99 protein-coding genes and 2 pseudogenes (1 of these 101 running past the window's edge) are annotated in these 115,343 nt (G+C 67.3%); 39 read left to right on the top strand and 62 right to left on the bottom strand.

All coding sequences use genetic code 11. The annotated features are described in order from the left end of the window. A protein-coding gene (locus ABID77_RS16480; RefSeq protein WP_429598088.1) for a hypothetical protein crosses the window boundary here: on the bottom strand, positions 1-223 show its 5' portion. 17 nt of this gene lie to the left of the window's left edge; the window shows 223 of its 240 coding nt (coding positions 1-223); it begins with the start codon at positions 221-223; its stop codon lies off the left edge, out of view. 765 nt (positions 224-988) lie between these two features. Between ABID77_RS16480 and ABID77_RS16475 the strand changes: the two genes are divergently transcribed. Beyond that, the gene (locus ABID77_RS16475) at positions 989-1,372 is read left to right on the top strand and encodes a hypothetical protein (protein WP_429598086.1); all 384 of its coding nucleotides are present in this window, start codon (positions 989-991) and stop codon (positions 1,370-1,372) included. 481 nt (positions 1,373-1,853) lie between these two features. Here the strand turns inward: ABID77_RS16475 and ABID77_RS16470 are convergent, their stop codons facing one another. Together ABID77_RS16470 and ABID77_RS16465 are read right to left on the bottom strand one after the other, a co-directional pair. Then, positions 1,854-2,957, bottom strand: a complete 1,104-nt coding sequence (locus ABID77_RS16470) for a DUF1615 domain-containing protein (RefSeq protein WP_429598084.1) — start codon at positions 2,955-2,957, stop codon at positions 1,854-1,856. Positions 2,958-3,757: 800 nt separating this feature from the next. Beyond that, entirely contained in the window at positions 3,758-4,273 is a 516-nt protein-coding gene (locus tag ABID77_RS16465) for a hypothetical protein (protein ID WP_429598082.1), read from the bottom strand. Between the two features lie 475 nt (positions 4,274-4,748). Between ABID77_RS16465 and ABID77_RS16460 the strand changes: the two genes are divergently transcribed. Next, the gene (locus ABID77_RS16460; RefSeq protein WP_429598080.1) at positions 4,749-6,509 is read left to right on the top strand and encodes an alkaline phosphatase D family protein; all 1,761 of its coding nucleotides are present in this window, start codon (positions 4,749-4,751) and stop codon (positions 6,507-6,509) included. Between the two features lie 343 nt (positions 6,510-6,852). On the opposite strand, the gene ABID77_RS16455 is transcribed toward ABID77_RS16460, so the two are convergent. From ABID77_RS16455 to ABID77_RS16440, 4 genes and pseudogenes are all read right to left on the bottom strand, one after another. Next, the gene (locus tag ABID77_RS16455) at positions 6,853-7,065 is read right to left on the bottom strand and encodes a BCCT family transporter (protein ID WP_429598078.1); all 213 of its coding nucleotides are present in this window, start codon (positions 7,063-7,065) and stop codon (positions 6,853-6,855) included. A gap of 76 nt (positions 7,066-7,141) precedes the next feature. Beyond that, positions 7,142-7,618, bottom strand: a complete 477-nt coding sequence (locus ABID77_RS16450; RefSeq protein ID WP_429598076.1) for an RES family NAD+ phosphorylase — start codon at positions 7,616-7,618, stop codon at positions 7,142-7,144. Continuing rightward, entirely contained in the window at positions 7,615-8,196 is a 582-nt protein-coding gene (locus ABID77_RS16445; RefSeq protein ID WP_429598074.1) for an antitoxin Xre/MbcA/ParS toxin-binding domain-containing protein, read from the bottom strand. Before ABID77_RS16445 ends, ABID77_RS16450 begins: the two co-directional genes overlap by 4 nt. Positions 8,197-8,971: 775 nt before the next feature. Continuing rightward, a pseudogene (locus tag ABID77_RS16440) lies at positions 8,972-9,994 on the bottom strand (CaiB/BaiF CoA transferase family protein); the annotation flags it as partial. Positions 9,995-10,279: 285 nt separating this feature from the next. Here ABID77_RS16440 and ABID77_RS16435 point away from each other — a divergent pair. After that, positions 10,280-11,602: a sensor domain-containing diguanylate cyclase gene (locus tag ABID77_RS16435; RefSeq protein WP_429598072.1), complete on the top strand. Its 1,323-nt coding sequence runs from the start codon at positions 10,280-10,282 to the stop codon at positions 11,600-11,602. Positions 11,603-11,621: 19 nt separating this feature from the next. Here the strand turns inward: ABID77_RS16435 and ABID77_RS16430 are convergent, their stop codons facing one another. Both ABID77_RS16430 and ABID77_RS16425 read right to left on the bottom strand, forming a co-directional pair. Then, on the bottom strand, positions 11,622-11,855 hold the full coding sequence (locus tag ABID77_RS16430) for a hypothetical protein (RefSeq protein WP_429598070.1): 234 nt from the start codon (positions 11,853-11,855) through the stop codon (positions 11,622-11,624). Positions 11,856-12,398: 543 nt separating this feature from the next. Next, positions 12,399-12,575: pseudogene (locus ABID77_RS16425) on the bottom strand (transposase); the annotation flags it as partial. Between the two features lie 89 nt (positions 12,576-12,664). Between ABID77_RS16425 and ABID77_RS16420 the strand changes: the two are divergent. Further along, the gene (locus tag ABID77_RS16420) at positions 12,665-12,937 is read left to right on the top strand and encodes a hypothetical protein (RefSeq protein WP_429598068.1); all 273 of its coding nucleotides are present in this window, start codon (positions 12,665-12,667) and stop codon (positions 12,935-12,937) included. 391 nt (positions 12,938-13,328) lie between these two features. Further along, positions 13,329-13,508 carry a hypothetical protein gene (locus ABID77_RS16415; protein ID WP_429598066.1) on the top strand — a complete coding sequence of 60 codons (180 nt, stop codon included), beginning with the start codon at positions 13,329-13,331 and terminating at the stop codon, positions 13,506-13,508. 100 nt (positions 13,509-13,608) lie between these two features. On the opposite strand, the gene ABID77_RS16410 is transcribed toward ABID77_RS16415, so the two are convergent. Beyond that, on the bottom strand, positions 13,609-13,923 hold the full coding sequence (locus tag ABID77_RS16410; protein WP_429598064.1) for a hypothetical protein: 315 nt from the start codon (positions 13,921-13,923) through the stop codon (positions 13,609-13,611). Between the two features lie 464 nt (positions 13,924-14,387). Here ABID77_RS16410 and ABID77_RS16405 point away from each other — a divergent pair, with 464 nt between their 5' ends. Continuing rightward, on the top strand, positions 14,388-15,164 hold the full coding sequence (locus ABID77_RS16405; RefSeq protein WP_429598062.1) for a sensor histidine kinase: 777 nt from the start codon (positions 14,388-14,390) through the stop codon (positions 15,162-15,164). Then, positions 15,119-15,493 carry a sensor histidine kinase gene (locus ABID77_RS16400; RefSeq protein WP_429598060.1) on the top strand — a complete coding sequence of 125 codons (375 nt, stop codon included), beginning with the start codon at positions 15,119-15,121 and terminating at the stop codon, positions 15,491-15,493. The genes ABID77_RS16405 and ABID77_RS16400 overlap by 46 nt, the downstream gene beginning before the upstream one ends. 280 nt (positions 15,494-15,773) lie before the next feature. Here ABID77_RS16400 and ABID77_RS16395 read toward each other — a convergent pair whose 3' ends face one another. The 6 genes from ABID77_RS16395 to ABID77_RS16370 form a co-directional block, all read right to left on the bottom strand. Then, a complete protein-coding gene (locus ABID77_RS16395; RefSeq protein WP_429598058.1) occupies positions 15,774-16,628 on the bottom strand; it encodes an NAD(P)H-binding protein in 855 nt (284 codons plus the stop codon). A 16-nt stretch (positions 16,629-16,644) separates the two neighbouring features. Continuing rightward, the gene (locus ABID77_RS16390) at positions 16,645-16,899 is read right to left on the bottom strand and encodes a DUF2934 domain-containing protein (protein ID WP_429598056.1); all 255 of its coding nucleotides are present in this window, start codon (positions 16,897-16,899) and stop codon (positions 16,645-16,647) included. Positions 16,900-17,203: 304 nt separating this feature from the next. After that, positions 17,204-17,398, bottom strand: a complete 195-nt coding sequence (locus ABID77_RS16385; protein ID WP_429598054.1) for a hypothetical protein — start codon at positions 17,396-17,398, stop codon at positions 17,204-17,206. A gap of 903 nt (positions 17,399-18,301) precedes the next feature. After that, positions 18,302-18,727 (bottom strand): hypothetical protein, encoded by a 426-nt coding sequence (locus tag ABID77_RS16380; protein WP_429598052.1) that lies wholly within the window; start codon positions 18,725-18,727, stop codon positions 18,302-18,304. Positions 18,728-18,853: 126 nt separating this feature from the next. Further along, entirely contained in the window at positions 18,854-19,579 is a 726-nt protein-coding gene (locus ABID77_RS16375; protein ID WP_429598050.1) for a hypothetical protein, read from the bottom strand. A gap of 7 nt (positions 19,580-19,586) precedes the next feature. Next, complete coding sequence (locus tag ABID77_RS16370) at positions 19,587-20,609, bottom strand: TRAP transporter substrate-binding protein (RefSeq protein ID WP_429598048.1); 1,023 nt, start codon at positions 20,607-20,609, stop codon at positions 19,587-19,589. A 138-nt stretch (positions 20,610-20,747) separates the two neighbouring features. Between ABID77_RS16370 and ABID77_RS16365 the strand changes: the two genes are divergently transcribed. Beyond that, positions 20,748-21,590: an IclR family transcriptional regulator gene (locus tag ABID77_RS16365; RefSeq protein ID WP_429598046.1), complete on the top strand. Its 843-nt coding sequence runs from the start codon at positions 20,748-20,750 to the stop codon at positions 21,588-21,590. Between the two features lie 34 nt (positions 21,591-21,624). Here the strand turns inward: ABID77_RS16365 and ABID77_RS16360 are convergent, their stop codons facing one another. Further along, positions 21,625-21,909 (bottom strand): hypothetical protein, encoded by a 285-nt coding sequence (locus ABID77_RS16360; RefSeq protein ID WP_429598044.1) that lies wholly within the window; start codon positions 21,907-21,909, stop codon positions 21,625-21,627. Between the two features lie 80 nt (positions 21,910-21,989). Next, positions 21,990-22,925 (bottom strand): catechol 1,2-dioxygenase, encoded by a 936-nt coding sequence (gene catA / locus ABID77_RS16355; RefSeq protein ID WP_429598042.1) that lies wholly within the window; start codon positions 22,923-22,925, stop codon positions 21,990-21,992. A gap of 274 nt (positions 22,926-23,199) precedes the next feature. On the opposite strand from catA, the gene ABID77_RS16350 reads away from it, so the two are divergent. Continuing rightward, complete coding sequence (locus ABID77_RS16350; protein WP_429598040.1) at positions 23,200-24,234, top strand: LysR family transcriptional regulator; 1,035 nt, start codon at positions 23,200-23,202, stop codon at positions 24,232-24,234. A gap of 280 nt (positions 24,235-24,514) precedes the next feature. On the opposite strand, the gene ABID77_RS16345 is transcribed toward ABID77_RS16350, so the two are convergent. The 11 genes from ABID77_RS16345 to ABID77_RS16295 all read right to left on the bottom strand — a co-directional run bounded on the left by ABID77_RS16345 (position 24,515) and on the right by ABID77_RS16295 (position 36,456). After that, positions 24,515-26,401, bottom strand: coding sequence for a beta-propeller fold lactonase family protein (locus ABID77_RS16345; protein ID WP_429598038.1), 1,887 nt, complete (start codon positions 26,399-26,401; stop codon positions 24,515-24,517). Positions 26,402-26,609: 208 nt separating this feature from the next. Then, positions 26,610-27,956 carry an amidohydrolase gene (locus ABID77_RS16340; RefSeq protein WP_429598036.1) on the bottom strand — a complete coding sequence of 449 codons (1,347 nt, stop codon included), beginning with the start codon at positions 27,954-27,956 and terminating at the stop codon, positions 26,610-26,612. A gap of 299 nt (positions 27,957-28,255) precedes the next feature. Next, complete coding sequence (locus ABID77_RS16335; protein WP_429598034.1) at positions 28,256-28,441, bottom strand: hypothetical protein; 186 nt, start codon at positions 28,439-28,441, stop codon at positions 28,256-28,258. Next, positions 28,438-29,667 carry a benzoate/H(+) symporter BenE family transporter gene (locus ABID77_RS16330; protein ID WP_429598301.1) on the bottom strand — a complete coding sequence of 410 codons (1,230 nt, stop codon included), beginning with the start codon at positions 29,665-29,667 and terminating at the stop codon, positions 28,438-28,440. The genes ABID77_RS16335 and ABID77_RS16330 overlap by 4 nt, the downstream gene beginning before the upstream one ends. 27 nt (positions 29,668-29,694) lie before the next feature. Further along, positions 29,695-31,077 carry an MFS transporter gene (locus ABID77_RS16325; RefSeq protein ID WP_429598032.1) on the bottom strand — a complete coding sequence of 461 codons (1,383 nt, stop codon included), beginning with the start codon at positions 31,075-31,077 and terminating at the stop codon, positions 29,695-29,697. A gap of 54 nt (positions 31,078-31,131) precedes the next feature. Then, complete coding sequence (locus tag ABID77_RS16320) at positions 31,132-31,926, bottom strand: 1,6-dihydroxycyclohexa-2,4-diene-1-carboxylate dehydrogenase (RefSeq protein ID WP_429598030.1); 795 nt, start codon at positions 31,924-31,926, stop codon at positions 31,132-31,134. After that, a complete protein-coding gene (gene benC, locus ABID77_RS16315; RefSeq protein ID WP_429598028.1) occupies positions 31,923-32,936 on the bottom strand; it encodes a benzoate 1,2-dioxygenase electron transfer component BenC in 1,014 nt (337 codons plus the stop codon). Before benC ends, ABID77_RS16320 begins: the two co-directional genes overlap by 4 nt. A gap of 30 nt (positions 32,937-32,966) precedes the next feature. Further along, positions 32,967-33,452, bottom strand: coding sequence for a benzoate 1,2-dioxygenase small subunit (gene benB / locus ABID77_RS16310; RefSeq protein WP_429598026.1), 486 nt, complete (start codon positions 33,450-33,452; stop codon positions 32,967-32,969). Further along, a complete protein-coding gene (gene benA / locus ABID77_RS16305; RefSeq protein ID WP_429598024.1) occupies positions 33,452-34,873 on the bottom strand; it encodes a benzoate 1,2-dioxygenase large subunit in 1,422 nt (473 codons plus the stop codon). The genes benB and benA overlap by 1 nt, the downstream gene beginning before the upstream one ends. Positions 34,874-34,991: 118 nt before the next feature. Next, positions 34,992-35,282, bottom strand: a complete 291-nt coding sequence (gene catC / locus ABID77_RS16300; RefSeq protein ID WP_429598022.1) for a muconolactone Delta-isomerase — start codon at positions 35,280-35,282, stop codon at positions 34,992-34,994. A 19-nt stretch (positions 35,283-35,301) separates the two neighbouring features. Then, on the bottom strand, positions 35,302-36,456 hold the full coding sequence (locus ABID77_RS16295) for a muconate/chloromuconate family cycloisomerase (protein ID WP_429598020.1): 1,155 nt from the start codon (positions 36,454-36,456) through the stop codon (positions 35,302-35,304). 92 nt (positions 36,457-36,548) lie between these two features. Between ABID77_RS16295 and ABID77_RS16290 the strand changes: the two genes are divergently transcribed. After that, positions 36,549-37,472, top strand: a complete 924-nt coding sequence (locus tag ABID77_RS16290; protein ID WP_429598018.1) for a LysR family transcriptional regulator — start codon at positions 36,549-36,551, stop codon at positions 37,470-37,472. Between the two features lie 401 nt (positions 37,473-37,873). Here the strand turns inward: ABID77_RS16290 and ABID77_RS16285 are convergent, their stop codons facing one another. The 23 genes from ABID77_RS16285 to ABID77_RS16175 form a co-directional block, all read right to left on the bottom strand. Continuing rightward, positions 37,874-38,290, bottom strand: a complete 417-nt coding sequence (locus tag ABID77_RS16285; RefSeq protein ID WP_429598016.1) for a hypothetical protein — start codon at positions 38,288-38,290, stop codon at positions 37,874-37,876. A 32-nt stretch (positions 38,291-38,322) separates the two neighbouring features. Further along, a complete protein-coding gene (locus tag ABID77_RS16280) occupies positions 38,323-39,591 on the bottom strand; it encodes a porin (protein WP_429598014.1) in 1,269 nt (422 codons plus the stop codon). Between the two features lie 335 nt (positions 39,592-39,926). Further along, positions 39,927-41,201 carry an aspartate aminotransferase family protein gene (locus tag ABID77_RS16275; protein ID WP_429598012.1) on the bottom strand — a complete coding sequence of 425 codons (1,275 nt, stop codon included), beginning with the start codon at positions 41,199-41,201 and terminating at the stop codon, positions 39,927-39,929. Beyond that, positions 41,194-42,303 (bottom strand): phosphotransferase, encoded by a 1,110-nt coding sequence (locus tag ABID77_RS16270; RefSeq protein WP_429598010.1) that lies wholly within the window; start codon positions 42,301-42,303, stop codon positions 41,194-41,196. The genes ABID77_RS16275 and ABID77_RS16270 overlap by 8 nt, the downstream gene beginning before the upstream one ends. Continuing rightward, positions 42,300-43,328, bottom strand: a complete 1,029-nt coding sequence (locus ABID77_RS16265) for a histone deacetylase family protein (protein ID WP_429598008.1) — start codon at positions 43,326-43,328, stop codon at positions 42,300-42,302. Before ABID77_RS16265 ends, ABID77_RS16270 begins: the two co-directional genes overlap by 4 nt. Positions 43,329-43,397: 69 nt before the next feature. After that, the gene (locus tag ABID77_RS16260) at positions 43,398-44,189 is read right to left on the bottom strand and encodes a GntR family transcriptional regulator (protein ID WP_429598006.1); all 792 of its coding nucleotides are present in this window, start codon (positions 44,187-44,189) and stop codon (positions 43,398-43,400) included. Between the two features lie 38 nt (positions 44,190-44,227). Next, entirely contained in the window at positions 44,228-45,124 is an 897-nt protein-coding gene (locus tag ABID77_RS16255) for a DMT family transporter (RefSeq protein ID WP_429598004.1), read from the bottom strand. Further along, positions 45,121-46,407, bottom strand: a complete 1,287-nt coding sequence (locus ABID77_RS16250; RefSeq protein ID WP_429598002.1) for a Zn-dependent hydrolase — start codon at positions 46,405-46,407, stop codon at positions 45,121-45,123. Before ABID77_RS16250 ends, ABID77_RS16255 begins: the two co-directional genes overlap by 4 nt. Beyond that, positions 46,404-47,444 carry a histone deacetylase family protein gene (locus ABID77_RS16245; RefSeq protein ID WP_429598000.1) on the bottom strand — a complete coding sequence of 347 codons (1,041 nt, stop codon included), beginning with the start codon at positions 47,442-47,444 and terminating at the stop codon, positions 46,404-46,406. The genes ABID77_RS16250 and ABID77_RS16245 overlap by 4 nt, the downstream gene beginning before the upstream one ends. Before the next feature lie 2 nt (positions 47,445-47,446). Continuing rightward, positions 47,447-48,820, bottom strand: a complete 1,374-nt coding sequence (locus ABID77_RS16240) for an aminotransferase (protein WP_429597998.1) — start codon at positions 48,818-48,820, stop codon at positions 47,447-47,449. 41 nt (positions 48,821-48,861) lie between these two features. Beyond that, complete coding sequence (locus ABID77_RS16235) at positions 48,862-49,773, bottom strand: 2-hydroxyacid dehydrogenase (protein WP_429597996.1); 912 nt, start codon at positions 49,771-49,773, stop codon at positions 48,862-48,864. Beyond that, the gene (locus tag ABID77_RS16230; RefSeq protein WP_429597994.1) at positions 49,770-51,407 is read right to left on the bottom strand and encodes an ABC transporter ATP-binding protein; all 1,638 of its coding nucleotides are present in this window, start codon (positions 51,405-51,407) and stop codon (positions 49,770-49,772) included. The genes ABID77_RS16235 and ABID77_RS16230 overlap by 4 nt, the downstream gene beginning before the upstream one ends. A 2-nt stretch (positions 51,408-51,409) precedes the next feature. Then, positions 51,410-52,252 (bottom strand): ABC transporter permease, encoded by an 843-nt coding sequence (locus ABID77_RS16225; RefSeq protein WP_429597992.1) that lies wholly within the window; start codon positions 52,250-52,252, stop codon positions 51,410-51,412. Between the two features lie 22 nt (positions 52,253-52,274). Continuing rightward, positions 52,275-53,249 (bottom strand): ABC transporter permease, encoded by a 975-nt coding sequence (locus ABID77_RS16220; RefSeq protein ID WP_429597990.1) that lies wholly within the window; start codon positions 53,247-53,249, stop codon positions 52,275-52,277. Between the two features lie 10 nt (positions 53,250-53,259). Beyond that, the gene (locus ABID77_RS16215; RefSeq protein WP_429597988.1) at positions 53,260-54,822 is read right to left on the bottom strand and encodes an ABC transporter substrate-binding protein; all 1,563 of its coding nucleotides are present in this window, start codon (positions 54,820-54,822) and stop codon (positions 53,260-53,262) included. 66 nt (positions 54,823-54,888) lie between these two features. Next, positions 54,889-55,683: a class II aldolase/adducin family protein gene (locus ABID77_RS16210; RefSeq protein ID WP_429598299.1), complete on the bottom strand. Its 795-nt coding sequence runs from the start codon at positions 55,681-55,683 to the stop codon at positions 54,889-54,891. A 335-nt stretch (positions 55,684-56,018) separates the two neighbouring features. Beyond that, positions 56,019-56,981 carry a Bug family tripartite tricarboxylate transporter substrate binding protein gene (locus tag ABID77_RS16205; RefSeq protein WP_429597986.1) on the bottom strand — a complete coding sequence of 321 codons (963 nt, stop codon included), beginning with the start codon at positions 56,979-56,981 and terminating at the stop codon, positions 56,019-56,021. A gap of 57 nt (positions 56,982-57,038) precedes the next feature. Then, positions 57,039-57,815, bottom strand: a complete 777-nt coding sequence (locus ABID77_RS16200) for a tetratricopeptide repeat protein (RefSeq protein ID WP_429597983.1) — start codon at positions 57,813-57,815, stop codon at positions 57,039-57,041. A 76-nt stretch (positions 57,816-57,891) separates the two neighbouring features. Then, on the bottom strand, positions 57,892-60,297 hold the full coding sequence (locus ABID77_RS16195; protein ID WP_429597981.1) for an MBL fold metallo-hydrolase: 2,406 nt from the start codon (positions 60,295-60,297) through the stop codon (positions 57,892-57,894). Between the two features lie 46 nt (positions 60,298-60,343). Then, the gene (locus ABID77_RS16190; protein ID WP_429597979.1) at positions 60,344-60,892 is read right to left on the bottom strand and encodes a carboxymuconolactone decarboxylase family protein; all 549 of its coding nucleotides are present in this window, start codon (positions 60,890-60,892) and stop codon (positions 60,344-60,346) included. A gap of 10 nt (positions 60,893-60,902) precedes the next feature. Further along, positions 60,903-61,898, bottom strand: a complete 996-nt coding sequence (locus tag ABID77_RS16185; protein WP_429597977.1) for a tripartite tricarboxylate transporter substrate binding protein — start codon at positions 61,896-61,898, stop codon at positions 60,903-60,905. Positions 61,899-61,907: 9 nt separating this feature from the next. Continuing rightward, complete coding sequence (locus ABID77_RS16180) at positions 61,908-63,014, bottom strand: mandelate racemase/muconate lactonizing enzyme family protein (RefSeq protein WP_429597975.1); 1,107 nt, start codon at positions 63,012-63,014, stop codon at positions 61,908-61,910. Positions 63,015-63,105: 91 nt separating this feature from the next. Next, a complete protein-coding gene (locus ABID77_RS16175) occupies positions 63,106-64,482 on the bottom strand; it encodes a substrate-binding domain-containing protein (protein WP_429597973.1) in 1,377 nt (458 codons plus the stop codon). 47 nt (positions 64,483-64,529) lie between these two features. Between ABID77_RS16175 and ABID77_RS16170 the strand changes: the two genes are divergently transcribed. From ABID77_RS16170 to ABID77_RS16160, 3 genes are read left to right on the top strand one after another with little or no spacing between them, the layout of a single operon-like run. Beyond that, the gene (locus ABID77_RS16170) at positions 64,530-64,889 is read left to right on the top strand and encodes a hypothetical protein (protein WP_429597971.1); all 360 of its coding nucleotides are present in this window, start codon (positions 64,530-64,532) and stop codon (positions 64,887-64,889) included. Between the two features lie 10 nt (positions 64,890-64,899). Further along, positions 64,900-65,811, top strand: a complete 912-nt coding sequence (locus ABID77_RS16165; RefSeq protein ID WP_429598297.1) for an SDR family oxidoreductase — start codon at positions 64,900-64,902, stop codon at positions 65,809-65,811. Beyond that, entirely contained in the window at positions 65,808-67,643 is a 1,836-nt protein-coding gene (locus ABID77_RS16160) for a glycoside hydrolase family 15 protein (protein WP_429597969.1), read from the top strand. Before ABID77_RS16165 ends, ABID77_RS16160 begins: the two co-directional genes overlap by 4 nt. 240 nt (positions 67,644-67,883) lie before the next feature. On the opposite strand, the gene ABID77_RS16155 is transcribed toward ABID77_RS16160, so the two are convergent. The 3 genes from ABID77_RS16155 to ABID77_RS16145 form a co-directional block, all read right to left on the bottom strand. Next, positions 67,884-68,357, bottom strand: coding sequence for a hypothetical protein (locus ABID77_RS16155; protein ID WP_429597967.1), 474 nt, complete (start codon positions 68,355-68,357; stop codon positions 67,884-67,886). Between the two features lie 4 nt (positions 68,358-68,361). Beyond that, positions 68,362-68,739, bottom strand: a complete 378-nt coding sequence (locus ABID77_RS16150; RefSeq protein ID WP_429597965.1) for a hypothetical protein — start codon at positions 68,737-68,739, stop codon at positions 68,362-68,364. A gap of 451 nt (positions 68,740-69,190) precedes the next feature. After that, a complete protein-coding gene (locus ABID77_RS16145) occupies positions 69,191-69,625 on the bottom strand; it encodes a cupin domain-containing protein (protein WP_429597963.1) in 435 nt (144 codons plus the stop codon). Positions 69,626-69,667: 42 nt separating this feature from the next. Here ABID77_RS16145 and ABID77_RS16140 point away from each other — a divergent pair, with 42 nt between their 5' ends. Next, positions 69,668-70,153 carry a MarR family winged helix-turn-helix transcriptional regulator gene (locus ABID77_RS16140; RefSeq protein ID WP_429597961.1) on the top strand — a complete coding sequence of 162 codons (486 nt, stop codon included), beginning with the start codon at positions 69,668-69,670 and terminating at the stop codon, positions 70,151-70,153. Between the two features lie 485 nt (positions 70,154-70,638). Further along, positions 70,639-71,037 (top strand): hypothetical protein, encoded by a 399-nt coding sequence (locus ABID77_RS16135; RefSeq protein ID WP_429597959.1) that lies wholly within the window; start codon positions 70,639-70,641, stop codon positions 71,035-71,037. A 209-nt stretch (positions 71,038-71,246) separates the two neighbouring features. On the opposite strand, the gene ABID77_RS16130 is transcribed toward ABID77_RS16135, so the two are convergent. Continuing rightward, on the bottom strand, positions 71,247-71,624 hold the full coding sequence (locus tag ABID77_RS16130; RefSeq protein WP_429597957.1) for a type II toxin-antitoxin system VapC family toxin: 378 nt from the start codon (positions 71,622-71,624) through the stop codon (positions 71,247-71,249). Next, the gene (locus ABID77_RS16125; protein WP_429597955.1) at positions 71,621-71,821 is read right to left on the bottom strand and encodes a type II toxin-antitoxin system VapB family antitoxin; all 201 of its coding nucleotides are present in this window, start codon (positions 71,819-71,821) and stop codon (positions 71,621-71,623) included. The genes ABID77_RS16130 and ABID77_RS16125 overlap by 4 nt, the downstream gene beginning before the upstream one ends. Positions 71,822-71,968: 147 nt before the next feature. Here ABID77_RS16125 and ABID77_RS16120 point away from each other — a divergent pair, with 147 nt between their 5' ends. The 4 genes from ABID77_RS16120 to ABID77_RS16105 all read left to right on the top strand — a co-directional run bounded on the left by ABID77_RS16120 (position 71,969) and on the right by ABID77_RS16105 (position 76,101). Then, entirely contained in the window at positions 71,969-72,910 is a 942-nt protein-coding gene (locus tag ABID77_RS16120; protein ID WP_429597953.1) for a LysR family transcriptional regulator, read from the top strand. Positions 72,911-72,972: 62 nt separating this feature from the next. Continuing rightward, the gene (locus tag ABID77_RS16115) at positions 72,973-73,965 is read left to right on the top strand and encodes a tripartite tricarboxylate transporter substrate binding protein (protein WP_429597951.1); all 993 of its coding nucleotides are present in this window, start codon (positions 72,973-72,975) and stop codon (positions 73,963-73,965) included. Between the two features lie 163 nt (positions 73,966-74,128). Continuing rightward, positions 74,129-75,316: a CaiB/BaiF CoA transferase family protein gene (locus ABID77_RS16110; RefSeq protein ID WP_429598295.1), complete on the top strand. Its 1,188-nt coding sequence runs from the start codon at positions 74,129-74,131 to the stop codon at positions 75,314-75,316. Next, entirely contained in the window at positions 75,313-76,101 is a 789-nt protein-coding gene (locus ABID77_RS16105; RefSeq protein WP_429597949.1) for an enoyl-CoA hydratase/isomerase family protein, read from the top strand. The genes ABID77_RS16110 and ABID77_RS16105 overlap by 4 nt, the downstream gene beginning before the upstream one ends. 287 nt (positions 76,102-76,388) lie before the next feature. Here the strand turns inward: ABID77_RS16105 and ABID77_RS16100 are convergent, their stop codons facing one another. Further along, positions 76,389-77,747 carry a replication initiation protein gene (locus ABID77_RS16100; RefSeq protein ID WP_429597947.1) on the bottom strand — a complete coding sequence of 453 codons (1,359 nt, stop codon included), beginning with the start codon at positions 77,745-77,747 and terminating at the stop codon, positions 76,389-76,391. A gap of 575 nt (positions 77,748-78,322) precedes the next feature. Here ABID77_RS16100 and ABID77_RS16095 point away from each other — a divergent pair. From ABID77_RS16095 to ABID77_RS16055, 9 genes are all read left to right on the top strand, one after another. Then, entirely contained in the window at positions 78,323-79,525 is a 1,203-nt protein-coding gene (locus ABID77_RS16095) for an AAA family ATPase (RefSeq protein WP_429597945.1), read from the top strand. 2,155 nt (positions 79,526-81,680) lie between these two features. Continuing rightward, a complete protein-coding gene (locus ABID77_RS16090) occupies positions 81,681-82,568 on the top strand; it encodes a ParB/RepB/Spo0J family partition protein (protein WP_429597943.1) in 888 nt (295 codons plus the stop codon). A gap of 705 nt (positions 82,569-83,273) precedes the next feature. Continuing rightward, positions 83,274-83,429: a hypothetical protein gene (locus tag ABID77_RS16085; protein WP_429597941.1), complete on the top strand. Its 156-nt coding sequence runs from the start codon at positions 83,274-83,276 to the stop codon at positions 83,427-83,429. A gap of 23 nt (positions 83,430-83,452) precedes the next feature. Then, on the top strand, positions 83,453-85,624 hold the full coding sequence (locus tag ABID77_RS16080) for an EAL domain-containing protein (RefSeq protein WP_429597939.1): 2,172 nt from the start codon (positions 83,453-83,455) through the stop codon (positions 85,622-85,624). Positions 85,625-85,685: 61 nt separating this feature from the next. Beyond that, positions 85,686-87,155, top strand: a complete 1,470-nt coding sequence (locus tag ABID77_RS16075) for a PLP-dependent aminotransferase family protein (protein WP_429597937.1) — start codon at positions 85,686-85,688, stop codon at positions 87,153-87,155. Between the two features lie 63 nt (positions 87,156-87,218). Beyond that, positions 87,219-89,870 (top strand): EAL domain-containing protein, encoded by a 2,652-nt coding sequence (locus tag ABID77_RS16070; protein ID WP_429597935.1) that lies wholly within the window; start codon positions 87,219-87,221, stop codon positions 89,868-89,870. Next, positions 89,867-90,553, top strand: coding sequence for a response regulator (locus tag ABID77_RS16065; protein WP_429597933.1), 687 nt, complete (start codon positions 89,867-89,869; stop codon positions 90,551-90,553). The genes ABID77_RS16070 and ABID77_RS16065 overlap by 4 nt, the downstream gene beginning before the upstream one ends. 241 nt (positions 90,554-90,794) lie before the next feature. Further along, positions 90,795-93,377 carry an ATP-binding protein gene (locus ABID77_RS16060; RefSeq protein ID WP_429597931.1) on the top strand — a complete coding sequence of 861 codons (2,583 nt, stop codon included), beginning with the start codon at positions 90,795-90,797 and terminating at the stop codon, positions 93,375-93,377. 122 nt (positions 93,378-93,499) lie between these two features. Further along, positions 93,500-93,820: a hypothetical protein gene (locus ABID77_RS16055; RefSeq protein ID WP_429597929.1), complete on the top strand. Its 321-nt coding sequence runs from the start codon at positions 93,500-93,502 to the stop codon at positions 93,818-93,820. A gap of 107 nt (positions 93,821-93,927) precedes the next feature. Here ABID77_RS16055 and ABID77_RS16050 read toward each other — a convergent pair whose 3' ends face one another. Beyond that, positions 93,928-94,827 (bottom strand): LysR family transcriptional regulator, encoded by a 900-nt coding sequence (locus ABID77_RS16050; protein WP_429597927.1) that lies wholly within the window; start codon positions 94,825-94,827, stop codon positions 93,928-93,930. Between the two features lie 98 nt (positions 94,828-94,925). Here ABID77_RS16050 and ABID77_RS16045 point away from each other — a divergent pair, with 98 nt between their 5' ends. The 10 genes from ABID77_RS16045 to ABID77_RS16000 all read left to right on the top strand — a co-directional run bounded on the left by ABID77_RS16045 (position 94,926) and on the right by ABID77_RS16000 (position 107,275). Next, positions 94,926-95,912 carry a tripartite tricarboxylate transporter substrate binding protein gene (locus ABID77_RS16045; protein ID WP_429597925.1) on the top strand — a complete coding sequence of 329 codons (987 nt, stop codon included), beginning with the start codon at positions 94,926-94,928 and terminating at the stop codon, positions 95,910-95,912. 35 nt (positions 95,913-95,947) lie between these two features. Continuing rightward, entirely contained in the window at positions 95,948-98,089 is a 2,142-nt protein-coding gene (locus tag ABID77_RS16040; RefSeq protein WP_429597923.1) for an acetate--CoA ligase family protein, read from the top strand. 26 nt (positions 98,090-98,115) lie between these two features. Beyond that, the gene (locus ABID77_RS16035) at positions 98,116-98,985 is read left to right on the top strand and encodes a MaoC/PaaZ C-terminal domain-containing protein (RefSeq protein WP_429598293.1); all 870 of its coding nucleotides are present in this window, start codon (positions 98,116-98,118) and stop codon (positions 98,983-98,985) included. Positions 98,986-99,021: 36 nt separating this feature from the next. Beyond that, on the top strand, positions 99,022-99,771 hold the full coding sequence (locus tag ABID77_RS16030) for an SDR family NAD(P)-dependent oxidoreductase (RefSeq protein ID WP_429597920.1): 750 nt from the start codon (positions 99,022-99,024) through the stop codon (positions 99,769-99,771). Then, the gene (locus tag ABID77_RS16025) at positions 99,764-100,573 is read left to right on the top strand and encodes an enoyl-CoA hydratase/isomerase family protein (RefSeq protein ID WP_429597918.1); all 810 of its coding nucleotides are present in this window, start codon (positions 99,764-99,766) and stop codon (positions 100,571-100,573) included. The genes ABID77_RS16030 and ABID77_RS16025 overlap by 8 nt, the downstream gene beginning before the upstream one ends. Positions 100,574-100,577: 4 nt before the next feature. Then, complete coding sequence (locus tag ABID77_RS16020; protein WP_429597916.1) at positions 100,578-101,774, top strand: acetyl-CoA C-acetyltransferase; 1,197 nt, start codon at positions 100,578-100,580, stop codon at positions 101,772-101,774. 5 nt (positions 101,775-101,779) lie between these two features. After that, positions 101,780-103,030: a CoA transferase gene (locus ABID77_RS16015; RefSeq protein WP_429597914.1), complete on the top strand. Its 1,251-nt coding sequence runs from the start codon at positions 101,780-101,782 to the stop codon at positions 103,028-103,030. 4 nt (positions 103,031-103,034) lie between these two features. Continuing rightward, on the top strand, positions 103,035-103,934 hold the full coding sequence (locus tag ABID77_RS16010) for an FAS1-like dehydratase domain-containing protein (RefSeq protein ID WP_429597912.1): 900 nt from the start codon (positions 103,035-103,037) through the stop codon (positions 103,932-103,934). Positions 103,935-103,944: 10 nt separating this feature from the next. Beyond that, positions 103,945-104,754: an HpcH/HpaI aldolase/citrate lyase family protein gene (locus ABID77_RS16005; RefSeq protein WP_429597910.1), complete on the top strand. Its 810-nt coding sequence runs from the start codon at positions 103,945-103,947 to the stop codon at positions 104,752-104,754. 388 nt (positions 104,755-105,142) lie between these two features. Then, a complete protein-coding gene (locus ABID77_RS16000; protein ID WP_429597908.1) occupies positions 105,143-107,275 on the top strand; it encodes a hypothetical protein in 2,133 nt (710 codons plus the stop codon). 354 nt (positions 107,276-107,629) lie between these two features. Here ABID77_RS16000 and ABID77_RS15995 read toward each other — a convergent pair whose 3' ends face one another. Further along, positions 107,630-108,601 carry a helix-turn-helix transcriptional regulator gene (locus tag ABID77_RS15995; RefSeq protein WP_429597906.1) on the bottom strand — a complete coding sequence of 324 codons (972 nt, stop codon included), beginning with the start codon at positions 108,599-108,601 and terminating at the stop codon, positions 107,630-107,632. 947 nt (positions 108,602-109,548) lie between these two features. Here ABID77_RS15995 and ABID77_RS15990 point away from each other — a divergent pair. Further along, positions 109,549-110,979 carry a vanadium-dependent haloperoxidase gene (locus tag ABID77_RS15990; RefSeq protein WP_429597904.1) on the top strand — a complete coding sequence of 477 codons (1,431 nt, stop codon included), beginning with the start codon at positions 109,549-109,551 and terminating at the stop codon, positions 110,977-110,979. Positions 110,980-111,201: 222 nt separating this feature from the next. On the opposite strand, the gene ABID77_RS15985 is transcribed toward ABID77_RS15990, so the two are convergent. Both ABID77_RS15985 and ABID77_RS15980 read right to left on the bottom strand, forming a co-directional pair. Beyond that, complete coding sequence (locus ABID77_RS15985) at positions 111,202-112,695, bottom strand: hypothetical protein (RefSeq protein ID WP_429597902.1); 1,494 nt, start codon at positions 112,693-112,695, stop codon at positions 111,202-111,204. Between the two features lie 240 nt (positions 112,696-112,935). After that, complete coding sequence (locus ABID77_RS15980) at positions 112,936-115,146, bottom strand: DUF2235 domain-containing protein (protein WP_429597900.1); 2,211 nt, start codon at positions 115,144-115,146, stop codon at positions 112,936-112,938. Positions 115,147-115,343 lie beyond the last annotated feature (197 nt).

The following is a 115,343-nucleotide window of genomic DNA, read 5'->3' as shown; positions in this document are numbered from 1 at the left end:
GTTCGCGCAGCACATCCCCCACCGTGTCCTGGACGCGCCCGGGGTCGGAAAAACGGTCGACGATGCGTGCACACAGCGTGACGATCTCGATGGCGAAGTCGGTCTGCAACGGGTCGAGGGAGTCACCCGGCTGGATGAGGCCCGCGCGCACGGCTGCGTCGGTGAACAGCGCGCGCGGATCGCGCGTCGGAAAACCTGTCGGATCACTGTCTGGGTCTTGCATGTGAGGAGTGGGTCGATGACACCGGGTTGGCAAGGAACGGGAAAAGCACCGAACCATAACCGCCGAGGCGATGTCGGGGCGGATCAGATCCGCCGTCGTCGTGCTTTTTCAGACTCCGACCCTGTAAGGACGGTCTGTCCTGGACTGACGCCTGCGAGCAGGCTGTTCCCATTGTCGACGCCCAGGAACTCGAGAGGCTGGGCAGGCCGCGGGACGGTCCGTGCGAACGCGCCTCGCCGCAAGGGTGCCTCCCGGCGCAGGTTCGGGCCGACGCAGGCGTTGCCCTTTTGCAAGAAATGGCGCTTTCGACCCAGGACATGACGCCATTCGACTGCTCGCCAAAATGGACACCAATTCGTATTTTGCGCAGAATAATTTTCATCATCGCTCGTGTCACGACCCATTTCATCCTGGAACGCCAGCTGCTCGTGCAGCTGGGCGGCCGGCTGCGCGCCGCACGCACCCACCGCGGCTGGACAGCCTCCCACGTCGCCGACCAGGCCGGGATCTCGCGCACCCACCCTGAGCGCGGTCGAGTCTGGTGCGCCCTCGCCCACGATCGGCACCCACCTCAAGGTGCTGGGGGGTGCTGCGTCTGGCGGGTGGCCTGGCCTTGGTAACGACCGGCGAGAGTGCCTCCATCCGCGCTTGCGAGCGCGACCCGCTGGGGCCTGAGCAACATATCGTCATGTCGCAAATCGAGGTCCATCCACGCCTTTTGCCTCATCGATTGCCGGTCGTCCTCGCTGCCGTGCACGATCCCGCGTGCTTGTTCCATCAGTGACCACGGCGCAGTACGGTCCTGACGACCTGCGCGCCCTGCCCTTGGCGGCCGGCTTCACCGACATCCGGACCGTGGCCGCACTGACATGTGCACGCCAGGGATTACTTTTCATCACCGCCCTGATCGTGGGTCTGAACGAGGCGGGTTACGAGCAGCGCTACTGTTACGAGCACGGCGATGGGGCATGGGTTGCGCTGGCCGCCTGGGCCGGCCACGATCATCCACCGGGGCCCTGGATCAAGTTCAGGGGCGAAGGCACCGAACTGCTCAATCCCGCTTTCTGCCGGAGGGGGGTCATCCGGATCCTCGGTCTGAGTCACGGGGATCCCATGAGTGGAGCGGACATTGCGGGTTCGAGTGACTGAGCGGAGCAGCTCAACGGCCGAGTGCAAGTCGTCGCCATCCTGGGACTTCGCGCCGCCGTTCTGCAGACCTCCGCGATCGGCGCCTTGCTCGTCGCCAGGGTGCATCGGCGCTGAGAAGAGCAGTTCCAGGTCACGACGCGACAGGTTCACACCACGGCGTGACCGCGCGACCAAGAACCCTGTGCTGCATCTTTTCCAACGCGAGGTTGTTCACCAAGGCCTCAATGCGGCATGGCGCATCATGCTCCTGCGGGCTTCCGTAGAGTGCACGCGTCGGGTGGTCTGGGCGTGCCAAGCCCATTGCTCCGGGCAAGTGGCTGCCCCATGGACCGGTCCGGGGGCGATGCTTGACTCAGGCGCTGCGGTTTCTCAACGGTTCCCGGATGCGGCGGTCGACTGGCTCGAACTGGCTGTCCAGTCCCAAAGAACCTCTCTCCTGTTGGTTGCTCAGCTTTCTGAGCCCGGCTCTGCTTCGTCCCGCTCAGCCCGCCCTGCCACGACAGCGCTGATAACGCTCGTCGACGCGACGCGCGAACCACTCGGTGGTCAGCTTGCGGGTGATCTTGGGGCTCTGCAGACGGATGCGTGGCAGCACCGCGCGCGGCACCAGCCGCCGCGCTTGTGCTTCGGCGAGCTCGAAGACGCGCGCCCACAGCCGCGTCTGTTCGAGCGACGGCTGGTCTGCCTGCTCGAGCGAACGCCGGATTTCGCCATCGCTCACTCCCAGCCGTGGACCGATCGAGCGCACCGCGGCCTCGGTACCGCCCACTTTCGCCGGGTCGCCCCCGGGCACGACAAGGTCGCCGTCGAGGTCGAGCGAGACACCGGCCAACGCGCTCACCGCGCTCTGGAACGCCGCGTTTCGACTAGCGTATTGACCGGCGTTGAAATCGGCGAAGCGGTAGAGCATCTGGTCATAGGGCGCCGGATGGCCGAGCAGGTGGGCCGTCCCGAAATACACGCCGCCACGGCGTGAGAACACTTCGTCGCGGACCGATCCGGTCGTCCGGTAGGGATAGTCGCGGTCCTTCACGTGTTGTTCGGCAAACTCGACACTGACCTGCATCGGCCCGCCGGTGCGCACCGGGTTGTAGCCGGCAAGGAGGCGCTGCCCCAGGGGGACTTGACTGACGAAATCCTGGAACAGATCGCTCAGTTCCTTCTCGCTGCGCGCGGCATCGATCCGCTCGCTCCATGTGCGGCTGTCCGGCGAGCGCAGTCGAAGGGCTGCGCTCACGAGCACCTGCGGCAGTCCTGCCCGCTCGGCACGGCGATCGATTTCCTCGCGCGCGATCCTGCCGAGTCCGGGCACCATCGGATCGGCGCGATAGTTCGATTCCTGCTCGGCGACGGCGAGCACCGCGCAGACGTTGTCGAGGCTGGGTTCGATGCGAAGGGCATCGAATGCGGCATAGAGGTCGACCGCCCAGCCGGGACGATCGACGACGTTCTGCGGCAGCAACTTCGCGATGCGCGCGCGGACGTCCTCGGGGCGCGCTGACGCCGACGACGGCGCCGTGCCGCAGCCTGCCAGGAAGAGACTCGAAGCAGCGAGCAGCAGGATCAGGGTGTGCGTCAGTCGCATGACGCGAAGGGTAGCTCAACCCTGGACATCGCCTCCGGCCGACCGGCTGCCATATTCTCGAAGGCGCACACCCGCATCGAGTGGCAGCTCGCCATTCTTCCCGTCGATGGATTCGCTAGACACGCCTGTTCATGCCTCGTCGCGTCGATCCATCCGTCGTGATGGCGAGACCGACCAACACCTGATCGAGCACGATCGCGCGAATCCCCCAAAGATGGAATCGTCGGATTTTTTCCCCATTACCCAGGCGAGTAAAAACAGCAATCGGAGAAACCTCTCGGTAAAAAGCACTCCAGCTTTACAGAGTAAAAGCAACGCTCGTCGATTAACAAGGAGTTCAGGTTGACTGTCCATGATCCGCGACATGGAGCATCTGTATCACTGGGGTTGGGACTGCGTCTGCGCGGCCGACCCGATTCCGTAAGGAGGATTCAGAGCCATCGTGATCTGCAAGTCGCTGGTGAGCGGACACATCCCGCAGTCCCTTGTTGACGGGCTGGTGCATGAAACGGTCGAGCAGTCACTTCGTCGCGCCAGAGAAGTGGCCGTGAATTGGATTCATGAGCACAGGTATGGCCTTCAAAATTCGCATTGAACGAAATTCGACCGGAGAGGCCCGTGTGGACGCGCCACGGATGCCATCGCTCCATCGGATGATCGGTTTTCGATCGCCCAATGGTTGATGCATGCATCCCCTGCGAGTCCGCGTCAGCCGATGAATCGACGACACGAACAGACGGCTGCAACGAGAAATGGCCCCTGAGGGCCATTCGTCGTTCGGATTCGGTCTGCTTCGACGATCACTTGCCGTCGCGATCCGAATCCCCGGGCACCGCCCGTTCAACCTTGTCACTCAAACGATTCCAAGCGTCGCGACTGGCGTGCTTGGCTCGTTCCCACTCCAGGGAAGACTTGCCCTTCGCGCTGTTCCAATCCCGCCCCAGATCCTGCTCGACCTCGTCGAACTTCTTGTCGGGATGTCGCGAGAACGCGTTGACACCATAGCCATAGGCGGGGCCGTAATCGTCGTAGGTGGAGCCACTTCCCACATACGAGCGGCTCGAATAGTTGTCTTTCCAATAAGCATCTTCGGCCACCGGATCGGCCGACACCGACTTGCCGGCCAATGCACCGGCAACGACGCCCACGGCGGCCCCAACGAGCGCACCGACGGGGCCGGTCATGCCACCGATCGCAGCACCCGCGGCCGCGCCTCCGGCCACGCCTCCGACGGCGCCTCCCACGGCCGCACCCACACCGGTTGCGGTTCCGTCGCTCACCTTCTTGGTACCGTCAGCATTGGTCATGTTGGACATTGCGAGTCTCCTGAATTGTTAAGGGAAGACGCACCTTCTGCTTGCTGGCCGCCATCGAAGCAGGCATGCATCCGACATGGCGGAGGGCAGGCAGATGAACGAAACGTAAGGTCCGGCCTACACAGCGCCGAGTCAGTGTTCACCTTCATTTTGATCTTGTCCTTGGTCATCCATTGCAGTCATGCATCCGGCATCGTGTCCTTGTGTGTCCGGTTTTCATTGACAAGCCTCGACCCATCGGCACCATCGAGAAGGCCGGGACATGTCCCGCGGGATGTCGATGGACGCAGGACGATGCGCGCGACCGAATGCGGGCGTCCAAAGCGGGCATTCGGTCACATAGAGGGCGGTTCCGATCGACTCAAGTCAGCGAATGCCAACATGGTTGTCCTTGACGATCGCATTGCATTCATCTGCGGATCAATGAACCATCGGCTGACTCGATTCGCCATCACAACCACGACCGCACAATCCCATGCAATCTCTCAACCGCCAGCACACAGGCAGTGTCCCCAACACCAGCATGGTCCGATCCGACGCGACGGGCTGCACCATCGACGGTTCGCGGCGCTCGCTGATACGCGGCGCGGTCCTGTTCGCGATGTACGCAGGCAGCGGGCTGGGTCTGTCGGCCTGCGGGGGTGGCGGAAGTGATGACGTTGGGGGTGACACCGGCAGGCCGCCGGAGGGATCGAACACGGTCTTCAAGCACGGCGTGGCCAGTGGCGACCCACTCGCCGATCGGGTGATTCTCTGGACCCGGGTGACTCCCACGGCACCTGGCAGCCTCAACGTCGCCTGGGAGGTGAGCAGCGATGAGAATTTCGGGGTGATCATCGCCCGGGGCACAGCAAGCACCGGCCCCGAGCGTGACCACACGGTGAAAGTGGATGCGACAGGCCTGCGACCCGCCAGCGTCTACTTCTATCGCTTCACCGTCGGCAACGACCGGTCCCCGACGGGCCGTACGAAGACATTGCCGGTCGGCGGGGTGTCGCAAGGCAAACTGGCCGTGGTGTCGTGCGCCAATTTTCCCGGCGGGTACTTCAACGTCTACGCCGAGATCGCCAAGCGCACCGATCTCGATCTGGTGCTCCATCTGGGCGACTACATCTACGAGTTCGGTCCGCTGGGCTATGCATCGCAATTGGCCATCGCGCTCGATCGTGTGTCGACACCGGATCATGAGATTCTCACGTTGCAGGACTACCGTTTGCGCCACGCTCAGTACCGCACCGATGAAGACCTGCGTTCGATGCATGCCAGATGGCCGATCATTGCTGTCTGGGATGACCATGACCTGGCGGACAACGCATGGTCGGGTGGTGCCGGCAATCACGACGAGTCGACCGAAGGCAGTTTTGCGGCACGGCGTGCCGCCGCCGTGCAGGCCTACCACGAGTGGTTGCCCACGCGACTGCCCGATCCCGCCAATCCTTTGCAGATCTATCGCTCCTTCGATATCGGCACGCTGGCTTCGCTGCACATGCTCGACACGCGGCTCATCGGCCGGGACAAGCAGCTCGGACTGGATCAGTACCTTGATGGTGAGGCGGCCTCGCCTGCCCGGGAGCTGCTGGGTCCGGCACAGATGAACTGGTTGTCCGCGCGCATGACCGCATCGACTGCCACCTGGCAGGTGCTCGGACAGCAGGTGCTCATGATGCGCATGGCGGTGCCGCTGAGTGTGGCCAGTGCCATCACCCTGGAGACGCTCGGCGCGTACCTTCTCGCGCTGTCTACGCCCGAAGGCGCGCGCAGCGACAGTCAGAAGGCCCTCGTCGCCCAGCCCAAGGCGCCCTACAACATGGATGCCTGGGATGGCTATCCTGCAGCACGCGAGACCGTGCTGGCGCTGGCACTCAATCAAGGCAAAAATCTCATCTCCCTGGCGGGGGATACGCACAACGCCTGGGCCGGCAACCTGACCGATGCGACCGGTCGACGCGCGGGGGTCGAATTCGCCACGCCATCAGTGTCCTCGCCGGGTTTCGAGCGCTTGCTGCCGTTGATCGCCAACGATGTGCTGGCGGACGCTTTCCGACGCATGGTCGATGATTTGCGCTATACAGAAACCAGCAAGCGTGGTTATGTGCTGCTCACCTTGACCCCGAGCGAGGCGCGCAGCGAATACATCGAGGTGAGCACCGTGCTCAGCCGTGACTACTCAGCCAAAGTGGCGACCGCGCTGCGTGTCCTTCCAGGCCCGGGCAATCTCCAAGTACTTGCCAGCTGATCCAAGCGGTGCCTGCTCGATGAACGTCGTTTGCACATGGGAAAGCCACGTTCTTCAAACAGCTTAAACATGGCATTGCGTGAGGGTGCAAGGCTGCGCAGGCAGCCAACTGGGTTGTGCCAAAGCAGCCAAAGCCTTGACCGCAGCATTTTCTTCCATCATTCAATTTTTATCGAAATATAGATTCAAGACAGGAGGCCGACCGCAAGCGCTCTTGCCTCCATCGGGATGCCACGCGGATCCACCCGCTTCGACAAGTCGTCCCCGCGCTAGCGACGCTTGCTGTACCGGTCGACCCGACCGTTTACCTAGGTCGACGATCGGTCATTCCGACGTCGACCGGTCAGACAGCATTTGCAGGGACTCGCCGACGGTGGGTTCTTCGCCGGTAGTTGCCCAATGTCGTGGTCCTCGTGTCGATGATCGCGATGGTGGGTCCGACCACGAAGACCACCAGCGACAGGAGCGCGGCCAGCAGCAGGTTGATGTTGAACAACCACTTGATGCCCTTGGTCACGCCGCTGACCGCCGAGGCGATGAACAGCGTCGTGGTCACCGCGATATGACCAGCTGCGAGGACTCGCTGATTGGAAGCCCGAACGGGTTGATGAGCCTTTGGCCCTCTCGCGCCTTCAATCAAACATTCGCGGGTCGAACGCGAAAGGGTCACGCACGACCGTCAAGACGATCGAGCCATAGGCCGGATGGGATGGGTTGAGAAGCAGGTTAAGCTCGTCGGGCTCGACGGCCGAAGGCACCCACAATCCCAGTCCCGACCCCGACCTTCGCCAAGCAACCCCCACATCCTGGGTCAGGGTCGGCTGATCGATCCAGTCGAGCGGCAACACCGTGCCCAAGTCCGCCAGCGTCTGCAGCGGGGCGCCTGCGGGCAGCTGCAACGCCAGCATGATCAGGTTGATCGGTGTCACACCATTGCAGTGCACCCGTTTTTCCAGCTGGCAAATGGCGCGCGACCCCCCGGCATACACCACGGGCAAGCCATCGGGCGCAGTGAGGTGCCAGCGCCCTGCTTCGAGCGTCGATCCATGGCTGAGGTCTTGCAGTGTGCGGGCTCTGTTCGTACCGATGCGGTAGACGGTGCACGTCAAACCACACCCCCGTGCTCGATCGCATTGAGGATCTGCCGCACCTTGACGCCGCCATATTCATTCGATGCCGCATCCAGCGGCGTGCGGCCTTCCAGCAGGGGATGTGCCTTGGTCATCCACATGCCTGCCCCGTCGCCGAACACCTCGGCAGCTTTCACCATGAGTTCCGACTGGCGCACCAGCCGCTCGGTGACTGCGGCATCGAGTGTGTCGTCCTTGTTTTTCCTCGACAGCGTGGAGGGCGATAAACGCAGGCCCCCATAGAAACCCTGTTTGGGCAGATTCGCCACCTGCAACCAGTCCTCGACCGCTTGCACCTTGAGCCCATGGTGGGCCACGAAGGCAGCGGCCTGTGTATCGAGCCGGGAGCTGGTACCGACCATGCGGAAGATGTGCACCGCAGCACCGGTGGCGTCCACCATGTTGGTCTGCACCACCTCCGAGATGCCCCGCGCCAGTGTTTGCGAAAAAGTGTCCTGTGTTCCGGACTTCTTCTTTGTGCCGGCCGCGGCGCCCACGTCACGGTGGGCGGTGCCGTTGCTGGCCTTGCGACTTGGAACGATGTGAGTGGATGCCATGGCATCAACTTAGCATGTTTTGCATTTTCATGCCATGGGCATTGCAAATGCAATGTTTTCCGATGTGTGCCCCTTCACCATATCCGGGTAGCGCCAACGTTCTGTGCGTGCGGCATCGGTGGGGGGGACGCGCTCGTTCAGCAATGTGACAATCTACTCAGTCAACAGGTCCCTGGCCGGGCCACCGTTGAAACCGATCTTGATGGTCGACTGGTTCTAAACGCCTGCAACCGAACCTCGGCTTGTTGCACCACCGAGCTTGGCACAGGTCGTCAGCTGTCATCCGAGTCCATCGTCAAAGCCGAGGTAACTTGCCGTGCACGAGACCCCAAGGGCGTGCTCGTTCCCACCCTGGTGGCGGCCAGGCACCGCAGGGAGCTTCTTGATCGGGGCATGCCAAAAACCTGCTGCCTTTCGTCCACGGTGTCGACCCGCCAGCGTTTGATGCCTCGTTATTGGCGTGCGAGCAGGTGGACCACGGTTGTCCGAGCCTTCCAGCAATCCTTGCTGCTCGAGCACACGCTGGATGGCAAGTGTCTTGCTCACAGCAAGCCTGCGGTGATGCGGGGCGGGATCCGGTGCCATGCCATGACGTGGCGACATTCACGCAGCTTGAACAACCCATCAAACGGTCATCGAAGCGCGGCTTCTGGAAGCAGCCTGGCAAGAGGGTGTGTCCAGTCCGCAATCAGAATCCGCTTGGGCGCACCGCATGGCGAAACCGTGGTCGATGGGGATTCTGCCCGAGTGCCAGTGCAGCCAACCGGCCATCCGGTCACGAATCAAATTCCGCACGCAGTCGCAGGATGTGTTCACCCGCGCTCGGAGTTCCGCGCGTGCTGAGCGCACGCTCGCCATCGATGCGCACTGGCACGCACATGGTGTGCACCTCGGCGCTGTCACCACACCGCACGGTCTGCAGCCTGTTGAGCAGGCCGAAAGCCTCGCTCTTCAGAAGAACTCGGCCAGTCGGGCACCTCGGTGCACCCCAAACATCAACGGGCCGCAAACGTCCAAGCGAGTGGGCGCCGGGCTGATGTGCCAGTTCGGCCGCCATCAGCCGCTTGATGTCGTCGCGCTTGGCGAACGCATCGCGCGCGTCATAGCCGGCCAGCGCCGGCAGTGGCAAGGTGTGCGCCAACTGCGCCAGCGGCATCATCGCCAGCGCCAGATAGCCGTCGCTCGTGGCGTAGATGCCGTAGGGCGCGACGACGTAGGCGTTGGCGTTGCGGAAGTCCGCGCGCGCGGGCGGGCGCTGGCCGTCGTTGAGGTGCGTGGTGAGCAGTTCGAACTGCAGGTCGACCAGCACTTCGAGCAGGCTGGTCTGCACGTGGGCGCCCTTGCTCGTGATGCCGCGCCGCACCAACGCGGCCAGGATGCCTGCCGTGAGCGCCTGACCGGCCAGCAAGTCGGCGATCGACAGGCCCAGCGGCACCGGGCCGTCACCCTTGTGGCCGTTGAGCCAGGTCACGCCCGAAAGCGACTGCGCGAGCAGGTCCTGGCCCGGCAGGTCGACCCACGGGCCGGACTCGCCATAGCCGTAGATACCGCCGTACACCAGCCACGGGTTGATCGACCGCACATCCTCATACCCCAGGCCCAGACGCTCGATCACGCCGAGACGGAAGTTCTGGATCAGCACGTCGGCGCGTGCGATCAGGCGCTCGAGCGCAGCCAGGTCGCCCGGGTCCTTGAGGTCGATCGCCAAGCTCTCCTTGTTGCGGTTGATGGCGTGAAACAGCGTGGAATCTCCGCCGATGTCGGTGTCCTTGAGATAGAGCGCACGGCAGATGTCGCCCGCCCCGCGATGGAACTGAACTGCCGAACACCCGCAGCCTGAGCTTGTTCACCACGATGTGGCGCGTCCTGCCTTCGATTTTTTCGTTGGTGCTGGCCGGCCTGGTGCCCATGAGGTCGCCGAGCAAGGCAAGACGCTGCGGGCGCACTGAACGCACTTGCTCATTCCTGGACACTGCCTGCCCAGGGCTGCATGAAACCGACCCGGAGAATGAGAGGCCGTGGAGTCGCGAGACCGCTATCCTCGTCAGCTTGGGTTATGCCGAGCCGTATCACCAGACCGGCCTTGCCTGAGTTGACCGGCAATTTCTCCACCTCACCCGGCCTTTCTATGCCCATCGATGGCTTCGACACTCGTTTCACAGATCTGCTGCCCACCGCCGTGCTGGTGGTGCGCGAAGGCATCCTGCGCTATCTGAACCCTGCGGCACGGCGCCTGCTGGAGATTGACCCGGCAGTGCCCGGCGCCAGCGACCACCTGATGGACTACGTGCACGAGCTGGACAAGGCGCGTGCACGTCACAGGCTGTCCGCCATGGAGAACTCGGCCCCCGACGCTCCGATAGCGAAAGAGGCGTCCGAATTCCGCGTGGTCACCGCCCGGCGGAAGCTGCGCATCGTGATGACCAACAGCGCTGCCATCGCGCTGGCCGATGGACCCGCTGTCGTCATCACCGCTGAGGACATGACACACCAGAGCCAGATGGAAGACCAACTGCGCGAGAGCGAGCGCGAGTTCCGGCGCCTTTTCGAGAATCTGCAGGATGTCTACTACCGCACCGACGCGCTGGGCGTGGTGCAGAAGGTCGGCCCCGGCGTCTGCAAGGTTCTGGGCTACGAGCCCTGCGAGATCGAAGGCCAGGACGCGGCGTTCTACTACCCGCAGAGCAAGGACCGCGAGGCACTCAAACAGGCCATCGCCGCCTACGGTGAGGTGTCGGACTTCCCCGGCCAGATGGTGCGCCGCGATGGCCAGGTCATCGATATCTCGATCAGCAGCCACGCGTTGTTCGACGCGCAAGGCCGGTTCGCCGGCGTCGAGGGGGTGTGGCGCGACGTTACACAGCGCAAAAACATGGAGCGCGAACTCTACCGGCTGGCGACCACCGATACCCTGACCGGCATCGCCAATCGGCGCAATTTTCTGGACCGTGCCCGGCAGTTCTTCGACGATGCAGCCCGGCAACAAGCGCCGATGTGCCTGCTGATGTTGGACCTGGACCACTTCAAGAGCGTCAACGACCGGCATGGTCACCTGCAAGGCGACCAGGTCTTGGTCCGCTTCGCGCAGACGGTCGCTGCCCTGCTGAACGACGACACGATCTTCGGGCGGCTGGGCGGCGAGGAATTCGGCATCGGCCTGCCCGCCACGCCCGGGGACGCAGCATCGATGGCGCAGCAGCTGCAGGCGAAGGTACGCCTGCTGCGCTTCTCCGACGGTTGGGGCGGCCACTACGGCATCACCACCAGCATCGGGATGGCCTGCGCGCAGCCGGGCGACCAGCGCTTCGATAGCCTGCTCGAGAACGCCGACCGCGCGCTCTACGCGGCCAAGCGCGCCGGCCGCGACTGCATCGTCGCGGACAACGGCGGGATGCTGAACGGGTGAGCGTTAGCAGCGCCCTTCCTCAGTGGTAAAGCGGCCAAGGCGCATCCTGCAGCAGCTGCTCCATCTGGTCCGAGAACGGAGCCTGAACCCCCACCGCCAGGGCTAGGCGGCCATCGAAGTCGACGTCGTAGCCCTGGTACGCAAGGTGCGCTGGTTCGACGGGATCTTCAAACAACCAGATGAACCCCACGCTCGCTGTCTCGAGTGTGCCCATGTCCAGTTCAGCGCCCTGCTCGCGCCGGAGCACATACATGCGCCGCGCTTGGCACACCGGCTCGAATGGATTTCATGGCAGCTCGGCGGCGATCCATGGCTACCGGCGCTGGTGGGCATGAAACGGCTGAGTGCCACGGCCACGAAGAATCTCGATTCGACCTAGCAGGCCCTGTTCGCATGAACGCGCCTTCGACTTTGCGTGAAGCCCTGTCGTGCGTGTCTGGGAAAGAATGTGTGCTCACGCCCGGTGTTTTGCCGTCGAAAAATCCAACCTGATGCGACTTCGAGGTCGCAGCACTGCATGTCCACGGTGCAAAGCTGAGCCTATCGAAGGCCCGCTTGCCGATGTTGTTGTGTGGGTGGCATGCCTCGGCAGCACGCCCCATCAAGCTCAAGCTCAACACCCAGCCGGGCTGGGACGAACCTCTCTTCTTGCGCGCCGGCTGGGACGTGCATGTCAGCGAAGCGGCAAAGCACAGCCGCGCTGGCAGGGCGCACCACTCGAAAGCCTTTGGGAGCGAAACCTTTTCCCGGTTTCAAGCAATTCAGCCGGCATTGATCGCTGGCGGCAGCGTCTGCACATGCACTTCAAAGTCAGGCAATACTGGATGGCCACGTCACTGAAGACCGCAGGCCGGCCGGCGCGCACACTGGACACAGCTTGCCACTGAAGCTCGGGATTAAGCCAGATCATCAGCGAGCCGCGACGCTTGAGTGAAGCGTTGTAGGCCGGCCAATTTGTTGTGGGGTATCGCGCTCGAGGGGAGTTTGCTCATCTCCTTACGCTACCAAGGTCACATGCTCGGCAGGATCCTTGCCAAGGAGTAATGCAACAACGCCCCCCGCATGCCCACCGAACGCCTGCCTGCCCTGGGTCACGATGGCAATGGCTGTGTCGTGGTCTGCAAAACGCTGGGTTTTCCGGCCATCTCCCGCAGGGACAGCCGGTACGACATGGTCCGCTACCAGCTCAGCACTGGCGAGGAGCTCGCGCCCACGGGCGAGCCGCAGACCTGTCGCACCGCCGACGGCAAGATCGTCCTGACGCTCATCGTGAACCGAGCATCGACGCATATCATCAAGTTTGCTGAACGCGTCGGACCGGTTTTCAGCACTTGATTCATCATGGGCCGTCAGGCTAAGCCGAAGTTTCTGATGGGGACGGCGACTTACATCTCAGCGAGATTGCGCTGCATGACGATGTTTCGCCTGCAGTGCCTGACCAGCGTCGTGCGCCGGGGAAGTCAAGTCACTCTTCGGTTCGATAAGACCTTGAATCGGCCCCCGCTGCGGCTCACAACGGTTCAGGAAACAGGCTCAGGCGCTTTTCCTGCTTTCTATGGCACGGTGGATGTCGGAGGTTGCATGATGTAAGCCATCACACAGCACCTCCACCGTCTGATTGATTTTCTGTTCGGAACAGTTTAAGTTTTTCGTATTACAGCGAGATCCCGACCGCCTCGCTGCTTGCGTTCCAAAAGAACGTCAGACCCTGCTAGAAGGAAGATGCATGTTGGCTCCCGCAAATCCTGAAGTGGCCGATTTGCTCGCTTGGCATCAGGTCACGGACGAATATGCCATTGCACTGGATGCGCTCCGGCGGGGTGAACCCACTGCACGCGTGCAGGTTCAAGCTCTTTATTTGAAGTTGCGCCGTCTCATGGATTTTGCTTCAGCTAAAACGAACTGAGGTCAATGGGCGGAAGAATGACTGAGGTCCATTAGATGCAAGTGATGCCATGATTGGACAGCCGGTCGAGCCCATGAGCGCATTGGCTTGTCTTTGACGATCAGAGGGGTTTTGAAGGTCCAAGGATAGGTTTTGGACGGATTGATTTCATGACCGGCGCTGCTTCCATGGCGCCAAGAGTTTTCAATGTCGAGGCCGCCAAGTATTGTGCGAGGTCGTGCTGAGCCTCACGCAGCCCACGTCGGGCGCGAGCCAGCATCTTGAGATCGGATCGGTCAGGTGGCCCATCCCTGCCACCGCACATGTAATCCCCCAGGCGTTCGATGAGCTCCTCGCGCGCGAGCTGCACGGCCATCTGGCATGCTGACACCCGGGCTTGAAGCTCGATTGCGTACGCCGCATCGATATCGTTCATGATCACCCATCAACGCTGTACGTCTTTTGTATTATTTCAGTGTCAAGGCGGGATGCGTAGGACAGGTAGGCCAATCGGCGTACACAAGCGAGTCGACGAAACGGGAGTCGGGCTGGTGCCCCTTTCGATGGGCAATGCCCCAGAGGCCTGAACTCTTCGTTCGCAACCCGACGCCAGCTGTCAAGATTGCTACCGGTAGTGGGATTGAGCCGGTGCATGGGCCCAAGGGAGTTGCACGTGCCGGCGCCACGCACGGTTGGATGGCAATGAACGCTCCAGCGTTTGACAGGGTTGCTTTGAAGTGGTGTTGGTGCCCGACACTGGCATTTCTCGGTCAAGCACTGTGCAGCCAGTGAGCATCCGGCCCACTCTTTCAAGCCTTCGCCGGCGCTCCAGGCGGTTGGCTAAGATGCATCGATGACCACTCAAGCGCCTCTGCCAGGAGCCTTCGCGAGGCGGCCGTCGTGACGTCGCTGCCCGAACCGCCCACGATCGGTGCCCAGCCGCGCGACTACGTCCTCGCCCTGGCGGCCGTCACCGCAGCCCTGGTACTGCGCTATCTCCTGAATCCGCTCCTGGGCCAGCAAGGCCCCTATCTCATCCTCTCTTTGGCGATCGTGGTCGCTGCGTTCGGAGGGGGTTTCGGCCCGGCGGTGTTGGCCACCGTCTTCAGTGTTTCCATCGGCACTTATTTCTTCATCGTGCGCGGCGCCGGCGTCGAGGGTTTCCTCCAGCGCGAGAACCTCAGCCGGACCGTGCTGTTCCTGGTCATCGGACTGAGCATCGGCGCGATCGGCGGGCGCCTGAGGACGTCACGTCATGCCTTGGCCCAGAGCGTGCGGCAGCTCCGCGCCAGCAACCGATCCAAAGACAACGCCATGGCCACGCTCGGCCACGAGATCCGCAACCCCCTGTCTGCGCTTCACACGGCGTGCGAGGTCCTCCAACGCACCCCGGACGACGCCAAGCGTGTGATCTGGGCCAGCGAGTTGATCGAGCGGCAGGTCCTGCAGATGACCCGCATGGCCAAGGACCTGGCCGATCTCTCGGGCGTCATGCGCGACGACCTGGTGCTCGAGCCGCACAGGGTCAACTTCCAGCAGGTGCTCGCCCAGGCCATCGAGCAGAGCGAGCCCCTGATGACCAAAAAAGGCATCGTCTGCACACGGACCTGGGCACGCTGCCCGTGGAGGTCATGGGCGATCCGACCCGGCTCGTCCAGGTCTTCGCCAACCTCCTGAACAACGCCGCCAAGTACACCGACCCGGGTGGCCGGATCGCGCTCACGCTGCGCAGCCTGCCCTCGCGCGAGGCGGTGGTCACCGTGAGCGACAACGGCACCGGTATGGATCCTGGCGCCATCGCCGAGCTGTTCGAGCCCTTCGTGCAAGCCCCCGGCGCCGCGTCCAACGCGGAAGGCGGGCTGGGGCTGGGCCTGGCCATCGTGACGAAGATCGTCCAGCGTCACGGCGGCCACGTAAAGGCCCAAAGCCCGGGACTGGGGCAAGGCAGCACGTTCACCACCACGCTTCCCCTGGGGCCACCCGATCCAACGATGGCCACGCATTGAGTGCCAGGCAGTCCGGCCCGGACGGTGTCCTGACTGGCAAGCGGTCGGAGACCGTCCGGATGGAAGTACCAAGTCTCAAGACAAACCCCCGACGAAAAGGCGCTCGTGGACACCTGCATGCTTGGTCCTGTGAATGCCGTTCCCATGTTGCTGGGGGTCGCAGCAACCGCTGTTCGGCACGCTGGTCCATGACATCGTCTTTGAACCGATGTCGAATCACAGCCTCCCGTCAGGCCTGTTCCGATCCACCCGCCGCTGGCACCGTCTTCGTCCATGCAGCTCACTCGGAAGACGCGTACCGAGCCAGATGCTCGTCGACACCGATCGATCCGCGCCGGGGCGCTTCGGGCCTGTCGTACAAGCCGTCGACGCTGATGGCGGTCATGCGTGCGTACGAGCGCGCCGCCACGGCTCCAAAGCCTAAAGACCTGAACTCCCTTTCCCAGTGCGCACGCGGCACCTGCTGCACGCTCACCGGCCGTCCTCGCAAGCGCGCAAAGACCTGGGCCACGTCCTGGGGGCTGCAGGGCCGGGGGCCTTCCACGTGGCACAGGCCCGTCTCGTCGCTCAGGAGCCAGCGGACAGCCTCGCGGCCCAGGTCGACCGGATCGACCATCGGAAAAGCCATGTCGGGGGGATACAGCGTGCGAAGGACGCCCGTGCGCGCCACGAGCGGCCACAAAGGATCCCAGTTGGTAAAGAGGTAGGCGGCCCGCACGATGGCCAGTGGGATCCGCTGGTGCCGCAATCCCTGCTCGAAGGCGTGCAGCGTGTTGAGATCGCCCAGGTACTGTCCGGGCTGTGCGCCATAAGTCGACAATGCCACCACCTTCTCCAGCCCCGAGTCCCCGAGAGCGACCAGGATCTGGAACGCCGTGCGACGCTCCTGCAAGTCCGTGTCGGTGGCCACGGGTGCGGGCGGGTTCAGGACGAAGGCACGCCGTCCGGTGCGAAAGACTGCCCGCAGGCGATCGACATCCTGGAGATCGGCCACGGCGACCTGCGCACCACGATGCGCCCAGGCCGCCGCCCGGGTGGCATCGCGCGTGACGACCGTGACAGGATGCCCCTGCGCGAGCAGGCACGCCGCCACGGCCGAGCCCACATGGCCGGTGGCACCCATGACGATGAACATGCGAGCCTCCCGGGTCTCAGCGGGACTGGTCGCGCTCCCACTGGGCTTCCGCATCGAGCCAGTCCTGCACGGCGTCACCGTCCGTGCCGCCGCGACGCTCGTAGGCGGCATAGGCGGCCTCGCGAATCCGGGCTTCCCGGCCGGTCGCTTGCGTCCCGGTGGACTCCTGCGGTGGTGGTTCAGGAGGCATCCCGGTGGCGAATTCAGGATGCTCGGCGGCAAGGGTTGCCGGCTTGGTGTCGGCGACAGGCGTGCTCTTCTTCGAAGGCATGGGTGGGTTTCTCCTCGGTCTCCGGCGGCAATGGCCGGGCGCGGAAATATAGCGAGTCGACCCGACGGTTGTCGATCCCTGAAACAACCAGGAGGCATCGCGACGCAGATGCGCCCTGCACGAGGGGCGTCGTCCGATCCGGATGCTCAGCGTCTCAGGCGTTGTTCAAGTCCCTGCATTCGAGGTGTTCGACGATCGCCGTCTCGATCCGGCACCTGACCAGCTTCGTCATGTCTTCGCTCTGCGAAGCTCGCAGAACCAGCGTGCAAAGCTCGGGCTGGCAAGATGTGCCGTCGACCGTGGCCTACCAGTATTCACGGTTGTCGCTCCTGACGGTGACGACCCGATGCATCTCCCAGCGCACCTGCTGCACAGCCTCGCGCAGCGCATCGCTTTCGTCGGGTGGACACGGCCCCGCCTGCATGGCCGTGTCGAACACCCGAGCCATGCCCTCGCTCCGACGGCCGATCGAACGCAGCTCGCGAAACACATCGCGCAAGTCGTCCAGCTCGGCAGCATTCTATTGGGGCGTGCGGGACAGATGGACCAGCGCCAGCGAGTGGATCCAGTTAGCGGGGCTGGTGCCCTGTGCCTGTGCGGCAGCCGCTAGCGCAATGCGCTCTGAAGCTTTGAGAACGCAGACCTGCTCGCCGCGCCCCGCTGAGGTGCAACGATGGCCTGGGCAAGTCTTGCACCGTGCAAGCCTTCTCGCCGCTTGTTCCTTCGATCGCAAGGGCAACCGGCCGGCGCAGTGCTGCGGCCGTGCCACCATCGATGGTCTGCGTCCAGTTCGCGAAGCAGCATCCTATGCCTCGGGCACATGGGTTGAGAGATGACGCTGGCCTTCTGCAGTGGATACGACTCGTCCTTTGCCAAATTGCTACCGCTCAACACGTGCAAAGCCGGCAGGTTGATCGATCCCACTCTCAGTGCTGCCTCGAGTTCATCGATGTCCGTGGCATAGGCCACCGGCCTGGCAATCCAACACACACGGTGGCCAGCATATCTGTCACCCGGCCACTCCGGGAATGGTTACAGTGTCGGTCGGGTGAGCCGCTGTTGCCAACGCGTTTGCCACATTGCTACCGCTCAACATATCCTGCACTCCTCTTTGATTGCATGAATCCACCACCTTCACGGTGTGGTCGATGGACCAGGGAACGGGAGGTCGGGGTGCCCAAGGCTTGCACGGTGCAAGCCTTGGGTCAGCCCTGCAAGGTGCCTGAGTCCGAACTCTGAATCACTGTTGCGGTCCAGCGCCGTGACATAACGCCAGTCCGCAGGTCTTGCACCGTGCAAGCCCCGCTGGCTAAGCGATCCGCACGATCCCCAGTTCGGCTGCCTCGACTTCCTCGACGCCCGTGGCACAAGCCACCAGCGCCAGACCACTGCGGGCGGCTATTCAGCCAACAGCTCGGCCGACCGGATCGAGGAAAACGACGCCAAATTTTCCAGCGCGGCGGTCGACGGCGACGTGACGAGCCGGCGCTTCAAGTCCTTCAACAGTGGCTGACCCTTCGTGCTGATCACGTCGCCGGCGGACGAGCGGCTGGCCGTCGCCGGCCAGGGTCCGGTGCCGGCCGGAATGCTGGATGTCCATGCGCTGGTGCTCGGCCGGAACATCGAGGCGGTCGAGGCCGTGCTCGACGATGGCGGGCCGATGCGGATGTTTCCGGCTATGCACCGCCCGGGCCTCTGGACCGCGACCCTCGCGCTCGGTCGACAGCGTGCACCGGATCGCCGTGCTGGCGCGGGTCGTAAGGCAGCCGGCCGGCATGGCGGCCGCTTGGCCGTGCGGCGACTGCACCTGGACGAGATCCGGTTTCACGTCACGCGGGAGTCCGACCGAGCGCGACCTTCGGCGAACACCACCCCTCGATCGGCGCTTGGCCACGACGCAGCCCCCTCGGTGCCCGGCTCGGACCAAACGCCAATTGCCGGCACCGGTGAATTCTCAGCCGCCGGTCGATCGATCGGGCCCGGTGGCTTCAGCAACATCCGCGAGATCGGCAGGCAGCGCGGAATGGGCGAGCGCATAGACCTCGCGTTCCGCGCCCGGCCGCGCACCCGCCGCGATCAGCGAGGCCTCGCCCAAGGCATCGACGGACAGCGTGCGCAATGCCGATGCGTCATAGCCGCAAACCACCACCACCCCGTCAGCGTAGCGGTCCGACAGGCCGCGGATGCGCTGCTCCTCGGTCACCGCCACACGCGGTGCCTCGTGTCGCAGCACGTGCAGTCCGGTGAGCCCGGGGATCACGGCAACGCGCCGACCCAGCTGCTCCAGATGGTCGAGCAACGCCGTCTCGGACCCCGGCCGAGGCACCAGCCGGATCGTCAGCGCATGGCGCGACGTCACGGCGCCCGAGCTCGACAGCACCCGGCACTGGCTGCGGACCATGTTGCGGTGGTGCGGCATCATGCGCACCGACCATTCGGATGGTGCGTTGAGGCGCCCCACGTAGGCGGGCGAGCCCAGGACGGCGTGATCGTCCAGCTCGTACAGCACAAAGACGCCTTCCGTTCCATCCGCGCTGGTCCAGCGGCTGGCGCGGCGGAAGCCGGGAATGCGCAGCCGTTCGGGAAAGTGTTCGTGCGCGTGCCAGTGCGCGAATTCCGGCATGGCCGTAGGCGCCATGTCCCACCACATGGCCAGCGCCGCTTGTCCGAGCAGAGCCATGGCTGCCTTATCGGCCGGCGCGCAACTGCGCCAGCTCGGCGGTGACCTGCTTGAAGACGGCCTCTCCGGCTTCCTTGCTGAACTTGTCGGTGACCGGCTGAACCTTCTGGCGCAGCCGGGCGATCTCCTCGGCACCGACCTCGTTGACCTGCATCGTCTTCCTGAGCGCCTCGACCGACTGCACCTCCTTCTGCAGCGTCAGGCGCCGCTCCTCCTGCTTGGCCTCGTCGGCGGCGGACCGGATGACCGCACGTTCGGCCTCGGACATCGCGTCCCAGGTCTTCTTGCTCATCAGGAATGGCATGCCGGTGTAGACGTGCCGGGTCAGCGAGAGGTACTTCTGCACTTCCGCGAACTTCGCCGACTCGATCACCGCGACCGGGTTGTCCTGGCCGTCGATGGCACGCGATTCGAGCGCGCCGTACACCTCGCCGAAGGTCATCGGCACCGGGTTCGCGCCCAGGGCCGTGAAGAGGTCGATGAAGATCGGCGAAGCGATCACGCGGACCTTCAGGCCTTGGATGTCCTCGTACTTCGTGATCGGGCGCTTGCTGTTGGTGATGTGACGGAAGCCCAAATCCCAGATGCCGAGTCCGATCGCGCCATGCGCCGCGAGGTCGTCGAGCATCCGGGTGCCGACCGGGCCGTCGGCCACGGCATAAGCCTCCTGCGCGCTGTTGAACAGGAACGGCAGGTCGAACACCATGAAGCGCTTGTCGATCGACGCGATGAGGCCGGTGGCCATCGACGTGAAGTCGAGCGTGCCACCGCGCACCGACGAAAGGTTCTGCGGGTCGCTGCCCAGCACCGCGTTGGGGTAGAGCGTCACCTTCATCTTGCCGCCGCTTTTCTGCGCCACGGCGTCGGCGAACCTTTGCGCCCCCAGGCCCAGCGGGTGGTCCTTGGCCAGGCTGAACGCGAACCGAAGGTTGCGTTCCCTGATGTCTTGGGCATGGGCGGCCGGCCCGAGCAGGGCCGTCGTGGCGGCCATGGCGAGAAGGATCCGCCGCGAGAGCGTGGTGCGAGTCATGTGGTCTCCTGATTCGGTCCGGGTCGACGCACGGCGAATCCGTGCAGCGGGCCGATCGTGACAGAATTTTGAAAGCCATTCAACTTTCGTAATCCCTTCGATTTTCTGATACCTTTCAGTTTTTGAAAGGAGGCACGCATGAGTGGCGCACTCGAGAAATCCCTCGCCATCCTCCAGTACCTGGTGGACCGCCCAGACGGGGTCGCACTGGTGCAGATCGCCACCGACCTGAACCAGCTGCGCAGCGGCTGCCATCGCGCGCTGCAGGAGCTCATCCGCTATGGCTACGTGCGCCAACTGCAGCGTGGCGACTACGCCCTGACCACACGCTTGGCTTCGATGGGCCTGAGCTTCCTGAGCAAATCCGGGGTCGTCGACATCGCGCAGCCGGTAATCCACCGGCTGGCCCAGGCCACCGAGGAACTGGTGCGTCTCGCCATCGTCGACGGCGAACGGCTCACGCTCGTGGCCAAGGCCCAGGGGTCGCGGTCCGGCCTGCTCTACGACCCGGACATGGGAATCGACCTGCGGCTGTCCTGCAGTGCCGCGGGGCAGGCGTGGCTGATGACGGTGCCCGAAGATGTCGCCATTGCGTACGTCACGCGCCAGGGCATGGGGCTGCCCGAACATCACGGCCCGAACGCACCCACCTCCATCAAGGCGCTGCTCAAGCTGCTGGAGGCGCATCGCCGACGCGGCTTCAGCATCGTTCAGGACGCCTACGCGCCCGGCATGAGTTCGATGGCCGCGCCGGTGCAGCGCCAAGGCGAGGCGGCGACGGGCGTGATCGTGGTGGCCGGGCCATCGTCGAGGCTCACGCTCGAAAGGATGCAGGGCTTCGGCCCGGCGACGCTCGAAGCCGCCGACGAACTCGCCATGACCGGCAGCGCCTCGCCGCTGTTGAAGTCGGCCAACCTCGGCACCTGGGGCAACGTCGCCGGCCAAGCGCCGTCCCGGCGCCAGCGCGCGTCGGAAGGCTGACGCACCGACATACCACGTCCCTCGGGCGACCGCTTCAGCCGACGCCATGGAAGCCCGGACGCGGCGTCGGCGTTTCAAGGCGAAGGACCAGCCTCTTCCGTGGCAAAGAGACCGCCAGCACCACGATGGCCACCGCGACCGCCACCATCACCAGGAAGGTCCGCTGGCGCCATCCCGCCAGTGCGGTCTGCATGCCGGTCTCGGCACTCGTCGCGCCCGCTTCCGGTCCCGTGCCCTGCAGCAGCCGGTGCAGCGGGGCCTCGAAAATCATCGAGCCGCCATCGGCGCGGCCTCGAAGGCCCGCGCCTGCGGACGGCAAGCTCGGCCTCGCCGCGGTCGTGGAACGGCTTCATCGCTCGTCCTGCGTCGATGTCGGCATCCGGGAGGGCTTGTCCGTCCTCAGGCCGCCAGTCGAGGACGCTCGACGATCTGGTTGTCGACGCCGTCGACCAGGGCGGTGAGCCTGAGGTCGAACACGATCTCGGCGAACGGTCCGGTCAGTCCTTCGGCCTGGATGCTTTTCTCGTCGGTGTGCTCGATCAGCGGCGGCACCAGGCCCTCCCGGGTCGCATAGGCGAAGTCGTCGTAGACCAGCGGATCGCCGTCGATGTTGATCTGCGTGGTCAGCTTGCGATGGCCGTCGGCCGTCACGAAGAAGTGGATGTGCGCCGGGCGGTTGCCGTGCCGGCCCAATCGATTGAGCAGCGCCTGGGTCGGACCGTCCGGCGGGCAGCCGTAGCCCACGGGCACGATGCTCTGGAACTTGTAGCAGCCCTGGGCGTCGGTGATGATGGTGCGGCGCATGTTGAAGGGTTGCTGCTCGCCGGTCGGATCGAAGTGGGAGTAGAAGCCCTTCGTGTTGGCATGCCAGACCTCGACCCGGGCACCGACCGCGGGCTTGCCGTCCGCGTCGTACACGGTGCCGTGCATGACCAGGGTGTGGCCCTGCTTGTCGCTGCCGTCGTCCAGCCGTGCATGGCCCTGCGCCACGGGCGCGCCCGCCACGTACAAGGGACCTTCGATGGTGCGGGGCGTGCCGTCGACCAGGCCGAGCGCCGCGTCCTCGGCGTCCATGCGCATGTCGAAGTAGCGGTCCAGACCCAGCCCCGGCGACAGCAGGCCGGCCTCGCCGCGCGCGCCGAGCTGGTTCAGGTAGGCGACGCCGGTCCAATACTCGTCCGGGGTGATGTCCAGGTCTTCGATCGTCCTGAACAGGTCGGACAGGATGCGATGGACGATCGCCTTGGTGCGCGGGTTGCCGCCGTCCTGCTGCAGGCCGCTGGCCAGGCGCAGGAAGTCCTGCACGTCGGGGGTGTTGAAGATCTGGGCGCTCATGGGTGTCTCCGTTCGTGGGATGGGTTGTGATGCTCTCGTTCCCGATCTCGCGTCCGTCGGATCGGATGCCTGATCGGGCTGCGACATCGGCGGCGGGCCGACGGGATGGGTCGCCGGCCGCTCGTCGCATGGATCTGATTGGAAAGCAGCACCCCCGCGTCGATCCAACACCAAAAAACTCTCGTTCGATACCTTTTTGGTATTCTTTGATATTTATTCTTTAGAAATCAACGACTTGCGCCCTCTAACCTCGTCCTAGGTATCGTTTACCCTTATGGATTTGCGTCAATTGCGTTACTTCGTGGCGGTGGTCGCCACCAAGAACTTCACCCGCGCCGCCGAGCAGATGCACATCGCCCAGCCGCCACTGAGCCGGCAGATCCAGCTGCTCGAGGACGAACTGGGCGTCCAGCTGCTGCATCGCAACAGCCGCCCGGTGCGCCTGACGGAAGCGGGACGGGTGTTCCACGAGCAGGCGCTGCAGGTGCTGCACCGGGTCGACCAGATGAAGCGCGGGGCGCGGCAGGCCAGCCTCAACCAGCGCCAATCGATCTCGATCGCCTACGTGCCTTCCACGCTGTACGGCGGCCTGCCCATGCTGGTGCGCAAGTTCCGCCAGCGCCATCCCGATACCGACATCCATCTCATCGACCTGAGCTCGGAGCAGCAGATCAGCGAACTCAAGGCGGGCCGGATCGATCTGGGCTTCGGCCGCATCCGGAGTCGAGACACCACGGTGGCGCGCACGGTGCTGCGCGAGGAGCGGCTGGTGCTGGCCGTGCCGCCCGGCACGCCGCTGGCCGCCAGCAAGGAGCGAATCGGCCTCGAGGACATCGAACAGCAGCGCCTGATCGTGTTCCCGAAGGAGCCGCGACCGAGCTTCGCGGACCATGTGCTCAGCCTGCTGCACGGCCGGGGCATACAGCTCGCGGAAGTCCACGAAGTGCGCGAGCTGCAGGCGGCGCTCGGCCTGGTCGCGGCGGAGATGGGGGTGTGCATCGTGCCGGCCGCGGCACGGCTGCGCTCGGACCTCGTCTATCGGCTCATCGACGACGAGCAGGCCACGTCGCCCATCATCCTGAGCCATCGGCTCAACGACGATTCCTGGTACATCCCGGCCATCAAGGAACTCATCGCCGAGATGTACGCGGAGAACCCCCCGTGGCTCGACTTCGGGACCAATGCCTTTCCCGGCGCGTCGTCCGCCGATGCGGCGACGGCGCCCGCGTCGGCAGAGCGTCAGGTTCGGACCCGCTCGGGACCGCGTTCCGAGCCGCGGTCGCCGCGACGACCTGCCGACCCGTCCTAGCGCGTGTCGCAAATTTCCCGCGGCCATCGGGAGCGTCGCTCGCCGCCCTCGGTCGGCCGGCGAAAGCGGCGAGGCCCAAGCGAAACCGTGTCCGACCATCCATCTCCCGGGCAGCTGCGCGACGCCTCTGTTCGCCTCGGACGGACCGGGATCTGCCGAGTTCGATCGAGCGAAAGTTCAAGACACGCGTCAGGCGGCCAAGATCACACGCTCCACACGAGGTCGGACGAGACGTCTTGCGCCGACGCCTTCTCGCCATCGCCAGCGGGACAACCCGTCGTCATTGGCGGAGGGTCGTCGTGCTGCTGACGAATACGCAATATTTCGAGACTCCCGGCGCTGGGTCGCGACCGAAGAACGCATTGCTGCAAGTGGCTGTGCCGGTCACCGTCTTCTCGACCCAACGCGTACCGACGCCGTAGAGGACGATCGACGGCTCATCGACGGCGAACGTGGCGTCTTCGTCCGCGAGGATCGATCCCATCGTCGGAGAGGTGGTCGTCGGAGTGCCCACCACGCAGGATTTCAAGATGGTCGGCGCCGGATCGACACCGAAGAAGGCATTGCCGCACACTGCCGTGCCGGTCACCGTCTTCTCGACCCAGCGTGCAGGGGTTCCATACCTGACGAGCGTCGCCGCGCCGACGGCGAACGTGTCGTACTCGCTCGCGAGAAATGATCCCGGTGCCGGTGGTGTCGTCGTCGCGGCACCCACCACGCAGGACTTCAGGATGCCCGGCGCCGGATCGGTACCGAAGAATGCATTGCCGCAGGTCGCTGTTCCGGTCACCGTTTTCTCGACCCAACGTGCCGTGGTGCCATATCGGACGAGCGTCGCCGCGCTGACGGTGAACGGGGTGTACTCGCTCGCGAGAAACGATCCCGGCGCCGGGGGCGTCGTCGTCGCGGCGCCTACCACGCAGGACTTGAAGATGCCCGGTGCCGGGTCGGTACCGAAGAACGCATTGCTGCACGTCGTCGTCCCGGTCAACCGCTTCTCGATCCAGCGTGCGCCGGCACCGAACCGGACGACCGTCGACGCGCCGACGGTGAACGTGGCGCCTTCGACTGCCAATAGGGTTCCCGCGGGCAGCGGACCGATGAAGCGGCCGAAGGCACTGGGACGCTCGCCGACCTTGACGGTGGCGACCACGGCACGGGTGGACGTGGAGATGATCGACACCACGTTGTCCGTGGTGTTCGCGACATAGAGGAAAGCGCCGTCGGGCGTGACGCCCACGCCCGTGGGGCCATATCCACCGGAAGGAATCCTCTCCACCAAGCGTCCGGTCGCGGTGTCAATCTTCGAAACGTTCTGCGCGTTGAAATTCGCCACGTAGAGAAAGGCACCGTCGGGCGAGAAGCCCAGACCCTGAGGGCCCGACCTGTTCCCGAAGGGACCGGCTCCGTCCGAACGGACCGTCCCGACCAGCGCTTTGTTGGCGGTCGAGAAGACCGAGATGTCGTCCCATACGGAGCGTGTCACGTAGACGAAGGCGCCGTCGGGAGTGATGGCCAGATTGCTGGCATCGTAGCCAATGAACACGTTGGCCACCACCGTGCGGGTGGCCGTGGCGATGGCGATGAAACTCGCCCCGTTCGCCACGTAGACGAAAGCGCCATCGGGCGAGACCTCGATGGCGACGGGAGCATATTCCACCGGCACGGTCGCGGTCACCTGGCGGGTCGCCGTCGATATCACCGAGACGTAGCCTTGATCCGCGTAGCCTTGTCCTCCCGTCGCATAGACGAAGGCGCCATCGGGCGATATCGCAACGCGTTGCATCGAAGGTCCGACCGGCACCGTGGCGACGACGGCGTTGGTCGCCGCAGAGATGACGGAGACGCCGGTACCGGTCGACGCGTAGATGAAACCACCGTCTGGCGAGACGACCACGTTGTGTGCCGCGACAGGAATTTTCGCGACGAGGGAATTGCTCGCGGTATCGATGACGGAGATGCCGGGCGCGACGGAATCGCGATCTGCGATGTAGGCAAAGGGCGCAGCAAACGCACCACAGCTCACTGCCAGCGCCCCCCATCCCATCAGCAATGACTTGGAAGACTTCCTGCAGAAGTGTCTGATCAGATCCAGGGCTGGAGCGACGCCACCAACGAGACGCCTGGAAACGAGCAGGGCCGCGCCATCGAGGATGTTTCTTCTCATTGCGATGCTCCAAGAACCAGGCACTGAATGGTTCTAGCTGCAAATCATGATGTGCTCAATGGTGTCCTTCGTCAATTGGATGTAGCACACGGGTCGTTGGACTCCGAAGCAGGTTTGCGAGGGGAAAATCGAGTCACCGTCTGGGATGATTGCGCGAGCCGTGGCTCGCGCCCGGCACGACAGGGAGAAACGGGCCGAGCTGTTGCGATCAGTTCGCCGCCAGCGTCGTCATCACGGCCACGCTCATGGCCTCGACGCCCGTCCTGATCGACGGCTCGGGCACCGGCGCGAAGAAGGGCGAGTGGTTGAAGGCGAGCGGCTTGCCGCCGGGCTTCCGCGAATCAGCCACTTCCTGCGGCGAGAGCACGCCGACGAAGAAGAACATCGAGGGCACGCCGGCGTTGACGAACTCCGAGAAGTCCTCGCTCGCCGTGATCGGCGGCACCGCCACCACCTGCGCGTCGCCCAGCGCGGCCTTCAGCGCCCCTACCGTGCGGCCCACCACCGCCTCGTCGTTGACCACCGCCATGCCCCCGGGCACCAGCGCCACCGCCGGCTCGGGCGCGCCGCCCATCGTCGCGGCCGCGTTGGCCGTGCGGCGCACGCCGGCGAGCAGCTTCTCGCGCACCTCCGGCTTGTAGGAACGGATGGTGCCGCGCAGCGTCACGGTGTCGGGGATGATGTTGCCCACCGTGCCGCCCTGGATCGCGCCGACCGTGACGACGCCGAACTCCGCCGGGTCCTTCTCGCGGCTGACCACCGTCTGCACGTCGGTGACGAAGCGCGCGGCGATGGCGATCGGGTCGATGGTCTTGTCCGGCGCCGAGCCGTGGCCGCCCTGCCCCTTGAAGGTGATCTCCATCGAGTCCGAGTTGGACGTGACGGCGCCCACGCGGTAGCCGACGTACCCGTACGGCGAGGGCGAGGTGTGCAGCGCGAAGGCGTGATCGGGCAGCGGGAAGCGCTTGAACAGGCCGTCGGCGATCATCGCCTTGGCGCCGCTGGTGCCCTCCTCCGCCGGCTGGGCGACGAACATCAGGGTGCCCTTCCATTGGTCCTTCAGGGCCAGCAGGGTGCGCGCAGTGCCCACCCAGCTGGCCATGTGGATGTCGTGGCCGCAGCTGTGGGCGACGAAGGTCTCGCGGCCGTTCCACTCGGTCTTGACGCGGCTGGCGTAGGGCAGCCCGGTCTTCTCCTCCATCGGCAAGGCGTCGAGCTCGGTGCGCACCATCACGGTCGGGCCCGGGCCGTTCCTGTAGATCGCCACCACCCCGGTCTTGCCGATCTTCTCGGTCACCTCGAAGCCGAGCTTGCGCATCTCCTCGGCCATGCGGGCGGCGGTCTTCACCTCCTGGAAGGCGATCTCGGGGTGGGCGTGGAGGTCCTTGTAGAGCGTCTCCAGCGAGGGGTACATGCCCGCGACGACGGGCGCGATGCGCGCGTGCAGGGGCGAGGCGGCGGGCGGCGTCTGGGCCTGGACGGGCGCGACCAGGGCGGCGGCCAGCGTGGCGATGGCGGTGGCGGCCAGGGCGCCGTGGATTCGATCGAGAGACATGGAAACTCCTTGGTTCATGGATTCATGGGTTGCGCGGGACGCCCTCCGATTCGAGGACATGGACGGGTCCCGTGGCTGTACCCCGAGCGACAGTGCAAATGTCATTCCCGGGTGTGGCGCTTCACGGGCGGAGCGGACGCGCGGAGCCCCGTGCCACGGGAGCGCGAAGCCGGAGGATGCCGTGCCCCCGGCGTGCCCGCGTCGATGCGGGCGCCCGAATCGACCACCAGCCGGTGCAGCGCGGCGAGCGCGGCGGCCCACCGCCGCCTCATCCCGGCCATGACGTCGGCGGGCATCGGTCATTCCCCCCGGATGCCGCGCGCCTGGATGATCGCGCCCCACTTGACCATCTCCGTGTCGAGGTGCGCGGCCGGCTGCTCGAACGAAAGGATGTCGCGCGCCGGCGATGGAGGGATGCATTCATGGGGATGGGCCAGGGTGTGGGGGAGGGGTCGTCGGGCTCGCGCGACGGTCGGCAGGGTCATGGCGCGCCGGCCCGGAAGTCGTCCCGCTCCAGGCACCCCGACACCGCCAGGCCGGCCACCAGCCCCCAGAACGCGGCGCCGATGCCCAGCACCGGGAGGTCGGCCACCGTGACGAGCAGGGCGACCAGGGCGCCGAGGGTGAAGCGGCCGGTGAACGACGCCTTGAACGCCGCCTCCAGCACGCGCAGCATCGCCAGGCCGGCCAGCGCCGCGACGTAGGTCGCCGGCAGGTGCAGCATCAGGCGCGTGAAGGCCGGCGCGAACAGGCCGAAGCCCATCGCCAGCAGGCCCGTGAACATCGCCGCGGCGTAGTGCCGCGAGCGCTCGCCGCCGGAGGCGACGATGGCGTTGGTCGGCCCGGCCAGGCAGGTGCTGACCGCGCCCACCACGGCGCCTAGCAGCGAGCCGATGCCGCACATCACCGTGACGGTATTGACCGGCGGCGCATGGCCCGCGGCCCGGAGCACGGCGATGCCCTGCCCGTTCTGCACCACCAGCACGGTGATCATCAGCGGCACCACCAGCTCGATCAGGGCCGGCCACGACCACGCCGGCGCCTGGACGACCGGGCGCACCAGCTCGATGGCGCCCAGCGCCCCGGGGTCGAGGCGGCCCGTCGCGACCGTCGCGATCGCCCCGGCGAGCAGCGCGCCGATGAGCGGCGGCAGGCGGCGCCCCCCGGCGGGCCATGCCGTCAGCGCCAGCCAGGCGGCCACCATTGGCCCGGCGATCGCGAGGTCGTCGTGCAGCGAGCGCACGAGCCCCAGGCCGAAGCGCAGGAAGACGCCCGCCACCATCGCCATCACGATGGACATCGGCAGGGCCTGCATCGCGCGGCGCACCCAGCCGGTGGCGCCCAGCACCAGCATCAGCGCGCCGGCGACGTAGTAGGCGCCGATGACCTCCGGGAAGCTCAGGTGCTGCAGCGCCGGGCCAACCAGCACCGTGCCCGGGATGGTCCAGAAGCAGGCCAGCGGCTGCCGGTAGCGCCAGCTCAGGGCGAGCGTGATGGCGCCGTTGACGAAGAAGACGCCGAAGATCCACGACGCCAGCTCGGCCTCGCTCAACCCGCCCCGGGTGCCCACCGACAGGATGATGGCGACGGGCGCCGTGGCGGAGAAGACGAAGCCGATGAAGCCGTTGGCCGCGTAGAGCGGAGCGAAGTCGGCCGCGAGCCGGCGCCACCCCTGCGCCGGGTGCGACGACCGCTCCCGATGGGACCACATGGACACGGTGCCTTCGGTGCGTTCGCGTCACTTGGCCGACAGCGCCGACTGCGCGTGCAGCGCGCCGACGTCGTCCGGCGCCGCGGCACCGCCCCGGCGCTGGGCGCCGGTCGAACGCCGGTGGTCGATCAGCGCCACGGCCAGGGCCGCGATCACCGCCGGGATGCCGATGGCCATGAAGTTCTGCTGCAGCGGCAGCGCGAGCCCGACCAGGGCGCCGATGACGATCGGCGCCAGGATCGCCCCGCTGCGCCCCACGCCCGAGGCCCAGCCGATGCCCGTGGCGCGCACGGCCATCGGGTAGTACTGGCCGACGTAGGCATAGGTCACGATCTGCGTGCCGATGGTCGAGGCGCCGGCCAGGCCGACGAGCAGGAACAGCACCTCGGTGGGCACCTTGTAGCCCAGCAGCGAGATCGAGACCGCCGCCAGGGCGTACATCCCCACCAGCACGTACTTGATGTGGAAGCGGTCGGCCAGCCAGCCGCCGCCGACGGCGCCGATCATGCCGCCGAAGTTCAGCACCAGCACGAAGGTCAGCGCCGAGCCCAGGCTGTAGCCCGCGCCGGCCATCAGCTTGGTCAGCCACGAGCTCAGGGCGTAGACCATGAACAGGCACATGAAGAAGGCGATCCAGAACATCACGGTGCTGACGCCCCGGCCGTCCTGGAACAGCCGCGCGATGGGCGCGCTCACGGCCTTGTCCTCGCGCGGCAGGGCGAAGCGATCGGCCGCGCCCGGGCGATAGCCGGGGTCCAGGCGCGCGGCGAGCTTCTGCAGCTCGTCGTGCTGGCTGGTCTTGATGAGGAAGGGCATCGACTCCGGCATCGACTTCAGGATGACCGGGATCAGCAGCACCGGCAGCCCCGCCGCCAGGAACACTGACGACCAGCCGTAGGTCTCCATCAGGCCCTTGCCCAGCAGCGCGGCGAGCATGCCGCCGACCGCGTAGCCGCTGAACATCAGCGTGACCATCGTGCTGCGGATCCTGCGGGGCGAGTACTCGGTCATCTGCGCGACCACGTTGGGCATCACGCCGCCGATGCCCAGGCCGGCGAGGAAGCGCATCACGCTGAAGGCGATCGGCTCGTGCGTCAGGCCGGCGGCGGCGGTGAAGACGCTGAACAGCGCGATGCAGATCGCGATGGTGCGGCGGCGCCCGATCTTGTCGGCGAGCGTGCCGAGGAAGATGGCGCCGAACATCATGCCGAACAGGGCCGAGCTGACCATGAAGCCGGCGTTGGTCGCGCTCACGCCCATCTCCTTCATGATCGATGGCAGTGCGATGCCCGCGACCGCGAGGTCATAGCCGTCGAAGATGATGATGAGGGCGCACCAGAACAGGACCCGCCCGTGGAAGCCGTTGAAGCGGGCCTCGTCGGCCAGCTGGTGGAGATCGATGTCGCGCATGGGGTTGTCTCGCTGTGTTGTGGTTGTGGGAGAGGGAACGTCGGACGCGGCGCTTCAGCCGAGGTCGCCGCCGCCCACCGGCAGCACCGAGCCGGTGATGTAGCTCGCCTCGTCGGAGGCCAGGAACAGGATCGGCGCCACCTGCTCGTCGATGGTTCCGTAGCGGTGCATCAGGCTGGAGTCCACCGTCTGGTCGACCACGCCCTGGTACCAGGCGGCCTCCCGGCGGCTCGGCCTGGCGGCGGTGGCGGCCTGGTTGCGGGGCACGCGCCGTGGCGGGGCCTCGGTGCCGCCGGGCGCGGTGGCGACGACGCGGATGCCGTTGCCGGCGTGCTCCATCGCGAGCGAGGCCGTCAGCGCGTTCACGCCGCCCTTGGCCGCCGAGTACGGCACGCGATGCACGCCGCGCGTGGCGATCGACGACACGTTGACGATCACGCCGCGCTGCTTCTTCACCATGAACGGCAGCACGGCCCGGCAGGACCACAGGGTCGGGAACAGCGAGCGCCGGATCTCGGCTTCGATCTGGGCCTCCTCGTAGTGCTCGAAGGGCTTGGCCCAGATCGTGCCGCCGACGTTGTTGACCAGCACGTCGACGCGCTTGAACGAGGCCAGGCACCGTTCCACCATGGCCTGCGCGCCGGCGAAGGTCTCCAGGTCGGCCTGGAAGGCCACGGCCGTGCCGCCGCCTTCAACGATCTCCGCCACGGCCTCATCGACGATGGGCGAGCGGTCGACCGCCAGCACGGTGCCGCCCTCGGCCGCGATGCGCATCGCGACGCCCCGGCCGATGCCCTGCGCGGCGCCGGTGACGATCACGACCTTGTCGTGGAAGCGATCCGGGCTCATGCGGCCGCCGTTTCGCTGGCCGAGAACTTCTCGAAATGAAAGCTCTGTGGCGTCACTCCCACACCGGACATCCACTGGCGCACGCCCTCGACCATGGGCGGCGGGCCGCAGACATACACGTCGACATTGCCTCCATGCAGGTCGTCGCTGGTGAGATGCTGGGTGACGTAGCCAAGCTTCGGGTGACCGCTGTCCGTGTCTACGATGCAGGTGAAGTAGTCGAAGTCAGGCAAGGCGGCCTTCAGCGCATCGAGCTTGTCGAGTTCCACCAGGTCATCGTTCGTGTTCACACCGTAGGCCAGCCGGATCGGCTGCGTCGTCGGGTTCTCTTTCAGCCACAGCAGCATGGAGAGGAACGGCGCGAGACCCGTGCCGCCTGCGAGCATCAAGATGGGCCGCACGGCCGGTCGCAGATAGAAGCTGCCATAGGGCCCGGTGAACATCATGAAGTCCTCGGGCTGCGCCGTGCGGCGCATGTAGGTGCTCATCAGGCCGTCGGGCACGTCGCGGATGAGGAACGCCAGGTCGGCGCTGTCGGGCGCCGAGCTGAACGAGTACGAGCGCGTCTGCTTGCTGCCGGGCACCGTCAGGTTGACGTACTGGCCCGGCAGGAAGGCCAGCGGCCGCTCGGCCTGCACGGTGAAGGACACGGTGGTGGCCGAGTCGCGGGCGATGCGCACCAGCTTGCCGCCGTGCGTCGCGACCTCGGTCTTGCAGGCGGCCGACGAGGCCGGCACCCGCACCACGCAGTCGGAGGTCGGCCGCATCTGACAGGTCAGCACGAAGCCCTCGGCGGCCTCCGCGTCGGTCAGCGCGTCCTCGATGTAGTCGCCCATCGTGAAGGCGCCGCTCTCGCAGTGGCACTTGCAGGTGCCGCAGGCGCCGTCGCGGCAGTCCAGCGGGATGTTGATCTTGGCGCGGTAGGCCGCGTCGGCGACCAGTTCGCCGGACTCGCACGGGATGATGCGCGAGACCCCGTCCTCGAACTGGAGGGCGATGTTGAATGCCATGGTTGTCTCCTGGCCCCGGAATGCCGGGATCTAGATGTGATAGATGTCGAGCAGGTGGTGGATGTAGTCGTTCTTCAGCACGACGTACTTGCGCTTGATCAGCGGCTTCTCACCAGTCGTGTCGAGGGTGTACTGCGAGCTGCCGAAGTACACGTCGACGATGTCGTAGCGGAAGCTGTGCGTGGTCCAGTTGAAGGTCAGCACGGCCTCGTCCTCGGTCTGGGACAGCACCTCCAGGTTGTTGACGGCGTGCCCGGTGCGGGTGTCGGGGATGGTCGCGCTGGAGCGCTCGGTCTGGATGCGGAAGACGCGGTCCTCCAGGCCCTGCTTGTTCGGGTAGTAGATGAGCGAGACCTCGTTCTGCGGATCGCCGGTGACCCGGTCGTCGTCGTCCCACGAGGGCATGAAGAACTCGACGTCGTCGGCGTAGAACGCGAGCCAGTCGACCCACCGGGCTTCGTCGAGCGCGCGGGCTTCCGCATAGACGAAGGCTTGGATCTGTTGGTAGGACAGCATCACTGGGCTCCCTCGAGTTGCTCGGCGGGCGCGCGGTGCTCGTCGCGCTCGGCCTGCTCGGCCTGCTCGGCCACGACGGCCTTCTTCATGGTGTCGAGCCAGTACTCGTGCTGGCCGATGTAGAGGCCCTCGTCCTCGGTCTTGACGCAGCTCAGGTCGGGCTTCAGGCCGATCAGGTCGGCCGTGGCGTCCGGCCCCTTGATCCAGTGCGTGGCGCCGCGGCTCATGTCGTTCCACTTCACCGCGCGGGCGCCGTAGCCCGTCTGGCAGGAGCGGAACTCCTCCAGGTCGTCGGGCGTGGCCATGCCGGTGGCGTTGAAGAAGTCCTCGTACTGGCGCAGGCGCCGGGTGCGCGATTCCTGCGACTCGCCCTTGGGCGCGATGCAGTAGATCGTCACCTCGGTCTTGTCGACCGCGACCGGGCGCACGATGCGGATCTGCGAGCTGAACTGGTCCATCAGGTAGACGTTCGGGTAGAGGCACAGGTTGCGGGACTTGCCCAGCATCCAGTCCGCGCGCGCCTCGCCGAACTTGCCGATCCACTCGTCGCGCTTGCCGTAGAGCGGCCGGTCCTCCGGGTTGGCCCAGTTGGTCCACAGCAGGATGTGGCCGTGCTTGAAGGTGTAGGAGCCGCCGCCCTGCTGCGCCCACTTGCCCGCGTTCATGGCCTTGACGGTGTCGACCTTGCCCTCGGCGCTGCGCCGGCTGGTGGTGGCCGCGTAGTTCCAGTGCACCGAGGAGACGTGGTAGCCGTCGGCGCCGTTCTCCGCGCCCAGCTTCCAGTTGCCGTCGTAGGTGTACGTCGAGGCGCCGCGCAGCACCTCCAGGCCGTCGGGCGACTGGTCGACGATCATGTCGATGATCCTGGCGGCCTCGCCCAGGTGCTCCACGAGCGGCACGACGTCGGGGTCGACGCTGCCGAAGAGGAAGCCGCGGTAGTTCTCGAACGCGCCCAGCTTCACCAGATCGTGGCTGCCCTCGCAGTTGAAGCTCGACGGGTAGCCCGCCTCCGGGCCGTTGTCCTTGACCTTGAGCAGCTTGCCCGCGTTGTTGAAGGTCCAGCCGTGGAACGGGCAGGTGAAGCTCGACTTGTTGCCCTTCTTGTGGCGGCACAGGATGGCGCCGCGGTGCGTGCAGGTGTTGGCCAGCGCGTGGAGCTTGCCGTCCTTGCTGCGCGTGATGACCACCGGCTGGCGCCCGACGTGCAGCGTCAGGTAGTCGTTGACGTTCGGGATCTGGCTCTCGTGCGCCAGGTAGACCCAGTTGCCCTCGAAGATGTGCTTCATCTCGAGTTCGAACAGCTGCGCGTCCGTGAACACCGAGCGGTCCAGCCGGTGCTGGTGCGCGACGGCGTCGTCCTCGAGCAGGCTGTCGAGCCTGGCGAGGCTGGGGGTGGAAGCGACGGGATGGATGGGAATCATGGGGAGTCTCCGGGAGGATTGGTTCTTGGATTCACGGGAAGGGGTCGTCGCCGCGCCGGAGCGGGACGCTCCTCGCGTTGACGATCGGGGGGGGTCGCCGGGGTCGGACGCCGATGGGTCAGCGGTCGTCGTCGTGGATGGACGACGCATGGCGGCAGAGCGGCCGCACGACGATGTCCATGTAGGGAAAGAGGGGCAGCGTCGTCAGCGTGTCGTGCAGGGCGGCGTTGTCGGCGACGTCGAACACGCTGACGTTGGCGTAGCGCCCGGCGATGCGCCACAGATGGCGCCAGGCGCCCGAGCGCTGCAGGCCCTGGGCGATCTCCTTCTCGCGCGCCTTGAGGGCGTCGGATTGCGCGGGCGGCATGTCGTGCGGCAGGCGCACGGTCATCTCGACATGGAACAGCATGGTCCGGGTCCTCGGGGTTTCAGGCGGTGACGGCGACCGGCCTGGAGGCGCGGTCGCGGCGATAGAAAGCGAGCTTGTCGAGGTCGAGCTGCACGCCCAGGCCGGGCATCTGCGGCAGCTGCAGCTCGAAGTCGCGGTACTCGGGACGGGCAACGACCACGTCGTCCTCGAGCAGCAGCGGACCGAACAGCTCCGTGCCCCAGGCCAGCGTCGGGCAGGCGGCGAAGACGTGGGCGGCGGCGATGCTGCCGACGGTGCCCTCCAGCAGGGTGCCGCCGTAGATCCCGACGCCGGCGGCGTCGGCCACGGCGGCGGCGCGCAGGGTCGGCCACAGGCCGCCGGCCTGCGAGATCTTGAGCGCGTAGACGTCGGCGGCGGCATCGGCGGCGAGGTCGAAGGCGTCGATCGCGTCGTGCACCGCCTCGTCGGCCATGAGGGCGACGTCGAAGCGCGCCGTCAGACGCTGCAGGGCGCGGCGGTTGCGGCGCGCCACCGGCTGCTCGATCAGGCCGACGCCGATGGCCTCGAGCGCGGCGATGCCCTTGACCGCCGTCGGCTCGTCCCAGGCCTGGTTGACGTCCACCGTCAGCATCACGTCGTCGCCCAGGCCGCGGCGGATGGCCTGCACGTGGGCGATGTCCTCGGCCAGCGGATGGCTGCCGATCTTGAGCTTGAAGACCTTGTGGCGGCGCGCCTCGATCAGGGCCAGGGCCTCGTCGACGTCGCGCGTGGCGTCGCCGCTGGCCAGCGTCCACAGCACCGGCAGCGCGTCGCGCCCCGCGCCGCCGAGCAGGGCGTGCACCGGCAGGCCCACGCGCTGGCCCTGGGCGTCGAGCAGCGCGGTCTCGATGGCCGACTTGGCGAACGAGTTGCCCTGGATGCTGCCGGCCAGGCGGCGCATGGCCAGGCCGACGCGCGTCGCGTCCTGGCCCGCCAGCAGGGGCGCCGCGTAGGTGTCGATGGCGCTCTTGATGCCCTCGGGGCTCTGTTCGCCGTAGGCCAGGCCGCCGATGGTGGTGGCTTCGCCGATGCCGACGACGCCGTCGCTGCAGGCCAGGCGCACGATCACCAGCGTCTGGCGCATCAGGGTGGTCATGGCCAGCTTGTGGGCACGGATCGTGGGCAGGTCCACCACGATGGCTTCGATGCTCTGGATGAGGGGGCTCGTGTTCATGGCCCTGATCTTCGGATTCGCGCGCCGCCGGGTCCAATATCGAATGGGTCCGACAAAATACCTTCAAGGTATAGTGCTTCAGGGTTTCCACCATGAACTTCGAACTCCGCCACCTGCGCTACTTCTGCGCCGTGGCGCGCGAACTGAGCTTCAGCCGCGCCGCCGAACAGCTGCACATCGCCCAGCCACCGTTGAGCCGGCAGATCCGCGCGCTGGAGGACGAACTCGGCGCGGTGCTGATCGACCGCAGCGCGCGGCCGCTCAGGCTCACGCCGGCCGGCCGCTTCTTCCAGGTGCAGGCGCAGCAGATGCTCGACCGCATGGGCGAGATCGCGCAGGCCACGGCGCGCATCGCCGGCGGCGGCCGGACCTGGTACGGCCTGGGCTTCGTGCCCTCGACGCTGTACGGCGCCCTGCCCGAGGTCATCCGGCGCTTCCGCGAGGCACAGCCCACGGTGGAGCTGGGCCTGTTCGAGATGACGACCATCGAGCAGATCGAGGCCCTCAAGGCCGGCCGCATCGACATCGGCTTTGGCCGCCTGCGCATCGAGGACGACGGCATCGCCGGCGAGAAGGTGCGCGACGAGCCGGTGGTCGCGGCGCTGCCGGTCAAGCACCGGCTGCTGGCGCACAGGCAGCTCACGCTGGCCAAGCTGGCCGCCGAGCCGCTGATCCTGTACCCGGCCAAGCCCCGGCCCAGCTATGCCGACCAGGTGCTGGAGATCTTCCATTCGCGCGGCCTCAAGCCCGTCATCGCGCTCGAGACCAACGAGGTGCAGACCGCCATCGGGCTGGTGGTGGCGGGGCTGGGGTATGCGCTGGTGCCGGGTTCGGTGCAGGCGCTGGACCGCGCCGGCGTGGTCTATGCGTCCCTGAGCGATGCGGACGTGACGACGCCGATCATCATGAACCGCCGCCGGGACGACGATTCGGAGCTGACCGGCTTCATCCGCGTCATCGTCGGGGCGCTGCCGACGACGACGTCGGGCAGATCACGAGACGCCGCCACCCGGTGATCAGGCGAGATCGCGGGCGACGGCGTCCTCGCTCCACCGGATGCCGGCACCGGGCTCGACTCGACACCGTGGCACGGCCCTCCGAGAACGCGGGCGGCCGCCCGAGGATCGGCCCGGCCGGGTCCATGCGCTCGAGTCGGGCGGCGTGTCGCGGACGTCGACGCAGCGCTCGATGCCGCTCGAGGGCATCGACTGGCGCATGCCCGTTCGCACCTGGCAGCCTGGGATGGTGGTGTGGCACGGAGATTCGTTTCTCGAGCGGCCTGGCGGCTCGATCGGCACGCGGGTACTCAGCGCCACGGCCCCGGGCCGGTGTGACGTCGAGCGCGACGACGCCTGGAGCAGCCCTGGAGGCTGGGACCGGGCGTGGAAGGAGGAGAGAAGGTCGACCGGGAGCCGGCTCAGGGCAGGCGCAGCACCACGCGCACCGAGCCGTCCTGGGGCTCGCGCGTGAGGTAGCCGATGGCCGTGGGGTCGGCGCGCAGGCGCTGGACCACCGCGAGGTCGTCCTCGACGGTGCGCGGCGGCTGCACCTGGCCGGTGAAGTGCAGCCGGGCCCAGTAGCTGTTGATGCGGGCGATGTCCATGCCGGTGAGCGCGAGGTAGAAGTCCGCCCGCGCCGCGCCGTCGTGCTGCTGGTCGATCGGCGTGGCGGCCTCGCCGCCGGGCAGCGTGCGGGTGCGGCCCGTGTAGAGCGCCAGCACGTCCTTCTGCGCCAGGGCGCGCACCGGGCTCTGGGCCGAGACGACCACGTAGAGGGCATCGGCCGCCAGCGCCGCGTCCGGCGACCAGGCCAGTGCCAGCGACAGGGCCGTCACGCCTCGGATGCAGCGGGAAAGGACGCCGTTCATCATTGCCCCCACACGAAGTCGACCAGCACCGACACCAGCGTGCCGCGGCCACCGCGGTCGTCGGCGAAGCGCCAGCCGGCCGCCCCGTTGCGTCGCACGTCGAAGCGATCGACCTGCAGTTTCAACGCGGCGTTGGGCATGAAGTCCCAGCGCAGCCCGGCGCCGACCGTGCGCTGGTCGTAGCGGTAGTTGTCGCCGGCCAGGGCGGCGAGGCCGACCAGCGACTGGGCCTCCTGAGCCCCTTCGGAGCCCAGCACCGGCGCGAGCGCGCCGGCCACGTCGGGTGCGGCGAAGACCGCCTTGTCGGGCCGGACCCGACCGACGACGCCGTAGTAGGTGAACGAACCGAGCCGGTAGCCGGCACTGACGTAGGCGCGCAGTGCATTCAGCGGACTGCGTGGCACCCTCAGCCGGCTGCCCTCGGCGGTGAAGGTCCAGGGTCCGGTGTCGTACTGCGCCGCCAGGGCCCAGTAGCTGGCCGATCCGCCCGTCCACAGGTTCTGGCCGAGCCGGTCGAGCGAACCGGCGAGGCCCGGCACGGGCAGCTGACTCAGCTGGGCCAGGCCGTCGCGCAGCTGGGCCGCATCGGCACCGGTATCGACCTGGAACCGGCTGCGCAGATAGCTGGCCTTGAGCAACAGACCGCCCTCCTCGCGCGACAGGCTCATCGCCAGGGCGTCGTTGCCCTTGACCTTCAGGCGCCGGCCCTCGACATCGGTGATGCCGGTGCGCACCGACCCGCCCGTGAGCCGGGCGCGCCAGGTCGAGTCGTCGCCGTACCAATGCTGCGCCAGATCAACGCCATCGATCGACACCAGCGGCGCGAAGCCATAGAAGTCGACGGGCGGCCGCGCCCATGGCAGGGCGAACCCGACATTGCGGCTGTCGGCGAACAGGAAGATGTCCGGACTGGTGCGGCCGATGCGCACCCGGGTGTCCGGCCGGGGCCGATAGCCGATGTAGGCCCACTCGACGCTTTCGGCGATCGGTGTGCCGGACGGCCTGGACAGCAGCACGCCCTGGGCGGCCGCTTCCCATCGGGTGCCGGGATTCCAGTTCATTTGCAGTCCGAGCCGCGAGTCCGGCGTGGCGCTCAGGCGCGAACTCGCGCCGAGCTGGGTGCTGTTGCGCACGAAGCCCCAGTCGTTGCCGCCCGACTGTCTCACGACGCCCAACGTGCCGAAGCCGCTCAGCCTCCAGGGCGACTCCGAAGCAGCCGGCACCGGCGGCGACGTCTGGGCGTCCACGGGAAGCGTCGTCGCTGCCATCGCCACTGCCGCCACGGGCAGCCGGGCAAACGACGGCCAGGACCGCAGCGAGCGCAACACGCGCGAAGGAAGTGACCGTGAGGAATGCATGTCGATTGGGAAATTCGCGCGCGCGCAATACCTTCACTTATCGACCGCTCACTCACAAGGTTGAGAACAAATCATCCATCCGGTGCGAAGCAACGCCTTCGGGACGAGGCGCGCCGAGCCGGGTGCTCGCCAGGGGCGATCGATCCGCGCCGAGGCGTCGCGGAACCGTCGCGAGGGCCCTCCACGCCGACGGCCGTCGTGCGCGCGCGGGATCGCCCGGGATCTGCCGCACCTGGGCGGCGGCGTCAGCCGATGCCGGCCAGCACCTCGTCCAGCCGCGCCACCAGCAGGTCGGCATGTTCGCGCCGGAACACCAGCGGCGGCCGGATCTTCAGCACGTGGGCGTCCGGCCCGGTCGCGCTCAGCAGCACCTGGCGCCGTCGCAGACCGTTGACGACGCGCGCCGCCTGCGCGGTCGCCGGCGCGCGCGTGGCGCGGTCGGTCACCAGTTCCAGCCCGACGAACAGGCCGGCGCCGCGCACCTCGCCCACCAGCGCGTGACGCCCGGCCAGCGCGGCCAGGCGTTCGCGCAGGTAGCGCCCCACCTCCAGCGCGTTGCGCTGCAACCCCTCGTCCTCGATGACGTCGAGCACGGCCGATGCCGCGGCCATCGAGACGGGATTGCCGCCGAAGGTGTTGAAGTAGCGGCTGGTCTGTCCGAAGGCCCGCATGACCTCCGGCCGCACCGCGAGGCCGGCCACCGGGTGGCCGTTGCCCATCGGCTTGCCCAGGGTCGCGATGTCCGGCACGACGCCGTGGCGCTGGAAGCCCCAGAAGGCCTCGCCGGTGCGGCCGAAGCCGGGCTGCACCTCGTCGGCGATGAAGACGCCGCCCGCCTCGCGGATCGCCGCCACGGCCTCGGCCAGGAAGCCGGGCGGTCCGGTGAACACGCCGTCGCTGGAGAACACCGTGTCGACCAGCAGCGCCGCCGGCTTCAGGCCGTGCGCGCGCAGGTCGGCGACGGCCGCGCGCACGCCGTCGGCGAAGCGCCGTCCGGTGTCGATGTCGCCGCCCGCGGGCGCGTCGACCAGGCGGACGTGGTCGCCGATGCGCACGTACGCGCCCAGCGACGGCGACGCGCAGGCCAACGCCGACGTGACGCCGTGGTAGGCCCAGCGCGTGACGACGAGGCCCGTGCCGCCGGTGTGGGCGCCGGCGATGCGCAGCGCCAGGTCGTTGGCCTCGCTGCCGGTGCATGTGAAGGTCGCGTGGCCGAGTTCAGACGGCATGGTGGCCAGCAGTCGCTCGGCATAGTCGAGGATGCCGTCGTGCAGGTAGCGCGTGTGGGTGTTGAGCACGGCGGCCTGGCGCGCGATGGCTTCCACCACGCGCGGCTGCGCGTGGCCGACGCACGCGACGTTGTTGTAGGCGTCCAGCCAGGGCGTGCCGGCGGCGTCGTAGAGCCACACGCCCTCCCCGCGCACGGGATGGAAGGGCTCGTCGTAGAACAGGCGGTAGGCCGGGCCCAGCAGGCGGGCGCGGCGCGCGACGAGGTCGGCATCGGTCATGGCGTCAGCCATGGAGCGGCTCCGTGACGCGGCAGGCGGCGTGGATCGCCGCCGCCACCCGGTCGGGCGTCAGGTCGGCGCAGGCCGCGAGGCGGGCCCACGAGACGGCGTTGTTGCGCAGCAGGTAGTCCGCGTTGCCGGGCTGGCGCGCCGCGCGCCAGCCGCTGATCGCCACCACCATGGCCAGCCGGGCGCGCACCAGGCCCGGCAACAGGCGCATCTCCGCGCCGGTCAGCGGCGAGACCGCGTGGTAGTCGGCCGCGAAGCGCGCGAGGGTCGCGAGCGCGCCCTCCTCCTCGTCGATCTGGTAGGACGCGGCCACGGCCAGGTCGTCCACCAGCGGCGCGTGCACCATGTCCCCGAAATCCAGGATGCCGGCGACCCGCGATGGCTCCGCCGGATCGACCAGCAGGTTGGAGAGGTTGAAGTCGTTGTGGATCGGCTGGCGACGCAGCGCGGCCAGCGAGGGCTTGACGCCGTATTCGAAGTCGTCGAGCGCGGTCTCGGCCAGCGCGCGGCGCACCGGATCGGCGATGTGGACCAGCAGCGGCCGCACGCGATCGGCGCGCTGGACGTCCCAGGGCAGCTCGCGTTCGCCGGCCGGATGGTCGAAGCCGGACAGGGCGAGGTCGAGCCGGGCCAGCAGGCGCGCCGTGCTGCCGCGCTGGGCGGCCGAGCGCGGCGCCCGCGGCATCGGCAGGCCTTCGAGGTAGCTGAACAGGCGCGCGACGCGCGGCCGGCCCTCGGCGTCGGTCACGATCGAGGAGACCGCGCCGTCGACATCCGGCAGCAGGCGCTGCACCGGCAGTCCGGGGTCGCTGCGCGCAACGTGCAGCAGGGCCTGGGTCTGGAAGTTGGCGACCACCGGGTCCTCGTCCGGGTGGGAGAGCTTGAGCATGCGGCGCGTGCCGCCGTCCTCGCCCGTCAGCAGGAAGTTGGCGTCGCGCTCGCCGGTCAATGGCTCGATGCGGCCATGCAGGCCGTAGCGCCGTCGCGCCAGGTCGGCCGCCCAGGCGGTGGCGACCGGCGCCGGCGCGGCGGTGAGCACGGCGGCCTCGGGCAGCGCCGCGCGGATGGCGGCGTCGAACTCGGATTCGTCCGGCCCGGCGCTCATGCCGCCGCCTCGAAGCCGCGCAACGCGCTCGCCAGGTTCGGCCCCAGGTCGTCGGAGAGGTAGCCGCCCTCCTGCACCAGCACCGTCGGCAGGCCCAGCCGGGCGATCTCGCCGAGGACGCGGGCGAAGCCCGGCGTGCTCACCGCCAGCATCCGGTAGGGATCGTTCTCGTGCGCGTCCAGCCCCAGGGCCACCACCAGCGCGCCGGGCGCGAAGGCGCGGATCGTGTCGTGCGCGGTCGCCAGCGCGGCCAGGAAGCCCTCGTCCCCGGTGCCGCGCGGCAACGGCAGGTTCAGGTTGTAGCCCAGCCCCTCGCCCTCGCCGATCTCGTGGGCGTGGCCGGTGAAGAAGGGCGTGCAGACGTGCGGATCGGCGTGCAGCGAGACCGTCAGCACGTCCTTGCGGCGCCAGAAGATGCCCTGCGTGCCGTTGCCGTGGTGCACGTCGATGTCCAGGATCGCCACCCGGTCGTGGCGCTGCCGCAGCTGCTGCGCCGCGATGGCGGCGTTGTTGAGGTAGGTGAAGCCGTTGGCCCGGTCGGCGTAGGCGTGGTGGCCGGGCGGGCGGCACAGCGCGTAGGCGGCGCGTTCGCCGTCGAGCACGGCCCGCGCCGCGTGCGTGGCGACGTGGGCCGACCACGTCGCCGCCTCCCAGGTGTGGCGGCCGATCGAGCACGCCATGTCGCCCATGTGCCAGCCGGCCTGGCCGACCAGGCTGTCGGGGTAGGTGCAGGGCTGGTCCGGGAACGGATGCACGTTGGGCATGACCTCCTCGGAGGCGCCCTCCAGTTCCTGCCAGCGCTCCCAGGCCGTCTCCAGGAAGCGCAGGTAGCGCGGCGTGTGGATGGCCGCGCGCGGGCCGGGGCCGTGGTCGTCCGGCGCCACGACCGCGTGGCCCAGGGCGCGGGCGGCGTCGAGCAGCCGCGTGGCGCGCTCGGGCTGCTCGTTGCTGCGCTTCATGCGCCCGCGCACGATGAACTGCTGCGGGTCGTGGCCGGTGTGCCGGTCGCTGTAGATGACTTGCATGGTGGAGGTGGGTGGGGACGGAAAGGATGGGATCGGCCGCCGGTGACGCGAGGGTGCCGGGGTGCCGCGTCAGGGCACCCGCGGAACCGGCTTCGCCGGGCCGCCGGGTGCGCCCCCCTCGCGCAGCGGAGGGGGGTTGGCGGAGCGCGCGGCGCGCAGCCTGGGAGGTGTCGTGAACAATCCACAGGCGTGGGCCTTGGCGTCCTCCAGGTGGAAGCGCAGGGCGTCGCGCACCGCGTCGACGTCGCGCCGGGCCAGCGCGTGGGCGATGGGGCGGTGCGTCTCGGCCAGGGCCCGGAGGTCGCCGTAGCTGTCCTCGCTCAGGGCCAGGAACATGCGCACCTCGGTCTGCATGTTGTCGAACAGGCGGTGCAGGTAGTGGTTGCCCGACAGCTCGCTGATCGTGAAGTGGAAGTCCAGGTCCAGCGCCACGCGCTCGGCCGTGGGCAGGGTCTCGGCGCGCGCCACCATGTCGTCGACGCGCGCGTCCAGCGCCGCGAGCTCGGCGTCGCCGGCGTGGGCGCAGGCCAGGCCGGCGCCCAGCAGCTCGAGCTGGATGCGCACGTCGTAGAGGTCCTCGACCTGGCGCGCCGACACCGTGCGCACCGCGAAGCCGTGGCGCGGCCGCGAGACCAGCAGTCCCAGGCTCTCCAGGCGGCGCGCGGCCTCGCGCACCGGAGCGCGGCTCACGCCCATCTGGCGCGCCAGCTCGGCCTCGACGATGCGCTCGCCGGGCGCGATGCGGCCCGACAGGATGGCCTGCTGCAGCTGGGCCTCGACGACGCCGACCAGGTCGGGCACCTGGATGGATGAGAAGGCCGGCGCGGGAGCGGGCGCGGCGGCGGCGCGGAAGGGGGGCATGGTCGTGGTCCTCGATGTCTCGTGAAGTTCGGTTTCCATCATGCCGCCCGCCGCGCGCGGGCGAGGTACGCGCCGGCGACGGCGATGAGCGCCATGCCGGCCAGCGCGGGACCGTCGGGCGGCCGCTGGAACCACAGGGTGCTGATCAGCACCGCCAGCAGCAGCTGCACGTAGTTCAGCGGCGCCAGCGTGGCCGCCGCGACGCGCCGGAACGCGGCCAGCAGCAGCAGCTGGGCGCCGCCGCTCAGGGCGCCGCCGGCGATCATCAGGGCGCCCTCCGATCGGGAAGGCAGCACGACGTGCGGCGCGAACAGCAGCGGCAGCCCCGTGATGACCAGGCAGGCGAGCGCCATGTAGGCGAACTGCACCGGCGCCGGCACCAGGCCCGACAGCCGGCGCGTGAGCAGCTGGAAGAGCGCGTAGCACACCGCCGCGACCGCCATCAGCAGGGTGCCGGCCAGCGGCAGCTCGCCGCCGGGGCGCACGATGCACAGCATGCCGGCGAAGCCCGCCAGCACCGCGAGCCATTGCGCGCGACCCACGCGCTCGCCCAGCAGCCGGGGCGACAGCGCCACCATGAACAGCGGCGCCGTGAAGTAGATCGCCGTGGCCTCGGCCAGCGGCATGGTGACCAGCGCGGTCATGAAGCAGGTCGCCACCACCGCCAGCGCCACGCTGCGCAGCACCAGCAGGCGCCGATGCGGCTGGCGCCACAGGCGCAGGTCGCCGTGGCGCAGCAGCAATGCCAGGGCCAGCGCCGCGATGGCGAGGTAGCGGCCGACGTTGACCACCGCCGGCGGATGGCTCGCCACCATGTGCTTGGCGAAGGCGTCGTAGGCGGCGAACAGCACCAGCGCGCACAGGAACAGCGCGATCCCGCCGGCCGTGCCGGCCGGACGCGGCGCGGTGCCCGCCGTGGCGCGCGCGACGCTCATGCGGCCTGCGCGAGCATGGCGCCCAGCAGCACGTCGGCGCCCTCCCGCAGGTGGCGCGGGTCGGCGTCCTCGGCCTCGTTGTGGCTGATGCCGTCCTTGCAGGGCACGAAGATCATCGCCGTGGGCACGGTGCGCGCGAGGTAGACGGCGTCGTGGCCGGCGCCGGTGACGATGTCGCGGTGGCTGCTGCCGCGCGCGGCGGCCTCGGCGCGCACGCACCCGACCAGCGCCGCATCGAAGGGCGTGGGCTCGAAGCGCTGGACGTCGGTGATCGCGACCGCCACCGGCACGCCCGTGGTCTCGCCGGCGGAAAGCGCCTCGGCGGCGGCGCGGAAGCGCGCCTCCATCGCGTCGAGCCGCCCCGCGTCCTCGTGCCGCATGTCGACGCTGAAGTCGACCCGCCCCGGGATCACGTTGCGCGAGGCCGGGTGCACGGTCACCACGCCGACCGTGCCGCGTCCGAGCGGCGCGAAGGCCGGGTCGTTCGCGATGTCCACCACCGCCTGCATCAGGTGCGTGGCGGCATAAAGGGCGTCGCGGCGCAGCGCCATCGGCGTCGGGCCGGCGTGGGCCTCCATGCCGGTCACGCGCACGTCGTACCAGCGCAGGCCGAGCGAGCCGGTCACCACGCCGACGGTCGTGTGCTCGGCCTCCAGGATCGGGCCCTGCTCGATGTGCGCCTCCAGGTAGCAGGCCGGGCGCACGGTGCCGACGGGCGTCGCGCCGGCATAGCCGATGGCGGCGAGCTCGTCGCGCACCGCGAGGCCGTCGACGTCGGTCGCCGCCAGCGCCGTCTCCAGCGGGAACACGCCGCAGTGCACGCCCGAGCCCATCATCACCGGCACGAAGCGCGTGCCCTCCTCGTTGGTCCAGATCGCCAGGGCCAGCGGCGCCTCGGTGACGATGCCGCGATCGTTCAGGGTGCGCATGACCTCCAGCCCGGCCAGCACGCCGTAGCAGCCGTCGAAGCGGCCGCCGGTGGGCTGGGTGTCGAGGTGGCTGCCGGTCATGACTGGGCGGCGCGTGGCGTCGCGGCCGGCGCGGATGCCGAAGACGTTGCCGATCGCGTCGACCGTGATCGCCAGGCCCGCCTCGCGCATCCAGCCGACCACGAGGTCGCGGCCCTGGCCATCGAGCGCGCTCAGGGCCAGGCGGCGGCTGCCGCCCTTGGGCGTGGCGCCGACGCGGGCCAGGTCCATCAGGCTGCGCCAGAGGCGCTCGCCGTCCACCGACACGGCCGATGTCGCCGATGTCGCCGATGTCGCCGATGCGGTCGTCGTCATGCCCGCAGTCCTTCCAGGAAGGCGTCCAGCGCGGCGCCGATGGCCTCGACCATGTAGCCGCCCTCCTGCACCACCACCGTGGGCAGGCCCAGCGAACGCACGCGCTCGCCGGCCAAGCGGAAGGCCGCCATGTCGAACTTCAGCACGCTGATCGGGTCGTCCCGGTAGGTGTCGAAGCCCAGCGGCAGCACCAGGGCCTCCGGCCGGAAGCGCTCGATGGCGGCCATGGCCTTGTCCAATGCCCGCGCGAACGCGTCGTCGCCGCTGCCGTGGGCCAGCGGCAAGTTGAGGTTGCAGCCTTCGCCGGCCCCGGCGCCGCGCTCGTGGTCGTAGCCGGTGTACCAGGGGTAGTAGCCGGCCGGGTCGGCGTGGATGGAGACGGTCAACACGTCATCGCGCTCGTAGAAGATCTGCTGCGTGCCGTCGCCGTGGTGGGCGTCGATGTCCAGCACCGCCACGCGCGCGTGCTTCTCGCGCAGCGTGACGGCGGCGATGGCGCTGTTGTTGACGTAGCAGAAGCCCGCCGCCCGGGCACGCTGGGCGTGGTGGCCGGAGGGCCGGCACAGCGCGTAGGCGATGCCGTCGTCGCCGTCGCGCACCGTCTCGGCCGCCGCCAGCGCGGCGTGGGCGGAACGCAGCACCGAGCGCCAGGTGGCCGGCCCGATCGGGCAGGACAGGTCGCCGACGTACCAGCCGGTCTGCGCCAGCACCGACGGCGACGGGCAGGCGCCGACGCGCGGGCCGTGCGGCGACATGTTGGGCAGCACCTCGATGCCCGGCTCCAGGCCGAAGCTGCGGATCTCCCGCCAGCGCGCGTAGGCGGTCTCCAGGTAGTCGAGGTAGTCGGTGGCGTGGACCTTTTCCAGCGCGGCGCGGCCGGCCTCGGGCGGCACGGCGACCGTGATGCCGCGCGCGGCCAGCGTGCCCATCAGGGCCTGCGCCCGCGTGGGCAGGTCGGCGGGCTTGCAGATGCGGCCCACGCGCATGTACTGCTGCGGATCGTGCAGCAGCTGGTCGTCGGAGAAGAAGGCTTTCATGGTCAACCCTTGCGTTCGGTGTCGAAGCGGTCCATGGCGCGTGCCAAGCGGGCGAACAGGTCGTCGAGCTCGGCGGCGGTGATGATCAGCGGCGGGCACAGGCCGATGCTGTCGCCCATGGCGCGCACGATCAGGCCCTCCTCCAGCGCCAGCTGGGCGAAGCGCTGGCCGGCCTTGTCGGCGGCGGCGAAGGGCGTGCGCGCGGCCTTGTCGGCCATCAGCTCCATGGCGCCGATCAGGCCGACGCCGCGCACGTGGCCGACCCAGGGCCGCTCGGCGAATTCGCGCAGGCGCGCCTGGAAGGTCGGCGCCAACTCGCGCACGTGGTCGAGGACGTGCTCGTCCTCGTAGACGCGCAGCACCTCCAGCGCGACGGCGCAGGCCACCGGGTGGCCCGAGTAGGTGTAGCCGTGGCCGAAGCCGCCGAGCTTGCCGCTGTGCGCGGCGATGGCGGCGTGGACCCGGTCGTTGACCATCACGGCCGAGATCGGCACGTAGCCCGACGAGAGCGCCTTGGCGCAGGTCAGGATGTCCGGCCGGATGCCGAAGGTGGTCGAGCCGAACATCTCGCCGGTGCGGCCGAAGCCGCAGATCACCTCGTCGGCGATCATCAGCACGCCGTACCTGCGCAGCACCGCCTGCACCTTCTCGAAGTAGCCCGCCGGCGGCACCAGCACGCCGCCGGCGCCCATCACCGGCTCGGCGATGAAGGCGGCCACGGTCTCCGGGCCCTCGGCCAGGATGCGCTCCTCCACCTGCGCGGCCAGGCGCGAGGCGAAGTCCTCCTCGGTCTCGCCGGGCCGGCCGTGGCGGTAGTGGTGCGGGCAGTCGACGTGCAGGAAGCGCTCGATCGGCAGGTCGAAGTCGCGGTGGTTGCCCTCCAGCCCGCCCAGGCTGGCGGCGGCCACCGTCACGCCGTGGTAGGCGTTGCGCCGGGCGATGATCTTCTTGCGCAGTGGCTGGCCGATGGCGTTGTGGTAGTACCAGACCATCTTCACCGCGCTGTCGTTGGCCTCCGAGCCGGAGTTGGCGAAGAACACGCGCGCCATGGGCACCGGCGCCAGCGCCAGCAGGCGTTCGGCCAGATCGGCCACGGCGACGTTGGTGCGCTGGTTGAACGTGTGGTAGTACGGCAGGGTCCTCAGCGCCTTCGCGCCGGCCTCGGCCAGGCGGGCGTTGGAGAAGCCCAGGGACGCGCACCACAGGCCCGACATGCCCTCGACGTAGCGGTTGCCCCGGTCGTCGACGACGTGGATGCCGTCGCCCTCGACGATCACCAGCGGCGGCGTGTGGGGCAGCGCGGCCAGGTTGGTGTAGGAATGCAGGTGGGTGGCGACGTCCTTGTCGCCGGTGCTGCGGTGTGCTGCGATCGTCATCGGGGAATCCTCTCTTCGTTCGTTCGGTCGTTCGTGGGGCGTCAGGCCATCGGCTGCGTCAGGTGCGCGTGGGTCTGCCGCGCGATGGCCTCGGGCCGGGTGCGCGTGGCGACGTGCGGCGTGACGGTGATGCGCGGGTGACGCCAGAACGGGTGGTCCGGCGGCAGCGGTTCCTGGACGAACGCATCCAGCACGGCCGAGGCGATGTGGCCGTCGTCGAGCGCGGCGAGCAGGTCGGCCTCCACCAGGTGCGCGCCGCGGCCGACGTTGACCAGCCGGGCGCCGCGCGGCAGCTGCGCGAACAGCGCCGCGTCGAGCACGCCGCGCGTGACGTCGGTCAGGGGCAGCAGGCAGACCAGCGTGTCGCAGCCGGCCAGGAAGTCGGCTCGCGCGACGTCGCCGTGGAAGGCCTCGACGCCCTCGGGCAGGTCGGCCTTGGGGCTGCGGCTCCAGCCGCGCACGGCATAGCCGATGCCCGCGAGCGCGCGTGCCACGGACGTGCCGAGCACGCCCAGCCCGGCGATGCCCACGCGGTGCATGCGCGGCGGCACGATGGGCGACTCCTCCCAGGCGGCGCGGCGCTGGCTCGCCAGATAGCCCGCCATGTGGCGCTGGCCGTGCACCACGGCCCAGGCCACGTAGGCGTTCATGCCGGCGGCCATGTCGGGGTCGACGATGCGATGCACCGGCACGCCCGGCGGCAGCGCCGGGTCGCGCGTGATGTGGTCGGTGCCGGCGCCGACGGACTGGATCAATCGCAGGCGCGGCATCCGCGCGAGCAGGCCCGGCGGCGGCGACCAGCAGACCACGGCGTCGATCGCGTCGAGCGCGTCCAGCGCCTGCACCTCGGTGTCGATGCGGTGCAGCGTCGCGTCGGGAAAACGCTCCTGGAACGCCGGCAGCAGGTAGTCCAGGGCGATCTGGTCGGAGACCAGGGCGATGTGGAGCGTCATGCGGCCAGCGCCTCCGGCCGCGCGGCGGCCGACAGCCGGGGCTGGGCCTCGATCAGCGTACGGGTGTAGGCGTGGCGGGGATCGGCCAGGACCTTGGCGGTCTCGCCGTACTCGACGATCTCGCCGCGCTGCATCACGGCGATGTGGTCGCACATCTCGCCGGCCACGCGCAGGTCGTGGGTGATGAAGACCATCGCCAGCCGGAAGCGCTCGCGCACCTCGGCGAAGAGCGCCAGCACCTGGGCCTGCACCGACACGTCCAATGCCGACACCGGCTCGTCGGCCACCAGCAGCGCGGGTCGCATGGCCAGCGCGCGGGCGATGCCGATGCGCTGGCGCTGGCCGCCGGAGAACTCGTGCGGGAAGCGGTCCGCCGCCTCCGGCCCCAGGCCCACCAGCTGCAGCAGCTCCAGGGCGCGCGCCATGGCCTCGGCCTTCGGCAGCCCCTGCGCGATGGGCCCGGCGGCGATCGTCGGCCCGACGCGGTGGCGCGGGTTGAGCGAGGCGTAGGGGTCCTGGAACACCATCTGGATGCGGCCCTGCGCCTGCGCCCGGAACTGCGCGCCCGGTTGCAGCGCGCGGCCCTCGAACAGCACGCGACCCTCGTCGAAGGGCGCGAGGCCGACGATGCAGCGCCCCACGGTCGACTTGCCCGAGCCGGACTCGCCGACCAGACCCAGCGTCTCGCCGCGGCGCAGGTCGAAGCTCAGGCCCTTGGCGGCCTCGACGCGGCGGCCCTTCCTGAACAGGGTGCCGCCGGTGACGTAGGTCTTCCTCAGGTCCTGCACCTGCAGCACGCGGTCGACCGGCCGCTCGGCCGCCGGCGCGCGGACCCGGCCGTCCGGGATGGCGGCGATCAGCTTGCGCGTGTAGGCGTGCTGCGGCCGCGCCAGCACGGCGGCGGCGGGGCCGGCCTCGACCACCTGGCCGGTCTGCATCACCACCACCTGGTCGGCGATCTCGGCGACGACGCCGAAGTCGTGCGTGATGAACAGCACGGCCGTGCCCTTGCGCCGCTGCAGGTCGCGGATGAGCGCGAGGATCTGCGCCTGCGTCGTCACGTCCAGCGCGGTCGTCGGCTCGTCGCAGATCAGCAGGGCCGGCTCCAGCGCCAGGGCGCAGGCGATCACCACGCGCTGGCGCTGGCCGCCCGACAGGCGGAACGGGTAGCTGTCGATCAGCACCTCCGGCTCGGGCAGGCCGACGTCGGCCAGCGCGGCCAGGATGCGCCCGCGCTTCTCGGCCGCCGGCAGGTCGACGTGGGCGTCGAACACCTCGGCGATCTGCTCGCCGATGCGCATGACCGGGTTGAGCGCGGACATCGGCTCCTGGAACACCATGCCGATGCGCCGGCCGCGCAGGGTGCGCAACTGCGTCTCGCTCAGCTGCAGCAGGTCCTGGCCGTCGAACACGATGCGCCCGGCCACAGGTTCCACGTGCGGTCGGGGCAGCAGGCCCATGATGGCGTTGGCGATCATCGACTTGCCCGAGCCGGACTCGCCGACCACGCACAGCGTCTGGCCGGCCATGAGCCGCAGCGACGCGCCGCGCACGGCGAGCGCGCGGTCGCCGCCGGCGGGCAGGCGGATGTCGAGGTCCTGGACGTCCAGCACCGGCGCGGGGATGGCGTCCATCGTCATTTGCCTTTCCCGTCGGCGCGGGCGTTGAGTCCGTCGTTGAGGCCTTCGCCCACCAGGTTGAGCGCCAGCACCGTCATCAGGATGGCCACGCCCGGGAACACCGCCATCCACCAGGCCTGGCGCAGCACCGTGCGGGCCGAGCCGACCATGTAGCCCCAGCTCATGCGGTTGGGATCGCCCAGCCCGAGGAAGCTCAGGCTCGACTCCAGCAGGATCGCCGTGGCGATCATCAGCGAGGCCATCACCACGATCGGCGATGCGGCGTTGGGCAGGATCTGCGTCAGGATGATGCGCGGCGTCGACTGCCCGGCGAGCTGGGCGGCGGCGACGAAGTCGCGCTGGCGCAGAGTCAGGAACTCGCTGCGCACCAGGCGCGCCACCGGCGGCCACGACACCACCGCGATGGCCGCGACGATCGACTGCACCGACGGCTCGAAGATCGCCACCAGCACGATCGCCAGCGCGAAGCTCGGGATGGCCTGGAACAGCTCGGTGAAGCGCATCAGGGTGGCGTCGATCCAGCCGCCGAAGTAGCCGGCGACGGCGCCGACGCCGACGCCGATGAACAGCGACACCACGGTGGAGACCACGCCGATGAGCAGCGACACGCGCGCCCCCGCCACGATGCCCGAGAGGATGTCGCGGCCCATGGTGTCGGTACCCAGCGGCATGCCCGGCTCGGCCAGGGGCGCCGCGAACGGCATGCCGGCCATGTCCCAGGGTTCGTACTGCGCCACCAGCGGACCGAGCGCGGTGACCAGCGCCACCAGCGCCAGCACCACCAGACCGAAGACGGCGCCCTTGTTGCGGCGGAAGCGCCGCCAGAAGCTGCTTTTCATGGGGAGGGTTCCTCGAGGCCGCTCAGGCCAGTTCGATGCGCGGATCGACCAGCGTGTAGACGAAGTCGGTGATCAGGTTGAACAGCACCGCCATGGCCGCGGTGAACAGGAAGCAGCCCAGCAGCAGGTTGTAGTCGCGCTGGAGCAGCGCGTCGAACATCAGCCGGCCGATGCCGGGCCAGGCGAACACGGTCTCGGTCAGCACGGCGCCGCCGATCATTCCGCCGGCCTGGATGCCCGCGAGCGTGACCACCGGCAGCAGGGCGTTGCGCAGGACGTGGCGGCGCTGGATGCGCCCGGGCGCCACGCCCTTGGCGCGCGCGGTCTTCACGAAGTCCATCTGCGCGACCTCCAGCATGGCCGCGCGGGTCATGCGCGCGTAGACGGCCATGTAGAACAGCGCCAGCGTCGCGGCCGGCAGGATCAGGTGGCGGCCGATGTCCAGCGCCTTGTCCAGCCCGCGCAGGTCGGCGCCGACGGTGAAGAAGCCGAAGGCCGGCAGCAGGTCCATCTGCACCGTGAAGACCAGCACCGCCATCATGGCCAGCCAGTAGAGCGGCGTGGCGTAGAACACCAGCGCGACCACGGTGATGGCGCTGTCGATCCACTTGCCGGCGTGGCGGCTGGCCAGCGCGCCCAGGCCGATGCCCATGGCCAGCGACAGCACGAAGGCCGTGCCCGTGAGCAGCAGCGTCGCGGGCAGCCGCTCCAGGATCAGCGCGGCGACCGACTGCTGCTGGCGGTAGGAGAAGCCCAGGTCCAGCTGCAGCACGCGGCCGAGGTAGCTCGCGAGCTGGTTGGGCAGCGGCTGGTCGAGGCCGAACTGCTGGCGCAGCTGGGCCACGAACTGCGGATCGCTCGCGCCGGCCTCGCCCGCCATGATCGACACCGGATCGCCCGGTGCCGCGCGCACCAGCATGAAGTTGACGGTCGCGATCAGCAGCAGCGCCAGCAGGCCCTGGAGCAGTCGCACCGACATGAATTGGAGTCGCTTCATGGCCCGGCCGTCACGCGAGCTTGACCCGGCCCAGGCTGTCGTTCAGGCCGATGCCCGAGCTCACGACGTTCTGGATGCGCGCGCGGTAGAGCGTGGGGAAGTTGATCTCGTGCAGCCAGGCCACCGGCACCTCGTCGACCAGGATCTTCTGCACTTCGAGGTAGATGGCGCGGCGCTTGGCCGGGTCGCCCTCGCGCGCGCCGGCGGCGAACAGCTCGTCGACCTTCGGATTCACGTAGCCGGCGACGTTGTTGAACGGCGAGCCCTTGGCGATGTTGGTGCTGGTGTAGTTGCGGCCCACGCCCAGGGCCGGGTCGCCGTACTGGTAGACGTAGGTGAAGGCGAGGTCGAAGTCCCACTCGTTGCAGCGCTGGTTCCAGCCGGCGACGTCGGTGGCGACGGTCTCGATCTTGATGCCGGCCTGCGTCAGGTTCTGGCGCACGATCTCGGCCTGGCGCTGCCACGACTCGCCGTAGGGCAGCGGCAGCAGGCGCAGGGTCTCGCCCTTGTAGCCCGACTCGGCCAGCAGCTTCTTCGCCTTGGCGAGGTCGCGCGGGTACTTGGCCACGTCGTCGCTGGCGAAGGCGATGTGGCTGTTGAACGGGCCGGTGGCCGGCTTGGCGAAGCCGTACCAGGCGATCTTGGCCATGGCCTCGCGGTCGATGGCGCTCCACACGGCCTGGCGGAACTTGACGTTGTTCATCGGCGCGGTGCGGTTGTTCATCCACAGCCAGCTGTGCGGCGCGAAGAACTCCCAGCCCTTGGTCGTGACGGCGGCGCCCGGCAGCTTGGACAGCCGGCCGACGTCGAAGTACTCGACCGTGCCGCCCGGGGCGATGTCGACCTTGCCCGACTCGAAGGCGGCGGCGCGCGCGGCGGCGTCGGGGATGACGTGGAAGTACACGCTCTCCACGCCGACGGCACCGCTCTGGTGGTAGGCCTCGTTGGCCACCAGCTGGACGTAGGAGCCCTTGACCCATTCCTTGAACTTCAGCGGGCCGGTGCCGATGGGCGTGGCGTTGGCCGGGTTGGTCAGGAAGTCGGTGCCCTCGTAGACGTGCTTCGGGATCATCGGCATGGTGCCGTTCTCGAAAATGCCCAGGAACGGACCGAAGGGCAGCTTGAGCCTGAACTCCACCGTCAGCGGGTCCAGCGCCTTGATCGACTCGACGTGCTCCAGGCTGGAGCGGAAGCGCGCGTGCGTCTTGCGCAGGAAGACGTCGCAGGAGAACACCACGTCGGCCGACGTGAAGGGCTTGCCGTCGTGCCACTTGACGTTCGGCTTGAGCTTGAAGACGTACGTCCTGCTGTCGGGGCTGACGGTCCACGACGTGGCCAGCTGCGGCTGCGGCGCGAGCTTCTCGTCGTAGCGCAGCAGGCCCTCGTAGATGTTGCCGGAGATCAGCTGCGTCGGGCCGTTCTGGACGATGCCCATCATCAGGCCCGGCGGCTCGGGCTGGACCAGCACGTTGACCACGCCCTTCTTCGCCTGGGCCAGCCCCCGCAGGGGCACCCCCGCGATGGACAGGCCGAGGGCGGCGGAGCTGGCTTGGAGCAGATGGCGGCGTTGCATCGTGGCGGTCCTTGGAGTGAGGGAGGTCGTGAGGGAGGGAAGGAGGAAATCGAATGGCGGCGCGGCTCAGTCGCGGTACGAGGCGCGCGTCGGCGGCTCCAGCCGCTGCAGCAGCGAGCGCCACTCGCGGGCGTACGGGTCGGTCGGCGCGGCGGCCAGCCGGTTGGTGTCGCCGCTCTCGTACTGGCGCGCGGTGAGTTCGCACACCGCCTCGGGCACCGGGTTGACGGCCCGGCCGGTGCCCTGGATGGCGACCTGCACGCGGCAGGCGCGCTCCAGGTTGTGCATCAGCACGAAGGCCTCGGCCACGCTGCGGCCCAGGGTGACCAGGCCGTGGTTGCGCAGGATCAGCGCGCGCGAGGTCGGTCCCAGGTCGGCCACCAGGCGAACGCGCTCCTCGTGGTCGAGCGCGATGCCCTCGAAGGCGTGGTAGGTCACGCGGCGGTGGAACTGCAGCGCCCACTGGTTGCACGGCTGCAGGCCCTCGGCCAGCGAGGACACCGCCACGCCGGCGACGGTGTGCGTGTGCAGCACGCACACGGCGTCGTGGCGCGCCGCGTGCACGGCGCTGTGGATGGTGAAGCCGGCCGGGTTGACGTCGTGGTCGCTGGGTTCCACCAGCCGGCCGTCGAGATCGATCTTGACCAGCGACGAGGCCGTGATGTCCCGGAACAGCATGCCGAACGGATTGATGAGGAACTGGTCCTCGGTGCCCGGCACGCGCGCCGAGATGTGCGTGTAGATGCTGTCGTCCATGCCGTAGAGGGCCACCAGGCGGTAGGCGGCGGCGAGGTCCTCGCGCATGCGGCGTTCGGCGGTCGACCCGGGCGTTCGGACGTCGACCGAGGCGTCCCTGGCAATGCGGTGCTGCGATGTGTCCACGTGATCTCCAATGACTTGAACGTCGACCAGATCAGGACACTTTGAATACTGTCATCTGTCGACAGTGTGCATTTAGCAAGTCACGTGCCAGCACGGCGAGGACGAAAATCGGTGCCGGAGCTGCGACCGGGGCCGCGCGTGCACCAGGAAGCGGCGACCGGCGACGCGCTCCCCACGATCGCGCGCCCTGGCCGGTGCCTGCGGCGAGCCGGCGTCCGTCGGCGGCGTCGCCGTGCGCCCGCGCCGTCTCCGGGCGATCGGCTGCCGATGCGCAGCCCTGGATCTGCGAACCTCGGCCGTCGGACGATCCAGGCTCAGTCGATCGTGATCTTTCCGGCCTCGATGACCTTCTTCCAGCGGGCGAACTCCTGTTGCTGGAAGGCCGCGAACTGGGCCGGCGTGTTGGCCACGACCTCCAGGCCGATGTCCGTGAACTGCTTGCGGATGGCGGGGTCCTTCAACGCGGCCGTCATCGTCTCGTGGGCCTTGTCGCGGACGTCCGCCGGCAGTCCCTTGGGCGCCACGATGGCCTGCCACGAGTACACATCCACGCCCTTGACACCGGCCTCGGCCATGGTCGGCACGTCGGGCAGCACGGGAGAGCGCTTGTCGCCGGTCACCGCCAGCGCCTTGAGCTTGCCGGCCCGGATGTTCTGCACGACCGCGTTCACGTTCTGGAAGGACCCCTCGACCTGGCCGCCGAGCAGGTCCGTGATGGCCGGCGCCCCGCCCTTGTAGGGGACGTGCAGCCCCGTGGTGCCGGTCTGCTGCCAGAACAGCTCGGCGGTCAGGTGGTCGCTCGAACCGTTGCCCGACGAGGCGAAGGTCATCTTGCCGGGGTTCTTCTTCTCGTGGGCGATCACGTCGGCCACCGAGTGGTGCGGGGAGTTCGCCGGCACGACGAGCACGTTGGGCGCCTGCACGGCCACGGTGATGGTGTCGAAGTCCTTGAGGGCGTCGTACTGCAGGCCCTTGATCAGGTGCGGGGCGATGACCAGCGGTCCCAGCGAGGTCACCAGGAAGGTGGCGCCGTCGGGAGCCGCGCGCTTGACCTGCGTGGCGCCGATGGTCCCCGTCGCTCCGGCCTTGTTGTCGACCAGGAAGGGCTGGCCCAGGGTGTTGGTCAGCTTCGGACCGATGGCCCGGGCCACGCTGTCGGTGGAGCCGCCGGCGGGAAAGGGCACCACCAGGGTCACCGGTTTCGAGGGCCAGGCCTGCGCGTACGCGCTCGCCGCAGCGGCGGTGCCCAAGACCAGGATGCCGAGGAATCGTTTCATGCAATTGCTCCGTGAGTTCGAAAGTGGATCGGGGGATCCGTGACCGAGCTGCGTCGATCAGGGATGTCGATGCGCGCCGCCCTGCGCATCGGACTTCACGTCGTCGTCGTGATCGTCGTCGTCGTGTGGCGCCACGCCCTTGCGCGACTGCTTCAGCCAGTACCGGCCCTCCTCCTCGCTCCTGGGCAGGCCCCTGCCCTGGAGATAGGCGCGGCCCAGGGCCGCCTGGGCGATGGGGTTGCCCGCCTGCGCCGACTTCTTCAGCCACCCCACCGCGACCGCGAGGTTCTTCGGGGTTCCCCGGCCGGCCTCGTGCATGCGGTAGAGCTCGTACTGGGACTTGCGCGCGCAGGGGTCCGAGGTCGTGGCCGTGCGTCGGTACAGCTCGAAGGCCTTCCTGTCGTCCTGCCGCGCCCCGCCCCGGCCGTCGCGATGGAAGTCGGCGAGCATGCAATCGGCGATGGTCGAGCCGCGGGAAGCGACCGAGGAGAACCACCGGAAGGACTGGGCCGGATCGGCGGGCAGGATCTCGCTGCCGTTGAGGTATCGGAATGCCAGGTCGACCTGGGCCGGAACGTGGCCGCTGCGGGCGGCGCGCTGCAGGTGGTCGAGCGAGCGCTTCCGGTCGAACGCCTGGCCCGTCTGCCCGTCGTAGTGGCGCGCGAGTTCGTGGTGGGCCGACGCGTCGCCTGCCTCGGCCTGCCGGGTCCATCGCTCGAGCGTGGTCTCGACGGTTTGGGCGGTGGCCGCCGTGGCGGCGATCGCGCCTGCGAGGGCGAGGAGGCAGGCCCGTCGCACGAGGCGCGCGAGGGGCCGGGAGACCGAAGCCGTCATGGGCGACCGCCGCATGCGTCGGCGTCCCGGGCGGAGGTCGCCACGGCCCGGGCCGTGGCGGCGTCGAGGCCGGCCATCAGCGGAAGGTCTGGCGCACGTCGGCCGGGACCACGATCTCGCTGGCCGGCGTGAGCGAGACGGTCACGTCGCGGCCCTGGGTCAGGGTCGCCAGCACCGCCTGCGCATCGGCCAGGCTGTTCAGGCGCTGGGTCCGCAGGACCTCCGGCGGGTGGAAGGTGCCCCGGGCCGCATGCACCGACTCGACCGGACCCGCGTTGTAGGTCACCGTGGCGTTCAGGCCGGGGCTGAACTGCGCGTAGCCCTGGGGCAGGAAGCCCTTGTACACGGTGTCCTTGACGTCGATGGCGACCTGCACGTAGAAGCCGGTCGGGTCGTTGACGTAGTTGTCGGTCGACGTCACCACGCCGTTGGCCAGCAGCGGGATGGCCGGGTTCTTGTTCTGCGGCCCGACGAAGCCCTGGATGATCCTGCCGCCATCGAGCACCTTGGCGCTGACGTTGGTCAGGCCGTTCTCGCGACCCGGCTTGAAGGGCCCGGAGGTCTCGATGCTCTTGTAGGTGGCGTTGGCCGCATCGCTCGCGCGGTAGGACGCCACCGAGCGCCGCTTCTCCAGCTGGTTGGAGAACTCGCCGGTGATGTTGACGCCATCGACGACCGGCGAATCGAACACCCTGGAGCGCATCGCGTCGAGCATGGTCAGCTGGCGGCCGACGTTGGCCGGATCGCGGTTGTAGGCCTTGAGCGCCTGGTACACCTCGACGATCGGGAACTGGTTGGTGTGCTGGGGCGACACCAGGTCGACGTCGACGGTGTTCTGCAGGTAGCTGAAGCCGTGCTGGAACGACAGGCGCAGCCAGCCATTGGCCGCCGTGGGCGAGTTCAGGCCGTTGAAGCCGTAGCCGCCGTGGTAGCCGAAGGTGTAGAACCTGCCGTCGGTCGGGTTCTTGACCCGGAACAGCATGTTGGTCGTGCCGGGCGTGTGGCCGGGCGACCAGATCACCATGATCTGCACGTTGCCGTAGTCGTACCACTTGTCGTAGACGTAGTAGTTGTTGGTGCGCGCCCGGATGACGGTCTCGGTGGCCGGCAGGGCCCCGGCGATGTCGAAGGTGTTGCCCTGCAGGTCGGTCTTGACGCCCAGCACGTCTTCCCTCGACGCCCACAGGTTGATCGGCTTGCCGGCGTTGTCCATCATCCTGAGCTGCTCGACCACCGTGCCGTAGTGGTCGCCGTGGCCGTGGGTCAGCCAGATGTCGGTGACCGAACGCGGATCCACGCCCATCAGTTCCAGGTTCTTCCAGTACTGGTAGCCGCTGTTGGCCCAGCCGGCGTCGATCTTGATGACCTTGTCGTCGGCGGGATCGGCGGTGCCCATGTCGGCCTTGAGCAGGTACGAGGCCACCTCGTTGTCGCCCACGTAGTACATGGTGTTCTTCACCATCTCGAAGGGCTCGGTGCTGCGCGTGTAGGGCGCGGCGGTGACGCCGGTCGCGTTGATGCTGGCGTAGGGCTGGCCCGAGACCGGGTCGGTGCCCTTGTCGGCCAGCATGGTGCTCAGCGTGGGCACGTCCCACACCGGCTTGCCGTCGCTGGTGGACTGCGGGGTGAAGTACCAGATGGCGGCGACCTTGGCGGTCGCGGCGTTCTCGTGGTTGTCGTCGAAGACCAGGTAGGCGGCCTGGCGCGCCGTGGTGCTGTAGCGGTAGTCCGCCGTGACCGGCAGCGCCGCGAGCGTCGATGCGCCGCTCTGCCCGTAGCTGGCGGTGTTGACGTTGAAGACCCTGGCGTCGGCCGCCAGGGTGTAGGTCTCCTCGTAGCGCTTGATGGGCGTCGCGTACGCGCGGCCGGCCTGGTCGGCGGTGACGATGGAGCCGTCGCCCACGGTGACGGTGGAACCCGTCTTGCCGTAGACCCAGCCCGCGGCCACCATGGGTCCGGGCGCATCGGCGTTGCGGGTGACGGCGGCGCCGTACTTCTGCAGGTTGAACTGCGCCGCGGTGGAAGTGCCCTTGGCCAGGATCACGTTGAAGGTGCCCGCCGCGTCGCCGACGACCTGCACCCCGTTCGGGTCGCTGGCCGAGGGCAGCCAGTCCACGAGATGGCCCGGCACCAGGCTCGCCTGGATGACGGCGGCCTGCGCGGGCGCGACCGCGGCCGTGGTGAGGGTCCTCGCACCGTCCTGGGCAAGCACGGCCACCGACACCGTCTGGCCCCCCGAGGCGTTGGTCTGCACGGTGGGTGCCGCGGTCACCAGGCCGGCGGCGCGGAACGCCTTGGTCCGCACCGGCGTCGTGCCGCCGGGTGGAGTGCCGCCGGGCGACGTGCCCGTGCCGGCCGTCGGCGGGTTGGTGGTGCCTGTGTCGGCCGCCGAACCATTGCCTCCGTCACCGCCACAAGCCATGAGTGCCGCAGAAGCGATCACCGTGGGCATCAGACGCCAGCAGGTTGTCGATATGTTCATTGGAATGTCTCCTTTGGAAATTGCTGTTTGCGAACCGGACCGGTCTTCAGAACGGTGCCTCGACGCCTGCGGGGGCTGCTGGCTGGCGAACGTTGAGGATGAGCGCCACCGAGGATGCGAAACCGCAGAAGACCGTGAGGTCCACCAGGCCGCGCGGCCCCAACTCGGCGGCCACGTCGTCGTAGAGCGCCTGGGGCACGCCGTGCTCTTCGGCCAGCGACCGCTCGAAACGCGCGGCGACGCGCACGGCCGCCGGTCCCTCGGGAATCGAACCCCGACCCAGCGCATCCACGGCGTCGTCGTCCAGACCGGCATGGCGCGCCTTGTCGACGTGGTTGATCCAGAGGTACCGGCAGCGGTGCCGCCGCGCATTCATCAGGAACACGGCCTCCAGGACGCCGGGAGGCAAGGTCCCTTGCTGAAGCGCTCCGGAGAGCTGGTCGAAGGCCTCGGCGACGGCCGGGCTGCGCAGCAGGGCCGTGTACGGTGCGGGCAGACGACCCCGGCGTCGTTCGATGAGGTCGCAGACCTGGCGCTGCGCTGCATCGAGGGCCTGCCTGTCGGGTGCCGGGAACCGATCGGAAGCGTCGTCCAACGGTGCGACCTCAGGCGTTGGGTTTGATGTTGCCGGCCTTGATCACGTCGGCCCACTTGGCGATCTCCCGATCGAGCCGGACCTTGAACGCGTCGGCGGTGCTGCCGACGGGAATGAAGCCCAGTTCGAGCAACCGCTGGTTGAGCGGACCCGAACGGACCGCGGCGGAGGCGGCCGTCGCCAGTTGCGCCACGGTCGACTGCGCCAGCCTCGCCGGCCCGATGAGTCCGAAGAAGGGCGTCGCATCGACGGCGGCCAGCCCCGACTCGGCCATCGACGGCACGTCGGGCAATTGCGCGGCCCGGGCGTTGCCGGTCACCGCCAGCGCCCGCACGGTGCCGGCACGGATGTGGTCGATCATGGTCGGCACGGTGGTGAAACCGAACTGGATCTGGCCGCCGATCAGGTCCGTCAGCACCGTGGCGCCCCCGCGATAGGGCACGTGGTTGATGTCGATGCCAGCGGCATTGCGGAGCTGCTCGCCGGCCAGGTGCGGCGCGCTGCCGACGCCGGCCGAGCCGTAGTTCAGCGTTCCCGGCCTGGCCTTGGCCAGCGCCACGAAATCGCGGATCGTCTTCGCGGGCACGGAACCGTGGACGACCAGCACCAGCGGCGCGGTGGCCATCAGGGAGATCGGCACGAAGTCGCGTCCGGTGTCGTAGGGCAACGCGGCACCGAGCAGGCCCGGATTGATGGCGAATGCCGTGTCGATGAACCCCAGGGTCTGCCCGTCGGGTGCCGCACCGGCGATCGCCTTGGTGCCGATCTGGGTTCCGGCGCCGCCGCGGTTGTCGACGATGTAGGTGGCGCCGGTGGCTTCGCCCAAGGCCTGCGCCATCAGGCGCGAGAGCGTGTCGGTGGACGCACCCGCTGCGTAGGGCACGATGATCTTGACGGGGCCCTTGCTCGCGCCTTGCGCCCGGGACCGCAGGGGAAGACCGGCAGCGCCTGCCAGCGCGACGAGCACGGCGGCCTCGAGCCACTGGCGACGGGAGCAATCGGGCATGGGGATTTCCTAGGAGGTTCGATGGACGAAGGCGACCAGGTCGTCCTCATCGGCCGGATCCGCGCCCAGTCCCGGCAGATCCGTCAGACGAAACGCGCCGTTCGCGAACGGAATGGAGCGGCTGTAGGGCGAGAACGCCAGGTCGCAGTACAGGCGTTCGACCACCGCGTCGTCCTCCTGCGCCGCGAGCACGTGGAGGGTGGCCAGGAAGCCCGGCCCGAAGAAGGCCGACTGCGGTGCGAAACGCACCCGGCTGTCCGCGCAGTCGCGCGAGAGCTGCCACAGCGCCGAGACGCCACCGGCCTTGATGGCGCTGGGCTGCAGGTAGTCCACCGCTTCGTCGGCGACGAGTTGCCGCAGTTCATGCAGGCTGCTGGCGTTCTCTCCGACGGCCGTGGGGATGCCGGTGGCGGCGCGCAATGCCTTCAGGGCCCCGATGTCCTCGGGCGGCCAGAGGGGTTCCTCGATCCAGAACGGATCGAAGGGCGCCATGGCCCGGACGGCTTCGGTCGCCGTATCGGCCGTCCAGGCGCAGTTCGTGTCCACCATCAGGACGGTCTCCGGTCCCATGGCCGCGCGCGCCGCCGCCACCGACTCGGTCGTGCGCTCGTGCAGCTTGACCTGGCCGTAGCCCGCGCGCAGCGAACGCTCGACGTTGCGCCGGATCAGTTCCGTGTCGCCGTCGTACTGCAGCAAGGAGGCATAGGCCGGGATGTCCAGGCGGCGGGCGCCGCCGAGCAGCCGATACAGCGGCACGCCCTCGAGCTTGGCGCGCGAATCCCACAGGGCGATGTCGAGGCCGCCGAGGGCGTGGATCACGGGACCGGAGCGACCCATGTTGTGCAGGGTGCGCTCCAGCGTCGATGTCAGGCTGCGATCGGTGGCGTCGCGCCCCACCGCCAGCGGCGCGATGCGGCCTGCGAAGATGGCCGCCACGGCGTCGAGCTGCGCGCCGTACGACTCGCCCCAGCCCACGACCCCGTTCTCGAGCTCGACCCGCACCAGGCAACTGTCGAGGGTGGTCCTGACACGGCCGGCGAACCTGGGTGCCGGTCCCCCGTGATCGAAAGGAAGCCGCAGCGGCAGGCAGGTGATCGAGCGAATGTTCGTCGACATCGGGGTTCTCAGGTAATGGGCTTCTGATAGCGCTATCAAGGATAGGTGGATGGTAGTGTCTGCATCTGCACGTGCACCCCGGGGTTTGCCCTCAGGCGCTCTCGCGCTCGACGATGCAAAAGCCGACGTCCACGACGCGGCCGGGCGAAGGATCGCTGCCGGCGCGCTGGATGATGAACCGGGCCGCGTGCCGGCCGATCGCGATGTCGTTGACCTGGACCGTGGTGATCGCCGGGGAGACGTCGGCGGCGAACGGCAGATCGCCGAAACCCACCACGGCCAGATCGCGCGGCACCCGCAGGCCCATGGCGACGGCTTCGGTCAGGACGCCGAGCGCCAGGAAATCCGAACTGCAGAAGACGGCGTCCGTCTGCGGCTGGCGCCGCAGGATGTCCTTCAAGGCGTCGCGACCGCTTCGCACGCCTGCCGGGGCATCCACCGCCACGGTCACCACGCCGGCGGCCGCCGGCCACCGGCCGTCGTGCCGGCGCGCGGCATCGACGAACGCCTGGGCCCGCCTGAGCGCGCGCGCGTGGTTGCCACCGACGAAGGCGAGATGGGTGCGTCCGCGATCGAGCAGCAGGTCGGCCACGGCCGTCGCGATCTTCTCGTGGGAGAAGCCCACCAGCATGTCGATGGGCGCGCCGACCATGTCCCACGTCTCCACCACGGGGATGCCCGAGGCACGCAACCGCAGCCTGCCGGCGTCCGACGGCACGACGCCGCCCAGCACCAGGCCGTCGGGCCGGCGTCCGATGATGGCGTTGAGCAGTGCGTCGTCCTCCTGGACGCCGTAACCGCCCTGGCCCAGCATCAGCTGGTAGCCGTGGACGCCCAGTTCGGTGATCAAGGACTGCACCATGGCCTGGAAGACCGGACCGGCCACCGACGGCACGATGGCCGCCACCAGGCGGCTGCGTCGCGATGCCAGGCTCGATGCCACCTGGTTGGCGACATACCGGGTCTCCTTCACCGCGGCAAGCACGCTCGAACGGATCTCGTTCGACACTCGCGAAGGCGAGTTCAGCGCGCGCGAAGCACTCATCAACGACACCCCGGCCAGCTTGGCCACGTCCGAGAGCGTGACCGCACCGCTCGCGCGTCCCCGCCGGGGCTCCGGCGCCGATGCACGGGCGGTGGGGGCCGCAACCGGCTGGAGGTCCGGGCCGGTCGATCCGGTCGGGCCGGTCCGGCGGCGTCGCGTGGCTGCCCTGCCCGTGGAGCGCCGGCGCAGCACGATGGGGTCTTCGCCGCCGAGGGCCTGCATCCGGGCGGTGAGCGCTCGTTCACGCGCCTGGTCGGGCGTCACCGCATCGCAGCCCCCCAGTCCCATGTCCCTCCGCTTCCCATCGACGGACAAGCGCACGATCCAGGACCGCGCCCCGCTCCTGCTCACCCGCAGGTAGAGGCCGGCGGCGCCTCCCACGGCGGTCATGCCGACCGCGTGGATGGATCGGATCTCTTCCATGGACAGTTTCTTGGCTTGGCGAGGCATGCGGCGACTTCTTCGGGAGCGTGTTCGATCCCATCTATCATCCCATCAAACCTGCCGGTTTTCGGAACGGGCGCGCGTGGTCGTCGAAATCAACCGACACCGTCGTGGCGCACCCGATCCGCGACGATCCGGCGCCGGCGCCCGAGCCGGTCCTCGCGCGCGATGCGCCGGCGGGCGAGGCGATCCCGAATGCCACGACGCTCGCGATGCGCGCGACGGCGATGGGAGTGGCAGCCCTTGTCGACGTGCAGCCGTCCCGGCCGACGCCGTGCCCCCGCCGCACCTCCGAACCGCAGGCCACCTACCTCGCAAGTGCGACGTTCCTACGTCCGTACGGAGGATTCGCCGCCATGGCCGGTGTCGCGGCGCCGAGACGATGACCGTCGTTCAATCTCATCGGAGCAGACCTTGTCAGATCGCCTTTCCATGCAGGACCCCCGCACCCAGTACCCCCAGCCGCCATTCCCGCGCCAGCCGCAGCCGGTGCCCGGCCTGGCCTCGAAGATGGACCCGGTTCCCGACCACGGCGAGACCAGCTACCAGGGCTCGGGCCGACTCAAGGGCCGCAAGGCCCTCGTCACCGGCGGCGACAGCGGCATCGGCCGCGCCGCGGCCATCGCGTTCGCCCGCGAAGGCGCGGACGTCGCCATCTCCTACCTCGCGTCCGAGACGACCGACGCGCAGGAAGTCATCCAGCTGATCGAGGCCGAAGGCCGCCAGGCCCTCGCGTTGCCGGGCGACATCACGAACGAGGCCTGGTGCCGCGAGCTCGTCGCCAAGACCGTGGCGCAGTTCGGCGGGCTAGACATCCTGGTCATCAACGCCGGGCACCAGCAGAACCGCGAGGACATCGCCAAGGTCACGTCGGAGGACTTCGACCAGACCATGAAGACCAACCTGTACGCGATGCACTGGATCGCCCAGGCCGCCGTGCCGCACCTGCCCGCGGGTGCGTCGGTCATCACCACCGCCTCGGTCCAGGCCTACGATCCCTCGGCGATCCTGCTCGACTACGCGACCACCAAGGCGGGCATCGTGGCCTACACCAAGGCGCTGTCCAAGCAGTTGCTCAAGAAGGGCATCCGCGCCAACGTCGTGGCGCCCGGACCGTTCTGGACCGCCCTGCAGGCCTCGGGCGGCCAGCCGCCGGAGAAGGTCGCCAAGTTCGGCGCCGAGAGCGAATACGGCCGTCCCGGCCAGCCCGTGGAGGTCGCGCCGATCTACGTGCTGCTGGCGAGCCAGGAAGGCAGCTTCATCAACGGCGAGGTCTACGGCATCACCGGCGGCGCCGGCGTGGCGTGAGCGGGCCGACGCGCGACGACCTCCGACACGCGGCGCCCGACCCAGCGTCCGACAGATCCCCGTCCTCGCTCCGGTCGGACGGTTACCTGCCGCTGGAGGACTATGGCGTCCTGGGCGACGGTCGCTCCGTCGCGCTCGCGGGCATCGACGGTTCCATCGACTGGTGGTGCGTCCCCAACCTCGACTCGCCGCCGCTGTTCAACCGGCTGCTCGATCCGGAGCAAGGCGGTCGCTTCGAGCTGGCGCCGGATCGCGCGTTCACCGCCACGCATCGCTATCGCGACGACAGCAACGTGCTGGAGACGACCTTCGTCACCGACACCGGCGTCGCGCGGCTGACCGAGTCGCTCAACAGCGGCACGGCCGGGCGTCTGCCGTGGGCCGAACTGGCCCGCCGCGTCGAGGGCATCGAGGGCACGGTCCGGTTCGACCTGCGCGTGCTGTTCAGCCGGCGTGCCGACGCGGTGAGCCCGTATCACTCGAAGACCGGGCCGCACGCGGTGTTCCACGTCGGACGGGTGCTGGGCCTGCTGCTGCACAGCGCGGGCGTCGCGGTGGAGCGGTCCGACGAAGGCGTGGTCGGTCGCCTGGAGGTCCGCGCCGGCACGCGCGAGATCGTCGCCATCGTCGCGGGCGAGGACGAGCCCCTGGTCATCCCCACCGTCGAGGACCTCGACGACCGCATCGACGTGTCCGACAACGAATGGAAGGTCTGGGCGCGGCGTCTCGAGCACGCGGGAGGCACGCGGGCGCAGTTCCTGCGCAGCGCGCTGGCGCTCAAGCTGCTGCTGTACTCGCCGACCGGGGCCATCGCCGCCGCCGCCACGACCTCGCTGCCCGAAGGCATCGGCGGCGCCAAGAACTACGACTACCGGTACGCCTGGGTGCGCGATGCGGGCTACACGGTCAAGGCCTTCCTGGCCGCCGGCGCGCTCGGCGAGGCCAAGGCCGCCTTCACCTGGCTGCTCAAGCGGCTGGAGGAGCACGGACCGCAGGTCTGCTTCACCTTGCAGGGCCGGCAGGTCCCGCCGACCACGACCATCGACGTGCCCGGTTACCGGCGCTCGCGCCCGGTGCAGATCGGCAACGACGCCACCTCGCAGCGCCAGCACGGCGTCTTCGGCGACATCTTCGAGACCGCCTCGCGCTTCGTGGAGGGCGGCAACATCCTGGATTCGGCCAGCGCCCAGCTGCTCTCGCGCCTGGCCGACCTGTGCGCCGATTGCTGGCGCCAGAAGGACTCGGGCATCTGGGAGCTGGCCGAGCCCCAGCACTACACGAACTCGAAGATCAGCTGCTGGCAGGCTCTCGCCCGTGCGGTGGAACTGGCCGACGGCGGCCAGCTGCCCACCACCTGCCGGGACCGCTGGTGCCGCGAGCGCGACCGCATCGAGGCCTGGATCGGCGAGCACTGCTGGTCGGAAACCCTCCAGTCCTATGAGTTCTACCCGGGCTCCGGAAAGCTCGATGCGTCCCTGGCGCTGGCGGTGCGCTTCCGCTTCGACGGTCGCGACCGCTTGGCGAAGACGCTCGACGCCATCGACCGCCACCTCGGCAAGGGCGCTTTCCACTACCGCTACAGCGACGTCGACAAGGAGGAGGCCTGCTTCCTCGCCTGCTCGTTCTGGATGGTCGAGGCCCGCGCGTTGCTGGGGCAGCGCGACGCCGCGCTGGCGTCGCTCCGGGCCATGGGCGACGCCCTCCCGCAGGGGGTCGGCGTGTTCGCGGAAATGGTCGACCCGGTCGACGGCTCGATGCGGGGCAACCTGCCACAGGGGTTGTCCCATCTCGCCCACGTGATGGCGCTGGACACGCTCGCGAGGACGGCCTAGCGGTCGGCTCGGCGCCTCATCGGTCGAGCGGGATGCCCACGCGCGGCGGTCGGCGACGAGCGCACGCAAGGCCCATTCCGTCGCACGCGCGATCTGTTCGCCGCAGAGGTCCCAGGTCGGCCTCGAACGCCGTGTCGATGCCCCGGCGGGGACGGAGCGGGCCGTCTCCTTCTGCCGACCCTCTCGCCGGACGCCGGCATGCCGACGGGCATGGACGCTGCCGACCGCACGCCGCAGACGTCACGCCCGCCGGTCTCCGGGTTGGAAGCAGATGGCCGGACGCGCCGTGGCGGGCGCCGGCAACCGGGGGCCGTCGCATGAACCGGCCCGGACGGGGGCCCGGACGGCCACCACGTCGATGACCACGTCGCGATCGCCAGTGGTTCGCCGCGCCGAAGGGGCCATGGCGGAACGGGACGTCCGACGGGGCGCTCGAGGTTGCGGTCGTGGTTGCGGTTGCGGGCGTGGCGCGGGCGTCACCTCGGGCGGCCGGGACACCGGAAGCGTCGTCCAGGACCGGATGGCCCACGCAACTCCCAGCAGGAAAAGCAGCGAGGGAATGGCGATCGGGTTGACACTGAGCAGCAGGTACAGCCCCACCTGGGCCGCATCGGGGTCGCCGGTCAGCGCGGGGCCGGCGACCATCAGCGCGAAGGGGCCGAAGACGGCGACGAACAGCAAGGTGCCGAGGACCGGAAAAACAGGGAGTCGCATGGATCTACGCGGAAAGAAAGGACGCCCCGACCGATCGATGGACCGCTCCCCCGCACAGGGCCGTCACCACCGCCGCCAGCGTGCCGCCGCGCACGACGCCATTCACCCGGCGCGACCGGGCCGGCCGCGCCGCTGCAGCGGGCATCGCCTGGACCGACTTCAGGTTCCTCCCGCGCGGGAGGCGCCCGTTCCGACGGACGCACGGCGCGCCGGCGCCGGCGAGCCCGTCGACCACGGCATGACCGGGATGTCCGGTGACCGGGCCCATGCCTGCCGCGACGACGGTTGCGGTGGCGGCCCGAGTCCGGCTGCGCGTCATGACCGCGACGAAGGCCACGGCGGTACCGTGGAGCACCGCGACGAACGGGATGGTGGGTGACATGGCTCGCACTCGGGCAAAAGGGCCCGACGTCGTGAAATCGGTCCATCGACGGCCGCAGCCGGCATCCACGTGATCGGTCCACGGTCGGCACCAGGCACGTGCCGACAAGGGTGAATGATTAAGTGTTACTTGAATGCTCTCACATCGCAGGAGCAGGGTCCATCGCGAGATGAGGAATACGGCACGGATTGCGCAGCCGTCTGCGCCGGATGTCGTCTTGGACCGGCGACGCGTCCGAGCGGCGCATCGCCGATCCCATGGGGAGGGTGGTCGAAGGACGTCGCGCAGCGAACTCGCGGGCGTCGTGGAACCGGCCGGTGCGGGTCCGGTGCCGGTGGTCCCGACCGAGTCGCCGCACACGGACCGGGTCCCGGATCCAGACATGCGCCGTACCGAGGCCGATCGCGGGCTCGGTGCCCGGACCCGGCGACGAAGCGAGGCGGCAACGAGTTCAAGCAGCCAGTTCGATCCCGTGGCGTTTCATGACCGCGGTCATCGTCGCCATGTCGGGAGGGCCACCGGCACTGAACACATGCGCGATCTCGCGAAAGTAGTCGGGCCCGATGTTCGCCGGAGAGAACGTCACCAGGGCACGCGCAGGGACATCGCCGGGATTGGAGAAGTGGTGCACGCTGCCCCGCGGCGAGAAGCAATGGTCTCCCGCCTCGAGGATCCTCACCTCGTCGTCCACCCGGTAGGTCAGCGAGCCTTCGAGCATGTAGAGGGTCTCGTCCACGTCGGCGTGGCGATGCGCGGGCGGCACCTTGGCGCGGGGCTGGACGGTCATCCGCGCCATGGTTATGTGCCCGGTGGTGCGCTGACCGTCGATCAGGAACTGCATGGACAGCGAGCCGATGGTGATGGGATCGGGCGTCGTGGCGTTCATCGCGAAACTCCATGGGGTTGTAGGGTAAAGTCACTTTACTTTATGTGCGCTCGACGTGAATCCCCCGAAACGCTGTCCCCGCACTTTCCGGGTGACCCGGATGCCAGCGATCCGCTCGTCGGCGCGCGGCTGCGCCATGCGCTGACCTATGTCGAAGGACGCATCCGCGACGCCATCGGTGCGGCGGGCTACGACGACATCACCGTCGCGCATTTCAAGGTGCTGCGGTTTCCGCCACCCGAGAACGAGCGTCCCATGGACCTGGCACAACGTGCGGGCATGACCAAGCAGGCGATGAACTACCTGCTGGCGCAGCTCGAGGACCTGGGTTATCTGCGGCGCACCGCCGCCGAAGGCCGCGCCTCGCGACGCGTGACCTTGACGGACAAGGGCTGGGCGGTCGCCCGGATACAGCGCGCGACCGTGCGCCGCATCGAGCAGGAGTGGCGGCAGCGGATCGGCACCGAGGCATTCCTCGTCTTCTACGACGTGCTCAAGGCGTTGACTCCCGCTTCTCCGGAGCGGTAGCGGCCCCGGTCTCTTGCTTGAGTGCCCTGCGGCGTGAGCCCCGGGCGCTGGGTCGCCGTGCGCCGGAAGCCGACCTTGCGGCATCGCGGCCGGGCCTTCCCCGCCTACCATTCGCGATACCTCGTGACTTCCTGGCCGATCCCCATCCCCATGGCACCGGCCGGGTTGCCTTTTCCGAATTCAGACCGCCGCATCGCCGACGGTCCTCGAACATGACCGCACCGACTTTCTCCGACCCCTGCCTGCTTCTTTCACTCGCCGAGCGTCCCGGAGCCACCCCGGGTCTCCCACCTGCCGTTCGATTTCCTTGCCTCGATGTGCGTTGCCTGAACTCTGCAGGCCGGTGGGCCATCCACGGACAACCTTCGGCGCCGCTGCTGGTGTGGCATCCGACGCAGGGTGATGCGGCCCGCGCGGCCGCCGGGCGAGCGTCCCGGGCCAGGGGTCGTTCGGTCGAGGTCGTGACGCGCACGGATGCCCGATGGGTGGAAGGACAGGACATCCGGCTCTTCACCGAAGCATCCGAACCGGCGCTGCACGGCTGCGAGGCCCACAGCGCCGGCAAGGCCCGCCGCCTGGGCATCGAGGTCGAAAAGCTCGAAGCATTCAGTCTCGTGGTCCGGGCTGCGGCAGCGGCGACGAGCCAGGAAGCGTATGCCGAGGTCAGCCGGGCCGCTTCGAAGGCCCTGCGCGCGAGGTTCGGTGGCGGCTCGATCGCGTCGACCTGCGCGTGGCTGGCAGGACGTGCAGGTCGGGACGCGTTGGCCAGCCTGATGGCGGGCGAGGTCGAGACGACCGGGCCGCTCTCGGTTCACGAGGTGGTCGCGGCCGTGGAACTGGCACGCGACATCGACGGCATTCAGCAGGCGGGCCAAGGCCACTGAACTTCACGTCGGCCGGGACCGCCGCGCCGCCCGTCAGCGGGCACCGGAACCACGCCGGGCCGGTCGGGCTGCCCGTGGTCGCGACGATCGGCGTCACGACGGCGCCACAGCGGCGTTCGCGGGCGCAGCGCCGGCGGCCGCTCGGTCCAGACCATGCGGGTCGCCCCAGCGGCGTGGGGCGACTCCGAACCCTTCGCACAGGAGCGGTCTCAATGAAGGCCGACATCCGGGTGGACGAGGTCGAGTTCCTGGGCCGCCGCGTGCAGCCTCCTGTCCCGAGTCCACAGCACCGATCCGGGGGTCAACGCCACGGCCGCCAGCAAGTGGACGTCGACATAGCCGATTCCCCTGCCATGGAGGCGATGACGCTCCATGAAGCCGAGCACCTCGTCGTTCTCCGCGACGACGGCGGTGGGCAGGTCGCGCATCAGTTCCAGGATCAAGGGACGGTTGTGCAGACTCCCGCAGGCGACCTCGCCCACCACGAACGGATGCGTCACGACGCGGCCCTGCCCGAGCGCGGTCGCGAGTTGCGCATCGGTCTTGCGAAGGTGGTCGATCCAGACCGACGTGTCGACCAGGATCAAGTCGACGCCTCGTCACGCCGCCGGGGCACCGCTTTCAACTGAGGTTCGGACCCCCCGAGCCGTGCGAGACGCCGCGCGCTCTCCCGCTCGATCAAGGCCTTCAGGCCTTCCCGCACGACGGCCGACCGGTCCAGCGGACCCGTCAGTTTGATGGCTTTGGACAGCAGGTCGTCGTCGATGTTGATCGTGGTTCTCATGCATCAAATGTATCATCATCTGATGGACGATATGGAACCAGCCGGCATGCCGGGCTACCGGATGCGATCGCGCCGAGGGCGCGACCGACGAGCCCGCGACGAATCGAAAATCCGTGGTTCCATCATTCCCACCGGGAGTCGGAGCTCTTGAATCCCATCGACCGGCGCTCCACGCGCCTCCACTTCGACCTCACGACCCTGCAGCTGTTCATCACGACGGCCGAACTCGGCAGCGTGACGCGCGCGGCGGAGAAGATGCACATGGCGACGGCGGCGGCGTCGCGCCGCATCCTGGAGATCGAGGCGCAGTTCGGCCTGCCTTTCTTCGAGCGCCGGCCCCACGGCATGGCGATCACGGATGCCGGGCGCGCCATGCTCGCGCATGCGCGCAGCATCACGCACACCGTGCTGCGCATGCAGGACGACGCGGCGTCGTACCTGGGCGGTGAGCAGGGCCTCGTCCGGCTGGCGGCGCCCAAGAGCGCGGTGATCCAGTTCGTGCCCTCGGACGTCGAGCGCTGCGCGCGTCAGTGCCCCGGCGTGCGCATCGACCTGCAGGAGATGAACAGCCAGATCGTCCAACAGGCCTTGCGCCGGGGCATCGCCGACGTCGGCATCTACGAGGCGAGCCTGGGCAGCATCGAGCTGCCCACCCTGCCCTACCGCAGCGACCGCCTGACGGTGGTCCTGCCGGCGCGCCATGCGCTGGCCGAGCGCGCCACGCTGGCGCTGGGCGACATCCTGTCGTGCGACCTCATCGTCCTGGGCGAAGGCTCGGCCATCTCGCTGATGCTCCAGCGCCTGGCCGACGACGAAGGCCGGCTGCTGCGCATGCGCATGCGGGTCAACGGCTTCGACAGCATGGCGCCGCTGGTCGCCCAGAACCTGGGCATCGGCGTCATGCCCGAGGCCGTCGCGGACATCGTCGCCAGCGGCGAGGGCTTCGTGCGCATCGCCATCGAGGGCGACTGGGCGCAGCGGCAGTTCCTACTGTGCCACCGGCCGGTGGAGACCCTGTCGCAAGCCGCCCGCAGCGTGGTGCGCGTGTTCTCGGATACGAAAAATTCGAATCCTGCATCGCTGATTTAGCGCTGGCCGCCGTGCGCGGGATCGCCAACCATCGGCGCCTTCCCCACAACGAGAGACACGGCATGCAACGCAGACATTTCGCACTCGGACTCGGCGGCGTCCTGTGCGCGCCGGCCCTGTCGCTGGCCCAGCAGGCCGGCGGCGCAGCGGCCAGGATCTCCGGCCCGGTCCGCATCGTCGTGGGCTTCGCGCCGGGCGGCGGCACCGACGTGCTGGCCCGCGTGATCGGGCAGAAGCTCGCGACCCTGTGGGACACGCAGGTCCTCGTCGAGAACAAGCCCGGCGCCACCGGCGTCATCGCGGCCGATCACGTGGCGCGGCAACCGGCCGACGGCACGACCCTGCTGATGGCCCACGTCAACAGCAACGCGATCGCCCCCAGCCTGCTCAAGGACACCGTCAAGTTCGATCCGAACCGGGATTTCAGCGCCATCTCGATGGTCGGCGTGACGCCCAACGTGCTGACCTGCGCCACCACGCAGACGACGCGCACGCTGCCCGACATCGTCGCGCTGTGCCGCCAGAAGCCGGGCCGGATCACCTTCGGCTCCTCGGGCATCGGCTCGGCCCAGCACCTGGCGTTCGAGATGTTCAAGCTCGCGGCGAAGATCGACGCCGTGCACGTGCCCTACAAGGGCTCGGGCGCGCTGATCATCGACCAGCTCGGCGGGCAGATCGATTTCGCCTTCGACACCATGACGGCGGCCACGCCCTTCATCCGGCAGAACAAGGTCATCGGCATCGCGCAGACGCGCCTGAAACGCGCGGGCAGCTACCCCGACCTGCCCACCTTCGCCGACGGTGGCTACCCGCAGGTCGATGCTGCCTCCTGGTATGGCTTGGTCGGCCCGCGCGGCATGGCACCCGAGCTGGTGCAGCGCATGAACGCCGACGTCAACAAGGTGCTGCTGATGCCGGACATCCGCCAGAAGCTCGACGAGTTCGGCGCCGAGGACGCGGGCGGACCGGCGCGCAAGTTCGCCGACTTCATCGCCAGCGAGAACGTGAAGTGGGCCCAGGTCATCAAGGATGCGAACGTGCGCGTCGACTCCTGAGGCACGGATCGACCGACCCCTGCCACGACGAATCCACCGCCCGAACGAACAGACAAGGACCGCTCCAATGACGACCACCCCCACCTCCACCCCCGCTTCCACTGCCGGCCCCGCCGCCGACTCCTCGGGCGAGCCCGGCGTCCGCCCCCTGCCGCTGGCCGGCATGCGCGTGCTCGACATCAGCCAGGTCATGGCCGGCCCCTACGCCTGCATGCTGCTGGCCGACCTGGGCGCCGACGTGATCAAGATCGAGCCGCCCGAGGGAGGCGACCAGACGCGCGGCGCCATGGGCTTCAAGCTCAAGGGCAGCGACAGCATGGGGTTCCTCAACATGAACCGCAACAAGCGCAGCGTCACGCTCGACCTGAAGACCGACGAGGGCCGCGCGGCGCTCCACGCGCTGGTCCTGGAGGCCGACGTGCTGGTGGAGAACTACCGTCCCGGCGTGATGAAGCGCCTGGGCGCCGACTTCGACACCCTCAGCGCACTGAACCCGGCGCTGGTCTACGTCAGCATCTCGGGTTTCGGTCAGTCCGGGCCGTGGTCGCAACGTCCGGGCTTCGACCTGATGGCGCAGGCGATGTCGGGCGTGATGAGCGTGACGGGCTATCCGGGCGGCCCGCCGGTCAAGGCCGGCGTGCCCGTGGCCGACATCGGCTGCGCGCTGTTCGCCGTCTACGGGCTGCTGGCGGCCTACATCGGCGCCAGGAACACGGGCCAGGGCCAGTACATCGACGCCTCGCTGTTCGACTCCGCGCTGGCGTTCTCGGTCTGGGACATCTCGGAGTACTGGGGCACGGGCCGCCAGCCCGAGCCGCTGGGCACCTCCAACCGCATGAGCGCGCCCTACCAGGCGGCCAAGGCGGCCGACGGCTACTTCGTGATGGGCGCGACCAACCAGAAGCTCTGGCAGAAGCTGTGCGGCGTGCTGGGGCGCTCCGACCTGCTGGGCGATGCGCGCTTCGCCAACGTGTCCCAGCGGCTGGCCCACCGCGAAGCACTGATGGAGGCGCTGGAGCGGTCGTTCGCCGAGCGCTCGGCCGAGGCCTGGATCGAAATCCTCCTGGCCGCCGGCATTCCCGCCGGCCCGATCCTCACCTATCCCGAGGCTTTCGAGAGCGAACACGGCCGCCACCGTGCCATGCGCATCGAGATCGACCATCCGGTCGAAGGCAAGGTTCCGAACATCGGCTTCGCGGTGAAGATGATGGGCACGCCGCAGCAGGTGCGTCGGCCGCCGCCGCTGCTGGGCGAGCACACCCGCGAGGTGCTGGAAGAACTGGGCATCGCGCTGCCGGCGACGCGCCCGCCGGTTCCCGAGGCCGAACCGCAACCGGCGGACGCGAAGTGACGCGCAACGTGGCGCAGGGCCGGGTCCGGCTGGAGATCGACGACGGTATCGCCACCCTCGTCTTCGACCGACCCGAAGCGCGCAACGCCATGACCTGGACCATGTACGAGCAACTCGGCGTCCATTGCGATCGGCTGGCCAGGACGCCGGGCATCCGCGTCGGCGTGCTGCGCGGGGCCGGCGGGGAAGCTTTCGTGGCCGGCACCGACATCCACCAGTTCCTGGACTTCGAAGGCGGCGCCGATGGCGTGGCCTACGAGGCGCGCATCGACGCCGGCATCGCGCGCATCGAGCAGCTGCCATTTCCGACCATCGCCGTGGTCGAAGGCTGGGCCGTGGGCGGTGGGCTGGCCATCGCCACGGCCTGCGACTTTCGTGTCGCGACGCCGGGCGCGAAGTTCGGCGTGCCCATCGCCAAGACCTTGGGCAACATGCTGTCGCCTCTGAACATGGCGCGGCTGCGACAGGCCTGGGGTCACCAGAACGTGCGCCGCATGCTGCTGCTGGCGCAGATCCTGGACGCCGACGACGCACTGGCCTGCGGATTCCTGCACGAGATCGCAGCGGCCGATACGCTCCACGAGAGCGTGGGGCAACTGATGCGGCGCCTGCGGGCGCTGGCGCCGGTGACCCAGTCGGCTTCCAAGGAGGCGCTGCGCCGTCTGACGGTCGCGGGCGTGCCGGCAATGGACGACCTGATCGACATCTGCTACGGGAGCGACGACTTCGGGGAAGGGGTGCGTGCCTTCACCGAGCGCCGCGCACCGGTGTGGCGAGGACGTTGAGCCGTCCGCCCAGGCATCGGCGGACGGCAACGCTGGAGTTCTTCGTCGCACCATCGGTCTCCCGATCATGTCGGTCCGCGACGGCTTCCGCGGAACGGCACGAAGACCATCCCACGTCTCTGGGCGTGGAAGTCGGCATCGCTCCGTCTGCACGGTGACCACAGCGCGGTACGGTGCGGTGCGGTGAAAGCTTCGATCCCGGAGAGCCTCCGTGCCTCGTGCACGGTCGATCCGGTGCGATGGACGATGTGCGACTCGATGCACCGGGCGACCCGGACGGGACGGCCTCACTGGGCCGTGTTCGAATCGGCGGCGATCGCCAGCAGCTGGGTATCGGTGGGCTTGTCCCATCCGGCGCCATGGATGGCGCTGGCGTAGAAGCTCACCATCTCGTGACGCACCATCGGATGCGTCCAGCCCTTCCCTAGCAGACGTTGGATCACGGCCGGATGCGCCTTGCGTTCGAGCAGGTGCTCCTGCAGGCTCTGGGTGAGTTCGGTCTGACGATGCGCCGGCATGGCGGCGATCTCGGCGGCCAGGGCTTCGATGCGCTGCGCGAGCCAGCGCTTCTCCCATTGCGCGAGACGTTCACCCGAGGGGACGTGGGAAGGTTCGGCAGCCTTCAACGCCTGTGCCTTGGCCTGTTCCCGGATCTCGACATCGGCTGCCGCGTGCCCCGGCAGAACGCTCTTGAGGTAGCGCAGCGGATCACGCAGGGGTTCCGGGAAAGCGTGGGCCGCACGTTTCTCGACGGCTTGGACGCCGGTGGCCACCGCCCCGTCGCCGAACTCCTCGATCAGCCGCTCGATGCGCGACGAATCGATGCCCAGCTTCTCGGCGCTCGCGAGCACGGCGACATCGACGGGCTCGGAGGAACTTCGCTGTTGTACCGCCAGGAGGCGCTGGGGCTTCTTGCGCACGGTGAACTGGAGATCGGCGACGAAGCGACCGGACTTGTATTCCAGCATTTCGACCTCGATGTCCGCCAGCGCGTTGATCTCGGCCAGGGCGGGCCGCAGGGTGTCGCGTTTGAAGATGCGGTATTCGAGCCTCTGCAGTCGCGCGTCGTCCGGTCGCCCGAGCAGAACCGGGCGCCACCAGCTCCAGGGCTTGCGGGCCGTCTGGCCCACGCCGAGGTAACGCGAGCAGATCTCGTAGAGCGCCACGGACGGATGAGAGCCCAACTGCGAGATCACATCCAGCGAGAGCTTCGCGAAAATCTCCGGATCGAGCAGTTCGTGCCGCATGTTCACGGCATAGGACCATTCGACGAACACCTGACCCCGCTCTTTGGACAACCGCGCATGCGAGAGCATCCCGCAAACGTCCCAGGTCTGCCATTCGCCTGCCGTCGGGGACTGCCACTCGACCAGCGTGGACACCATCGAGCGCAGGTGCGTCTTGATGATCTTCATGTCCCCACTGTTGTAGTCCAGTCCTTTGACGATGTCCGTGAGCGCGGCACGGAATGTTTCCCGCTCCAGTCCCTGGTCCTGCGCGATGTGGAGCAAAACGTTCCAGGTCCGGCGTCCCAACGCAGTGATCTTGCTGTTCTGGGGCACGAGCGCCAGCGAGAAGACAGGTTTCCGGAGGGGTCCCACGGCGCGCGCGGTCAGGGATGGGTCGATGCGGCTTTCGTTGGACATCGACGCACTTTAACGCCCGGCATGCCTCAGGTGAAACGAACTTTCACCTGTCGCGACGCCGGATCCTCTTCATCTTTCACTGTGAAAGCTCCAACTTCCCGTCGCTTTCGATGCGTCGATCAGCTCCCGAGTCGACTGAAAAAGCTCCATTTCGTACAGCCGCCGTGGATCAACACGCTTGGTGAGTCGACTGTAGAAGCTCCATTCGAGCTTGATTTTTCCCCTGCGGGGTTGCTTAGGATGCTTCGATACCCGTTCGGAGCACCCAACTGTATCCACTCCGGCTGTTCACTGCTGATTCGCCATGACGGACCGTGTCCACTCCACATGTCACCGAAAAGTCGCCAGAACTCACTGAAAATTCTCCAGAAGTTGACCTAACTCTATGATATCAAAGGGAATTTCATTCCCTAAAGTATTAAAGGGTTGAAGGGTTAGAAGTTTAAAAATACCAGCGACTGGCGCTTGGAGCTTTTCCAGTCTTTCAGAAGCACAAGTTGGACGAAATCTGAATCGTTTGTCCAGTTCACGTCCAACAAGCACAATCCACCGATCAGTCACCGGAACAGAGCAACATGGAAATACGTCCTCAGATCACATTGAATGGCGTGCATCAGCAAGCCGAAGAAGCAGCAGCCATGCTGTCGAGCATCCGAGCGGCCATGCTGGCCCCCATGGTCCGCAAGGCACCGCCCATCTTCAGTGCCGACCAAGTGGCGACCCTGTGCGAGGCATCGTCCCGGGGTTCATTCGCCCACAAGGTTGCGAGCCGCAAGGACATGCCCTCGGGCACCTTGATTTCCAATGGCCGTAAGCGGGTGTTCGAACTTTCCGAGGCGCGTCGCTGGGTGCAGGAATACCGTAAGGACATGCTCCGACCGGAGGGAGCCGAGGCCATCACCATATCGATAGCCAACTTCAAGGGCGGCACCACGAAGACGACCACAGCCATGACTTTGGCACAAGGTCTCGCCCTGATGGGGCACAAGGTGCTGGTGATCGACACGGATCCCCAGGCTTCCTTGACGACACTGTTCGGCATCCTGCCCGACGTGGAGATCAGTGCCAAAGACACGATCATGTCGCTGGCTGATGGATCGCTTACGACGGTGCGGCCTCTGATCCGTCAGACCTACTGGGATGGTCTGGACTTGGTACCGGCCGCGTCATCGTTGTTCGACGCCGAATTCATGCTGCCGTCGCGACAAGGCAAAGAGGGTCTTTCGGGCTTCGAGTTCTACAAGGTGCTTGACCTGGGCATCGACGACGTCCGCGCCGACTACGACGTCATCATCATCGATAGCCCCCCTGCCCTTTCCTACCTGACCATCAACGCGTTGATGGCGGCCAACGGCATCATCATGCCCTTGCCCCCCGAGACGCTGGATTTTGCTTCGTCGACGCAGTTCTGGTCGCTTTTTTCAGACTTGACCGAAACCATGTTGGAGTCGCGAGGCCAGACGAAGAGTTTCGACTTCATTAACGTGCTGCTCTCGCGCGTTCCGCCCAAGGCCGGACGGGGTGCATCGACGACCGCCGACGCTGTGCGCGAGTGGATTGCCGCAACCTACAAGGAGAAGGTTCTGCCGCTGGAAATACCCAGGACCTCGATCGCGTCACAGAAGTCGTCAGGCTTCGGCACGGTCTACGACAGCGAGGCCTCCGACGCCAAGGACAAGACCTACAAGCGCGCGCGGGACGCCTACGACATGTTCGTGCAGCACATCGAGGTCTCGGTCCGCAACGCCTGGGCCAGGCAACTGCAGACCGGCCTTTGACCATGATCGGCCATGGCCAGTCGGATTGGGGGCGCTAGGCACTTGCGAGACTTGCGGTTTGCGGATTCCTTTGACCGAGGCGGTGATTGTCATCGCGCTGTCGATCAGGATCATTGCCGTCCCATCAGCGCAGCGGTGCTCCTGGGATCGTCTGGCGGCATGAGCCCCTGAACGTCGGATGGATCAATGAAACAGCGTTTTCCTTCTGTTTACACCCCAGTGGACCTCGTCTGGTCCTCAACGGTTACCTGACCATTCCCGCGCATTCTGAACTGTGCTCGATGGGTGTGGGGTTTGCCATGCAACCCGTCGAGGAATCCCCTGGAGAATGAACTGGCTGCATTGTGCGAGGCACACTTGTCGGTTCATCAACCGATCAGGACATTCGTATCGGAAGGGGGGTTGTACGGTGCAACCCCTGCCTTTTCCTATCGTCGGACTGGCGCGCGGCGCCTCGCTGTGGCGACGCTGACATCCCCCTGAAATCCCAGTTCGCCAGCCGTCGAAACGAGTCGCGCTGGGCGGTACCGTTATCACGTCAACTGCAGCCCGTGGAAGGGATGACACCGTCGCGCGGTGGTCATATTGCTCTGCTCCCGATAGGTCAGAACGACCCACGCGACGGCTTTTGCCAAACAGCCTTCGCCGCTCCGATCCCCATGTCGACCCGTGGCGCTGTGAACAGGTCGTCCCGCAGACCGCTGGAAGACCCAGATCGCCCGTGATGGTCATGGGCAATGCAAATCAGCCCCATCTGTCGTTACCGGTGGATTCATGAGGTTCTACCTCAGCCGCATCAATGGCCATTGAGACGCCTCGGATTACTGCCTTGGCATTGGCTTCAAGGCACCAGCTCCACCGTTCCCTCAGTCGGCCGAGCCCAGCGCACTCGCTGGCACTCCCACCGATCCCAATGATCTGATTTGCCTAAGGCATGCAGCGTTGAGCGCTACGAGCCCTCGAAATTTTCAGTTTGAACTCGAATTGACTGCAATGCGATTTCAGTTGCCATTCCGGCAGATGCACAGCTGGCGCATGGGGGACCGCCCCATGCAGATCCACGTCGTCGGATCTCACAGAGCTGCCGATGCAGCCACAACGGCCAGGTTGCAGCCGTGGACATGTGGCACATTCTGCTCGCCGAAAGAGGGGGTTGTACGGTACAACCCCCTGCAGCCGCATCGGCGTGATCGTGTACAGGTACAGATTGATCGGCACATGTGGGGCGACGAGCGATAGGAGACCGACCACGACACTGTGGCTGAACCACGGGGTCGAACGTTGCGCATCCCGGTACCTCGTTGGACTGTTCACTGGTCTCCGTCAGAACCGCCCACGCGACACGGAAAGCCAAGTCTGTTCGAGTGGGATAAGGCAGTTTCAGGGTTATTTTGCCGAGCTTTGGTCCACTTTGGGGGGCGGGAAGGAGCAGTCGGTGGACTACACCGTGTGCGCCGCCTGTGTACCGCCGAGCCCACGGTCATGGCCGTGGCCAAAGGGGTTCTTTCACCCACGGACGACTGCGCATCGTCCGCACGAATCGCCATGATCGCCTGCCTCCGATGGGCACATTGTGGTTCTAGCGAGTCAGGCAGTCCGGAGGCGACCCCGCAACAATTTTGTTTGGCTGCCGTACTCTTTGCATTGAGTGACCGTACTCCAGTGGCGAATTGCTCGGTCGGGCATGGCCTGTGGGTGTCTTTGGCGCCCTTACAGCGGAGGACGAGGGGAGGGGGGTTGTACGGTACAACCCCCTTCAATCCCCATCCCACGCCTTGGGTTTCCGACGGGTGAAAAAACGGCGCGTTGCCGGCATAGACGCTGGATGTTGCGCGAAACTATCGCGATCCATGCTTCGCAGTGGTATTGACGACGACCGAGGTTCGTGGGGTCCACTCGAAAGCAAACCTGACGCATCCGAATTTCCTGAGGACTCACTTCGATGGCAAATAAGAACCTGATCAAGCGCGCCTTCAGCGTGACTGCCAATTTGGCGAATCCGACCGCGGCGGCGGGGTCAGCAGAGGGGAGGACCGAGCTTTCCCCGCCAGAAAAACCTGTTGGAGCCGACCGGTCTCGGCCTGCTCATTCGGAGACACAAATGGTTACCTCTGCCCCGGCACCCCGCACCGGGCCCGGATCGATGCTTGCGTTCATGACCGAACAGTCGGAAGTGCATAAGGAAGTGTTGCAGCTTCGTGAGCGCATCGCGATCTTCGATGGCGCGGAGATTGCCCGTAGACTGGACCCCGCCACGGTCGTGCCTTCGCGCTGGGCGAATCGAGAGTTAGCTCATTTCTCGACGGATTCGTTCGCGCAACTGAAAGCCGAGATTGCGAGCGCAGGGGGCAATGTGCAACCCATCAAGGTGAGGCCGGTCGCATCGGATCCAGGGGCTGCTGAAACTTTCGAGATCGTGTATGGCCATCGTCGCCACCGTGCCTGTCTTGAACTTGGGCTGCCGGTGCTGGCCTTGGTCCAAAACACCATGGCAGACACCGATCTGTTCATCGAGATGGAGCGAGAGAACCGTAGCCGTGCTGATCTCTCTGCTTGGGAGCAGGGGACCATGTACCTGCGTGCGCTCGAACTGGGCTTGTTTCCCTCCGCCAAGCAACTCTCGTCCGCGATCGACCGTGACCTCGGCAACATCGGGCGCGCCATGGCGTTGGCAAAGCTGCCTTCCGAGGTCGTGGCAGCGTTCGGATCGCCGCTCAATCTGCAGTTCCGTTGGGCCACTCCCCTCAAGGATGCGCATCAGCGAGATCCGGAAGGTCTCCTGGAAGCCGCGCGGGCGGTCGCGCAACAAAACCCTCGACCTTCACCAGCGGCAGTCTTCGCGGCGTTGACACGACCGAATTCGGAGGCGAGCCCACGAAGCCGGTCGCCGGTCGAATGGAAAAACGAAGACGGCGCCGTGATTGCGTCGCTGGATCGGGATCGGAAGGGCAGGGCAACGTTGTCCTTTACCGAGTCTCTGAGCGACTCGCAGAGCCGCCGTTTGAAGAAGCTCGTGGACGACTTCCTGGGTGTGAAGGCCTGAGACGGGTGATCGACGGGCTACAACGTTGATCGAGGACGTTGAAGTGGAATCTGCTGATCAATCGGGCATTCCGCTTTGATGCGCTACTCAAGCAATTTTGGCATTCCAAAATGTCGAAGAAACGACAATTTTATGTACTGTTGATTATGTGATTTATCAACAAAAAAGATTGCTTGGAATCGTTTGATCCTGAGATAGAAAAGGTCTGCGATGCAGGCTATCCCGCGGTCTAAGCGTGCTTTGATGGTCGTGTCGAAAGTCTTCCAAGCGTCGCGACGAGGTTCCGTAGTTCAGTACATTCCAATCGAGTTGAGCCATCTAGAGTAAACACTTTCGACTGGCGCGAAACTTTATCAGTGGTGGTGACCGCCGCCCGAGCCGTGATCGGTCCACGGTGCGTTCGTGCTCGTCGGCAATGGTGCGATCGGCACCGCCGGCAGCGTGCCGCTGTACTGCAGCAGCCGGGACTTCAATGACGCGATCTTGTCGACTGGCGCCCGCTGTTTCGCTGAAGGGGCAGGCGACGGTGGGCCCATGGCATTTTCATGAATTGCCGATGCATAGGCATGCAGCCCTGATGCTCATGCGTGTTCGGGCGATGACGCATGGCAAGACGCTGCTGCCTCTCCTCAATCGATCTGATCCGGTCGTTTAGGCCGGCAACTGCACACGTCGTCGGCACAGGCTGCCGGAGAAACTTGCAGCATGTCTGATGAACAAGTCTCCCCAATTGCTCAGCGCGGCGGCGCCGTGCGGATGCCCATGGCGGCCAACCTCGCGCCATTGGCCCCGCAGATGACGCTGTTTAAAGTTCCAGACATGCTTTGCCTCATGGCGGCGTCATCTTGTGAGTTTCCCTGATGCTGGCGGCCCCACAGCGAGGGATGGAAGCCGCTTCCCTTGTCGCCCTGAATGACCTGAGGGTGCTGGACACGGCACCCGAGCCGGAATTCGACGCTGTCGTGCGTGCTGCATCTGCGGTCTGCGGAACGCCCATCTCGCTCATCAGCCTGATCGACGTCGACAGACAGTGGTTCAAGGCGAACGTCGGACTTCCAGGCATCGACCAGTTGCCACGCCATGCGAGCTTTTGCGCCCATGCGGTGCTGAATGAAGATCTCTTCGAAGTGCCGGATACGCTGCTGGACACTCGTTTTGCCGACAACCCCCTCGTGACGGGGCATCCCGACATTCGTTTCTATGCTGGCGCACCGGTCATCCTGAGAAACGGCCTGTGCATCGGGACGCTGTGCGTCATCGACACGGTGCCCCACCGACTTGACGCGGCACAGCAGGAGACGCTGCGTGCCCTGTCGCGCACCGTCGCTCATGCGCTGGAAGGACGACAGGCGATTCGGGATACCCTGAGACTTGCTGCCCAGTTGTCGGAACAGAACGAGTTGCTCCGCGTGACGCTGGAGTCGGTGGCAGACGGCATCGCGACGACCGATGCCGACGGCCGCATCGACTATCTGAATCCCGTTGCGCAGAGATTGACGGGCTGGTCTGCACACGAGGCCAAGGACGTTCACTGCACCGATGTCTTTCGGGTCGCTGCTCGGCCCGTCAAGGGGTTGAGTCACGCCAGCGGTCAGGATGTGCTCCATTCGCGGACCGGGCAAAGCTATGCCATCGAGAAATCCGTGGCACCGATTCGGACGGGCGACGGCGGTGTTTCCGGACACATCTGCGTTTTTCGCGACGTCACCGAGCAGCGCCGTCTTTTCGAGCAGATCGCCCATCGTGCGACCCACGACTCGCTGACGGGATTGTTCAACCGGGAAGAATTCGAGGCGCAGATCCGGCGTGCCTTGCAGGCGGCCCGTGATACCTCCGCCGCGCACGCATTGATGTTCATCGATCTCGACCAATTCAAGCGCGTCAACGATGCTTGCGGACACGCGGCCGGAGATGAGCTGCTCAAGCAGTTCGCCCTGCTGCTCGTGGGTGTGGTCCGGTCTGGCGATTTGGTCGCACGACTGGGTGGCGATGAATTCGCGGTGCTTCTCGAAGACTGCTCCATGGAAAGCGCGGCCAGCCTGGCACAGGAACTCTGCGATCTCATGGACGACTTCCGGTTCACGCACGAGGGCTCGAGATTCAGGGTCGGCACCAGCATCGGCCTGGTGCGCGTCGATTCCCGCTGGCACACGGAGATTGCGGCGTTGCAAGCCGCTGACGCGTCTTGTTTCGCCGCCAAGGAAGCAGGGCGCAACCGAGTTCACCTGTGGCTCGACACGGACATGGCACTTCAGGCACGTCAGAGCGGTCTCAAGTGGGCCACGGAGATTGAACGAGCGCTCGACGAAGACCGGTTCACGCTGTACGCACAGCGGATCGTGCCACTCGGCAGCGCCGCTGGCGGCGCGCACGCGGAGGTCCTCGTCAGGATGATTGCCCGCGATGGCACCTTGATCCAGCCCGGCACCTTTCTGCCCGCCGCCGAACGCTACAACCTGGCATCGAAGATCGATCGCTGGGTGGTGTTGCGAGCCCTGGAGTGGCTCGGCCACCCCACCCATCGGCACGTCGTCGAAACGCTGAGCGTGAACATGTCGGGCCGTTCGTTGGAGGATCCTGCGTTTCACGCCTGGACGTACGCCAAGCTCGATGCCGCGGGGCCCGCGTTGTGTGCGAAGCTGTGCTTCGAGATCACCGAGACCGCCGCAATGGGCAATCTGGCCCAGGCTTCAGCCTTCATTGCCGCCCTGCGTCTGCGCGGTGTGCGCATCGCCTTGGATGATTTCGGCGCCGGCGCATCCTCATTCGGCTACCTCAAAAGGCTGGCAGTGGATTACCTCAAGATCGACGGGCAATTCGTACGCGAATTGCTGACCGATGTGTTGGATGACGCGGCCGTGCGCTGTTTCGTCGACGTGGCGCAGGTCGTGGGCATCAAGACGATCGCCGAATACGTCGACAGTCAGGCGGTTATGCACCGGTTGGCGCAAATGGGGATCGATTTCGCGCAAGGCGATCACATCCGGCGAGCCCTGCCGATCGATGACCTGCTCACGTCCGTCACGGACGCTTGCATCCCGGCGCGCAATCACTAGACTGCATGCAGGAACGTCACCCCACCCAGCCGGCAGTCGACCGAGGCGTGGTGTCGACACCATGCGCAATCCCCCGAACGCCGCTGCCACGAGGTATGCGGTGCTGGCACGAGAACTCGAGCAGCAGATCACCTCCGGCCTGCTGCGTCCCGGGGATCGGCTGCCCTCCGTGCGTCAAGCATGTGCCATGCGAGGTTTGAGCCCGAGCACGGTATTCCAGGCTTATTACCTGCTCGAGTCGCGCGGCCTGATCCATGCGGTACCGCGTTCCGGTTACTTCGTGGCTGCACGCGCCTCCGGTGCGGCAATGGCGGAGCCACCGACCTCGAGCCCGCAGCCTGGATCGCAGGTCGTCGATGTCAACGACCTGGTCTACACCATCCTCGGCACCACGCGGACACGCGATGTCGTGCCTTTCGGGTCCGCTTTCCCAAGCCCGGCTTTGTTCTCTCTCGATCGACTGCGTCGTGCGCTGGTCTCGAGCACCCGGCGACTCGAGCCCTGGGACATGGTCGACGATCTGCCGCCGGGCAACCTGCAACTCAAGCGCGAGATCACCAAGCGCTACGTGCGTCTGGGCATGGCCGTCGCCACCGACGAGATCGTGCTGACCCATGGCGCCATGGAGGCGCTGAACCTCTGCCTGAACGCGGTGGCGAGACCGGGCGACACGGTGGTGGTCGAATCCCCGACCTTCTACGTCGCGCTGCAGGCCTTACAGCGCCTGGGCCTGCGCGCCATCGAAGTGCCGACCCATGTCCGCGAGGGCATCGATCTTGGTCGCCTGGGCCAAGTGATCGAGCTTTACCGGCCGAAGGCCTGCTGGCTGATGACGACTTTCCAGAATCCCCTCGGCAGCCTGATGCCCGACGCGAAGAAGCGCGACCTCGTCGACCTGTTGGCCCGCCATGACCTGCCGCTGATCGAGGACGACGTGTATGCGGAGCTCTACGAAGGCCAGGTGGCGCCGCAGCCGGCCAAGGCCTACGACCGCCGCGGCCTGGTGATGCACTGCTCGTCGTTCTCGAAATGCCTGGCACCGGGCTACCGCGTCGGCTGGGCCGTGCCGGGCCGGCTGGTGCGCGAGGTTGAGCGGTTGAAGCTGATGACGAGCCTGTCGGGGTCGATCCCGGTGCAGGCGGCGCTGGCCGAGTACCTCCAGGAAGGTGGCTACGACCACCACCTGCGTACCCTGCGCCGGGCGCTACAGACGCAGCGCGAGAGTCTGTTCGACGCCGTGATCCGGAATTTTCCGGACGGGACCCGGGTGGCGCGGCCGGCGGGTGGTTATTTCGTCTGGGTCACGTTGCCCGACGCGGTCGACGCGATGGCGCTGCATCGCGCCGCGCTGGCGCAGCGCATCAGCCTGGCCCCCGGGCCGATGTTCTCAGCACGCGCCGAATTCCAGCACCACGTCCGGTTGACCTGTGGCCAGCCCTGGGACGCATCGCTCGAGCGTGCCATACGAACGCTGGCGCGGTTGGTCGGCGATGCGGCGCATGTCGGGACGCCAGTGCAGCCGTCGATCTGATCCGGTCGCGCAGGCCCGGCACTGACCACACCGTCGGCGCAGAGCGCCCAACACACTGCGGGCATGCCCAATATCATGCCGCCATGCCCTACGCACGACGCCACGCCGACGGTGGCGGCGCAGGCCGTCCCCTTCCTCGCGCCGTCCGACTTGGCCATCGCTCGGCATGAAGTCCTCGACCGGCTAGGGCCGTCCATCTTCGCCGGTTTGCTCGACGTCGACGGCGTGCTGCGTTACGCCAATCACGCGGCCCTGCACGCCATCGACAACCTGCCCGAGCAGGTGCTCGGCCGACGCTTCGACACCACGCCCTGGTGGCAGGCATGCGAGCACTCGCAGCGGCGGTTGCGCCAGGCCATGGCGAGCGCGGCGCATGGCGAGGCATCGCGCTTCGATGTCCGCGTGGCCACGCACGGCGGCGCCACCTTGTCGATGGACTTCTCGCTGCTGCCGCTCCGCGGCCCGGACGGGCGCGTCGTCTGGCTGGTCCCGTCTGCACGCGACGTGAGCGATCGGGAGCAGGCACAGCACGATCTGCAGCTCACCCGCCACGCCGTCGAGCAGGCCAACGATGCTCTGCTGCAGGTCGGACCCGACGGCGCCGTTCGCGACGCCAACGCGGCGGCGTGCCGACTGCTGGGCGTGGAGCACGGGCAGCTCTTGCGGCTGCGTGTCGCCGACATCGACACACAGGTCGATGTGACGCTGTGGCCGCAGCGCTGGCGAGCGCTGTGCGAACGTGGCTCCCTGCGTTTCGAGACCAGCGTCCGTCACCAGGAAGGCCATGAGATTCCGGTCGATGTCTCGGTCAGCCTGGTGACCAGCGACGAAGCGTCCTTCGCCCATGTCTGCATCGACGACCTGCGCGAGCGCCGTGCCGCCGAGCGCCGCATCCGACAACTGCTGGCGTTCGATGAACTCACCGGGCTGCCGAACCGCCAGCTGCTCTTCGAGCGCCTGGGCGCGACCTTGCAGACCGGTGCCCAGACCGCGGTGCTGGTGCTGGAACTCGACCGCTTCAAACGCATCAACGACGGCCTCGGCCTCCTGGTCGGTGACGCGGTGCTGCGCGAAGCAGCCCAGCGGATCGTCGCCGCCGTGCGCAACATCGATCTGGTGGCACGTCGCGGCGGCGACGAGTTCGTGGTCGTGATGCCCGCTGGTCTGACGGAGGCGGTGCAGATCGCGCAGGCCCTGCTCGCCGGCATCTCCCGGCCGATGACGGTCGAGGGGCACGAGGTCCATCTCACCTGCAGTATCGGCATCGCCATGGCGCCCGCCGATGGCGACCACCCCGACACCTTGGTGCGTCGCGCCAACGCGGCCTTGCACCAGGCCAAGATGCTGGGCCGCAACCAGATCAGCATCTATGCCGGCGCTTCACACGACGCCGATCCCGAGCGACTGCGGCTGGAAAGCGCACTGCGCCATGCGTTGCGCGACGAGCAGTTCGAACCCCACTATCAGCCGCAGGTCGACCTCCGACGGGGCCGGATCGTCGGCGTCGAGGCCTTGCTGCGCTGGCACCACCCGACGCTGGGCAACATCGCACCGGACCGCTTCATTCCGATCGCCGAGGAGACCGGACTGATCGTCGCCATCGGCGAATGGGTGCTGCGTCGCGCGATGCAGCAGGCCGCGAGTTGGCAGCGGGCCGGATTGCCCCCGTTGCGCATGGCGGTCAACCTGTCGGCGCGTCAGCTGCTGCAGCCGGACCTGGCGCGACGCATCGAGGACCTGCTTGCCGTGACCGGACTCGACCCGCGGCAGTTCGGCGTCGAGGTCACCGAGAGCATGCTGATCGCCAACTTCGAACAGGCGGTGGCACATCTGCGAGCGCTGCGCGCGCTGGGCGTCGAGGTCTCGCTCGACGACTTCGGCACCGGCTATTCCAGCCTGAGCTACCTGCGCCGGCTGCCGGTGGACGTGGTCAAGATCGATCGTTCGCTGGTGCCCGATGTCACCGCGCCGGCCGAGGATGTGTCGATCACGCGCGCCATCATCACGATGGCGCACCAGCTGCAGATGAAGGTACTCGCCGAGGGCGTCGAAAGCGAAGGCCAGGCGGCCCTGCTCGCCGCCAACCGGTGCGACCAGATGCAGGGCTATTGGTTCAGTGCCGCCTTGCCGGCGGCGAAGCTCGAAACGATGTTGCGCGAGGGCCGGCGGATCGACGTGGCGCTGTTCGGGCGACACGCGCGCCAGCGTACCTTTTCCAGATTTCTCGCCAGGCCCTGGGACGTCGAGCCCTGGCGTACCCACCTGCGCGAAGCCTTCGCGCCGAAGGACATGGCCGACCGAGACCGCCAGATCGGCCGGGATCTGCGGACCGTCAGGAAGGAATCGGATGACTCAGACCTGCAGCCGCAGCCGCAGCCGAAGGCCCGGTTCGGACAGAACCGGTACGGGATCGACAACGGCGAAGCAGCGCTGGACATGCTCGAGGCCATGCCGGTGCCCGTTTTCGGCATCGACGAGGACGGTCTGCTGACGTTCATCAATGCACCGGCCCGGGTCCTGTGCGGACTCGACAGCGGCCTTCAGGATGCGCCGGTGCCCGAGCGTCTGCCGCGCACCTTGCGCCAGGCGTTGCACGACGATCTCACGCTGGTCACGCTGGCGAAGCGGCAGTGGTGGGCGACGTGTCGGCCCTTGGAAGGCAACGCGCGGAGTCGCCTGCTCGTGCTGCTGCCGCAGACCGGGGAGTCGATGTGACCGTCCCGGCCTCCGGCGGCGCACGGAGCTGGACGCTGCTCGCCGTCGATGGCGATCCGCACATCCTGGCCGACTTGCAACGTGTGGTCCGCGCGATGGGCTGGCGCATCGTGACGACCGGGCGTGCGGAGGATGGATTGGAGATGCTCGCCACACGCTCCATCGATGCCGTGCTGTCCGGTCTGCGCATTCCGGAGGGGGAGGGTCTGGACCTGCTCGAGCGGGTGAGTCGAGGGTGGCCTGGCACCGCGCGCGTGTTGCTGACCGGTCAGCCCGATCCGGCCCTGCTGATCGACGCGATCAACCATGGCCGGCTGCATGGCTGCATCGTCAAACCCTGGAAAGACGACGAACTGATGTCGGTGCTTCGCCGGATCGCCCAGCGCCAGCAACTCGGAGCCGCTGGACACGCCGTCGAAACGCGCGGCGCGGCGATGGTCGACGCCTGCGCAGGTTGGGTCTCGATCACGTCGCTCACGCAGCACGCGCCGACGTTGTGCCTGCGCACGTCCGACCTGCGCATCGGCCAGACGCTGGCACAGGATTTTGTGTCACCCGAAGGTGCATTGCTGCTGTCGGCCGGCCACCGGCTGAGCGAGGACCTCATCCACCGCATCCAGGGCTTTGAACGCAAACATCACTTGTCGCTGACGTTGGTCGTGCGGACGGCCCCGGAGGATTGACGATGAAAAATGGCGGGTGCCAGGCGATGGGGATCGACGCTCCCGCACGCCGTCGATCACGTCGACCGATTGCGGCGCCTACTCCCGTTCGATCGTCTGCGAGAGCAGGAATTCGCATCGATCCAGTGTCCGAAGTCGAGCAGCACCGCTGATTCGACGTCAACGAATCGAAGAAGCCTGCCGATCCATGCCTGCCATCCATCAACCTGTCGCCCTCGCCGGTCTCGTACTCCACTCACCGATGGCCGAACTCATTGGAAGTCTCGACTGGCGTCGTACCAGCCTTGGCCCGATGGAGGAATGGCCCGAGCATCTGATGACGCCCGTGGGCCTCATGCTGCACGCAAAGTTTCCGATCGCGATCCTGTGGGGTCCTGAGGGCGTGCTGCTCTACAACGACGCCTATGCAAAGGTGGCTGGTTCGCGTCACCCGGCCATCCTGGGCCTGCCGGTACGCGAGGCGTGGCCGGAAGCCGTGGACTTCAATGGCGACATGCTGCGCCGTGTCTTGGCCGGTGAGGCGTTGAGCTACGAGGACATGGCGTTCGAACTCGAACATCACGGGGTTGCGACCGCCTTCTGGATGACCCTCCACTACTCGGCGTTGCCGGGAGCCGACGGCAGACCAGCGGGCGTGCTGGCACTGGTTCAGGACACCACGGACACCGTGCGGGCCAAGGACCGCCTGGGCACCGAGCGCGAACGGTTCGCGAGGCTGTTCGACCAGTCGCCGAGTTTCATGGCGATGCTCGAAGGATCCGAGCACCGCATTGAACTGGCCAATCCGAACTTTCTGAAGCTGGTGGGACATCGCTGCGTGCTGGGCCGCACGGTGGCCGATGCATTGCACGATGCCCGGGACCAGGGCTATGTGGACCTGCTCGACCAGGTCTACACGACCGGCATGCCCTTCGCGGCCAACGGATCACGTTATGCCGTGCAGACGACGTCGGGTGGCCCGGTCAGCGAGCGCTATGTGGACTTCGTCTTCCAGCCGATCCGGGATGCAGCGGGCGACGTCTCGGGAATCTTTGCCGAGGGCTTCGACGTCACCGACCGCTTGGCGGCCGAGCGGCTCAGGGTGGCGCTGGCCGACTTCACGGTCGCACTCAACGCCCTGGACTCGGTGACCGACATCAGCCATGCGGCAGCGACCCTCCTGGGCGAGAGCCTGTACGTCAGCCGCGCGGGATTCGGCACCATCGATGCCGTCACCAAGGTTTTCACCGTGGAGCGTGACTGGATCCGGCCCGGTATGACGACGCTTGCGGGCGAATCGAGGATGCACGGTCACACCGGCTTTTGCGACGCCATGAAGCGCGGAGACTTCATCCAGGTCGACGACGCGCGCAGCGATCCGCGCACCTCCGGCGTCAGTCGGGCGGAATTCATCACGCACAGCGCGTTGGCTTTTGTGAACGTGCCCATCCTTGAGCACGGCCGGCTGGTGGCGATCCTGTTCGTCCACGACGCCCAGCCGCGTGCATGGTCGACGATCGAGCTCGATTTCCTCCGGGAAGTCGGCAACCGGACCTGGACCGCGGTGGAGCGGGCACGCGGCCGGGTCGCGTTGATCGAGAGCGAGCGGCGGCTGCGTGAAGCCAACGGATCGCTCGAGACCCGCATCGCGCAGCGCACGGCGGAGCTGATGGAAGTCGAGGCGCGGCTGCGCCAGTCGCAGAAGATGGAGGCCATAGGTCAGCTCACGGGCGGCATCGCGCATGACTTCAATAACCTGCTGGGCAGCATGAGCGCCAGCCTGCAGGTGTTGGACAAGCGGGTGGCGGCGGGCAAGCTCGATGGCCTCGGGCGCTACACCGGCATGGCGCAAGACGCGTTGCGCCGCGCCGCGCAGCTTACGCAGCGGCTGTTGGCCTTTTCCAGGCGCCAGACGCTGGACCCCCGGCCGGTTGACGTGAAACAGCTGATAGGCGGACTCGAGGATCTGATCCGACGCACGGTCGGCCCCTCGGTGACGTTGGAAGTGATCGGTGCGGCGTTGCCGTGGCCGATTCGGGTCGATGCCGTCCAGTTGGAGAGCACGCTGCTGAACATGGCGATCAATGCCCGGGATGCGATGGCACCGGACGGGGGCCGGCTCACCCTCACCACCACCAACGAATGGCTGGACGAGCGTGACGCAGTCCGCATTGACATGGCGCCCGGCCCCTGTGTCCTGATTCAGGTAAGCGACACCGGCGCCGGCATGACGCCTGAAGTCGCGGAGCGGGTGTTCGAGCCATTCTTCACCACCAAGCCGATGGGGCAGGGGACCGGCCTGGGCCTGTCGATGGTCTATGGCTTCGTGCGGCAGTCCGGAGGGCAGATCCGCATCGACACGCAACCCGGCCAGGGTACGCACATGTGCCTGTACTTTCCAAGGTTCACCGGCGAGATGGTGGCGCCCATCGCTCCAGCGCACGATGCCGAGGAGGAAGTCGGCCGTGGCCAAGGTCGCACCGTCCTGTTGATCGAAGACGAGACGACGATCCGGCACATCATCCAGGAGCAACTCGAAGATGCCGGCTACGAGGTGCTGGCCGCCGGGGACGGGCTCTCGGGCTTGCGGACATTCGAAACACGCGCGCACATCGACTTGCTGCTGACCGACGTCGGCCTGCCCGGCGGACTCAACGGCCGGCAGGTGGCCGATGCGGCGCGCGTGAAGCGGCCTGGACTGAAAGTGCTCTTCATCACCGGCTATGTGGAGAGCGCCGCCGTCGGCAACGGACTGCTCGAGCCGGGCATGGAAGTCATCACCAAGCCGTTCGATGTCGCGGCATTGGTGGAAAAGGTCGGCACCATGCTCAAAGTGCAAACCTAAGTTTTCAAGCTTTTCGTGGAAATCTCGAAGGTCCACGGACAGGCCATTGAGGCGCGAGCAGGGCATTGCATGGGCCTGGCTCCAGCGCCTTTATCGTTGGCCTTGCAGCAGGAAGGTCCAATGTGCGGGTCTGGCCCATCACGGCGCTGGACGGGGCCGGCATCCCGTGGCGTCAGGCATGCTGCCGCGACGGTCGAGCGACGTTTGACACCTCAGTGCGTGATGGCCTGGAAGTGGGCGTGTTCAAGGCCCGGGGCATTTCGGGCCGACTGCGCATCTTGGGACTGGCCGATGGATTCCCGCTGCTGCCACGTGCCGAGGTCTGGATCGCCAAGGCCGATGGCGCTGCTCCTCACGCAACGCGGTTGCTGCACGATTTCCTGGTGATGAAGATCCGATCGCGTGCGACGACCAGAGCAGAAACCGACATGAAAGTGCCTTGATGTGAATCAAGGACGTCTCGCAGCGCTGAAGGTAGGCGGATGCATCGCGGTCGAATCATCTTGAAGGGGCAGGGGGCTCCAGGGGTCAAACCGTAGATGGACCGCGATCATCGCGACGCTTTTTGCTCCTCGGCGATGTCCAGGAATCGACGCAACGCAGGGTTCCGGCTCTGCCCGTGGTGGGCCAGCGCGATGCCGATCACGGCCGTGGGCGGCAGGTCCGCGATCGGCCGGAAGACGGCGCCCGAGGAGCGCTGGTAGGCGGTGTTGGCCGCCGGCACCAGCGCCATGCCCAGTCCGCTCGCAACCAGACCCAGCACCGTCTGCACCTGCACGGCCTCCTGGGTGACGCGGGGCGCCACGCCCGCGCTCTGCAGCACCAGGCTGACGGCGGCGTGCAATCCGCCCACCGGTGACGGCGCGTAGGCGATGAAGGGCTGATCCTCGAGCTGGGCCAGCCGGATCGACGGCTTGCGCGCCAGCACATGCCCTTTGGGCAGTGCCAGGCAGAAGTGATCCTCCTCGACCTGCTGGAAACGCAGGTCGGGTGGCCGGCTGGTGGGCAGACGCACCATCCCCAGATCCAGTTCGCCAGCTTCCACGCGCGAGAGCAATTCCAGGTTCGTGCCCTCACTCAGACTGAGATGGACCGCCGGACAGCGCTGGCTGAACGCCTGCACCAAGCGCGGCAGCAGCCGTACCGTGACCGAGCCGCTGAAGCCGATGCGCAGGCGCCCCGCGTCGCCGGCTTCGGCCTGCAGCGCGGCCGCCTGGATCTGCGAGGCCGCCTCCAGGCTGCGCCGGGCCGTAGCCAGCGCCGCTTCGCCTGCCGCCGTGAGGCGCACGCCGCGCGATCCGCGCACGAACAGCGGCATGCCGATCTCCTCTTCCAGCTTGCGGATGGCGACCGACAGCGGCGGCTGCGCCATGTGCAGGCGCTGTGCCGCGATGCTGAAGCTGCCTTCCTCGGCCAGCACCACGAACTGGCGCAACTGACGCAATTCCATCCATACACCCCGTATATAGAAGAGTCCACCAAAAGTATTGGATCGAATATACCTCTCTGCCTAACATCGGTCCGCACAACGAACCCAGGAGACAAGACATGAACACCCTCACCCGTCGCGCCGTGGGCGCCGCACTGGGCCTGCTGGCGCTCTCGGCGCTGCCCACGGCCGCGCTGGCACAGGCCGCCGCCTACCCGAACAAGGCCGTCAAGATCGTCGTGCCCTATCCGCCGGGCGGCACCAACGACAGCGTGGCGCGCGTGCTGGCGCAGCAACTGGGCGACCGGATGGGTCAGCCCTTCATCGTCGAGAACAAGCCGGGTGCCTCGGGCAACCTCGGCGCCGAACTGGTCGCCCGCGCCCCCGCCGACGGCTACACGCTGCTGCTGGTGACGATGGGCCACACCATCCACCCGTCGCTCTACAAGAACCTGCGCTACGACATCCGCACTGACCTGGCGCCGATCACGACGCTGACCAGCGGTCCGGTCCTGGTGATGGTGAATCCGAACCTCGGCATCAACAACGTCAAGGACCTGATTGCGCGTGCCAAAGACAAGCCCGGCGAGCTGAATTTTTCCTCGGCCGGCAACGGGTCGTCGACCCACCTGGCGACCGAGTACCTGAGCGAACTCGCGGGCATCAAGATGACGCACATCCCCTTCAACGGCAGCGCGCCGGCCATGATGGACGTGATCGCCGGCAACTCGCAGGTGGTGATGGACCTGATGTTCTCCGCCACGCCGCAGGTCAAGGGCGGCAAGCTCAAAGCCATCGCGCAGACCGGCGCCAGGCGCTCGCCGATCATGCCCGACGTGCCCACGGTGGCGGAGTCGGGCCTGCCGGGCTTCGACGTCTCGGTGTGGAACGGCCTGATGGCGCCGGCCGGCACGCCGAAGGACGTGATCGCCAAGCTCAACGCCGAGATCAAGCGCGAGCTCGCCACGCCGGAGTTCAAGGAGCGCCTGGCGGCGCAGGGTTACGAGCCGGCCTGGTCGACGCCCGAGCAGTTCGGCCAACGCATCGCCTCCGACATCGATCGCTGGGCCAAGGTGGTCAAGAGCTCTGGCGCCAAGGCCGAGTGAGCGTCGCCCTTCCATCACCTTCCACGAGATCGCCCATGTCCGCCAAACTCGCGCTCAGCCGCCTGCTGCACCCCCGCTCGATCGCCGTGATCGGCGCGTCCGACGACCCCTTGCGCATTGGCGGGCGGCCCATCGCCTACATGCGCGAGCAAGGCTTCCAAGGCCGGCTGATGCCGGTCAACCCCAACCGGACGCAGATCCAGGGCCTGCCGGCCTTCGCCAGCGTGGCCGCGTTGCCGGAGACGCCGGACGTCGCCGTCGTCGCCGTGGCGGCCAAGCTCGCGCCGCAGGTGGTCGCCGACCTGGGCGCGCGCGGCACGGCGGCGGCCATCGTGTTCTCCGCCGGCTTCGCCGAGATGGGCCCGGCCGGCGCCGCGCTGGAGCGCCAGATGCTGGAGGCCGCGCGTGCAAGCGGTATCCGGCTGCTCGGCCCCAACTCGCTGGGCGTGCTCAATCCGCGCATCGGCTTCTATGGCAGCTTCACCTCGGTGGTGGAGATGGGTTTCCCGGAGGCCGGGCGCGTGGGCATCGCCAGCCAGTCGGGCGCCTACGGCAGCCACATCCTGGGCATCGCGCGCGAGTTCGGCATCGGCGTGTCGTCGTGCGTGATGAGCGGCAACGAGAGCGACATCACCCTGGGCGAGCTGGTGCAGGCCTTCGTCGACGACCCGGACACCGACGTCATCACCGTCTACTCCGAGGGCATCCGCGACGGCGCGCGCCTGCTTGCCGCGCTGGAGGCCGCGCGCCGCGCGCGCAAGCCGGTGGTGATGATGAAGGTCGGTACCAGTGCCGTGGGCAGCGCCGCCGCCCAGTCGCACACCGCTTCCATCGCCGGCAACGACGCCGTGACCGACGCCGTGCTGGCCGACCACGGCGTGGTGCGCGCTCGCTCGACCGAGCACATGCTCGACGTCGCCCGCCTGGCGACGCGGCGCATTTACCCGGTGGGCAACACGCTGGGCGTGATCACCGTGAGCGGCGGTGCCGGCGTGATCGTCTCGGACGCGGCCGAGGCCGTGGGCCTGGCCATGCCCGAGATGCCCGCCGTCGCACAGCGCCACCTGAAGGAGCTGATCCCCTTTGCCGCGCCGCGCAACCCGGTGGACTGCACCGCGCAGTTCATGAACGACCTGACCATCGCCGGCCGCTTCACCGAGGCCGTGGTGGCGGAGGGCGGCTATCAGTCGATCCTGGGCTTCTTCACCTACACGGTGGGCGCGGCATCGATCGCCGAGGGCCTGCGCGCGCAGCTCAAGGCGGTGCGCGAGCGCCACCCCGACCGGTTGTTCGTACTCTCCATCCTGGCCTCAAAGGAGCGCGTGCGCCAGTACGAGGCCGACGGCTTCACGGTGTTCGAGGACCCGGCCCGCGCCGTCATCGCCATCGAGGCCATGGGCCGCTTCGGCGAGGCCTTCGCGTGCCGGCCCGGCCTGCCCGCGCCCGCGGTGCCGCCCATCGCGCTGCCCGCCGCGACCCCAAGCGAGGCCGAGGCCAAACGCGTGCTGGCCGAGGCCGGCATCGCCGTGGCGCCCGAGCGCACCTGCGCCACGGCCGACGCGGCGATGGCCGCCGCCGAGGCGCTGGGCTGGCCGGTGGTGATGAAGATCCTGTCGCCCGACATCCTGCACAAGTCCGAGATCGGCGGCGTGCTGCTGGACGTGGCCGATGCCGACGCGGTCCGCGCGGGCTTCGCCACCCTGATCGAGCGCGGCCGGCAGGCCATGCCGACGGCGCGCATCGAGGGCGTGCTGGTCGCCAAGCAGCTTGGCGGCGGCGTCGAATGCATCCTGGGCATCCAGCGCGATCCGGTGTTCGGCCCGGTGGCGATGTTCGGCCTGGGCGGCATCTTCGTCGAGGTGATGAAGGACGTCGTGCTGCGGCAATGCCCGTTCGGCGAGGACGTGGCCGAGCGGATGATCCGCTCCATCAAGGGCGCGCCGCTGCTGCTGGGCGCGCGCGGTAGGCCGCCGGTGGACGTGAAGGCGCTGGCGGCGATGCTCGCGCGTCTGTCGGTGTTCGCGCACCAGGCCGGCGAGCGCCTGCAATCGATCGACCTGAATCCGGTGTTCGCACTGCCTGATGGCCAGGGCGCCTTCGCCGCCGACGCCGTCATCGAGCTACTTCCGGCACCGGTGGCGGCGGTGGTCGCGGCCGACGAAGCGGTGGTCGCGTGATCCGCGACGCCCGGACGTCGGAGGTCATGGGCCTCGACCCCCTTCGTCTGCTGGAACGCCGCTTCGACCCGGTCGAGCATCGCTATGCCGAGCGCGACAGCATGCTCTACGCGCTGGGCTGCGGCCTGGGCGGCGACGCGCTCGACGAGGGCCAGCTGCGCTACGTGCACGAAGGTGCGGCGGGCGGCCTGCGAGCGCTACCGACTCTGATCAACGTATTGGGCTACGGCGGCTTCTGGGCCGACCAGCCCGACACCGGCATCACCTGGCGCCGGCTCGTGCATGCCGAGCAGGCGATCGTGCTGCACCGTCCGCTGGCGGCGCGGGGCCACGTCGTCGGCCGCAACCGCGTGACCGGCCTGCACGACAAGGGCGTCGACCGGGGCGCGCTGATGCTTCAGGAGCGCCAGGTGACCGATGCCGCGAGCGGCGAGCCGATCGCCACCGTGACGCAGACCACCATGCTGCGCGGCGACGGCGGCTTCGGCGGCACGCATGGCGCGCCGCTGGCGGCGCCGCACGCCGTGCCGGACCGCGCGCCCGATGCCGTCTGCGACCTGCCGACCCTGCCGCAGGCCGCGCTGCTCTATCGCCTGAACGGCGACTTCAATCCGCTGCACGCCGACCCGGCGGTGGCACGGGCGGCGGGGTTCCCGCGCCCCATCCTGCACGGCCTGGCGACCATGGGCGTGGCCCTTCACGCCGTACTAAAGACATTGCTGGGCTACGACGCCGACGCCGTGCGCGGCATGCGCGTGCGCTTCACGGCGCCGGTGCTGCCCGGCGAGACATTGCGCACCGCGCTGTGGCGCGACGGCGCCGTGGTGTCGCTGCGCTCGAAGGCGCTGGAGCGCGACACGGTCGTCCTCGACGCCGGGCGCGTCGACCTGGCCTGAACCACCCCCCACATCGAACCCGAAGGAATTCCCATCATGGATCTGCAGATCAAGGACAAGGTCGCCATCGTCACGGGGTCCGCGCGCGGACTGGGCGCCGCCACGGCGCGCCGGCTGGCCGAGGAGGGCGCGCACGTCGTCGTCACCGACATCCTGCGCGAGCAGGCCGAGGCCACCGTCGCCGCGCTGGCCGCCGATGGCCTGTCGGCGCACTGCGTCGTCGCCGACATCACGAAGGGCACTGAGGTGCAGCGCCTGGTGGACGAGACGGTCGCGCGCTTCGGCGGCGTCCACATCCTGGTCAACAACGCCGGCTTTCCGCGCGACCGCTACCTGGTCAAGATGAGCGAGGACGACTGGGACCTGGTGATGGAGGTGATGCTCAAGGGCGCCTTCTTGGCCAGCCGGGCGGTCATGCCCAGGTTCATCGAGCAGGGCTGGGGCCGCATCGTCAACATCAGCTCGCGGGCGCACTTCGGCAACCCGACGCAGGCCAACTACTCGGCCGCCAAGGCCGGCCTGATCGGCATGGCCAAGGCGCTGGCGATCGAGGAGGGGCGCTACGGCGTGACGGTGAACTGCGTGGCCCCGGGCTTCATGGAGACCGAGATGGTGCAGGCGCTGCCGACCTACGAGACCATCAAGGAGCGCGCCGTGGCCCTGCAGCCGATCAAGCGCGTGGGCAAGCCGACCGACATCGCCGATGCGGTGGCATTCCTGGTCTCCGAGCGCGCGAGCTTCATCACCGGCGAGGTGCTCCACGTCACAGGGGGCCGCTATGGCTGAGTTCGTGCGCTGCGAGGTGGCCGGCGGCATCGCCGTGCTGACACTGGACAACCCGCCCCTGAACGTCGTGTGCCGGGGCCTGACGCAGGCGCTGGATCGCGCGCTGGACGTCGTCGAGGCCGATGCGTCGGTGCGGGCCGTGGTAGTGACGGGAGCAGGCACCCGGGCCTTCTGCGCCGGGTCGGACATCGCCGAATTCCAGCCGCTGATGCAGCCGGGCCGGATCGGTCCGGAGAAGCTCGAACTGCAGCACCGCGTGTTCGGCCGGCTCGACGACTTTCCGAAGCCGACCGTCGCGGCGGTCAACGGCTTGGCCTTCGGCGGCGGGCTGGAGATCGCGGTGTGCTGCGACCTGATCGTGGCCGACGCGACGGCGCGCTTCGCGCTGCCGGAGATCAAGCTGGGTGTGTTCCCCGGCAGCGGCGGCGCGGTGCGCGTCACCCGCCGCGTGGGCGAAGGGCGGGCCAAGGAGCTGATGTTCTTCGGCGAGCCGATCGACGCTCCCACCGCGCTGGCCTGGGGCCTGATCAACCGCGTCGAGCCCCGGGGCACCGCGCTGGAGGCCGCCCTGGCCCTGGCGACCACGCTGACCCTGCGTCCGCCCCTGGCGCTGGCCCTGTGCAAGCGAGCCATCGACCTGAGCTTCGACTTCACGGAGGACGCGGCCATCGCCGCCGCGCTGCCGCTGTCCGAACGGGTCTTCACCTCGGCCGAATCCAGGGAAGGCGTGCGCGCCTTCCTGGCCAAAGAGACGCCCCGTTTCCCCGATTTCCACGACTTCTCCGATGCCTTGAAAGACTGAGAACATGAAACGCGCAGCCATCGTCTCGCCCCTCCGCACGCCCATCGGCGCCTTCGGCGGCGGCCTCAAGGGCGTCGCCGTGGAGGAGCTGGGCGCGACCGTCGCCCGGGCCATCGTCGAGCGCACCGGCCTGGACCCGGCCCGCATCGAGGACGTGGTCTTCGGCCACTCCTACATGAACGGCGAGGTGCCCTGCACCGGCCGCTGGATCGCGCTGCAGGCCGGCTTCCCGATCGGGGTCGCGGGCATGCAGCTCGACCGCCGCTGCGGCAGCGGCCTGCAGGCTATCGCGACGGCCGCCATGATGGTCCAGACCGGCGCAGCCGACGTCGTGATGGCCGGCGGCGTCGAGAGCATGAGCAATGTCGAGTACTACACCACCGACATGCGCTGGGGCAAGCGCGCCGGCACGGTCGCGTTCCACGACCGGCTGGAGCGCGGTCGCGAGCGTTCGCAGCCCGAGTCGCGCTTCGGCAGGATCAGCGGAATGATCGAGACGGCCGAGAACCTGGCGCGCAACCACGGCATCAGCCGGGAGGAATCCGACGCCTTCGCGCTGCGCAGCCACCAGCGCGCCGCCGCCGCGTGGGCGTCGGGCAAGTTCGCCCAGGAGGTGGTGCCGGTCGACGTGCCGCAGCGCAAGGGCGACCCGGTGCGGGTCGAACGCGACGAGGGCATCCGCGGCGACCTCACCCTGGAGCAGCTGGCCAGGCTCCGGCCGATCGTGAAGGGCGGCGTCGTCACCGCCGGCAACGCCTGCCAGCAGAACGACGCGGCGGCGGCGTGCCTGATCGTCGCCGAGGACAAGCTGGACGAGCTCGGCCTCACGCCCATCGGCTACCTCCACAGCTGGGCGGCGGCGGGCTGCGAACCCTCGCACATGGGCATTGGTCCGGTGCCGGCGGTGCAGAAGCTGTTCGCCCGCAACGGCCTGGGTTTCGACGACATGGGGCTGGTCGAATTGAACGAGGCCTTCGCCTGCCAGGCGCTGGCGGTGGCCAAGGGCTGGGGCTGGAACGATCCGGAGCGCTTCAACGTCAACGGCTCGGGCATCTCGCTGGGGCACCCGGTCGGCGCGACGGGGGTGCGCATCATGACCTCGCTGCTGCACGAGATGCAACGGCGCGGCGCCCGCTACGGCCTGGAGACCATGTGCATCGGCGGCGGCCAGGGGCTGGCCGCAGTGTTCGAGCGGGCCTGAGCCGCATGACCTATCCCTTCCTGAACCGGCTGCGGGTGATCGAGAGCTCGGCGTTCATCGCCGCGCCGCTGGCCGGCCTGACGCTGGCCCAGCACGGCGCCGACGTGATCCGCATCGACATGATCGGCGGTGGCATCGACTACGGCCGCATGCCGCGCATGCCGCATCCCCAAGGCCGTGGCCGCAGCCTCTATTGGACGGCGCTGAACAAGGGCAAGCGCTCGGTCGCCATCGACCTGCGCCGGCCGCAAGGTTGCGAGCTGATCCAGGCGCTGGCGACCGCGCCCGGGGCCGACGCCGGCGTGCTGCTGACCAACATCGGCACGCCCTGGCTGGCCCACGGCGTGCTAGCCGAACGGCGCGCCGACGTCGTCAGCTGCACCATCCAGGGCAACGGCGACGGCAGCACGGCGGTCGACTACACGGTCAACACATCCACCGGCTATCCGCTGGTGACCGGCGGCGGCTCGTTGGAGCGGCCGGTCAACCACGTGCTGCCGGCCTGGGACATCGCCTGCGCCTACCAGGCGGCCTTCGGCATCCTGGCGGCGGTGGACCGGCGCCGGCGCACCGGGGAGGGCGCGGAGCTGAAGCTGGCGCTGTCCGACACCGCCTTCGGCTTGCTGTCGCACCTGGGCGTGCTGGCCGAGGTGGAACTGCTCAAGCAGGAGCGGCCCTCCATCGGCAACCATCTCTACGGTGCCTTCGGCCGCGACTTCGGCACGGCGGACGGGCAGCGGCTGATGGTCGTGGCGATCTCCGCCGGCCAGTGGAAATGCCTGGTGGCAGCCTGCGGCATCGAAGCGGGCGTGGCCGACCTGCAGCGGCGCACCGGGCTGGACCTGGCCGACGAGGCCTGCCGTTTCGAGGCCCGCGACGCCATCGCGGCGCTGCTGGAGCCGTGGTTTGCCGTGCGCGACCGGGCGCAGGCGGAGCGCGAACTCAAGGCCGGCAAGGCCACCTACGGCAGCTACGACACGGTCTCGGACATGCTGACGCGCGACCCGCGCCTGAACGCGGCGAGCAACCCGGTGTTCGAGCGCATCGACACCCCCGGCATCGGCGAACACATCGCCGCCGGTTCCGCGCTGCGGGCCGCCGGCCTGGAACGCGAACCGACGCCGCCGGCCGCGCTGCTCGGCGCCCACACCGACGAGGTCCTGCACGAAGTGCTGGGCCTCGACGGCGCCGCCATCGGCCGACTGCACGACGCCGGCGTGGTGGCCGGGACCGAAGCCGACCCCACCGTGGACTGAAGCCATGACACCGAACGAGACCTCGACAGCGTCGCACGACGATCCGTGGTGCGAAGCGTGGGTGGGCCGCGAGGAACGCGCCTCGGCCATCATCGCGTCCGAGGCCGTCGCGGCGCTCGCCGCCACACTGGACCGGCCCGCGCCGGCCCCGGGCGACGCGCTGCCGCCGGGCTGGCAGTGGCTGTTCTTCAATCCGGTGGTGGCGCAGGCCGAGCTGGGCGACGACGGCCATCCGGTGCGCACGCCGCGCAGCTTCCTGCCGCCGCTGGCGCTGCCGCGCCGCATGTGGGCTGGCAGCCGCATCCGCTACCTGGCACCGCTGGCGGTGGGCGCGACGGCCACCCGCCACAGCCACATCGAACGCATCGTGCCCAAGGAAGGCCGCGGCGGGCGCATGTGCTTCGTCACCGTCGTCCACCGCATCGCCAGCGAGGGCCGCGACCGCATCGTCGAGGAACAGGACATCGTCTATCGCGAGGCGTCGACCGCCTTGGCGGGCGCGCCGTCAGCCGCCGCCGGCACGCCCGCTCCCGCCGTATCGGCCGCACCGGCGACCTGGCAGCGCGAGCTGCGGACCGATCCGGTGCTGCTGTTCCGCTACTCGGCGCTGACTTTCAACAGTCATCGGATCCACTACGACCGGTCCTACGCCCGCGAGATCGAGCACTACCGCGATCTGGTCGTGCACGGTCCGCTGACGGCCACGTTGCTGCAGGCGCACGCCATTGACGCCCAGCCGGGGCGCATCCTCAATGCGTTCGAATTCAAAGGCTTGCAGCCGCTCTTCGTGGACGAACCGCTGGTGCTGTGCGCTGACCAGGACGGCGAGAACCGTCTCGCGCTGCGCGCCCTGGCGCCGGACGGATCGACGGCGATGGGCGCGACGGCCCTCTTCCATCCTTGAAGCCAAGCCCATGCATCATCTGCCACGCAGCTATCTTTTCGTTCTGGGGGATCGCCCTGAGCGTTTCGACAAGGCGGTCGCCAGCGGCGCGCACCGGATCATCCTCGATCTGGAAGACGCGGTCGCGCCAACGTCGAAAGACGTTGCCCGCGCGGCGGTGTCGGAGTGGCTGGTCGCCCATCCCGGAGTCCCAGCGCTGGTCCGGATCAACGCGGTCAACACCGTGTGGTTCGAGGCCGACCTGTCCATGCTGGCCGGCATCCCGGGCGCTGGCCTGGTGTGCCCAAAGGCTGAGCCCGATGCCATGGCGGCCGCGCTGGAGGCCCTGCGCTCCAGCGTGCCGAGAGAGGCCGTGGCGCTGATCGAGACCGTGCGTGGCCTGCTCGACCTGCGCGCGACGGCGGCCTTGCCCGGCGTCGGCCGGCTGGCGTTCGGCAGCATCGATTTCAGCCTTGACGCCGGCACGGCCGACGGTGTCGACGAGCCGGGCATGACGGCTGCTAGGACCACGATCGCATTGGAATCGCGTTATGCGAGCCTACCCGCACCCATTGACGGCGTCAGCACCGAGATCGACGGCGACACGGTACGCGTCCATGCCGACCGGGCACGTCGTCTGGGGTTCGGCGGCAAGCTGTGCATCCATCCTCGTCAAGTCGACACCGTGCTCCAGGCGTTCGCGCCGACGGCTGAAGAAAGGCGCTGGGCGATGGATGTGATCGCCGCGTTCAAGGCCGCAGGCGGAAGCGCCGTCTCGCTGCGCGGGCAGATGATCGACCTGCCCGTGGTCGAACGTGCGAGCCGGATCGTGGCTGGTTGAGAGCGCTAATTTTAATAAGAACGAAAACGAACATGGAAAAATCAGCCAGTGATCATTTTATTAAAATAATTGCTGTTGACTGAAATTTAGTTGGCTTTGCAATTCACAGAAGATTTTTTAAAACGATGATTTTGCAGTGTCGATATAAACCGCAGATATTGATGATAGGGATGGAGATTGTGATTATCAATAAGTTAGTGAGATCTGAGGGATCGAACTTTGTCCTCAAAAATGAGGATGCCAGCAAGAGGCGCAGGCGTAGTCTATTGGCAGCCTCGGTTCGCACTTCTTTTCAAAAGCGCAGTCACTTGCAGCATCGCCTGTGACATCACGGCGGTCGCGCCCGGTTGCGGACAGTGCTTCTGAACATAACCTGGTAGAGGATCACATGGGCAATTTGCGCTGGAACAATGATTGGTTTCCGCTCTCCGGCCAAGCTGTGTTCGACAGGAACAAGCAGCGGGTGGTCGCAGTCTCGCGAGCGGACGGCAAACTGGATCTGTTCGTCATTGGTTTTGACAATCATGTCTGGACCACCTTCTGGAGCGCAGAGGGTGGATGGAACGGCGATTGGTTTGCACTCCCCGGCAAGGCCGTGTTCGACCGTGACAAGCAGCAAATCGCTGTGGTATCGCGTGCAGAAGGCAACCTCGATCTCTTCGTTATCGGTTTCGACAATCGCGTCTGGACCACTTTCTGGACGGCGGCGGGTGGCTGGAATAACGACTGGTTTCCTCTTCCCGGGCAGGCCGTGTTCGATCGAGACAAGCAGCGTGTCGTTGCCGCCTCGCGTGCAGCGGGCAACATCGACCTCTTCATCATCGGCTTCGACAACCGCGTCTGGACCACCTTCTGGACCACGGCGGGCAATTGGAACAAGGACTGGTTTCCATTACCCGGCAAAGCCGTCTTCGACCGGGACAGGCAGTACGTCGCTGCCGTGTCAAGGGCGGCAGACAATCTCGACCTCTTCGTCATCGGTTTCGACAACCGCGTCTGGACCACTTTCTGGACCGTGTCTGGCAACTGGAATCAGGACTGGTTCCAGTTGCCAGGAAAAGCTGTCTTCGATCATGACAAGCAGCATGTCGCCGCCGTCTCGCGCGCTGCAGGCAACCTCGATCTCTTCGTCATCGGTTTCGACAATCGCGTCTGGACTACTTTCTGGACCGCGCATGGAGGTTGGAACAAGGACTGGTTCCCGCTGCCCGGGCAGGCCGTGTTCAACCGAGACAAGCAGCATGTCGTCCCCGTTTCACGGGCCTCTGACAATCTCGACCTCTTCGTCATCGGCTTCGACAACCGCATCTGGACCACCTTTTGGAGCAAGGCCGGCGGCTGGAGCAAGGACTGGTTCCCGCTTCCTGGAAAAGCCGTGTTTGACCGCGACAGTCAACAGGTAGCCGCGGTCGCGCGCGCACCTTCCAATCTCGACCTGTTTGTCATCGGGCTGGACAATCACGTCTGGTCGACCTGCTGGGCCGCGCATCCGGAAGACCGGCCCTGGGCCGTCATCCTCTGTCGCTTCCTGGGAGAAAGACCCGACGCCGGCCGTGAGGCACCGGTGAAGAGCTTCTTTGAACAGGCCTTCACGCCCGGCTCAGGCGGACTCGTGGAGTACTGGCGCGATGTCTCGCTCGGCTCGGTGGACATCACTGGAAGCCGGGTCTTCGACTGGGTCGAGATCGACATTCCAAGGATCAATGCCGGGGGCATCGGCAGGGCGGCCCTGATCGATGCAGCGATACGGGCTTCGAAGAAGCGAGGCGACGATCCCCTCACGGGATTTCACAGCCAAATCGCCGTGTATCCGCACAACTGGGCCAAGGACGGCGCTCCTCCCGGTGCCGATTGGCGCACCCCGGGCTGGGCACCGTTCTGGATCGACGGCAGCGCCGATGGACGGGGAAAGGTCTGCCTGACGCCTCCCTTCAACGGCAACATCACCGCTCACGAGATGGGCCACGGCTTCGGCATGAACCACGACGTGGGCGCCGGCCTGACCACGGACTCCGACTATGCGGATCCGGCGTGCATCATGAGCCAGAACGGTTCGTTTCTCCAGCCGCCATGGAATGTCGGATTCGGACCGGCGATCTGCCTGCCGCATTTGGTGCAACAAGGCTGGTTGCCACGCGGACGACTTTATGTGGACGACGGTCCATGGATGAGCAGCGGCGCCACGGTCCCATTGGCACCCATCGATCGTCCGCAGGCCCGAGCCAACTTGGGCATCCGTCTGAAAAATGTCCGCGCGACGCCGGCGTGGGACTACTACCTGGAGTACTGCACTCCGAGCGATTGGAACCGCGGCGTCCTGGGAAGTCCTTACCTGCTGATTCGGCGGATCGTGGACATACCCGGCGCTGGCCAGCGTCCCGCCTACCTCATGGCCTTGCAGTTCAACCAGACTGTAGGCACCACCGCCACGGCTGTTGAGCCATCAGGCAACGTGCGCTTTACCGTGGAAGTGACCTCGTTGCCAGGTCCCATCATCAAGGTGATGGCCGAAGCCCTTTAGTTCAAAGGCATCGGCCTCTGGCATGGGGCTCTGCGCTCCATTGGCTGCTGCTTGTTAGACGTCGGACTGACGCATGGGCCGCTCTGAGAGCTCGCTAGAGCGTCCCTTGGCCGAGCGGAACAGCCAAACCCCTCCTGTCGCCCTGCAAGGCCTCCTGCTGCAGGTACGCGTGGGGGTATTCCTCCAGGTTGTGATAGCGGGGCATCAGCTCAACCGGATTAATGGGGTCGTGGCAAATCCGCCTGGGCTTTCAGCACAGAGAGGGAGGACCAAGAATGCAGGAGTTTGCGCACCCGCGAATTGCAAATCCTGAAAATTTTGCGCTTTTTGAGGAGGTCGACCTCGCACATCGTTTTAGCCTCCAAGATATGAGATGACGACGGCCAATTGCGCCTTGTCACAGATGTTCAGTTGACGATAGATGTCGACCAAGTAGTTGTTGACGGTCGAGCGCGAAAGAAACATGCGTTCTGCCACTTCGCTTTGACTCACACCGCTTGCGAACATGACCGCAACCTCTTGCTTGCGTTTCGACAAGTCGTCGAAGGCGTGACGCGCACGCACGTGCAGCAGCAAGGCACCTTCCTGCAGGGTCTGGAACCAAGCGATGATGTGCCGTCCCGACCAGCGACGGCCGGGCCATCGGACAAGATGAGATTTCAGCACCTCGGGCACTGCTGGACCTCGCCATACCGGCCATTCCAGGGCCATCAGGGAAGAGAAGTGGTCATCGACGGCAGTCACCAGATGCTCGGATGTCAGCACCGCAGTCGCCACCTTGCATGCTTGAGTGCTCCCCCGAACCGCGCCCAGCTGAAGCATCCAGTTGTGCGTCCAGGCGTCAATGATGTGGGGTGCCGCTGCATCCAGAAAGCATCGATCGACCTCGTCAAAGGGATCGTCGCGATGCTTGCGGAAAATTGAAATTCCGACAATCGTCTTCACGATCGCGTCGACCTGGACTGCGCCCAAGACGTGTTCCTGTTCGCGAAGTTCGAGGAACGATCTGAGTCGACCCGCAGGCATCGAACTGAGGGGCATTGCAAAACCAGTGACGCCGGTGTCAAGTGCGGACTTCAAAAAAGGATCTTCGCGCCACAGTTCCTGGTCCATGTAGCCCGTGACGCGATCGGGCCATTGCCGATGGAGATGGTGATCGTGCATCTTCGGCCCGTCCTCGGTCAGCACGGTACGCATCCAGAAGCCGGAATCGAATCGCACCTGATGTTCCAGTTCGCTGAACATCCAAGTTCGGAAATCGCCGTGCGGCAGACGTCGGGCAGCGCGGTGCGTTGCCAAAACGAACAGGCTGCTGTTGGAATCCATGTCACCTCGCGTTGATGAACAGGCGTGATGCCTTTTGTGGTGAGCACTGCGCCCGGTCATGGCATCCGCACGACGTGCGAGTCACGGTATCGCGCCGCGCTGGCCCTCGTATGCCTTGTTCATCGCCATGGTCCGACAGCGCAAGGTCGAATGGAAGGGGTCGTGCCATTTGGCGGCGGCAAATTCATCACTTTGATGGAGCCTCCGACAGACGTCCCGATGCATGCACTGGCAGGCGTCTCACCCCCACCGGCTGACCTGCGCCGCAGCAGTTCTCCGGTCGAGGCGGTCACACGACGTACCGGGCATTGCCCGAGTCACCGGCGGAGAATTCCGACCGATGCGTTTGCCTGGGTGCTGTTTGGCGAGTGCCGGCACCATCGGCTCGTCGTGCCAGTGCGTGGGTGCTCGACCGCAGGAGCACCGTCTCACGCCGGCCGGCGACAGTGCCTGACAACGATTGCATGGTCCCTCAATGTCCTCGATCGCAGGGTTGTTTCGCACGTGGGTCCTGCATCCGAATTGAGCTGTATCCCTTCAATGGCAGAACATCCAGTGTTACAGCGCGCTTTCAGCTGGGGGAAAAGCTGGCTGCCATTTTGCGGACGGCCAGCTCGGCACCAGACGGTACTTTTCGGAACCCAGATCCACTTCGAAAGGGAAAAAAGGGCAAATGCCCCGTAGTCAATTCTCGTGGTCTCCCTAACATGAGTTTTGGCTCGAATGACTCAGACGCGGTTTGCCAAACCGGGACGACCCCACCCTAAAAAATTAAATGAAGAAGAGTGACTCCGAAAATATCAAAGAAATTTTATTGTGATGAGGGCTCGCGCATCTTGCGATACGAAACGCAAGTGATGAAGCTGTACAGCGGATGCCTGTGAGACGCCGAAAAAGTCAGTAGAAGTAAATTGATTTTTTCCAGGGCTCTATTGATAGCTTGAATCATGACGCTGGCAGGTGCGCGAGTGCGACGACGTTTTGTTATCGACATCAATCAGAAGGAGACGAGCATGATCTCAGCGGGAACCAAGGTAGGTCGCTTGCGCGCTGTTTACTCTGGCAGGGCCACAGCGGTCCTGGCCACGCTGGCGCTGACGATGGCGGCTTGCGGTGGTGGCGACGGCGGCGGCACCGCCGCTTCATCGATGTCTGGCCCAGGCGATGTGAAGATCGTCGACACAGGCGGCAACGCCGTGTCGAGCTGGAACGAGATTGCCATCGACACCATCAACGTGCCAGCCGCTGCAGCTGGAACGCCAGCCGAGCGCCGTCCCATCGATTCGGTCGACCTGGCCACCGTGCACATCGCCATCTACGATGCGCTGATGGCCATCACCGGCACCCACCGGCCTTACTACGTGTCCCGGGTAGCTGTTGCGAGCGAGGGCGCGGTGTCGCAGCCCGCTGCGGTCGGTGCGGCCGCCTACGGCGTGCTCAAGGGTCTGTATCCGGCCCGCACGGCACAGTACCAGTCGGCGTATGTCGAATTCGTCGACGCCATTCCGGAGGGCGCGGCCAAGACGCAGGGACTCGCGCTCGGTGCGGAGGTGGCTGCGGGCGTGCTGGCGGCGCGAGCCGACGACGGGCGCTCGGTCGTGCTCGCGCCCTATGTCCCAGGCACTGCACCGGGCCGTTTCCGAGGCGTCAATCCCATCAACCGCTTCCTGTCGTCGGTCAAGCCTTTCGCGCTCACCAGCGTGTCCCAGTTCCGTCCGCCCGCACCCCATGCGCTCGATTCGGCCGCCTACGCGCAGGACCTTCAGGAGACGCGTTCGCTGGGCGGCGCAGCCAACAGCCCGCGCACGCCCGCGCAATTGGAGGTCGCTCAATTTCACACCGAGCCGCCATTCCGGTTCTGGCCTCGCAACATCCGCCGCTTCGCTCGCACCGATCGCAGCCTGGCCGATCATGCGCGCCTGATGGCGATGATCTACGTGGCGCAGGCCGATGCGACGATCGCCTGCTTCGAGGCCAAGTACTTCTACGAGTCTTGGCGCCCGGCGAGTGCGATCACGCTTGCCGACACCGACGGCAATGCCGCCACCGATCCTGATCCGGGTTGGACACCGGTGGTGCCGACTCCGAACCATCCCGAGTACCCGGCCGCGCATGCCTGCAATGCAGCCGCCATCGCGGGAGCCATCAGGAACTTCTTTGGCACTGAGAAGGTTTCCTATGCCTTCGACAGCGCGATCACTGGCACGACGCACGATTTCACGACGACGCAGGGTTTGGTCGAGGAGGTCCGGGGGGCCCGCATCTACGGCGGCATGCACTTCCGCCATGCGATGGTGCGTGGTGAAGAACTGGGCGAGAACGTCACACGCTGGGTGGCCGCGACCCGCTTTCAACAGACCGGATCACAACAGCCATGACGGGATTCGATCGACGAAGACCTAGCTCCATGCCGGGGAGAAGACCGTTTCGCAGATGCCGCAGGTGCAGTCCGACCATCACAGCGGGTGCGGTCATGAAAGACAGACCAATGCGATGCGGTTTCGTGTTGCCTTACGAAAGAATGTGAGCCGGCAGGAAGTGGTCGTTGCCATTCATTCCAGGGACGGCAAGTTGCGGTTTTCGTTCTTTGTTGGCAGGCATCACCTCAATCCACTCACCACTTCTGCCCGCCGCTGGCATTGCCTTCTCTCCTCGCGTCCCGCCGCCCGGTTGCTGTGACCTTCCCTTGCGAAAGCCTCCCGGTATTGCATGTCGCATTGCCTGATTTCTTCGCTGAAACGCCTGTAGTCATTGGGCGGTCTCTGCCCGGGCAACCCTGCGGTCAGGGTCGCAGGCGCTTTCGTGCTCCCCGTCGCAGCAGCCGTCGAGTTCGTTGCTGCTCCCTCCGGGGTCTTCGCTGCTGCTGCCGCCGCCGCTCGCGCCCGCCCGCTTGGAGAAATCGACTCCTGGTACGCCTGCTGCTGCGCAAGCATTCTCTCGTGACCCGCCTTCATGTTGCGCTGATAGATCTCTAGGTTCTCCGCATCGCGTCTGGCCTTGGCATCCGAGCGTGCTTTCGCTGCGTCTTCCCGCTCAATCGCCAGTCGAACCCGTTCGGCCTGCCGTGCTCCCTGTTGCTGCGCTCGCACTTCGTCTCTCAGCATTGCGGGAACCTCGGTCTTGAGGGGCAGCTTCATGAGCCGTGAGGCCTCGGCCTCTTGCTTTGGGCACGACGACACCGCCTGGTCCCGCACCCCGCCAGGGGCATGGCTGTCAAACGCCATCAGGCGGGCAATGTTCGGGGGCGGTTTGCCTTTCCAGAAATCGTATCGGCCGAACTGCTCGACGCCGTTCTCGTCATAGCTGGGTCCGTATTCGCAACGAAGCCGTCGCGCACCCGCCTTCTGGGCCACGTCGACCTCGCTGGTCATGAAGGCTTGTTCGATGCGCTCCAGCGTGAGCGACATGACGACGGTGATTTCCTCGCCAGGCCTGCGCAACGGCCTGCTGCCCACCCGCTCTGCCTCGGGCGGGTTCAGCGACCGCCACCCACGTGACTCCGCGAGATCGCGTTCCTGGCGATAGGTGTTGTAGACGTCCTGCGACGATTGCAACGCGGCCATGAACTTGGCCTGGTTCATGAAGACCACGTCGGTCTCGCCCCGGGCCCCCATCGACGTGCGCATGGCGCGAATCCACGCCTCGTAGGAGGCCCGTGCCGTCGGCCGGATGCCGCCATCGACGACGCGGTTGCCATTGAGCGCTGCGAAAAGCCTGCCCACGCCTTGTGCGTGATCGGAAAATCCGTTGGCCAGCATGGGCGTCGCGATCATGATGTCCTTGGCAAAGAGGTACTTGCCAAATTCGTCGCCCGCTGCCGCCCGGTTCCAGCGTGACGCTTCGAAGAACGCCTTGCGTGAGCGGTCGATGTCACCCTGGAAACTGCCAATGGCCTTCTGGTACTGCTGAGCCGAGGCGATGGCATCCTGCACCGATGCGCGCATGTAATCACCCATGGTCGGACGGCCGATCCAGTGGTCGAACGAAAAGGCACTGCTCGCGGTCAACAGGGCGCATGACAGGGCAAGGACGCGTACAACCGACACGGTTCGCACCCACCGCCACGCAGTTCGGCCAATGAGCGTATCGATCATGAGGTGATTCCTCGGATTGAATGTCGATGCCGATGCGCCCGCCAGCGCTAGCGGATCATTATGGTCGGGCCATCAGCGGGTCTGTGCGTCCCTGTCATCGCAATTGATGAGGGGGGCGCTCCAAGGTGCAGGACACAAGGCAAGACCGTCGGACAAGACTTCCCGGGGGTTGAACCGTTCGCAAACGGTTCTCCACCAGTGCCGGTTGTTTTTTGGATGGGGTCGACACCGTGCATGGAATCATCGCTGCGGCGGAGCGATCTGGCGAACCTGGATGGTCGCGCTGCCGTGGTTGTTGCGATAGAACCAGGTTGGATCCCAGGGCGGGCCAATCGCGTCGTTGAGATAGAGAAACAGTTCTCCTTCGGTGCGTGCAACGACGCGCGTGATCAACGAGTGACGCTCCCGTGCCAGGGGCAGCGAAGGATCGGGGTCCAGGGCATAGACGTCGGAACCTTTGGCGCCGATGCGCGCCATGGGCCAGAAAATGGGCCGGTAGAACTCTCGCTTGAGAGGCCACGCCAACCGATGGCCCAGCGGCGCATTCGTCACTCCGCGCCAGTCCGCAGGCAAGGTCTGGTCGCGCCACCCCGGGGCGTCGGGGATGGTCAAGACGATCTCGTAGGTTCCCCCGGCCTCCATTTGAAGGCCGGTCGGTGCGCAAGCGTTGTTGTTCTCGAAGGGGTGCTGCAGCGTCGCCGCCGTCGTGCCGACCGCATCAGGACGTGGGGTGGCCATGCACAGGTTGCCACTCGACGACAGGACGGCGAACCACCATGCATTGAGCAGCACCAGCGTCAGTGCCATGAGCGCGATGCCCGAGACGGCGGGCAGCACGATGTGGCGCAGGCCTCGGATCAACGCTTGGTAGATTGGGGAGGTGCGCAGGCTCTCAATGGCATCGGAGAGTCTCGACAGTCGCAAGGGTGCTGGATCGCCGGCCCCCAGGGTGGTGGGCCGGGTCGCAGGCATGGCATACCAAGCCCGCCGCATGACATCGAAGATCGATCGCTGCAGCAGGCCTCCCAGGACTAGTCCTGCGGTAACCAGTCCGCCCCAGAGCACGAAGGTGCCGGGATGGTTCGTGTACCAGAGGACCCAACCCTCGAGCATCGATGGCAGCAACACCTGCAAGCCGTGGAGGGTCGATGACAGCCAGCACCAGCTCGTGCTGCAGCCACCCGGCTGGGCGTTGCTCGTCCATGGCAACAGCAGCAGGACGAGCGTCACGCCGACCGTGGCGAAGTAGACCCCACGCCGCATCCAGACGCCATTGAGGGCTCGTTGGCGGCCCGCTTCGTAGAGACGCAGGTTCGGCTCCTGGAGCGCGTCGCTGTTGGGCCTGACGACGCCATCGAACCCCAACACCTGGAACTTCGCCGGCAGGACGATGGGTGCGTAGGCATCCTGGCCGACCTGGATGCGCCGCAGCACGCTCTCGTGCACCACACTGTCGGGTTGCGGCTCGCGCGGCCTATAGCGGTAATAGCCGGCCAGGCCATGACGCGAGTCGTTCATTGGGCCGTTCTCGTCGGCCAAAGCCTGTTGCTGCTCCAGGATGCTGGACCGCAGCCTCAGCCCATGCGTCTGGGCTTCGGCGAGCATCCATTGCAGCGACACGTGCGCCAGCCCCCTGTCTGGATAGCCGCCGCCGACGTCGGAATGCATGCCCGCGAACCAGACCTGCTGGATGCGGCCTGGATCGGGGTCCCACAACTTCGGGTGGAACGTGGCGCGTTCGTCGTCCAGTGCCAGGGCGTGCACGGCGGTCCGGACCCTGGAAGTGAGTGCCAGGCCCGGCAGGTCGAGGGGCCAGAGAAACTTGTTGATGAAGACGGCCAGTTCGTCGATCGGCATGCCATAGGCGGCCACCGTGTCCCACACACCGACGAACTCGATGTCCACCATGCGCTGCTTGGCCACACTGGCGTAGCGCGTTTGACAGCGCCATCGCGCCCAGACGTCGATGGCGCCGTCGCGCAGCATCCGCGGCAAGGCGATCCAGTTCAGCGCCAGCTTGTAGCGCTCGCGCCGGTAGGCGCGGAAGGCGGCCTTCGACAGCCGACGCAGTTCCGCTTCGTCGCCGCGGTAGGGCAGCAGGCCCTGGCTGGCGATCAGGCCGAGCAACACGCGGATGGTGAAAGCGCCTCGGCTGAAACCGAAGGCATAGATGCGGTCGCCCTCGCGGTAGGTGCGGCTGACGAACTCGTAGAGGTCGCGCACGTTACGGGCCAGACCGTAACCCACGGCCCCCCCCAGGAGCGCGAGTGGTTTGAAGGAGGACGTGCCGACCCCGTCGTCATAGAGCGCGAACTGCCGGGGGCATTCGGGCTGCAGGGGATCTTCGAGGTCGAGCGCTTCGTAGGTGCGCCACACATTGGTCTGATGGGCCTTGCCGCGCGAGTTGCCGGTGCCATCGGACAGGACGATGATATGGCGGGGCTGCGTCATCCCGACAGCATGAGTAAGTGCCAATCAAGCTGTCATCAGGACAATTAGGGATGCTTTGCACTGATTTTTTTAGTGATGAGGTGTGATAAAAATAAAGAGTCCTAGGGAGACGCTGATCAATAGGTTGTCTCGGGCACAGCTTGTGCGTGCCTGAAGCCGTTGTAAATCGCAGGACCCTCCACCCATGAGCCAACGCA

The organism is Variovorax sp. PvP013 (assembly GCF_050435945.1).
Lineage (GTDB): Bacteria > Pseudomonadota > Gammaproteobacteria > Burkholderiales > Burkholderiaceae_C > Variovorax.
This window is presented reverse-complemented; position numbering and strand designations above follow the sequence as displayed.

Excerpts from the sequence above, each read along its gene's own strand:
- ABID77_RS16470 (WP_429598084.1), bottom strand. The coding sequence starts at position 2,957 with ATGCGACTGACGCACACCCTGATCCTGCTGCTCGCTGCTTCGAGTCTC.
- ABID77_RS16465 (WP_429598082.1), bottom strand. The coding sequence starts at position 4,273 with ATGTCCAACATGACCAATGCTGACGGTACCAAGAAGGTGAGCGACGGA.
- ABID77_RS16460 (WP_429598080.1), top strand. The coding sequence starts at position 4,749 with ATGCAATCTCTCAACCGCCAGCACACAGGCAGTGTCCCCAACACCAGC.
- ABID77_RS16445 (WP_429598074.1), bottom strand. The coding sequence starts at position 8,196 with ATGGCATCCACTCACATCGTTCCAAGTCGCAAGGCCAGCAACGGCACC.
- ABID77_RS16430 (WP_429598070.1), bottom strand. The coding sequence starts at position 11,855 with ATGTATGTGCTCCGGCGCGAGCAGGGCGCTGAACTGGACATGGGCACA.
- ABID77_RS16420 (WP_429598068.1), top strand. The coding sequence starts at position 12,665 with ATGCCCACCGAACGCCTGCCTGCCCTGGGTCACGATGGCAATGGCTGT.
- ABID77_RS16415 (WP_429598066.1), top strand. The coding sequence starts at position 13,329 with ATGTTGGCTCCCGCAAATCCTGAAGTGGCCGATTTGCTCGCTTGGCAT.
- ABID77_RS16410 (WP_429598064.1), bottom strand. The coding sequence starts at position 13,923 with ATGAACGATATCGATGCGGCGTACGCAATCGAGCTTCAAGCCCGGGTG.
- ABID77_RS16400 (WP_429598060.1), top strand. The coding sequence starts at position 15,119 with ATGGGCGATCCGACCCGGCTCGTCCAGGTCTTCGCCAACCTCCTGAAC.
- ABID77_RS16395 (WP_429598058.1), bottom strand. The coding sequence starts at position 16,628 with ATGTTCATCGTCATGGGTGCCACCGGCCATGTGGGCTCGGCCGTGGCG.
- ABID77_RS16390 (WP_429598056.1), bottom strand. The coding sequence starts at position 16,899 with ATGCCTTCGAAGAAGAGCACGCCTGTCGCCGACACCAAGCCGGCAACC.
- ABID77_RS16375 (WP_429598050.1), bottom strand. The coding sequence starts at position 19,579 with ATGGCTCTGCTCGGACAAGCGGCGCTGGCCATGTGGTGGGACATGGCG.
- ABID77_RS16370 (WP_429598048.1), bottom strand. The coding sequence starts at position 20,609 with ATGACTCGCACCACGCTCTCGCGGCGGATCCTTCTCGCCATGGCCGCC.
- ABID77_RS16365 (WP_429598046.1), top strand. The coding sequence starts at position 20,748 with ATGAGTGGCGCACTCGAGAAATCCCTCGCCATCCTCCAGTACCTGGTG.
- catA (WP_429598042.1), bottom strand. The coding sequence starts at position 22,925 with ATGAGCGCCCAGATCTTCAACACCCCCGACGTGCAGGACTTCCTGCGC.
- ABID77_RS16350 (WP_429598040.1), top strand. The coding sequence starts at position 23,200 with ATGGATTTGCGTCAATTGCGTTACTTCGTGGCGGTGGTCGCCACCAAG.
- ABID77_RS16345 (WP_429598038.1), bottom strand. The coding sequence starts at position 26,401 with ATGAGAAGAAACATCCTCGATGGCGCGGCCCTGCTCGTTTCCAGGCGT.
- ABID77_RS16340 (WP_429598036.1), bottom strand. The coding sequence starts at position 27,956 with ATGTCTCTCGATCGAATCCACGGCGCCCTGGCCGCCACCGCCATCGCC.
- ABID77_RS16335 (WP_429598034.1), bottom strand. The coding sequence starts at position 28,441 with ATGACCCTGCCGACCGTCGCGCGAGCCCGACGACCCCTCCCCCACACC.
- ABID77_RS16330 (WP_429598301.1), bottom strand. The coding sequence starts at position 29,667 with ATGTGGTCCCATCGGGAGCGGTCGTCGCACCCGGCGCAGGGGTGGCGC.
- ABID77_RS16325 (WP_429598032.1), bottom strand. The coding sequence starts at position 31,077 with ATGCGCGACATCGATCTCCACCAGCTGGCCGACGAGGCCCGCTTCAAC.
- ABID77_RS16320 (WP_429598030.1), bottom strand. The coding sequence starts at position 31,926 with ATGAGCCCGGATCGCTTCCACGACAAGGTCGTGATCGTCACCGGCGCC.
- benC (WP_429598028.1), bottom strand. The coding sequence starts at position 32,936 with ATGGCATTCAACATCGCCCTCCAGTTCGAGGACGGGGTCTCGCGCATC.
- benB (WP_429598026.1), bottom strand. The coding sequence starts at position 33,452 with ATGCTGTCCTACCAACAGATCCAAGCCTTCGTCTATGCGGAAGCCCGC.
- benA (WP_429598024.1), bottom strand. The coding sequence starts at position 34,873 with ATGATTCCCATCCATCCCGTCGCTTCCACCCCCAGCCTCGCCAGGCTC.
- catC (WP_429598022.1), bottom strand. The coding sequence starts at position 35,282 with ATGCTGTTCCATGTCGAGATGACCGTGCGCCTGCCGCACGACATGCCG.
- ABID77_RS16295 (WP_429598020.1), bottom strand. The coding sequence starts at position 36,456 with ATGAACACGAGCCCCCTCATCCAGAGCATCGAAGCCATCGTGGTGGAC.
- ABID77_RS16290 (WP_429598018.1), top strand. The coding sequence starts at position 36,549 with ATGAACTTCGAACTCCGCCACCTGCGCTACTTCTGCGCCGTGGCGCGC.
- ABID77_RS16280 (WP_429598014.1), bottom strand. The coding sequence starts at position 39,591 with ATGGCAGCGACGACGCTTCCCGTGGACGCCCAGACGTCGCCGCCGGTG.
- ABID77_RS16275 (WP_429598012.1), bottom strand. The coding sequence starts at position 41,201 with ATGGCTGACGCCATGACCGATGCCGACCTCGTCGCGCGCCGCGCCCGC.
- ABID77_RS16270 (WP_429598010.1), bottom strand. The coding sequence starts at position 42,303 with ATGAGCGCCGGGCCGGACGAATCCGAGTTCGACGCCGCCATCCGCGCG.
- ABID77_RS16265 (WP_429598008.1), bottom strand. The coding sequence starts at position 43,328 with ATGCAAGTCATCTACAGCGACCGGCACACCGGCCACGACCCGCAGCAG.
- ABID77_RS16260 (WP_429598006.1), bottom strand. The coding sequence starts at position 44,189 with ATGCCCCCCTTCCGCGCCGCCGCCGCGCCCGCTCCCGCGCCGGCCTTC.
- ABID77_RS16255 (WP_429598004.1), bottom strand. The coding sequence starts at position 45,124 with ATGAGCGTCGCGCGCGCCACGGCGGGCACCGCGCCGCGTCCGGCCGGC.
- ABID77_RS16250 (WP_429598002.1), bottom strand. The coding sequence starts at position 46,407 with ATGACGACGACCGCATCGGCGACATCGGCGACATCGGCGACATCGGCC.
- ABID77_RS16245 (WP_429598000.1), bottom strand. The coding sequence starts at position 47,444 with ATGAAAGCCTTCTTCTCCGACGACCAGCTGCTGCACGATCCGCAGCAG.
- ABID77_RS16240 (WP_429597998.1), bottom strand. The coding sequence starts at position 48,820 with ATGACGATCGCAGCACACCGCAGCACCGGCGACAAGGACGTCGCCACC.
- ABID77_RS16235 (WP_429597996.1), bottom strand. The coding sequence starts at position 49,773 with ATGACGCTCCACATCGCCCTGGTCTCCGACCAGATCGCCCTGGACTAC.
- ABID77_RS16230 (WP_429597994.1), bottom strand. The coding sequence starts at position 51,407 with ATGGACGCCATCCCCGCGCCGGTGCTGGACGTCCAGGACCTCGACATC.
- ABID77_RS16225 (WP_429597992.1), bottom strand. The coding sequence starts at position 52,252 with ATGAAAAGCAGCTTCTGGCGGCGCTTCCGCCGCAACAAGGGCGCCGTC.
- ABID77_RS16220 (WP_429597990.1), bottom strand. The coding sequence starts at position 53,249 with ATGAAGCGACTCCAATTCATGTCGGTGCGACTGCTCCAGGGCCTGCTG.
- ABID77_RS16215 (WP_429597988.1), bottom strand. The coding sequence starts at position 54,822 with ATGCAACGCCGCCATCTGCTCCAAGCCAGCTCCGCCGCCCTCGGCCTG.
- ABID77_RS16205 (WP_429597986.1), bottom strand. The coding sequence starts at position 56,981 with ATGAAACGATTCCTCGGCATCCTGGTCTTGGGCACCGCCGCTGCGGCG.
- ABID77_RS16200 (WP_429597983.1), bottom strand. The coding sequence starts at position 57,815 with ATGACGGCTTCGGTCTCCCGGCCCCTCGCGCGCCTCGTGCGACGGGCC.
- ABID77_RS16195 (WP_429597981.1), bottom strand. The coding sequence starts at position 60,297 with ATGAACATATCGACAACCTGCTGGCGTCTGATGCCCACGGTGATCGCT.
- ABID77_RS16185 (WP_429597977.1), bottom strand. The coding sequence starts at position 61,898 with ATGCCCGATTGCTCCCGTCGCCAGTGGCTCGAGGCCGCCGTGCTCGTC.
- ABID77_RS16180 (WP_429597975.1), bottom strand. The coding sequence starts at position 63,014 with ATGTCGACGAACATTCGCTCGATCACCTGCCTGCCGCTGCGGCTTCCT.
- ABID77_RS16175 (WP_429597973.1), bottom strand. The coding sequence starts at position 64,482 with ATGGAAGAGATCCGATCCATCCACGCGGTCGGCATGACCGCCGTGGGA.
- ABID77_RS16155 (WP_429597967.1), bottom strand. The coding sequence starts at position 68,357 with ATGCGACTCCCTGTTTTTCCGGTCCTCGGCACCTTGCTGTTCGTCGCC.
- ABID77_RS16150 (WP_429597965.1), bottom strand. The coding sequence starts at position 68,739 with ATGTCACCCACCATCCCGTTCGTCGCGGTGCTCCACGGTACCGCCGTG.
- ABID77_RS16145 (WP_429597963.1), bottom strand. The coding sequence starts at position 69,625 with ATGAACGCCACGACGCCCGATCCCATCACCATCGGCTCGCTGTCCATG.
- ABID77_RS16140 (WP_429597961.1), top strand. The coding sequence starts at position 69,668 with ATGTGCGCTCGACGTGAATCCCCCGAAACGCTGTCCCCGCACTTTCCG.
- ABID77_RS16125 (WP_429597955.1), bottom strand. The coding sequence starts at position 71,821 with ATGAGAACCACGATCAACATCGACGACGACCTGCTGTCCAAAGCCATC.
- ABID77_RS16115 (WP_429597951.1), top strand. The coding sequence starts at position 72,973 with ATGCAACGCAGACATTTCGCACTCGGACTCGGCGGCGTCCTGTGCGCG.
- ABID77_RS16110 (WP_429598295.1), top strand. The coding sequence starts at position 74,129 with ATGCGCGTGCTCGACATCAGCCAGGTCATGGCCGGCCCCTACGCCTGC.
- ABID77_RS16100 (WP_429597947.1), bottom strand. The coding sequence starts at position 77,747 with ATGTCCAACGAAAGCCGCATCGACCCATCCCTGACCGCGCGCGCCGTG.
- ABID77_RS16095 (WP_429597945.1), top strand. The coding sequence starts at position 78,323 with ATGGAAATACGTCCTCAGATCACATTGAATGGCGTGCATCAGCAAGCC.
- ABID77_RS16090 (WP_429597943.1), top strand. The coding sequence starts at position 81,681 with ATGACCGAACAGTCGGAAGTGCATAAGGAAGTGTTGCAGCTTCGTGAG.
- ABID77_RS16085 (WP_429597941.1), top strand. The coding sequence starts at position 83,274 with ATGTCTGATGAACAAGTCTCCCCAATTGCTCAGCGCGGCGGCGCCGTG.
- ABID77_RS16080 (WP_429597939.1), top strand. The coding sequence starts at position 83,453 with ATGGAAGCCGCTTCCCTTGTCGCCCTGAATGACCTGAGGGTGCTGGAC.
- ABID77_RS16075 (WP_429597937.1), top strand. The coding sequence starts at position 85,686 with ATGCGCAATCCCCCGAACGCCGCTGCCACGAGGTATGCGGTGCTGGCA.
- ABID77_RS16070 (WP_429597935.1), top strand. The coding sequence starts at position 87,219 with ATGCCCAATATCATGCCGCCATGCCCTACGCACGACGCCACGCCGACG.
- ABID77_RS16060 (WP_429597931.1), top strand. The coding sequence starts at position 90,795 with ATGGCCGAACTCATTGGAAGTCTCGACTGGCGTCGTACCAGCCTTGGC.
- ABID77_RS16050 (WP_429597927.1), bottom strand. The coding sequence starts at position 94,827 with ATGGAATTGCGTCAGTTGCGCCAGTTCGTGGTGCTGGCCGAGGAAGGC.
- ABID77_RS16045 (WP_429597925.1), top strand. The coding sequence starts at position 94,926 with ATGAACACCCTCACCCGTCGCGCCGTGGGCGCCGCACTGGGCCTGCTG.
- ABID77_RS16040 (WP_429597923.1), top strand. The coding sequence starts at position 95,948 with ATGTCCGCCAAACTCGCGCTCAGCCGCCTGCTGCACCCCCGCTCGATC.
- ABID77_RS16035 (WP_429598293.1), top strand. The coding sequence starts at position 98,116 with ATGGGCCTCGACCCCCTTCGTCTGCTGGAACGCCGCTTCGACCCGGTC.
- ABID77_RS16030 (WP_429597920.1), top strand. The coding sequence starts at position 99,022 with ATGGATCTGCAGATCAAGGACAAGGTCGCCATCGTCACGGGGTCCGCG.
- ABID77_RS16025 (WP_429597918.1), top strand. The coding sequence starts at position 99,764 with ATGGCTGAGTTCGTGCGCTGCGAGGTGGCCGGCGGCATCGCCGTGCTG.
- ABID77_RS16020 (WP_429597916.1), top strand. The coding sequence starts at position 100,578 with ATGAAACGCGCAGCCATCGTCTCGCCCCTCCGCACGCCCATCGGCGCC.
- ABID77_RS16015 (WP_429597914.1), top strand. The coding sequence starts at position 101,780 with ATGACCTATCCCTTCCTGAACCGGCTGCGGGTGATCGAGAGCTCGGCG.
- ABID77_RS16010 (WP_429597912.1), top strand. The coding sequence starts at position 103,035 with ATGACACCGAACGAGACCTCGACAGCGTCGCACGACGATCCGTGGTGC.
- ABID77_RS16005 (WP_429597910.1), top strand. The coding sequence starts at position 103,945 with ATGCATCATCTGCCACGCAGCTATCTTTTCGTTCTGGGGGATCGCCCT.
- ABID77_RS16000 (WP_429597908.1), top strand. The coding sequence starts at position 105,143 with ATGGGCAATTTGCGCTGGAACAATGATTGGTTTCCGCTCTCCGGCCAA.
- ABID77_RS15995 (WP_429597906.1), bottom strand. The coding sequence starts at position 108,601 with ATGGATTCCAACAGCAGCCTGTTCGTTTTGGCAACGCACCGCGCTGCC.
- ABID77_RS15990 (WP_429597904.1), top strand. The coding sequence starts at position 109,549 with ATGACGCTGGCAGGTGCGCGAGTGCGACGACGTTTTGTTATCGACATC.
- ABID77_RS15985 (WP_429597902.1), bottom strand. The coding sequence starts at position 112,695 with ATGATCGATACGCTCATTGGCCGAACTGCGTGGCGGTGGGTGCGAACC.
- ABID77_RS15980 (WP_429597900.1), bottom strand. The coding sequence starts at position 115,146 with ATGACGCAGCCCCGCCATATCATCGTCCTGTCCGATGGCACCGGCAAC.